The following is a 113,332-nucleotide window of genomic DNA, read 5'->3' as shown; positions in this document are numbered from 1 at the left end:
GTTGGGCGGCGGGGCCGTGGCCTTCGACGGCGCGTTCCGGGCCCTGGTTGCGCAAGGCCAGGCCGGTCCATTTCAGTACCACCTGGGCCAGTTGCCGCTCGCTGATGGGCTTGGTCAGGTAGTCATCCATGCCGCTTTGCAGCAGGGCGCGTTTTTCATTGGCCATGGCGTGGGCCGTCAGCGCGACGATAGGCAGCGGCGTGCCGTGGCGCTCGCTTTCCCACTGGCGAATCGCCTCGGTGCTCTGGCGCCCGTCCATGCCGGGCATCTGCACGTCCATCAGCACCAGGTCGAAGGCTTCCTTTTTCACCGCTTCGATGGCGGTATAGCCGCTTTCCACGGCCTGCACCTTGGCGCCCATGTCTTCGAGCAGGGTCTGCACCAGCAGCAGGTTGGCCGGGTTGTCGTCGACACACAGCACCCGTGGCGCACGGCTGGACAACGGCTCGCCCGGTTCACTGCGCGAGGGGCGCGGGCTGATCAGGTCGGACAGCGCCCGGCGCAATTTGCGGGTACAGGCCGGCTTGGCCTGCAACTGGCTATTGGGGTTGGGCACCGACAGGTTGAACAGCATCTGTTCGGTGGTCGGGCACAGCACCAGGACTTTGCAGCCCAGGTGTTCAAGGTCCCAGAGATGTTGGTTGAGGCGCTCGGGTGGAATATCGTTGGCGGTGATGCCCAGCACCGCCAGGTCGATCGCCTGCTCGGTCTGGTGCGCGCTGGTAATGCCGTTGGTCAGGTTTTCCAGGCTGGTGAACGGCGTGACCTCCAGGCCGCAGTCTTCCAACTGGTGTTGCAGGGCCTGGCGCGCCAGTTCGTGATTCTCCAGCACGGCCACGCGCCGGCCCAGCAGCGGCGGGGCCGGCAGGTCTTCGATATCGTCGCGGGTCTTGGGCAGGTTGAGGCTGATCCAGAACTCCGACCCCTGGCCCGGCGTGCTGTCGACGCCGATTTCGCCGCCCATCTGCTCGATCAGGCGTTTGGAAATCACCAGCCCCAGGCCCGTCCCACCGGGCTGGCGGGACAACGAGTTATCCGCCTGGCTGAAGGCCTGGAACAGGGCGCGCACATCCTGGTTGGACAGGCCGATGCCGGTGTCTTGCACGCTGATGCGCAGTTGCACGCTGTCTTCCTGCTCGTCTTCAAGCATGGCCCGGGCGACGATGGTGCCTTCGCGGGTGAACTTGATGGCATTGCTGACCAGGTTGGTGAGGATCTGCTTGAGGCGCAGCGGGTCGCCCACCAGGGACAGCGGCGTATCGCGGTAGACCAGGCTCACCAGCTCCAGCTGTTTGGCGTGGGCGGCCGGGGCAAGGATGGTCAGGGTATCTTGCAGCAGGTCGCGCAGGTTGAACGGGATATTGTCGAGCACCAGCTTGCCGGCTTCGATCTTCGAGAAGTCGAGGATTTCGTTGATGATGCCCAGCAGGTTGTCGGCGGACTTTTCGATGGTGCCCAGGTAATCCAACTGGCGGGGTGACAGCTCGCTTTTCTGCAACAGGTGGGTGAAACCGAGGATGCCGTTGAGCGGCGTGCGGATTTCATGGCTCATATTGGCCAGGAACTCGGACTTGATGCGGCTGGCTTCCAGGGCTTCCTTGCGGGCCAGGTCCAGCTCGATGTTCTGGATCTCGATGGTCTCCAGGTTCTGGCGCACATCTTCGGTGGCCTGGTCGATGCTGTGTTGCAGTTCTTCCTGGGCGTTTTGCAGGGTATCGGCCATGCGATTGATACCGGACGCCAATTGATCCAGTTCCTGGCTGCCCAGGGGCGGCAAGCGGGTTTCCAGGTTGCCGTCCTTGAGCTGCGCCACCGCTTGCTTGATCTGGCCGATGGGCGAGTTGATCGTGCGACTGATACGTAAGGCCAGGGCGGTCGTGCAGATCAGCCCGATGGCGATCAACAGCAGGCTGGCGAACAGGCTGCGATAGCCGCGCAGCAGCATGCCATTGTGGGTCAGCTCCAGCTCGACCCAGCCCAGCAGGCGGTCGGCTTCGTCGGGAATCAAGTCGCCGGCGAGGTTGCGATGGCGGCCGAACACGGGCAGCAGGTAGCGGGTGGCGTCATTGCCGGTGTGCTGCAACAGGTGCGAGCTGTTGCCGATCGGCGGCTGGTTGAGCATGGTCGGGCCGGCATGGGCCAGGGGCGAGCGGTCGGGCGCCAGGAAGGATACGGCGCGGACGTCGACTTGCTCCAGGGACTGGGTAGCGATGCGCTCCAGCAGGTCGGTGTTCTTGTTGCCCAGGGCCGGAGCCACCAGCGGCGCCAGCTGTTCGGCGATCATCTCGCCGCGATTGAGCAGTTGGGTTTGCAGGTCCGAGAGCTGCATCCAGGTGAAATAACCGCCCAGCAGCAAGGCCATCAGGCTGGTAGGCAACAAGGTCAGCAACAGTACGCGGCCTTTTATCCCCATTCTTCTTAGCACGCCACTCTCCTGCTACCACACTGATGTCGACATTCTACGCAAGCATCCGGCCTGCGCCACCTGCGCAGTGTAGCCATATGCGGGGGGTGGAATCTTGCAAAAGATGATTGAGGGGGGAGGGCGGGCTTATTGAGTACCTCTCCATTGCTGCGCTAACGGATAGGTACACCGAAGCGCCAGCACCTGCATGCCGGTCGCTACCGATTACGTTGCTGGCGCTTTTTCCACTGATGCCCAACCCACCATCGCCAGTACACCATGGTCAGGCAGTACGCCAGCGCGCCCAGGACCAGGCCCAGCACCACCGAGCCCAGCAGGAAGGGCTGCCACATGGTCGACAGTTGCCCGCTGATCCATTCCCAGGTCAGTTCGTCGGGCAGGGTGCGGGCCGGGATGTTCATCAGCCAGGTGCCCGTCATGTAGGTGCAGAAGAACACCACGGGCATGGTAATCGGGTTGGTCAGCCATACCAGGCTCACGGCGATGGGCATATTGCCACGCACGGAGATGGCGAGGATGGCCGCCAGCAGCATCTGCAAGGGCATGGGAATGAAGGCGGCAAACAAGCCGACAGCCATGGCCCGGGCAACCGAGTGCCGATTGAGGTGCCAGAGGTTGGGGTCATGGAGCAGCGTGCCGAGAAAGCGTAAGGACTTATGTTCCCTGATGCTGGTCGGATCGGGCATGTACCGTTTGAATAAGTGCCGTGGCATAAGGGGTCCAGGTCAGTTCGAGGGGCAAGTATGCCCGTATTCTACGAACGGGAAATTCAGACTTTGTGACAAAAAATCATAGTTCGCCCTGAACCGCTCGGCTAACACTCAATGGATCACGTTCAAGGAATGATCCATGCGTACAGGGATGTTTGCATTGGCATTGGGGCTGCTGGCGTTGCGCCTGCTGCCCGTCTTGCCGCCGGTCGGTTGGTTGCTGGTGTTGCCGGTGGTGGCGTTGATGCTGCTGCCGTTTCGTACTTATCCGCTGGCGTTTTTCCTGTTGGGCCTGGCCTGGGCCTGTTTCAGCGCGCACCAGGCCCTGGACGACCGGCTCGCTCCCGCCCTGGACGGCCAGACCCGTTGGTTGGAGGGGCGGGTCAGCGGGCTGCCGCAGCAGGGCAATGGGCTGGTGCGCTTCGAGCTGAGCGACAGCCGGTCACGCCAGGGCCGGCTGCCCCAGCGTATCCGTGTGACCTGGCAGGGCGGCCCGCCAGTGCGCAGCGGCGAGCGCTGGCGTTTGGCTGTCACCCTCAAACGGCCCTCCGGCCTGCTGAATTTCCAGGGCTTCGACCAGGAAGCCTGGCTGCTGGCCCAGCGCGTGGGGGCAACGGGGTCGGTCAAGGACGGCCAGCGCCTGGCACCCGCCCGGCATGCCTGGCGTGATGGGCTGCGCCAGCAGCTACTGGCGGTCGATGCCCGGGGGCGCGAAGCCGGGCTGGCCGCATTGGTGCTGGGCGACGGCTCCGGCTTGGCCGCCGAGGATTGGCGCATTTTGCAGGACACCGGCACCGTGCATCTGTTGGTCATCTCCGGCCAACATATCGGCCTGTTGTCAGGGTTGATCTATGCCCTGGTGGCCGGGCTGGCCCGCTATGGCTGCTGGCCTAGGCGCTTGCCCTGGCTGCCCTGGGCCTGTGGCCTGGCATTTGCCGCGGCGCTGGCCTATGGCGTGCTCGCCGGTTTTGCCGTGCCGGTACAGCGCGCCTGTGTGATGGTGGGGCTGGTGTTGCTGTGGCGCCTGCGGTTTCGCCATCTGGGGATCGGCTGGCCCCTGCTGCTGGCCCTCAATGCGGTATTGATCCTTGAACCCCTGGCCAGCCTGCAACCGGGTTTCTGGTTGTCGTTTGCCGCCGTGGCCGTGTTGCTGCTGGCCTTCAGCGGCCGTTTGGGGGCCTGGCGTGCGTGGCAGGTCTGGAGCCGTGCCCAGTGGCTGATCGCTATCGGGCTGTTTCCGCTGCTATTGATCCTCGGCTTGCCGATCAGCTTGAGTGCGCCGCTGGCCAATCTGTTTGCCGTGCCGTGGATCAGCCTGCTGGTGCTGCCGTTGGCGCTGGCGGGTACGTTGTTGCTGGCAGTGCCGTGGCTGGGCAGTGGCCTGCTGTGGCTGGCGGGTGGCGCGTTGGATTGGCTGTTCAGCGCCCTGGCCTTGCTGGCCGGGCACATACCGGCGTGGATGCCGGCCGAGGTGCCCGTGGGCTACTGGCTGCTCAGTCTGCTGGGCGCCGTGCTGTTATTGATGCCCAAGGGCATTCCTGTGCGCCTGCTGGGCTGGCCCCTGTTGTTGCTGGCGGTGTTCCCGCCCCGTGAATCGATCCCATTGGGCCAGGTGGCGGTAGAGCAACTGGATGTCGGCCAGGGCCTGGCGATTGTGTTGCGCACCCGCAACCACGTGCTGTTGTATGACGCCGGGCCACGGGTGGGGGACTTCGATCTCGGTGAGCGAGTGGTTCTGCCGGCTCTGCGTAAGCTGGGGGTTGGCCAGGTGGACTTGATGCTGCTCAGCCATGCCGACGCCGATCATGCCGGCGGCGCGGCGGCGGTGGCGCGCGGGTTGCCGGTCAAGCGCGTGGTGGGCGGGGAAACCCAGGGGCTGCCGGCGTTTCTTGGCGCCCAGGCCTGTGTCAGCGGTGAACAATGGGAATGGGACGGCGTGGCATTCCAGCTGTGGCAATGGGCCGATGCCCGCAACGGCAACGCGAAGTCGTGCGTGCTGCAGGTCCAGGCCAGTGGCGAGCGGCTGCTGCTGACCGGCGATATCGACCGTGAGGCCGAACGGGCCTTGTTGGCCACGCCCCTGGCGGTGCCCACGGATTGGCTGCAAGCCCCTCACCATGGCAGCCGCAGCTCCTCGTCCTGGCCGTTCGTCCAGCAACTGGCCCCCAAGGCGGTGCTGATTTCCCGTGGGCGAGGCAATGGCTTTGGCCATCCGCACCCGCAGGTAGTTGCGCGTTACCAGCATCTGCGCAGCGCCCTTTATGACAGCGCCGAACAGGGCGCCGTGCGCCTGCGCCTGGGGGCTTTCCAGGCTCCGGTCACGGCGCGCAGCCAGCGCCGTTTCTGGCGCACGCCTGCAATTGACAGTTACCAAAGAGCGGGGCCTGCGACATGATGGCTGTCGGCGGGCAGGCTCTTCCTCGCCAGCCTATATGCTAAAGTGGCGCACTTTTTCGAGGGGACATTCACTGTGTGGGAATTGGTCAAATCCGGCGGCTGGATGATGTTGCCGATCATTCTGAGCTCCATCGCCGCACTCGGCATCGTTGCCGAACGCCTGTGGACCCTGCGCGCCAGCCGTGTGACCCCTGATCATCTGCTGGGGCAGGTCTGGCGCTGGATCAAGGACAAGCAACTGGACAAGGAAAAACTCAAGGAACTGCGGGCCAATTCCCCCCTGGGCGAGATCCTGGCTGCGGGCCTGGCCAACTCCAAGCATGGTCGCGAGATCATGAAGGAGTGCATTGAAGAAGCCGCCGCCCGGGTGATCCACGAGCTGGAGCGCTACATCAATGCCCTGGGCACCATCGCCGCAATGGCGCCATTGCTGGGCTTGCTCGGCACGGTACTGGGCATGATCGATATCTTCAGTGCTTTCACCGGTTCGGGCATGACCACCAATGCCTCGGTATTGGCCGGGGGCATTTCCAAGGCCTTGATCACCACGGCGGCGGGCCTGATGGTGGGGATCCCGGCGGTGTTTTTCCACCGCTTCCTGCAACGGCGCATTGATGAGCTGGTGGTGGGCATGGAGCAGGAAGCGATCAAGCTGGTGGAAGTGGTCCAGGGCGACCGCGATGTCGACCTGGTCGAGGGCAAAGCGTGAAATTTCGCCGCAAGCCCCGGGAAACCGTCGATATCAACCTGGCCTCGTTGATCGATGTGGTGTTTATCCTGCTGCTGTTTTTTGTCGTCACCACCACCTTTACCCGGGAAACCCAGCTGCGGGTCGAACTGCCGGAAGCCGTCAGCGGCTCGCCGGCTGAAGACCAGCAGCTCAAGCAACTGGAGATCACCATCAGCGCCGAAGGGGTGTTTTCGCTGAATAATCAGTTGCTCGAAAAAAACGACGTGGCCAGCGTGATGGATGCGCTGCAGAGGGAATCCGGCGGTGATACGCAACTGCCGCTGTCCATCAGTGCCGATGGCAAGACCCCGCACCAGGCCGTGATCACCGCGATGGATGCTGCCGGCAAGCTCGGCTTCAGCCATTTGCGCATGACCACCGTCGAGGCGGCGGGGCAGCCCTGATGGCCTGGTCCGATCGTTTGCTCAAGGCCTGGTACGACGGCCACCCGGCGCTCAAGCTCTTGCAGCCGCTGGAGGCGCTCTATCGCCAGGTGGTCAAGCGCAAGCGCGACCGGTTCCTGGCGGGTGAGGGCACGATCTACCAATCACCGGTGCCCATTGTCGTGGTTGGCAATATCACCGTGGGCGGCACGGGCAAGACGCCGTTGATCCTGTGGTTGATCGAGCATTGCCAGCGCAGTGGCCTGCGGGTCGGCGTGGTCAGCCGTGGCTATGGGGCCAAGCCTGCGCAGTTGCCATGGCGGGTGCAGGCTAGCGACAGCGCGCAAGTGGCCGGCGACGAGCCGTTGTTGATCGTGCAGCGCAGCGGCGTGGCACTGATGATCGACCCCGATCGCAGCCGTGCGGTGCAGGCCCTGCTGGCCAGCGAGACCCTGGACCTGATCCTGTCCGACGATGGCCTGCAACATTACCGCCTGGCCCGCGACCTGGAACTGGTGCTGATCGACAATGCCCGTGGCCTGGGTAATCGCCGCTGCCTGCCTGCCGGGCCGCTGCGCGAGCCGGTCGAGCGCCTGCACAGCGTCGATGCCCTGCTCTATAACGGCGCGGCGGCTGATCGCGAAGATGGCTTTGCCTTCCGTCTGTTGCCCACGACCCTGGTCAATCTGCTGACCGGAGAGCGCCAGCCGCTGGACCATTTCCCCGTGGGGCAGCGGGTGCACGCGGTCGCCGGCATCGGCAACCCGCAACGTTTCTTCAACACCCTCGAAACGCTACACTGGCTGCCGATACCCCATGCATTTGCCGACCATGCGCCCTACAGCGCCGAGGTCCTGAATTTTACGCCGTCACTGCCGTTGGTCATGACCGAAAAGGACGCGGTGAAGTGCCGCGCCTTTGCCCAGGCACACTGGTGGTACCTTGCAGTCGATGCAGCACCGTCACCGGCGTTTATCGCCTGGTTCGACACGCAACTGATGCGTCTGCTGCCGGCTCGACTTTTGCCTTGAAACGCTTTTATCCAGGAAACCCCCATGGACACCAAACTGCTCGATATCCTCGCTTGCCCGATCTGCAAAGGCCCGCTCAAGCTCAGTGCCGACAAGACCGAGCTGATCAGCAAGGGCGCCGGCCTGGCCTACCCGATCCGCGACGGCATTCCGGTGATGCTGGAAAGCGAAGCCCGTACCCTGACGACCGACGAGCGCCTGGATAAATGACCACTGCCTTCACTGTTGTCATCCCCTCGCGCTACGCCTCCACCCGCCTGCCCGGCAAACCATTGCAGATGATCGGCGCCAAGCCGATGATCCAGCTGGTCTGGGAGCAGGCCTGCAAGAGCAGCGCCCAGCGCGTGGTGGTGGCCACGGATGACCTGCGGATCATCGAGGCCTGCAAGGGGTTTGGTGCCGAAGCGGTGTTGACCCGTGAAGACCACAACTCCGGCACTGACCGCCTGGCCGAAGTCGCTACGCACCTGGGCCTGGCGCCGGACGCCATCGTGGTCAACGTGCAAGGCGACGAGCCGCTGATCCCGCCGTGTGTCATCGACCAGGTCGCCGCCAACCTGGCCGCCCATGCCGAAGCGCGCATGGCGACCCTGGCCGAGCCCATCGAAGACATCCAGACCCTGTTCAACCCGAACGTGGTCAAGGTGGTCAGCGACCTCAATGGCCTGGCCCTGACCTTCAGCCGTTCGACCCTGCCCTGGGCGCGCGACGAATTTGCCCGGCAGCCTGACGTGTTGCCGGCGGGCGTGCCGTATCGCCGTCATATCGGCATTTATGCCTACCGCGCCGGCTTCCTGCATGACTTCGTCAGCTGGGGCCCATGCTGGTTGGAAAACACCGAGGCCCTGGAGCAACTGCGGGCCCTGTGGCACGGTGTGCGCATTCATGTGGGGGATGCGATTGAAGCCCCGCCGCCGGGGGTCGATACCCAGGAAGACCTTGAGCGCGTACGTCGGTTGTTGGGGGCTTGATGGAAGTCCTGTTTGTGTGCCTGGGCAATATCTGCCGCTCGCCCACCGCCGAGGGCGTGCTGCGCCACAAACTGCGGGCCGCCGGGCTGGCGGACCGGGTCGAGGTGGCGTCTGCCGGGACCGGTGAATGGCATATCGGCAAGGCGCCGGACAAACGCAGCCAGCAAGCGGCGCTGCGCCGTGGCTACGACTTGTCGGCCCAGCGTGCCCAGCAGGTGTCGCGCGCCGATTTTGCGCGCTACGACCTGATCCTGGCCATGGACCAGAGCAACCTGCGTAATCTCAAGGCCATGCAGCCGGCCCAGGGCAAGGCCGAGCTGGACCTGTTCCTGCGCCGCTACGACTTGGCGATGGATGAAGTGCCGGATCCGTATTACGACGGCGAACAGGGGTTCGAGCAGGTCCTGGACCTGATCGAGTCCGCCTGTGATTTGCTGGTGATCGAATTGAAGGGGCGTTTATGAGTCTGGATGTGCAGCCCCAGGTGTCCCTGAAGGCCTTCAACAGTTTTGGCATCGATGTGCGTGCGCAGTTGTTCGCCGAGGCCCATAGCGACGCCGATGTGCGCGAGGCCCTGGCCTATGCGGCCGCACAACCGTTGCCATTGCTGGTGATCGGTGGCGGCAGCAACCTGCTGCTGACCCAGGATATCCCGGCCCTGGTGTTGCGCATGGCGACCCGGGGTATTCGCGTCCTGCACGAGGACGCGCAGCAGGTGGTGGTGGAAGCCGAGGCGGGTGAGGCCTGGCATCCTTTTGTGCTGTGGACCCTTGAGCAAGGATTCTCTGGCCTGGAAAACCTCAGCCTGATCCCTGGCACTGTCGGTGCGGCGCCGATGCAGAACATTGGCGCCTACGGTGTCGAGATCAAGGATGTGTTCGCCGGCCTGACCGCCCTCGACCGCCAGACCGGCCAGTTGCGCGATTTCAGCCTGGCAGAATGCAACTTCGCCTACCGCGACAGCCTGTTCAAGCACGAAGTAGGGCGCTGGCTGATCCTGCGGGTGCGCTTTGCCTTGAGCCGCGTCGCGCAGTTGAAGCTCGGCTATGGCCCAGTGCAACAACGCCTGGCCGAGCAGGGCATTACCCAGGCCACACCGAGCGACGTCAGCCGCGCCATATGCAGCATCCGCAGTGAAAAACTGCCCGACCCCGCGGTATTGGGCAACGCTGGCAGTTTCTTCAAGAACCCGCTGGTCTCCCAGGGGCTGGCGGCGCAGTTGCAGCTGCAATATCCCGATCTGGTGGCCTATCCCCAGGCCGATGGCCAAGTGAAACTGGCGGCCGGCTGGTTGATTGAAAAGGCCGGCTGGAAGGGCTTTCGCGACGGTGATGCCGGTGTGCATCGCTTGCAGGCGCTGGTGCTGGTCAACTATGGCGCGGCTACCGGCCTGGATATTTCCAGCCTGGCCCAGCGCATCCAGCGCGATATCGCCGAGCGCTTCCAGGTTGACCTGGAAATGGAACCCAATCGTTATTGAGCTACGCTTCCCGTGTGTTGAACCAAGCCCTGCACTGCAGGGCTTTTTTGTTAATGCTGGGTTAACTTAGCAGGCTAACGCTGCCTGTTTATTGTTCGATAGATGCTGTTTATCAAGGGCCCGGTGAAGACCTGTCTTCACAAGAGAGCCCGATTAGCCTGAGCCATCTGCGTGAACCGACTCCGCTCCCCTGAAAGCGGCAGATAGCTCGACCCCATAATCCAATCACTATGCGGGCGTGCCCATGATTACTCTGAAACTCAACGGTCAAGATCATCCACTGGATGTCACCGAGGACATGCCCCTGCTGTGGGCGATCCGCGACGTGGCGGGTTACAACGGCACCAAGTTCGGTTGCGGCATGGGCCTGTGCGGCGCCTGCACCATTCATATTGACGGCGCGCCGGCCCGCAGTTGCATCACGCCCATTGGCTCGGTCAAGGGGCAGAACGTCAGCACCATCGACAACCTGCATAACGACCCGGTCGGCCAGGTGGTGCAGCAGGCGTGGCTGGATATGGCCGTGGCCCAGTGCGGTTATTGCCAGGGCGGGCAGATCATGTCGGCCACGGCCTTGCTCAAAACCAACCCCAACCCCAGCGATGCACAGATAGAAGAGGCCATGGTTGGCAATATCTGCCGCTGCGGCACCTATAACCGCATCAAGACGGCGATCCGCCAGGCCGCAACTCACCTGCAGGGGGCCAAGGCATGAGCCATTTCGCCCTGAACAACCTCAGCCGCCGTGGCTTCCTCAAAGGGGTCGGCGCGACCGGTGCCCTGGTAGTGGCCGCCAGTTGGGGCCTGCCCCAGGCCTTTGCCGCCGAGGCCAAGCAATACGGCGGGGACGCGATGCCCCATGGCGTGGTCGATGACCCCAAGGTCTATGTCAGCATCGCCACCGATGGCACCGTTACTGTGATCTGCAACCGCTCGGAAATGGGCCAGGGCGTGCGTACCAGCCTGGCCATGGTGGTGGCCGATGAGCTGGAGGCCGATTGGGCACAGGTGAAGGTTGCGCAGGCGCCGGGCGATGAAGCGCGTTTTGGCAACCAGGATACCGACGGCTCGCGCAGCATGCGCCATTGGTTCGAGCCGATGCGCCGGTGCGGCGCCGCTGTGCGAACCATGCTGGAACAGGCCGCTGCCGAGCAGTGGAAAGTCCCGCTGGGCGAGTGCCGCGCGCAGCTGCATAAAGTGCTTCACCAGCCCAGCGGCCGCGAACTGGGCTATGGCGCCCTGGCCGCCGCTGCCGGTGCCCTGGCAGTACCGGCGCGCGACAGCCTGCGGCTCAAGCAACCGGCGCAATTTCGCTATATCGGCAAGGACGCCACCAAGGCCATCGACGGTGCCGATATCGTCAATGGCCGCGCGGTGTACGGCGCCGATGTGCATTTCGACGGCATGCTGTTTGCGACCATTGCCCGGCCCAAGGTGTATGGCGGCCAGGTCAAGTCGTTTGATGCCAGCGCGGCGTTGAAAGTGCCGGGTGTGATCAAGGTCCTGCAAATCGAGAGCCGTCCCATACCCTCGGAGTTCCACCCCTTGGGCGGGGTGGCGGTGGTGGCCAGCAACACCTGGGCGGCGATCAAGGGCCGTGAGGCATTGCAGATCGTCTGGGAGGACGGCGCCAATGCCGGCTACAACTCCATCGACTATCGCAAGACCCTGGAAGCCGCGGCCCTCCAGCCCGGCAAGGTCGTGCGCAATACTGGCAGCATCGACCAGGCCCTGAACGATGCCGACAGCACCCTCGAAGCCGCGTATTACTTGCCACACCTGGCGCAGTCGCCGATGGAGCCGATGGTGGCCGTGGCCCGTTATCAAGACGGGCAATGCGAGGCCTGGGCCCCGAGCCAGGCGCCGCAGGTCACGCGCGAACGGGTGGCCGAGCGCCTGGGCCTGCCGTTCGATAATGTCACGATCCATGTCACCCTGCTGGGCGGCGGTTTCGGGCGCAAGTCCAAGCCGGACTTCATCATCGAGGCTGCGCTGCTGGCCAAGGAGTTCCCCGGCAAGGCCGTGCGCGTGCAATGGACCCGTGAAGACGATATCCATAATTCCTACTTCCATACCGTCTCCGCCGAGTACCTCAAGGCCGGCCTGAACAAAGACGGCATGCCCTCCGGCTGGCTGCACCGCACCGTGGCACCCAGCATCACCGCGCTGTTTGCGCCAGGCATGAACCATGAGGCCGCGTTTGAGCTGGGCATGGGCTTTACTAACATGGCCTACGCCATTCCCAATGTGCGCCTGGAGAACCCTGAAGCGGCCGCCCATACCCGTGTGGGTTGGTACCGTTCGGTGTCGAATATCCCCCATGGTTTTGCCATTCAGAGCTTTGTCGATGAACTGGCGCACAAGGCCGGCCAGGATCCGCTGAAATATCAACTCAAGCTGCTGGGCCCGGATCGCCAGATCGATCCACGCACCTTGAGCGAAGAGTGGAACTACGGTGAGTCACCCGAGCGTTACCCGATCGATACCGCGCGCATGCGTGGCGTACTGGAAACCGCCGCCAAGGCTGCCGGCTGGGGCCGTGCACTGCCCAAGGGGCGTGGCCTGGGGCTGGCGGTGCACTACAGCTTTGTGACTTATGTGGCGGCGGTGATCGAGGTGGAGGTCAAGGACGATGGCACCTTGATTGTGCACAAGGCCGATATTGCCGTGGACTGCGGCCCGCAGATCAACCCGGAGCGCATCCGCTCGCAGTTCGAGGGCGCCTGCGTCATGGGCTTGGGCAACGCGGTCCTGGGGGAAATCAGCTTCAAGGAGGGCAAGGTCCAGCAGGACAACTTCCATATGTATGAAGTGGCGCGTATGTCCCTGGCGCCCAAGGAAATTGCCATCCATTTAGTCACCCCCCAAGGTGAGGTGCCCCTGGGCGGTGTGGGGGAGCCGGGCGTGCCGCCGATTGCACCGGCGCTGTGCAATGCAATATTTGCCGCCACCGGCAAGCGCATCCGCAACCTGCCGGTGCGCTATCAGTTGCAGGGCTGGCAGCAGGAGGCGAAGGTCTGATGGACAGCGTGGATCTGAATGTCCTGCGCAGCGTGCTGCAATGGCGCCGCGCAGGGCAGCGGGTGGTGCTGTACAGCGTGGTCCAGACCTGGGGCAGCGCGCCACGACCGCCGGGGGCGATGCTGGCCCTGCGCGGCGATGGGGTGGTGATCGGCTCGGTCTCCGGGGGCTGCATCGAAGATGATCTGATCGCCCGGCTCCACGATGGCCGCTTGCCTGATGACGGGCCGCCGGTGCAACTGGTGACCTATGGCGTCACCCGGGATGAAGCGGCGCGCTTTGGATTGCCTTGCGGTGGCACCTTGCGCCTGACGGAGGAGCGGGTGGGCGATCCCGCGTGGGTCGCCGAGTTGCTGGCGCGTTGCGAGGCCCATGAAATGGTGGCGCGGGAGTTGGATGTGGCGACGGGCACTGTGCGCTTGAGCGCGGCGAGCAAGTCCGACCTGGTCAGTTTTGACGGTGAGCGCTTGCGGGCCATCTACGGCCCGCGCTGGCGCCTGCTGCTGATCGGTGCTGGCCAGTTGTCGCGCTATGTGGCCGAAATGGCGCGCTTGTTGGATTTTGAAGTGCTGATCTGCGACCCGCGTACGGAGTTTGTGCATGGCTGGGAAGAACAGCACGGGCGCTTTGTGCCGGGAATGCCCGATGAAGCCGTGCTCAATATCCAGACGGACGAGCGCACGGCCATTGTCGCCCTGACCCACGATCCGCGCCTGGACGATATGGCGCTGTTGACCGCCTTGAATTCCAGGGCGTTCTACGTTGGCGCCCTGGGTTCGCGGGTCAATAGCCGCAAGCGCCGCGAAGACTTGGCGGCGCTGGGATTGAGCGCCGAGGCCATTGCACGGTTGCACGGCCCGATTGGGCTGCCGATTGGCAGTCATACGCCGGCGGAGATTGCCTTGTCGTTGATGGCGCAGATCGTTGCAATCAAGAACGGTGTGGAGGTTTCGCAGCGTAAGCCCTTGCTGGAAACCGTCAATTGACGAGCGCCATCACCGCCATTGTCCTGGCGGCGGGGCAGGGTAGGCGGTTCCGCGCGTTAAGCGGTCAGGACAAACTGCTGGCCCCTTGTGTGGGGCGTGATGGGGTGACGCGGCCGGTCTTGGAGCAGGTGCTGGTCAATTTGCCCGCCAGTGTCACCCGGCGTTGGGTGGTCACATCGCCGGAGCGCAGCGAGGTTGTGCGTCTGGCTGGGAGCTATGGGTGCGAAGTGCTGCTCCTGGATTCGGCGGGCATGGGCGACAGCATTGCGGCAGCGGTGGCGGCCAGTAGCTCGGCAGCGGGTTGGTTGGTGGTGTTGGGGGATATGCCGTTTATCCAGGCGGCGAGTATTGAGCGGGTGATAGAGCGGGTGGAGGGGGTCAGTGTGCCGGTGCATGCCGGCCGGCGGGGCCATCCTGTTGCGTTTGGCCCGGCACTGGGGCCGGTGTTGATGGGGTTGACTGGGGACCGTGGGGCCAAGGCTCTGTTTGCCCAGACTGAGGTGCGGGAAGTGCCGGTGGATGATCCTGGGGTGTTGTGGGATGTGGATGTGCCGCAATCACTGGAGTTTAGGTAGCAGCTGGCTTGGCGGCGATGGCGGCCTCAAGCTCACCGTGCCTCTCTCTACCGCCATCGCGGGCAAGCCCGCTCCCACATTTGATTTTTGTCGTTGAATAGAACGCATAAAAAAGCCCCGCCTGAGTGATCAGGCGGGGCTTTTTAGTTGCCGTTGGCGTTAAGCGAGGGGTTTAGGCTCGTGCTCTTCTTCCAGGGCTTTTGGGTTGTGCTCTACCACTTCCTCAACGGAACGCAGGTTCTCGTCGATGGCTGGGGCAGTGTGCTCAACTGCGGCTTCGACGGCAGGCGCCTCGACCACTTCAGCAACAACCGGTGCCGCTTCGACGACGGCCGGGGCTGCTACCGCTGCTGCTTCGGCTTCTTTCTGCAGACGCTCGGCTTCACGCTTGCGACGACGCACTTCACGCGGGTCGTTAGGCGCACGGCCGTTTTCGGTGAGGGCGCTGGCAGGGGCTTCAACCACTGGGGCGGCCACTTCGGCAACCACTGGGGTTTGCACAACCACCGGAGCAGGCTCGGCAACCACGACCGGTTCTGCAACTACCGCAGGTTCGGCGATAACCACTTCAGCAACCGGGGCCGGCGCTTCTTCTACCGGGGCAGGGGCTTCGGCGACGACGGCTGGCTCGGCAGTCCACTGGAAGGCGGTCTGTTCTTCGCGAACTTCACGCACTGGCGGGGTTGGCTCGGCAACTGGCGCTTCGACAACCGCTTCAACCACTGGCTGTGGTTCAACCACGGCCGCAGGTGCTGCTACTGCTTCGGCTTCAGGCTGGGCTTCGCGAACCGGTGCAACTTCCACTGCTGGAGCGGTAGGTGCTTCGATCACGCTGGTCGCTTCGACAACCGGCGCTTCGACGACGGCAGTTTCCTGCACGGCGGCGGTGGCACGTTCGGCCTGCTGGTTGGCTTCGGCTTCGGCGGGCGCACTGATGACCACGCTGGCAACCGCAGCGGTAACGGCCAGGCCAGCGGCCAGTTCGGTGCTGGTGGGTTCGTTGCTGGCGGTTTCTTCGGTGGCTTCGCCGGTCTCTTCCGAGCCTTCGATCACATTGCCGTTGGCGTCACGTTGACGCTCACGACGGTTGCTGCGACGACGCTGGCCACGGGAGCGGCGGCGTGGACGATCGCCTTCGGCGTTGTCCTGGCCATCTTCCTGTGGCTGCTCGTCGTTGTTCAGCAGTTCTTCTTCGCTGGCGGCGGCAGCCTGCTCGGCGCGTGGTTGACGCTCTTCACGCGGTGGGCGTGGGGCGCGCTCTTCACGGGGCTGGCGGGCCGGGCGTTCTTCAGTCGCGGCTTCCACTGCAACGGCTGCCACGGCTGGAGCGGCGTCCAGTGGCTCGCGCAGTTCACGTACACGTTCTTCACGCTCGCCACGTGGCTTGCGATCTTCACGCGGGGCGCGAGGGGTGCGGGGTGCGCGTTCTTCACGTGGCGCACGCTCTTCACGCGGGGCGCGTTCTTCGCGGGCTACGGCCGGGGTTTCTTCACGGGCTTCGCGTGGCTGGCGCTCTTCGCGGGGCGCGCGTTCTTCACGCGGTGCACGTTCTTCGCGAGGCTTGCGCTCTTCGTCACGGCGACCGTTGCGGTTACGGCTCTGCTGGCGACCGTTGCGACGCTCTTCGTTGCGTGCAGGGCGTTCAGCGGCTGGCTTCTCGACCACGGCTGGCGCAACAGGCTCTTCCTTGGTGGCGAACAGGCTGACCAGCGACTTCACCAGGCCCTTGAACAGGCTTGGCTCCGGCAGGACGGCAGGCGCGGCCATCGGGGCGGCGACTTCAGTCGGCACCGGTGCGTTGGCACGGGCCGGCGCGGTCTTGACGGCGGCTTCCTGGCGCACCAGGGTGCGGGTTGCGGCGGCGGGCTGGACTTCTTCGACTTCGGCAGCGGCAGCGGCGATTTCGTAGCTGGATTGGCCGCTGTGGGCTTCCGGGCTGTCATCACGCAGGCGCTGGACTTCAAAGTGCGGCGTCTCGAGGTGATCGTTGGGCAGGATCACGATACGGGCACGGGTGCGCAGTTCGATCTTGGTGATCGAGTTGCGTTTTTCGTTGAGCAGGAAGGCTGCAACCGGGATCGGCACTTGCGCGCGGACTTCGGCGGTGCGGTCTTTCAGGGCTTCTTCTTCGATCAGGCGCAGGATCGCCAGGGACAGCGATTCAACGTCACGGATGATGCCGGTGCCGTTGCAACGCGGGCAGACGATGCCGCTGCTTTCGCCCAGGGACGGACGCAGGCGCTGACGGGACATTTCCAGCAGGCCGAAGCGCGAGATGCGGCCAACCTGCACGCGGGCACGGTCGGCTTCCAGGCATTCGCGGACTTTTTCTTCCACGGCGCGCTGGTTCTTGGCGGGGGTCATGTCGATGAAGTCGATCACGATCAGGCCGCCGATATCACGCAGGCGCAGTTGGCGAGCGATTTCTTCGGCCGCTTCCAGGTTGGTCTGCAGGGCGGTTTCTTCGATGTCGCTGCCTTTGGTGGCGCGCGCCGAGTTGATGTCGATGGACACCAGGGCTTCGGTCGGATCGATCACGATGGAGCCACCGGAAGGCAGTTCGACCACGCGCTGGAAGGCGGTTTCGATCTGGCTTTCGATCTGGAAACGGTTGAACAGCGGCACGCTGTCTTCGTACAGCTTGATCTTGCTGGCGTACTGCGGCATCACCTGGCGGATGAAGGTCAGGGCTTCGTCCTGGGCTTCGACGCTGTCGATCAGCACTTCGCCGATGTCCTGGCGCAGGTAGTCGCGGATGGCGCGGATGATCACGTTGCTTTCCTGATAGATCAGGAATGGCGCGGAGCGGTCCAGGGACGCTTCTTTAATAGCGGTCCACAGTTGCAGCAGGTAGTCGAGGTCCCACTGCATTTCTTCGCTGCTGCGGCCAAGGCCGGCAGTGCGCACGATCAGGCCCATGTCGGCCGGGGCGATCAGGCCGTTGAGCGCTTCACGCAGTTCGTTGCGTTCTTCACCTTCGATACGACGGGAAATGCCGCCGGCACGCGGGTTGTTCGGCATCAGGACCAGGTAACGGCCAGCCAGGCTGATGAAGGTGGTCAGGGCGGCGCCCTTGTTGCCACGTTCTTCTTTTTCGACCTGGACGATGACTTCCTGGCCTTCGCTCAGGACGTCCTTGATGTTCACGCGGCCTTCAGGGGCTTTCTTGAAGTATTCGCGGGAGATTTCTTTGAGGGGCAGGAAGCCGTGGCGCTCAGAGCCAAAATCGACAAAGGCAGCCTCAAGGCTTGGCTCGATGCGAGTAATCCGGCCTTTATAGATGTTGGCCTTCTTCTGCTCGCGTGCACCGGACTCGATGTCCAGGTCGTAGAGGCGTTGGCCATCTACCAGTGCAACACGCAACTCTTCGGGTTGAGTTGCGTTAATCAGCATTCTTTTCATGTTGTACCGTCGGTTTCCGGGCTGCCGGAAACGGCGTTCGGCACACACGACTTCTCACGGTCGGTGTCAGGTGCGTCAAGAGTGGTTGGCCACTCCAGTGTCCAGCAATACCGGCCAATTGGGCTGGTATCGCGACTTACGCGTCCTGCTTGCTGTGGTGACTTAATAAGCACTCAGTCAGGAGGAGGAATCAACCGGCGACTGTGGACGAGATGAAGCGTCTAAATATAAGCCTAGTGCTACACAGTCCGACGGTTGTGCATCTCCACCCTACACGTATCCCTGATAATTCGGGTGCTGCCGCGCGCAGAATCCGCAGCGGGTTGGCATTTACCGTGTTCTCCAATGGGGAGTTCACGCTCATGGCTAATAACAGGCGTTGTTTCCGAAGCATTCGCCGTGGTCTGGTACAAGACTGACTGCACTTTGTGAACTGGCCATAAATATCGGCGCAAGAGGCGAATAATCACGCTGCTTCTTGCACTCGCTTCAGGCCTCATGTCACCTGCGCTTGTTACAATCTTGAGCCTTCCAGTGTGGCAAGAGCCCCGTAGGACGGCCTCGCGTCCTGATGAATTGCGATGGTCAGGGGCGGCAGTTTGCCGCGAGTCCTCTGTCCAGGCCGCTTTTGGCGGCGTTCGCGACTATAGCAGCAATGATTAAGTGCTTCAATTCCATAAAAAATTGTTATCATTCCCGGCATGACGACTACCACCCCCCCGACCCCCAGCGTCCAGCTGCTTGAGGTCTCGCCGGAATATGCCGGCCAACGCATCGACAATTTTCTTCTGGCCAGGCTCAAGGGCGTGCCCAAGACCTTGATTTATCGCATTTTGCGCAAAGGCGAAGTGCGGGTGAACAAGGGCCGGATCAAGCCTGAGTACAAGCTGCAGGCGGGCGATATCGTCCGCGTGCCGCCTGTGCGCGTGCCCGAGCGTGACGAGCCCGTGCCGCTGGCCCAGGGCCTGTTGCAGCGCCTTGAAGCCTCGATTGTCTTTGAAGACAACAAGCTGATCGTGATCAACAAACCGTGCGGCATTGCGGTGCACGGTGGCAGTGGTCTGAATTTCGGGGTGATCGAAGCCTTTCGTCAGTTGCGTCCAGATGCCAAGGAGCTGGAGCTGGTCCATCGCCTGGACCGCGACACTTCCGGGCTGTTGATGATCGCCAAGAAGCGCAGCATGTTGCGCCACCTGCATACCGCCCTGCGCTGCGATGGCGTGGACAAGCGCTATATGGCCCTGGTGCGTGGCAATTGGGCGTCCTCGATCAAGAGCGTGCGGGCGCCGTTGCAGAAGAGCAACCTGCGCTCCGGCGAGCGCATGGTCGAGGTGGACGAGGAGGGCAAGGAGGCGTTGACCCTGTTCAAGGTGCTGCGGCGCTTCGGTGACTTCGCGACTATGGTCGAGGCCAAGCCGGTGACCGGGCGTACCCACCAGATTCGCGTGCATACCCTGCATGCCGGCCATTGTATTGCGGGCGATACCAAGTACGGCGACGAGGGGTTTTCCAAGGAAATTCGTGACCTTGGCGGCAAACGCCTGTTCCTGCATGCCTATATGCTGACGGTGCCGTTGCCCGATGGTGGCGAATTGAAATTGCAGGCCCCTGTGGATGAGATGTGGGCCAAGACCGTGGAGCGCCTGAGTGTCGCGCCCTGACTACAAGCTGCTGATCTTTGACTGGGATGGCACCCTGTGCGATTCCATTGGTCGGATTGTCGAGTCGATGCACATGGCCTCGACCCGCTCCGGCTTCGAGCTGTGCAGTGACCTGGCGGTCAAGGGCATCATTGGCCTGGGGTTGCCCGAGGCTATCCGCACCCTGTACCCGCAGATTGCTGACAACGAGCTAGTGGCGTTTCGCGAACATTACGCCGAGCACTACATTGCCCTGGAGTCCGAACCGTCCCCCTTGTTCGAGGGGGTGGTGCCGTCCCTGGCGGCCTTGCGCGAGCAGGGCTATTACCTGGCCGTGGCGACCGGCAAGGCGCGGCGCGGCCTGGACCGGGTGCTCAAGGCCAATGGCTGGGAAGACTATTTCGATATCACCCGCGCCGCTGATGAAACCGCGAGCAAGCCCCATCCATTGATGCTGGAGCAGATCATGGCCCATTGCGGCGTGTCGGCCCGTGAGTCGTTGATGGTCGGGGATGCTTCATTCGATCTGCTGATGGCGCGCAATGCCGGTATGGACAGTGTGGCTGTCAGCTATGGCGCCCAGTCCCCCGAAGCCTTGCAGGCCTACGAACCGCGCCTGACGATTGACCGGTTTTCGCAATTGCACGCCTGGCTCAGCCAGGCCCATTAAGTTTTTGCTGGGGTAGATGGCATGACCGATGAGTGGAAAGCACCGACCAAGGCCGGTGCTGACAATGGCGATGATAAAAGCTGGAAATTGCTGGAAAAGACCCTGCTGGCGGGTGTCCAGGAACAGCGTCGCGCCCGGCGTTGGGGGATTTTCTTCAAGCTCCTGACCTTTACCTACCTGATTGGCATGCTGGTGCTGTTCAGTCCGTTGGTGGATATGGAGAAGAGTGCTGTGCGCAGTGCCAACTACACCGCGCTGATCGAGGTGCGTGGGGTGATTGCCGACAAGGAGTCTGCCAGTGCCGACAATATCGTCAGCAGCCTGCGCACCGCCTTCGAGGACCCCAAGGTCAAGGGTGTGGTGCTGCGCATCAACAGCCCTGGCGGCAGCCCGGTACAGTCGGGTTATGTCTATGACGAAATCCGCCGCCTGCGCGCCCTGTATCCGCAAACCAAGGTGTATGCGGTGATTTCTGACCTGGGTGCTTCGGGCGCCTATTACATCGCCAGTGCCGCCGACCAGATCTACGCCGACAAGGCCAGCCTGGTGGGTTCCATTGGCGTGACGGCGGCCGGCTATGGGTTTGTTGGGGCCATGGAGAAGCTGGGGGTTGAGCGGCGTACCTACACCTCGGGCGAGCACAAGTCATTCCTCGATCCGTTCCAGCCGCAAAAGGCGGATGAAACCCAGTTCTGGCAGGGCGTGCTCGACACCACCCATCGCCAGTTCATTGCCAGCGTCAAGCAGGGGCGTGGTGAGCGGCTCAAGGACAAGGAACACCCAGAGCTGTTCTCTGGCCTGATCTGGTCCGGCGAGCAGGCGCTGCCGCTGGGCTTGATCGATGGCCTGGGCAGTGCCAGCTCGGTGGCGCGGGATGTGGTCGGCGAGAAGGAGCTGGTGGACTTTACCGTCCAGGAGTCGCCGTTCGATCGCTTCTCCAAGAAGCTGGGGGCCAGTGTCGCGGAGAAATTGGCGCTGTATATGGGCTTCCAGGGGCCGGCCTTGCGCTGATCTCGCGATCGGCATAACTAAAAAATGTGGGAGCGGGCTTGCCCGCGATTGCGGTGGGTCAGCCAGCCAATGGGTTACTGACAGGCTGCCATCGCGGGCAAGCCCTAATGCCAGTCAGTTAAGCCTTTTTGTAGGAGCGAGCTTGCTCGCGAAGAACTTGAGAGCGCCGCGTTTACCTAGCAAACACGCGTTATCGTTGACGTCCTTCGCGAGCAAGCTCGCTCCTACAGAAAGCAGAATCCGCTTAACTGACTGGCATTAGGGCAAGCCCGCTCCCACATTGGGTTTTTGGGGTTCTTAGGGGATTTGCACGCCTTCGGCCAGCAACATATCCACCAGTCGGATCAGCGGTAGGCCGACGAGGCTGGTGGCGTCCGGGCCTGCGGTACTCTGAAACAAGCTTACCCCCAGGCCCTCGGCCTTGAAGCTGCCAGCGCAGTCGTAGGGCTGCTCGATCCGCAGGTAGCGCTCGATCTGTGCCGGCTCCAGTTGGCGCATCGTGACCGTGAAGGGCACGCAGTCCACTTGGCAATGCCCGGTGTTGCTATTGAGCAGGGCCAGGCCGGTGAGGAAGCTGACCTGTCGGCCGCTGGCCGCGAGCAATTGCTCGCGGGCCTTTTCAAAAGTGTGGGGCTTGCCGATGATCTGGCCGTCCAGGGTCGCCACCTGGTCCGAACCGATGATCAGGTGCCCTGGATGGCTGCCGGCCAGGGCGCGTGCCTTCTCTTCGGCCAGGCGCTTGACCAGATTGACTGCGGACTCATTTATGCGATGGCTTTCGTCGATATCCGGAGAGCTGCAGATGAACGGCAGGTGCAGGCGATTCAGCAGTTCCCGGCGATAAACCGAGCTGGATGCGAGTAATAAAGGCAACATGGGGCTCTCCTCAAGGCAGTCGCGGATTCTAGCGAGCGGACAGTCTGGCGCACAGGGCTGAATTTCCTTTGACATGGGCGGGTGCATCCCTATAATGCTGCGCCTATGTTGAATGACCCGATTCCACCTCACGTTGACCCGCGCAAATTGGCTGATCGTGGCACCACCCTCCAAGGTGAAGTGTTGCTGGCCGATTTGGAGAGACTCTGCGACCCGCTTTCCGACACTGTCGGTACGGTGCAGGCTAAATTCGTTTTTGAACGAGATGAACGTAAATCTGTGGTGATCCACAGCTTTATCGACACCGAGGTCAAAATGGTTTGCCAGCGTTGTCTTGAGCTGGTCACCCTGCCGATCCACAGCGAATGCAGTTATGCTGTGGTGAAAGAGGGTGCGAATACCCAGTCGTTGCCGAAAGGTTATGACGTGCTGGAACTGGGCGAAGATCCTTTGGATCTGCATGCACTGATCGAGGAGGAGCTTCTGCTCGCCTTGCCCATTGTGCCTGCTCATCATCCGGAAGAATGCCAGCAGCCGGCGGGGCTCGATGACGAGTCCGAACCGAGCGAGGACGAGGTAACGCGGTCCAACCCGTTCAGTGTATTGGCGCAGTTAAAGCGTGACCCAAACGTTTAGGAGTTAATCAATTATGGCTGTTCAGCAGAACAAAAAATCCCGCTCTGCCCGTGACATGCGTCGTTCGCACGATGCCCTGACGGCAAGCACTCTGTCTGTAGAAAAAACCACCGGTGAAATTCACCTGCGTCACCACGTATCGCCAGAAGGCGTATACCGTGGCCGTAAAGTGATCGACAAGGGCGCTGACGAGTAATCACTTGTCTGCTCAAGTCATCGCGATTGACGCAATGGGCGGGGACTTCGGTCCCCGCAGCATTGTCCAGGCATGCATTGCCAGCCTGTCTGCTACGCCCTCGTTGCACCTGACCCTCGTCGGTCAACCTTCCCTACTTGAAGAACTGATTGCCAGTCATCCGGCTGTGGATCGCGCGCGCCTGACGATAATGCCGGCCAGCGAAACCATCGGCATGGATGAGAAGCCGGCCCAGGCCCTGCGTGGCAAGCCTGACTCCTCCATGCGCGTGGCCCTTGAGCTGCTGCGTGATGGCAAGGTCCAGGCCTGTGTCAGTGCCGGCAATACCGGGGCCTTGATGGCGCTGTCCCGTCATGTGCTGAAAACCCTGCCGGGCATTGATCGGCCGGCAATGGTCGCGGCGATTCCAACGCAGCGTGGCTACTGCCAGTTGCTGGACCTGGGGGCGAATGTCGATTGCAGTGCCGAGCACCTGTTGCACTTTGCCCTGATGGGCTCGGTCGCGGCCGAGGCGCTGGGCGTGGTGCGCCCGCGGGTGGCGTTGCTGAACATCGGTACCGAGGACATCAAGGGCAACCAGCAGGTCAAGCTGGCCGCCAGCCTGTTGCAGCAGGCGCGGGGCTTGAACTACATCGGGTTTGTGGAAGGCGATGGGCTGTATCGCGGCGAGGCCGATGTGGTGGTTTGTGACGGTTTTGTCGGAAATATCCTGCTTAAATCCAGCGAAGGCCTGGCCACAATGATTTCTGCGCGGATCGAGGCGTTGTTCAGGCGCAACCTGGCTTCACGGCTGGTGGGGGCTTTGGCGCTGCCGCTGATGCGGCGGCTGCAGGCGGACCTGGCTCCGGCGCGGCATAACGGCGCCAGCTTTCTCGGTTTGCAGGGCATTGTGGTAAAAAGCCACGGTTCGGCGGGTGTCCAGGGCTTTCAGAGTGCCATTGCGCGCGCAATGATCGAGATCCAGGAGAACCTGCCGCAACGCTTGCATGGCCGTCTTGAGGATCTGTTGCCTTAGGCGAATCGGGCCGGGAATGCTTAAATGTGACCGGTCAGTTCAATTGACCATCCAATCTGTCAGTTTCTTGCGCTCCCAGCTGTGGGGCGTCAATTCACCGACGACCAGATCATTAGGGGCTTGTTACATGTCTACATCCCTCGCATTCGTCTTTCCAGGGCAGGGTTCGCAGTCCCTCGGCATGTTGGCCGAGCTGGGCGCGCAATACCCGCAGGTTTTGGAAACATTCAAGGAAGCGTCCGCGGCCTTGGGCTACGACCTCTGGGCATTGACCCAGGACGGGCCGGAAGAGCTGCTCAACCAAACCGATAAAACCCAGCCGGCCATCCTGACCGCTTCGATCGCGCTGTGGCGCGTCTGGCTGGCCGAAGGCGGCGCACGCCCGGCGTTTGTCGCCGGTCACAGCCTGGGCGAGTACAGCGCCCTGGTCGCGGCAGGCAGCCTGACACTCGCCGAGGCCGTCAAGCTGGTAGAGCGTCGTGGCCAATTGATGCAAGAGGCTGTTCCCGCCGGGCAGGGCGGCATGGCCGCTATCCTGGGCCTGGACGACGCCGTGGTGATCCAGGCCTGTGCCGAAGCGGCCCAGGGCGAAGTGGTCAGCGCCGTGAACTTCAACTCCCCTGGCCAGGTGGTCATCGCCGGTGCCAAGGCCGCAGTGGAGCGTGCCATCGAAGGCTGCAAGGCCCGTGGTGCCAAGCGTGCCTTGCCGTTGCCGGTCAGCGTGCCGTCCCATTGCGAGTTGATGCGCCCGGCGGCCGAGCGTTTTGCCGAGTCCATCGCCGCTGTCAACTGGCAGGTACCGCAGATCCCGTTGGTGCAAAATGTCAGCGCCGACGTGGCGCCGGACCTGGAAACCCTCAAGCGCGACCTGCTGGAGCAACTGTACAAGCCGGTGCGCTGGGTTGAATCAGTCCAGACCCTGGCCGCCAAGGGCGCTACCCAGCTGGTTGAGTGTGGTCCGGGTAAAGTCCTGGCCGGTCTCAACAAACGCTGCGCCGAAGGCGTGTCGACATCCAATCTCAATACCCCGGATGGCTTCACCGCCGCCCGCGCCGCACTGGCCTGAACTTAAGGAGAAGCCTGCATGAGTCTGCAAGGTAAAGTTGCACTGGTCACTGGCGCAAGCCGTGGCATTGGCCAGGCGATTGCCCTGGAACTGGGTCGTCAGGGCGCGGTAGTGATCGGTACTGCCACCTCTGCCTCGGGCGCCGAGCGCATTGCTGCGACCCTCAAGGAAAACGGCGTGCAGGGCACCGGCCTGGAGCTCAACGTGACCAGCGATGAGTCCGTGGCGGCCGTACTGGCCCAGATCACCGCACAGTTTGGCACCCCGGCCATTCTGGTGAACAACGCCGGTATTACCCGCGACAACCTGATGATGCGCATGAAAGACGACGAGTGGTACGACGTGGTCGATACCAACTTGAACAGTCTGTTTCGCCTGTCCAAGGGGGTTTTGCGCGGCATGACCAAGGCGCGTTGGGGCCGAATTATCAATATTGGCTCCGTAGTGGGTGCCATGGGCAACGCAGGCCAAGTAAACTACGCCTCTGCCAAGGCCGGCCTGGAAGGTTTCAGCCGTGCCCTGGCGCGTGAAGTCGGCTCGCGGTCGATTACGGTCAACTCGGTGGCTCCAGGGTTTATCGATACCGATATGACTCGCGAATTGCCCGAAGCGCAACGTGAAGCGTTGCTGACGCAAATTCCGCTGGGCCGTCTGGGCCAGGCCCAAGAGATCGCCAATGTGGTCTCTTTCCTGGCGTCTGACGGTGCGGCATACGTGACTGGGGCTACAATCCCGGTCAACGGCGGGATGTACATGAGTTAAATTGTGACGGATCGCTTCAAAAAAATGTCATACGAGCGGTCTAAAATCCGTTATAAAGCTGCAATCTATTTATAGACAGGTGGTTGGTAGGGTACGCGGGTGAAGCTTTCAGTTGAAAAGCTGAAAAGCCTTTCTATACACTTACCCACTGGCCAGCTGCCTGAATTTGTCCATTAGGAGTGAAAACAAGGTATGAGCACCATCGAAGAGCGCGTCAAGAAAATCGTTGCCGAGCAACTGGGCGTTAAAGAAGACGAAGTGAAAAACACTTCTTCCTTCGTTGAAGACCTGGGTGCCGACTCCCTTGACACCGTTGAGCTGGTGATGGCTCTGGAAGAGGAATTCGAGACCGAAATCCCGGACGAAGAAGCTGAAAAAATCACTACTGTTCAAGCTGCTATCGACTACGTTACTAGCCACCAGGCGTAATAGTTTGTAATCGTCGCTTGCTGTTATGGAAAAACCGCACTGCTATTACGGCGTGCGGTTTTTTCTTTAGCTCTGATGAAAAATGAGCTCTGAAGCAAAGTGTCGTCATTAGAAAAAGGAGAGTGCTGTGTCGCGTAGACGCGTCGTAGTCACCGGTATGGGTATGTTGTCGCCACTGGGTACGGATGTGCCGAGCAGTTGGCAGGGCATTCTGGCTGGCCACAGTGGTATTGGTCTGATTGAGCATACGGACCTTTCTGCCTATTCCACCCGTTTTGGCGGCTCGGTAAAGGGCTTCAATGTCGAGGAATATCTCTCGATCAAGGAATCCCGCAAACTCGACCTGTTCATTCAATACGGCCTGGCAGCCGGTTTTCAGGCAGTGCGTAATGCCGGCCTGGAAGTCACCGATGCCAACCGTGATCGCATCGGCGTGGCCATGGGCTCGGGTATTGGCGGTTTGACCAATATCGAAGAAACCAGCCGCACGTTGCACGAATCCGGCCCCCGTCGAATTTCACCGTTCTTCGTCCCGGGCTCGATCATCAATATGATTTCCGGTTTCCTGTCCATCCACCTGGGTGCCCAGGGGCCTAACTACGCCATTTCCACGGCGTGCACCACGGGCACTCACTGCATCGGCATGGCAGCGCGCAATATCGCCTATGACGAGGCGGACGTGATGATTGCCGGTGGCGCCGAAATGGCCGCCTGCGGCCTGGGCATGGGCGGCTTCGGCGCGTCCCGTGCGCTGTCCACGCGCAATGATGAGCCGACCCGTGCCAGCCGTCCGTGGGACAAGGGCCGTGATGGCTTTGTATTGTCCGACGGTGCCGGTGCCCTGGTTCTCGAAGAGCTGGAACACGCCAAGGCCCGTGGCGCGACGATCTATGCCGAGCTGATCGGCTTTGGCATGAGTGGCGATGCCTACCACATGACCTCGCCCCCCGCCGACGGCGCGGGCGCTGCGCGTTGCATCAGCAATGCCCTGCGCGATGCAAAGATCAATGTCGACCAGGTGCAGTACATCAACGCCCACGGCACCTCGACGCCGACTGGCGACCTGGCGGAAGCCCAGGCCATCAAGTCGGTATTCGGCGAGCACGCCTACAAGCTGGCGGTCAGTTCCACCAAGTCCATGACCGGTCACCTGCTGGGTGCAGCCGGTGCGGTCGAAGCGATTTTCAGCGTGCTGGCGATCAAGGACCAGGTCGCGCCGCCGACCATCAACCTGGATGAGCCGGATGAAGGCTGCGACCTGAACTTCGTGCCTCACGAGCCGCAGAAGATGCCGATTGACGTGGTGCTGTCCAACTCGTTCGGTTTTGGTGGTACCAACGGTTCCCTGGTGTTCCGCCGGTTCGCCGAGTGATGCACAGCTGGGTCGACGGTTTGCCAGCGGACGCCGTGCCGCTGAAAGATCGCGGCCTGGCCTACGGCGATGGTTTGTTTGAAACCATCGCGGTCAGGGCCGGGCAGCCCGTGCTGCTTGACCGCCACCTGCAACGCCTCGACCAGGGTTGCAGGCGCCTGGCGCTTACCGTGGACCCGGCACTGATCCGCAGCGAGTTGCTGGCCTATGCCGCTGCCCTCGGTGACGGTGTTCTCAAGTTGATCCTCACCCGTGGCGACAGCCTGCGCGGTTATGGCGCCCAGGTCGGCAGCCCCGTGCGGCGTATTCTGCAAGGCAGCCCGCCTGCCACCTATCCCCAGGCCCATGGTTTATCAGGTGTACGCCTGTTTCCCTGTGCCACGCGTTTGTCCGAGCAACCGGTGCTCGCCGGTCTCAAGCACCTCAACCGCCTTGAGCAAGTCATCGCCCGCGCCGAGTGGCAAGATGCCGATCACGCCGAAGGATTGATGCTGGATATGTCCGGGCGTGTCATCGAAGGCGTGTTCAGCAACCTGTTCCTGGTGCATGACGGCCAACTGCTGACGGCTGACCTGGGCCGCTGTGGCGTGGCCGGCGTCATGCGGGCCGAGCTGTTGGCCAGGGCCGAGGCGTTGGGCATTGTCACGGTTGTCGGCGATATCAGCCTGGCGCAGTTGCAACAGGCTGACGAGGTGTTTGTCTGCAATAGCGTATATGGCATTTGGCCGGTGCTTGGATGTGGGCCAATGAGCTGGTCGGCCGGGCCGCTCACCCGTAAACTGCAAGGCATTGTTCGCGCGCTATTGGGTGTTTGATTTGAGACGTAAAATTTTATTGCTGCTGGCGACCGGTCTGGTCCTGGCGGGTTTGCTGCTGGGCTTTTCGGCCTGGAAGCTGGACTCGGCCTTGAAGCAGCCGCTGAACCTGGCCCAGGAGCAATTGCTCGATGTAGCGGCCGGCGCGACCCCGACAGGCACCTTCAATCGCCTGGAAGCTGACGGCGTGCTTGAAGATGCTTTCTGGTTGCGCCTCTACTGGCGCTTCAACCTTGAAGGCCAACCGCTGCACAGTGGCGAATACCGCATGACGCCAGGCCTGACGGCCCAGGGCCTGATCGGCCTGTGGCAGCGCGGCGACGTGGTGCAGTACAGCCTGACCCTGGTAGAGGGCTGGAACTTTCGCCAGGTCCGCAGCGCCTTGGCCAAGCATGAAAAGATCGAGCAGACCCTGGCGGGCTTGAGTGATCCCGAGGTGATGGCAAAAATCGGCCATCCTGACGTGTTCCCCGAAGGGCGGTTCTTCCCCGACACCTACCGTTTTGTGCGCGGCATGACCGATGTCGAGTTCCTGAAGAAAGCCTACAACCGCCTGGACGATGTACTGGCCCAGGAGTGGAGCCGACGCGCCCCGGAGGCGCCCTATACCGATGCCTACCAGGCGCTGATCATGGCGTCGCTGGTGGAGAAGGAAACCGGCGTGCCTGAAGAGCGTGGGCAGATTGCCGGGGTGTTTGTGCGGCGCCTGAAGATCGGCATGCTGCTGCAAACCGATCCCACCGTGATCTACGGCATGGGCGAGCGCTACAACGGCAAGTTGACGCGCGCGCACCTCAAGGAAGCCACGCCCTATAACACCTACATGATCAGCGGCTTGCCGCCGACGCCGATTGCCATGGTCGGCCGCGAGGCGATCCATGCCGCGTTGAACCCGGTGCCGGGCAGCAGCCTGTATTTCGTGGCCCGGGGCGATGGCAGCCATATTTTCTCCGATAGCCTGGAGGCCCATAATGCCGCCGTGCGCGAGTACCAGCTCAAGCGCCGCGCCGACTATCGCTCCAGCCCCGCGCCGGCTGCGCCCGCGACCGTGACCGTTGAGCCGGTCGCGCCCGACGCTGCGCCCGCGCAAGGCCCGCAATGACTCTGACTAAGGACTGCCTGTGACTGGCTTGTTTATTACCCTGGAAGGCCCGGAAGGCGCCGGCAAGAGTACCAACCGCGAATACCTGGCCGAACGCTTGCGTGCTGAAGGGATCGAGGTGCTGCTGACCCGCGAGCCCGGCGGTACGCCCCTGGCCGAGAAGATCCGCGAGGTACTGCTGGCCACTGGCGATGAGGTCATGCACCCGGACACCGAGCTGTTGCTGGTGTTTGCCGCCCGTGCCCAGCACCTGGCCGAGGTGATACGCCCGGCGCTGGCCCGTGGCGCGGTGGTGATCTGCGACCGCTTCACCGATTCCACCTACGCCTACCAAGGGGCTGGCCGTGGTTTGTCCCTGGCGCGCATCGCGACCCTGGAGAGCTTTGTCCAGGGCGAACTGCGCCCGCACCTGACCCTGGTCTTCGACCTGCCGGTAGAGGTCGGCCTGGCCCGGGCCAGCGCCCGTGGCCGCCTGGACCGCTTCGAGCTGGAAGGCCGGGCCTTTTTTGAAGCGGTGCGCGCCGCTTATCTCCAGCGTGCCCAGGCCGCACCGTCGCGCTACTGCCTGCTGGATGCCGCGCAGCCGCTGGAACAGGTGCAGCAGGCCATCGATGCACTGCTGCCCAAACTGTTGGAGCTTTACCGTGGCTGAAGCCTATCCGTGGCAGGACAGCCTGTGGCAGCAATTGGCCGGGCGTGCCCAGCACGCCCATGCCTACCTGCTCCATGGGCCGGTGGGCATTGGCAAGCGTGCCCTGGCCGAACGCTTGATGGCGCGCCTGCTGTGCCAGCAACCGGCGGGGCTGGAGGCCTGCGGGCACTGCAAGTCGTGCCTGCTGCTCAAGGCCGGCAGCCATCCCGACAATTATGTGCTGGAGCCGGAAGAGGCCGACAAGGCGATCAAGGTCGACCAGGTGCGCGACCTGGTGAGCTTCGTGGTGCAGACCGCGCAGATGGGCGGGCGCAAGGTGGTGTTGATCGAGCCGGTGGAGTCGATGAACATCAACGCCGCCAACGCCTTGCTCAAGAGCCTTGAGGAGCCCTCCGGCGATACGGTGCTGTTGCTGGTCAGTCACCAGTCCAGCCGCCTGCTGCCGACTATCCGCAGCCGCTGTGTGCAACAGGCCTGCCCACTGCCGAGCGAGGCCATGAGCCTGCAGTGGCTGGGTCAGGCCCTGCCGGAGTGCAGTGAGCAGGAGCGGGTCGAGTTGCTGACCCTGGCGGCCGGCTCGCCCTTGGCCGCAGTCAGCCTACAGGCCCAGGGCGTGCGCGAGCAGCGTGCGCTGGTGGTCGACGGGGTGAAGAAGCTGCTCAAGCAGGAGCAGTCAGCCACGCAGTTGGCCGAGGGCTGGAAAGACGTGCCGCTGTTGCTGCTGTTTGACTGGTTCTGCGACTGGTCCAGCCTGATCCTGCGCTACCAACTGACCCAGGACGAAAACGGCCTGGGCTTGATGGACATGCGCAAGGTCGTGCAATACCTGGCGCAGAAGAGCGCCCAGGACAAGGTGTTGAACATCCAGGACTGGATCCTCGCCCAGCGCCAGAAGGTGTTGGGCAAGGCCAACCTGAACCGGGTGCTGTTGCTTGAGGCGCTGCTGGTGCAGTGGGTCGGGTTGCTCGGCCGACGTTGATATTTTCGGGGCCGACGCAGGTTGCGTGGGCCGGACACTTCCTGTGACGCAAGTTGTAACTTCTTATGCTCGTAGATTCCCATTGCCACCTTGATCGCCTCGACCTCGCCGCCCACAACGGCTCCCTGGATGCCGCCCTCGATGCTGCGCGCCAGCGGGGTGTGGGGCACTTCCTGTGCATTGGCGTCAGCGCCGAGAATGCCGCCCACGTCAAGGCCCTGGCCGAACGCTATGCCGATGTGGATTGCTCAGTGGGCATCCACCCCCTGGACCTCAAGCCTGGCGAAGCCCCGGCCCTTGACTGGTTGCTGGGCGAACTCAATCACCCGCGCGTAGTGGCCATTGGCGAGACAGGCCTGGATTACCACTACGAGCCGGAAGCTGCCGAACTGCAGCAGGCCTCGTTCCGCCTGCACCTGCAAGCGGCGCAGCAGACCGGCAAGCCCGTGATCGTGCATACCCGCGGCGCCCGTGCCGACACCCTGGCCTTGCTGCGCGAAGCGGCGCTGCCCCAGGCGGGTGTGTTGCACTGTTTTACCGAAGACTGGGAAATGGCCAAGGCGGCCCTGGACCTAGGGTTCTATATTTCCCTGTCGGGCATCGTCACCTTCCGCAACGCCGAGGCCCTGCGGGATGTGGCGCGCCAGGTGCCGGCCGACCGCTTGCTGGTGGAGACCGATTCGCCATACCTGGCGCCGATCCCCCACCGTGGCAAGCCGAACCTGCCGGAATATGTGCGGGATGTGGCCGATTACCTGGCGATGCTGCGCGGCGAGTCGGTCGAGGGGTTTGCCGAGCAGACCACCGCGAACTTCAAGCGTCTGTTCCCGCTGGCGCACGTTCGCTGAATTCAAGGCAAAAAAAACCCGGGTTCTGGGGGGGGAATCCGGGTTAAGACCATTAGGAGTAAACAAGGATACGCGGTCCGTTGGTACCCATATCGGTGCTTCACTTGGGGGAGATGTCACACCGACAGATGAAGTATTGATCAGTATGGCGTGCAGTCCAGTCGCTTTTGGTCGTTTTTTAAACAGATTTGGAATACGTCCGCTTCGCTTGAGTTCTCATTGAGCAGCAATACATTGCGCGGGCCGGTGTTTTATTTCTGACCCATATCGCCTGATTCGTTGGCGCACTGTAAGTTTAGTGTATGGGTTGTTCATATAGACGTTGCCCAACGACCGTCCAGTCGGGATAATCCCGCGCACCGGGTAAAACGTTCCATCATCGGTTCACCCTGTGAGCCCTATGGCGCCAAGCCCTCCCAATCCTGACCTCTGCAGACCTCTTTCTATGCACAAAGAACCCCGTAAGGTCCGTGAGTTTCGCCGCCGTGAGCAGGAAATTCTCGACACCGCGCTCAAATTGTTCCTCGAACAGGGTGAAGACAGCGTCACCGTCGAGATGATTGCGGATGCCGTGGGTATCGGCAAAGGCACGATCTATAAACACTTCAAATCCAAGGCCGAGATCTATCTGCGCCTGATGCTCGACTACGAGCGCGATTTGAACGAGTTGCTGCACTCGGCCGACGTCGACAAGGACAAGGAAGCGCTGTCCCGCGCCTACTTCGAGTTCCGCATGCGTGACCCGCAGCGCTATCGCCTGTTCGACCGCCTCGAAGAAAAAGTGGTCAAGGGCCACCAGGTGCCGGAAATGGTCGAGGAACTGCACAAGATCCGTGCCTCGAACTTCGAGCGCCTGACCCTGCTGATCAAGGGCCGGATCAGCGAAGGCAAGCTGGAAGACGTGCCACCTTATTTCCATTACTGCGCCGCGTGGGCGTTGGTCCATGGCGCCGTGGCGCTGTACCACTCGCCATTTTGGAGCAACGTGCTGGAAGATCAGGAAGGCTTCTTCCAGTTCCTGATGGACATCGGCGTGCGCATGGGCAACAAGCGCAAGCACAGCTCCGACCTGCCGAACCCCGAGACGCCTGCCACCTAAGGCATTCACCCGGACAATGGCCGGCTGATTTACTGCCGTGTGTGCCAACCCAGGAATATACTCAGGCAAGGACCTTGCTAAAATCTGATTTATAAGTCAGGTTTTAGCGCGCCCGAATTATCCGCTGCCGGAGTGATCCATGATCGTTGATCGTCAAGGCAGGCGTTTTCGCAATTTGCGGATCAGCCTGACCTCAGCCTGCAATTACGCCTGTACCTACTGCGTGCCCAATGGCAAGCGGCTGGTGGCTGCGCAGGACGAGCTCTCGGCCGAGGCCATGGCCCGTGGCGTGGCCTACCTGATCGAGGCGGCGGGTATCGATCGCCTGCGCATTACCGGCGGCGAGCCACTGGTCAGCCCCAAGCTCGAAACCTTTATGCAGGCCGTCGGGCAGATGGGCTTGAGCGATATCAGCCTGACCACCAATGGCCAGTTACTGGCGCGCAAGTTGCCATTGCTGGTCGATGCCGGCATTCGCCGGATCAATGTGTCTCTCGACACCCTGGATGCCGACGCCTTTCGCGGGATTGCCCGGGGCGGCGACCTGGCCACGGTGCTTGATGGCATGGAGCAGGCGCGTGCGGCGGGGATCAGGATCAAGGTCAATATGGTGCCGCTGCGCGGGCAGAACCTCGACCAGGTGATGCCGCTGCTGGAGTATTGCCTGGCGCGTGGTTATGAACTGCGTTTTATCGAGTTGATGCGCATGGGCCACCTGGCCAGCGACTCCAACGCCTTCCTGCAGCAATTTGTCAGCCTTCAACAACTGTTGAGCCTGATTGGTGAGCATCACGAATACTTGCAGGCCGACGCCCCGGTGGACGCCACGGCCGTGCGTTATGAAATTCCCGGGCAGGGCTTCTTCGGCGTGATCGCCAATGAAAGCGTGCCGTTTTGCCGAACCTGCTCGCGCTTGCGCCTGTCGTCCACGGGTTGGCTGCACGGCTGCCTGTCTTCGAGCAACCGCCACTATGTCGGCGACCTGTTGGACAAGCCGCGACACCAGGCCCTGCCGGCGTTACAGGGCTTGCTGGTCAAAGCCTTGGGTGACAAGCAGGAAGTGGCGTTTTCGGGCGGGGCGACGGTGATGAAGATCATTGGTGGCTAGCCAGGCAAGCTGGCGCAAAATCTGCATCTCGTGCCCATTCGCCGGTTTTCCGTCACCGGCCTCTGGAGGATAGGATGCGTAGTCTGGTTTTGTTGCTGGCGTCGTTTGCGCTGGGTGGCTGCATGACAGTCAGCGATATGGCCGAAGGCACTCGCTATCAGATGAGCGATGCCGGTTTGCTGGACCACAGCGACACCCGCCGTTCCAACTCGGTTCGCATTCAGCCCGACTCCTTTGTGTTTATCGCCCAGGGCGCGTTCACGCCGCCGGGCAGTGCCTACCCGCGGCCCAATGTGGTGGCCGAAGAAGCCTTCAACGGTTTTATCGAATACTTCCCCATGGTGCGCCGCGCCCGCGCCCCGGAAGGTTTGGAGCAGGCCATGGCCGAGGCCCGCGAGGTAGGCGCCCATTACCTGTTGTATACACGGTTTGCCAAGGCGGATGATCGCATCGGCAATGCGGACGAGTGGGCCGACCAGGAAGCACTCGACCGGCTGGGTGTCGACAGCGGGGTGATCCAAATCATGTTGATCGAGACCAGCACCCAGTATTTGATCGATACTGCACGCATTCGCAGCCGTGGCGGTTTACTGACGTTCCACGACAACAAGCCTGAAGACCTGCTTGGCCCACCGCTGCGCCAGTACGCTCGCAGCCTGCTGGGCATGAGCGACCAGTAATTCAAAGGAGAACAGCATGACGGGTTCGGCCAAGGCCAATGATTTGTTGGCACAATTGCCCAAGGGCAAGGGACCGGCACCGGTTCACCTGTGGAACCCGGATTTCTGTGGCGATATCGACATGCGTATCGCCCGGGATGGCACCTGGTATTACCTGGGCACCCCCATCGGGCGCAAACCGATGGTCAAGCTGTTCTCCACTATCATCCGTCGCGATGGCGATGATTACTTTCTGATCACGCCGGTGGAAAAGGTCGGGATCAAGGTGGATGACGCGCCCTTTGTGGCCGTGTCGCTGGAGGTCGAGGGGCAGGGCGAAAGCCAGCTCCTGCGGTTTACCTCCAATGTCGAAGACCTGATCGAAGCCGGCCCGGCACACCCGCTGCGGGTGCTGATTGATCCGCACACCCAGGAGCCTTCGCCCTACGTGCTGGTGCGCCACAACCTGGAGGCGCTGGTCCATCGCAACGTGTTCTACCAGTTGGTGGAGCTGGCGGTGACACGCCTGATCGATGGCCAGCGCTGGCTGGGGGTGTGGAGTGGCGGGGTGTTTTTCCCGATTGGCCTGGAACCTGTGGACTGAGCCCGGCTATATCGGTGCGGCATACCTCTTCAGGGTCCGTGGCTCAAGGTTGTTTCGGCGCGCCGGGCAGGTTGTCATCGATGTTGCTTGGGGTGGCGTTCTTGCCCGGGCCGATCTTGCCGTTCTCGACATCGGTGCCCAGGCCCTGGCGGTTGCCGTCATTGCCTTGGGTGCGTGGGTCGGCGCCGTCCTGGATGATGGCTCCGCCATTGGTATCCAGCCCGGTGCCCATGGAGTTCCTGGTTTCTTCGGTCGCAGGGTTGGGCGGGCTGCCAATCGGGTCGGTCTTGCCGGTGGAGTGGTCGGACGCGGCGACGCTGGCCAGGGAAACCGCAGACAGCAGGCCGGCGAGGGCGAGGGCAGTCACTTTGGACGTGTTCATGGTGGAGCCTCCATAGGAATAATGTCCGTACCTTATGTTGGTCAGCCCCGGTTTGTGGTTGGTGCCTTGATCGCGACGAACGGTTTAAACAGGTGTACAGCGCAGTGATGCGCCTGCATAAAACCCTGCAAGCGATCATCAAAGGGCCTTAGTATGTGTCCTTTCTTTTTCAGCCGCAGGCCTGTTGATGACCATCGAGATCCGTCCCGCCGTGCCCAGCGATGCTGCGCAGATCCTGACCTTTATCACTGAACTGGCCGAGTACGAAAAAGCCCGCCACGAAGTGATCGCCAGCGTGGTGGACATCGAACGCAGCCTGTTCAGCGAGGGCGCTACCGCCCATGGCCTGATCTGCCTGCGCGACGGCTTGCCGATCGGTTTTGCGGTGTTCTTCTTCAGCTATTCCACTTGGCTGGGCAGCAACTGCCTGTACCTGGAAGACTTGTATATCAACCCGCAGCAGCGCGGCGGCGGGGCGGGCAAGAAGTTGCTGCGCCACCTGGCGAAGATCGCCTGCGACAATGGCTGTGGGCGCTTTGAATGGAGCGTGCTGGACTGGAACGAACCGGCCATTGCCTTCTACAAATCCATCGGTGCCCAGCCCCAGGAAGAATGGGTGCGCTATCGCATGGAAGGCGACGCGTTGCGCGACTTCGCCCAGGGTTGAGATCGGTCCTGCCTTGAGGCCCGGCATTTGCCATAATGGCCGCCGCTTTCGTATTTCTAGATAGGCCCTACATGCAGGAAAACCCAGCAGTCATCGCCAAAGATCCCGCACCCACGGGCACCCAGACCCTGCTGCGCGGCCTGGGCGTGGTGCAGGCGGTGGCGGCCGGCGCGCGGGACCTCAAGGAGATTGCCCGGCGCATCGGCACCACCCGCAGCACCACGCACCGCCTGGCCAGTTGCCTGGTGGAGGAGCGCTACCTGCGGGTGGTGCCGCAAGTCGGCTACCTGTTGGGCCCCAAGTTGATCGAGTTGGGCTTCCAGGCCCGGGAAGAACTGCCGCTGGTGACGCTGGCGACACCCTATCTGGATGAGCTGTCGGCGCAGACCGGCGACACCATCCACCTGGCGATCCGCGAATATGATGAAGTGTTGTACCTGCACAAGAACCCTGGGCGCAATGGCCCGGAAATGCGCTCGCGGGTCGGTCACCGCATGCCCCTGGCGCGCACCGGGATCGGCAAGGCCTTGTTGCTCGATGACACGCGCGAGGAATGGCAGCGCCTGTACCAGGCCAGCTTGCCGGTAGGCGGGAAAAACCTGCACTGGCCGCAGCACCCGGAACAATCCTGGGAGCAGTTCGAGCAGCGCATGGGTGAATATGTGGCGGGCGGCTATGCCTTCGACCTGGAAGACAACGAACCGTCGATCCGCTGTGTGGCCGCACCGGTGCGCGATGCCAGCCGGCGGATTGTCGCCGGCATCAGCATCGCCAGTACGGTGCCCTACATGCCGCTGGAAAAAATGGCCGAGCTGATCCCCCTGGTCAAGCAGGTCGCAGCACGGCTGTCCGCGGAGTTGGGTGCCAAGGCCTGATCAGGCCTTCAAGGTGGCCATGTCGATCACGAAGCGGTACTTCACGTCGCCGGCAATCATGCGCGCATAGGCTTCGTTGATCTGGCGGATATCGAGCATTTCAATGTCGCAGGTGATGCCGTGCTCGGCGCAAAAATCCAGGACTTCCTGGGTTTCGGCAATACCGCCGATCAGCGAGCCGGCCAGGACTTTACGACCCAGTACCAGCTTGGCGGCATTGACCGGCGGGTCGACCGGCTCGATCAAACCCACCAGGATGTGCACGCCATCAAAGCGCAGGACATCGAGGTAGGGGTTCAGGTCGTGCTGCACCGGGATGGTGTCCAGCAGGAAGTCGAAACTGCCGGCGGCGGCCTGCATCTGCTCGGCATCGGTGGACACGATCACATGATCAGCGCCTTGGCGTCGGCCTTCTTCTGCCTTGCTCGCCGAGCGGGTAAACAGCGTCACTTCGGCACCCATGGCCTTGGCGAACTTGATGCCCATATGGCCCAGCCCGCCCATGCCGAGAACCCCCACCTTGTCGCCGGCCTTGACCCCGTAGTGCTTGAGCGGCGAGTAGGTAGTGATGCCCGCGCAGAGGAGCGGTGCGGCGCTGGCCAGGTCGAGCCTGGCCGGAATCTTCACCACGAAGTGCTCGCTGACCACGATGCTGTCGGAGTAGCCGCCCATGGTGTTGCTGCCGTCCACGCGATCCGGGGTGGCGTAGGTCATGGTCGGGCCTTCGAGGCAGTATTGCTCCAGGTCCGATGTGCATGCTTGGCAGTGGCGGCACGAATCCACCATGCAGCCCACGCCGACCAGGTCGCCAACCTTATGGGCGGTGACGCTGGCGCCGACGGCAGTGACCTTGCCGACAATCTCGTGGCCCGGCATCAATGGGTACACGGCGATGCCCCATTCGTTGCGTGCCTGGTGGATGTCGGAGTGGCAGACGCCGCAGTACAGGATTTCGATCGCCACGTCATCGGCTCGCGGGCTACGGCGCTCGAAGGACATGGGGGCGAGGGGGCTGGTGGCCGACTGGGCGGCGTAACCGATGGCGGTGTACATGGTGAAAACCTCGCATAGCGTGGACGGGAGAGGTGGCGAATTCTGCGCGTCGACCCTGCGGGCGAACATGGCAAATGCTCCGAGTCTTATGCCTATTCGTCCGGGAGTGCTCGTGGATTGGATTCATAGGTCGCCAGACCTGCGATGATGTTTCTATCCCTTTTTCGCGAAGTTTTTTGCCATGTTGTTGACCCGCCATCTCGATGCCAACGCTGCGCTGGTTTCCTTGATTGAGGGGCTTACGCCCTGCGACGGTTTTTCCCCGACCCACCTGGCGGGCGTGCAGGTGCTGCGCGCCAGTTGCGACGTGGCGCGCGGGCCGCAGATCTATGAGCCGAGCCTGATGTTCGTGGCCCAGGGCAGCAAGGTGGCCTACCTGGGGCCGCGTACCCTGGAATACGGCGCCGGGCATTACCTGATCCAGGCGATGCCGGTGCCATTCGAGTGCGAGACGTTTGCCATGGCCGCCGATGCCCCGCTGTATGGCGTTACCGTAGGTATTGATCGGGTGGTGCTGGGTGAATTGGTGATGGCCATGGGCATGCAGGTCGGCCCGCCGCCGGCGGCGCAGACCCTGGAGTCGATGAGCTCGGTGGTGCTCGATGACGCGATGCGTGGTTGCGTCGAGCGACTGTTGCAGTGCCTGCACGATCCACTGGAAGCCCGGATCATGGGGCCGGCGCGGGTGCGGGAACTGTTGTTCACCGCTTTGCGCGGGCCACAGGCCGATGTACTGCGGGCCCTGGTGGAACAGCAGGGGCAGTTCTCGCGGATTGCCACCTCATTGAATCACCTGCATGCCCATTACGCCGAACCCTTGAACATCGAGACCCTGGCCGGTTATGCGCATATGAGTGCGTCGACGTTCCATGAACATTTCAAGCGCTGCACCTTGCTGTCGCCGGTGCAGTACCTCAAGCGCTTGCGTCTGCTCAAGGCCCAGCAGTTGTTGTTGGTCGAAGGCATGGGGGTGGCGCAGGCGGCGCATAGCGTGGGGTATCAGAGCACGTCGCAGTTCAGCCGGGAATATAAGCGCTATTTCCTGCGCAACCCGGGTGAAGAACGAGCGGCCTAGATGATCGTTCCCACGCTCTGCGTGGGAACGCCGCCCTGGACGCTCTGCGTCCGCTCTTGAGCTGGTGACGCAGAGCGTCATTGGATGCATTCCCACGCAGAGCGTGGGAACGATCAAGGCCCCCATTTGGGAGCCTCGATTAGCTTACATATTCGGGTAAGTCGGCCCACCCGCGCCTTCCGGCGTGACCCAGGTGATGTTCTGCGCTGGGTCCTTGATGTCACAGGTCTTGCAGTGCACACAGTTCTGGGCGTTGATCTGGAAGCGTTTCTCGCCGTCTTCCTGGGTGATCACTTCATACACGCCCGCCGGGCAGTAGCGTTGCGCCGGTTCATCGTAGAGCGGCAGGTTGGTGCTGATCGGGATGCTCGGGTCCTTGAGCTTCAGGTGGCACGGCTGTTCTTCTTCATGGTTGGTGCTGGAGAGGAACACCGAGCTCAACTTGTCGAAGCTCAGCTTGCCATCGGGTTTGGGGTAGTCGATCTTCTGGCTGTCCTTGGCCAGCTTGAGGCAGGCGTAGTCCGGCTTGGTGTCGTGCAGGGTAAACGGCATTTTGCCGCCGAGGATGTTCTGGTCGAACCAGTTGAAGCCGGCACCGATGATCGGGCCGAACTTGTGCATCGCCGGGCCGAAGTTACGGGTGGCAAACAGTTCCTCGTAGAGCCAGCTGGCTTTGAAGCTGTCGACGTAGGCCGTCAGTTCATCGCCGCCTTCGGACTCGGCGAACAGGCGATCAGCCACGGCGTCGGCGGCGAGCATGCCGGACTTCATGGCGGTGTGGCTGCCCTTGATCTTGGCCACGTTCATGGTGCCCAGGTCGCAACCGATCAGGGCGCCGCCCTTGAAGACCATCTTCGGCAGCGAGTTGATGCCGCCCTTGGCCAGGGCGCGGGCGCCGTAGCTGATGCGCTTGCCGCCTTCCAGGTACTGGGCCAGCACCGGGTGATGCTTGAGACGCTGGAACTCATCGAACGGCGACAGGAAGGTGTTGCTGTAGGACAGGTCGACGATCAGGCCGACGACCACCTGGTTGTTTTCCAGGTGATAGAGGAACGAGCCACCGGTGTTCTCGTTGCGCATAATGTCCAGCGGCCAGCCGGCGGTGTGGACCACCAGGCCTGGCTGGTGCTTGGCCGGGTCGATTTCCCAGATTTCCTTGAGGCCGATGCCGTAGTGCTGCACGTCGGCGTCGCTGTCCAGGTTGAAGCGCTGGATCAGTTGCTTGCCCAGGTGCCCACGGCAGCCTTCGGCGAACAGCGTGTACTTGCCGCGCAGTTCCATGCCGGGGGTGTACAGGCCTTCCTTGGGGTGGCCTTCACGGTCGACGCCGAGGTCGCCGGTGATGATCCCGCGCACTACGCCGTTTTCGTCGAACAGTACTTCCTGGGCCGCGAAGCCTGGGTAGATTTCCACGCCCAGGTTCTCGGCCTGCTGGGCCAGCCAGCGGCACAGGTTACCCAGGGAGATGATGTAGTTGCCTTCGTTGTGCATGGTTTTGGGCACAAAGAAATCAGGCACCTTGGTGGAGGTGTCGCTGCTGCGCAGTACATAGATGTCGTCGCGCACCACCGGGGTGTTGAGTGGGGCACCCAGTTCCTTCCAGTCCGGGAACAATTCGTTCAGGGCGCGTGGTTCAAACACGGCGCCGGACAGGATGTGTGCACCGACTTCCGAGCCTTTTTCGACCACGCAGACGCTGATTTCCTTACCGGCTTCGGCGGCCTTCTGCTTCAGTCGGCAGGCGGCAGACAGGCCCGACGGCCCTGCGCCGACGATGACCACGTCGAATTCCATGTATTCGCGTTCCACAGGCTATCTCCTACTCAAGGCTCAACAGTTTTTTTTCTAATGGGTGGAGGTTCGGTGTTTTATCTGTCGTCTTCTGCGCCAATTTCTTACAAAAGGGCAGGGGACAACCCACCTTTCTCTCTAGGTGGCGCATTATATCTACACCACTCTCAGCGTCCAATACAAACGTTTGTTTGAATTGCCCGCAAGCTAGATAAATCAAAGCAACGCGGCTTATATCTGACTATTTTGCTGTATTGACCGGAAAAGGCGTTCCGGTCAATATACGGTCGGTTTTGCGCTTCCCGTAGGCGTACTGCCGGTTTCAAGGCCACGTCCAAAGACAAGGCACTGCTCATGCAGGTTGACGCGCACGTAATGCTGGCGCGCAGTTTACACGTTGCGACGATGAATGACTTGTCGGTCACCCCTGACGAACGGTCTTTATTATTGAGTACGTGCAACGTTATCTGTCATGACGGCCTGCGTTTTTAGAGGTGCCCTTGTGCGCCGTTGAGCATCTACCGCCAGGTTTATCCGGGCGGCTTTCTTTTCACCGGAGAGTAACGAGGAATCCATGAAGGTTCTTGTAGCTGTCAAACGCGTTGTCGATTACAACGTGAAAGTTCGCGTCAAGGCGGACAATTCCGGCGTCGATCTGGCTAACGTCAAAATGTCGATGAACCCCTTCTGCGAAATCGCCGTGGAAGAAGCCGTACGCCTGAAAGAAAAGGGCATCGTGACTGAAATCGTCGTCGTTTCCGTAGGGCCATCCACTGCTCAAGAGCAGCTGCGTACCGCCCTGGCGCTGGGTGCCGACCGCGCCGTGCTCGTCGAATCCGCTGAAGAACTGACCTCGCTGGCCGTGGCCAAGCTGCTCAAGGCCGTTGTCGACAAGGAGCAGCCACAACTGGTGATCCTCGGTAAACAGGCGATCGACAGCGACAACAACCAGACTGGCCAGATGCTGGCTGCACTGACCGGTTACGGCCAGGGCACCTTTGCCTCGAAAGTCGAAGTGTCTGGCGACAGCGTTGCCGTGACCCGCGAAATCGATGGCGGCGCGCAGACCGTTTCCTTGAAACTGCCGGCCATTGTCACCACCGACCTGCGTTTGAACGAGCCGCGTTATGCGTCCCTGCCAAACATCATGAAAGCCAAGAAGAAGCCGCTTGAAGTGCTGACTCCAGAAGCTTTGGGCGTTTCCACCGCCTCCACCAACAAGACCGTCAAAGTCGAAGCGCCAGCTGCACGCAGCGCGGGGATCAAGGTCAAGTCGGTGGCTGAACTGGTCGAGAAACTGAAAAACGAAGCGAAGGTAATCTAACAATGACTATCTTGGTAATCGCAGAACACGACAACAAAGTGCTGGCCCCGGCCACCCTGAACACCGTGGCCGCTGCCGCCAAAATCGGTGGTGACATCCACGTACTGGTAGCAGGTCAGGGCGCTGGCGCCGTGGCTGAATCCGCGGCAAAAGTCGCCGGTGTGAGCAAAGTACTGCTGGCCGACAACGCCGCTTACGCGCATCAACTGCCGGAAAACGTAGCGCCGCTGGTTGCAGAGCTTGGCGCTGGCTACAGCCATATCCTGGCTGCCGCCACCTCCAACGGCAAAAACATCCTGCCACGGGTTGCTGCGCAGCTGGACGTTGACCAGATCTCCGAGATCGTTTCGGTGGAAAGCGCCGACACCTTCAAGCGCCCGATCTACGCCGGTAACGCCATTGCTACCGTGCAATCCACTGCCGCGGTCAAAGTGATCACCGTGCGTGCCACCGGTTTCGACCCGGTTGCCGCCGAGGGTGGTTCGGCTGCGGTTGAAGCCGTTGCAGCTGTGCACAATCCTGGCACTTCCAGCTTTGTTGGCGAAGAGCTGGCCAAGTCGGACCGTCCAGAGCTGACCGCGGCCAAGATCGTCGTTTCCGGCGGGCGTGGCATGCAGAACGGTGACAACTTCAAGCACCTGTACGCCCTGGCCGACAAGCTGGGCGCGGCGGTCGGCGCTTCGCGCGCGGCGGTCGACGCAGGTTTCGTACCCAACGATATGCAGGTCGGCCAGACCGGCAAGATCGTTGCGCCACAGCTGTACATCGCCGTCGGTATCTCCGGCGCGATCCAGCACTTGGCCGGTATGAAAGACTCCAAGGTGATCGTTGCGATCAACAAGGACGAAGAAGCGCCGATCTTCCAGGTGGCTGATTACGGCCTGGTGGCGGACTTGTTTGAAGCCGTACCGGAGCTTTCGAAGCTGGTCTAAACCAGCGGCTTCACTTATAAAGAGCCCGGTCTTATGACCGGGCTTTTTTTTGCACGCAACTATTTGATCGGGAAACCACGCCATGGAACTGCGCCGCTGGACTGTACTGCTGGGCCTGTCACTGCTGCCGACCATGTCTGTCGCGGCTGGCAAATGCGAACGCCTGGTGGTGACCGGCAGCCCGGATGCGCCGCCCTACCTGTGGCGTGACCCCCAAGCCCCCACGCACCTGATCGGCGCCAATGCCGATGTGTTGCAACAAGTGGCCAAGGAGCTGGGGCTGAAAATCGACCTGCTGTACGGCGGCAAGCGTTCCCTGGCTCTGGAGGAAGTGCGCAGCGGGCGCATGGATATGTTGCTCGACGCGCCGTTGACTGTCAGCGAACTGGAGACCCTGGACTACATCCACCCGGCACTGATGCAGGCCGATTACCGGGTATGGACCCGCGTTGACTCGCCCCTGGTCTATGCCAGCGCAGCTGACCTGTATGGCCACAAGGGCGCGGTTTCGGAGCGGGCGCGCCTGTCCCCTGAATTTGCCGCTTTTGCCGCCGAACACCTGACCCTGGAACGTGTGCCAACCTTGACCCCGGCCTTGCAGAAACTGCTGCTGGGTGAAGTGGACTACGTGCTGGCCGGACATTACTCCGGCATGGCCATGGCCCAGACCCTGGGCATGAGCAAAGACCTGCAGGCCCGTGAACGGCCGATTGATCAGCCGGGGCTGTTCCTGGCGATTTCCCACAACTCGGCCTGCAATGATCCGTGGTTGCGCGGACAGCTTGCCAAAAAGATGACAGAATTGGCCGCGTCCGGTCTGACGGAAGCCGCGTTGCAGCGCAATATCGAACGCTGGAAGACGCAGTTACAGCAACCCGTCGGCACCCCAACAAAGTAGGGATTTTTAGTGACTATTCGACCTCTTTTCGCCGCCCTCGCCGTTGTAACGCTGGCGGGCTGTGCCGCAGATCCTGCGCCGAATGAACAGATGCGCCTGACCCAGCAAGCCCTGGAACAAGCCGCCGCCGTAGGGGCCGTCGCTGACGACGTGCCCGAGTTGAAGCTCGCCGAGACAAAGCTGGCCCAGGCCAAGGCCGATATGGCGGATGAGTCCTACAAGGATGCCCGCATGCAGGCTGAACAGGCCGAACTGGATGCCCGCCTGGCAGAGGCGCGGGTGCTGACGCAAAAAAGCCAGGAACAGTTGAATGTCCTCGACACCCGCATCACCCGCCTGCGCAAGCAACTGGGAGATGCCCAATGAACCGCCTGACCTGTGGGCTGCTGTTAAGCAGCCTGATGCTCGCCGGCTGTGCCAGTCATCCCAATAGCGATACCGCGTTGCAGCAGGCCGGCAGCGACTTCCAGAAGGTCAAGGAAGACTCCAATGTGTTGCGCATCGCGCCCAAGGACGTGATCCGCGCCGGTGAGTCCCTGGCCCGTGCCGACCGTCTGTCCACCTATTGGGGCAGCGGTGGCGATGTGGTGCATTACGCCTACCTGAGTCAGCGCTACAGCGCGATTGCCCGGGAACATACGCAACTGGTGCTTAACGAGGAGCGTGCGGCCAAGCTCGAACTGGAGCGCCAGCGCCTGCAACTGGCGCTGCGCGAGGCCAAGTTGTTGAGCGTGCAGCAACAGGGCAAGTGGCTGGAAGAGCAGATCGCCAGCCTGACCACCACCCAGACCGACCGTGGCCTGGTGATGACCCTGGGCGACGTGCTGTTCGACACCGGCCAGGCCGAGCTGAAGAACTCCGCCAACCGGACAGTGCTGAAGATCGTGCAATTCCTGCAACTAAACCCCAAGCGGGTAGTGCGGATCGAGGGCTATACCGACAGTACCGGTGGCGAGCAGGAAAACCTCAAACTGTCCCGGGACCGGGCACAGGCCGTGGCGGATGTCCTGATCGACCTGGGCATTGATGACAAGCGCATCCAGGTGGAAGGCTATGGCGATCAGTACCCGGTGGAGGTGAATGCTTCCGAGCGGGGGCGTGCGCAGAACCGGCGTGTGGAAATCGTCTTCTCCGACGACAAGGGCCAGCTCGGCGCTGCGCGCTGAATTTCAGTTCTTGTGGGAGCTGGCAAGCCAGCTCCCCCAGGGAATATGCTGTGTGTCTCGCCCCGTAACCCGATCCTTGATCGGGTTTTTTATGTCCGCGATTGCGTTCAACCCATACAGTTTTTTCTATCACTGCCGCCGATCCTCGACTATTGTGGCAACTGTCCCCGTACACTTCTAAACTGTGCCGGTATGTTTCACACAAAAATAAAATACCCGTGAAATCGAGTGCTGCGTCATGACCAATCTCTTGCTTTACCAACGTATCGCCCAGCAATTGGCTGAAGATATCCGACGCGGCGTCTATCAACCGGGTGAGCGCGTACCTTCGGTGCGCAAGATGAGCTCCCAGCTCAATGTCAGTCATGCCACCGTGTTGCAGGCCTACGCCAATCTCGAAGACCAGGGGTTGATCCGTGCGCGGCCGCAATCCGGGTATTACGTGCACCAGACCCCGGCCCTGACCGCACCCACGCCGGATATCGCCCGGGTCGAGCGCCCGGGCCTGGTCACCCGCAGCAGCATTATCCAGCAGGTCCTGGTCGAATCCCGGCGCGAAGGGGTGTTCCCCCTGGGCGCCGCCGTGCCCAGTGTCGACTACCTGCCGGTACGGGCGCTGCACCAGCAACTGGCCAAGGTCACACGCTTCCAGAGCCCGCGGGCGTTCAGCTATATGTTCAGCCCGGGCTTTGAGCCGCTGAGACGCCAGGTTGCGATTCGCATGCGCGATGCCGGGGTGGTGGTCGATCCGTCCGAAGTGGTGATCACCCACGGGTGTGTCGATGCGTTGCAGATGTCCTTGCGCGTGCTGACCCGTCCCGGCGACCTGATCGCCGCCGAGTCCCCCACCTATTACGGCCTCCTGCAACTGGCGGACTTGCTCGGCCTCAAGGTCATCGAGATCCCCAGCGACCCGGCCACCGGCATGAGCCTGGAGGCTCTGCAACTGGCGGCCAACCAATGGTCGATCAAGGCCCTGGTGCTGACCACGCGCCTGAGCAATCCCCTGGGTGGCACCATGCCAGAAGAGCGGCAGAAACAGCTGCTGCGCCTGGCCTCGGATTTCGATATCCAGATCGTCGAAGACGATATCTACGGCGAATTGATGTTTGAACTGGGCCGCACCAAGGCCCTGAAGGCTTATGACCGCCTGGACCGGGTGATCTACTGCTCCAGCTTCTCCAAGACCCTGTCGCCCGGGGTGCGCATCGGCTGGATGATCGCCGGCAAATACCAGCAAGAGCTCCAGCGCCTGCAGATGTTCAGCACGCACTCGGCGTGCAGTGTCACGCAGATGGGCGTGGCGGCGTACCTGGAGAACGGCGGTTACGACCGGCACTTGCGTTATATCCGCCAGGAGTACCGCAAGAACCTCAGTGCCTTTCAGTTGGCGGTGCAGCAGTACTTCCCGGAGGGCACGCAGATGAGCCGGCCGACCGGCGGCTTTATCCTGTGGGTCAGCCTGCCGGGCCGGGTCAACACCCAGGAACTGCACGTGCGCGCCTTGCAGCAGGGCATCAGCATTGCGCCGGGACTGATCTTCAGCAATACGGAACAGTTCAACCACTGTATTCGGCTCAATTGCGGCACCCCATGGAACCGGGAGGCCGAGCGCGCCCTGATGACCCTGGGCATGCTGGCCAACCAGTTGTGCCAGGAGGCCGCGAGCGGTTTTTGACGCGCCAAAACGGGGCATGAACGGTAGCCGGCTAATCACCGCGCTTGTCATACCGGCCTCAACAAGCGAGCATATGGCCTTCTGCCGTTAATGCTGTTGGCGATATGACCTCTATTTTCCCTGCTGCGCTGTTGATCTGCCTGGCGAGCCTGTGCAACGCCACTTCAGTACTGGCAGCGCCTGCCAGTGCGCCAGTCGTGCTGGCAGCTGCTGAACAAAAGCCGGCGCCGGCGAAAAAAACAGTCCAGGCGAAAAAAACCGCCCCGGTTAAAAAGGCTACTAAGGAAAAAAAGCGCGCGCCTATCGCCAGCAAGTCCAAATCGGCCCATGAAGTGGCCCGGACCAGGCTGCCACCGGCGAAACTGGACCTCAGCCTGCCCCAGGAAATGGTCCGGCACCTGCAGCCCCTCGGCACTATGCCCAAGCCCAAGAATGTGCCGTTGTTGCCGCCGATGTTTGGCGAGAAACCGGTCGATAACAGTGCATTCCAGATCAACGGGCGCTTGCTGAGCAACGAAATGCAGCTGCAAATGCGCAATGAAGAGCGGCGTGACGTGGAAGGTGCCGCCCTGGATTTTGAGTTCAAGAATTAATGTTGCCCACCCAAGTGACCTGATCCACAGACCTTCTGTCGCAGACTGGTCGGTCACTTTTGTTTTCTGCGAAAAACCCCTGTTAGACCATTTTAAAACGCATGTTTTAGGGCGTACTCTAGCCCGGCCATCAACACTTTGTCGTCGAGGACCTGCTGGTCATGAAATGCCGTGAAGGCTGTGGCGCCTGCTGTATCGCGCCTTCCATCAGTTCGCCGTTGCCCGGTATGCCCAATGGCAAGCCTGCGGGCGAACGCTGCCTGCATCTGTCGGTCGAACAGCTGTGCCAATTGTTTGGCCAGCCTGAGCGGCCTGCGGTGTGCGGTGCCTTTGCGGCGGATCTTGAAGTCTGTGGTAGTAGCCAGGAAGAAGCGATCAAGTTGATCGGCTGGTGGGAGCAGATGACGGCGGCTTAGTGGGCTTTAATGTCAGAACTTCAACAATAAGGAATACAACAATGGGTTCGCTGAAACGAATGGCTGTGTTGTGCGGTTTTACGGTGTTGTTTGCAGCTACTGCGCAGGCAGACTGGAAAGTAGAAAAGGATGAAGACGGCATCAAGGTGTCGTTGAATGAGGTGGCTGGCTCGAAATACAAGGCTTACCAGGGCACCACCCTGATCAATGCGCCGCTGACCAAGGTGCGGGCTTTGCAGGAGGACGTGGCGGGTGCCTGTGCCTGGATCCACGAGTGCAAATCCCAGAAGCTGGTGGACCAAAAGGGTGACGAGAGTTGGACCTATACCCAATTCAACGCACCCTTCCCGGTAACGGATCGTGACTCCTACATCCATGTCACTACCACCGTGGGCGGCGATGGCAGTGTGACCCGCAAACTGCAAGGTGTGCCCACCTACAAGCCAGAAGAGAAAGGTTATGTGCGCGTAGCCAAGGTCGATGGCTTCTGGAAACTGGTGCCCAAAGGCCCTAACCAGACCGAAGTGACCTACCAGGTCCATACCGAGCCAGGTGGCAGCGTGCCCTCCGTCTTGGCCAACAAGTTTGTGGTCGATGCGCCCTTCAACACCTTGAAGGCCCTCAAGGCACTTGCCGAGAAACCATAAGCGCACCGAGCTGTGCCTCCTGCCTTGAGTGGAACGATCACCGCGCCCCCAAGGTCCAGATAGAGGTAAGCCCATCCATGGGCTTTATCGAGGAGGCACTGATGCAAAACTGGCAAGTTACCTTCGTTGACGATCACGGCGTGCAATCGGTAGAGCAGTTTGCCTTTGAGCAAAAGCCTAGCCTCGAAGATGCAGCGCAGATGATTCGCGCCAAATTGCTGCCCATTCCCGCCAAGCTGGACCTCAATGACCTGGACGGCCGGATCGCCGAACCGACGGTCAAAAGCCTCAAGGATCAGAACAGTATCCAGATCCTCGATATTTCTCCCGCCACCTGAATATTCCCTGACGGTCGTTAAAGCGCTGCTGGTGGAGGTGATAGCTTCGCGCTACTCTGCAAGAGAGATCAGCGAATGAATCGCTAAGGTCTGGTCTTGTCAGCTACATGCTTGTTTTCCTGCGGCGATGTCATTGCCGTCTACCTGCGCCGTTCACGCGCAGGCCTGGGAAGCACGGAAAGTCTATCCATTGGTTGAGGAGGACGTTTCATGAGCACAGCCTATCAAGAAGACATCAGCACCCACGTGTTACGCCGCATGAAAGAGGGCGGCTTCGACTTCTCACGTTTCCACCCCATCGAGTTCTACGCCATTTTCCCGGATGAGGAGCATGCGCGTCGGGCGGCGGGTCGGTTTCGTGGGGAGTCGATCAATGCCCAGGTCAGTGCACGGGATGACGGTGCCTGGTTCCTGGAGTTGAGCAAGGTCATGTTCGCCACCTATGACGGTATCGGTGATTTCGAGCAGGACTTCGAGGCGGTAGTCGAGCCCTTGGGCGGGATTATCGAGGGATGGGGCGTAAAGCACGAGGTTCGTGGGTTACCCATGTAGACACATGATCAATAAAGCAGCGTATCGGCTGACCCTCGGGTCGGCCGATTTTGTTTGTGGCGGCGCAAAGTACTTGGAACTTATTGCGAAAAATCCTCCACCAAAAAAAAGCCACCCGAGCAGGGTGGCCAAAAGGGAAGACCGGAAAGAAGGGGGAACCGGTCGGTACTTGCACTTACAAATTACCGACCGGGATAGGTTGATGCTGTAGGACGAATCCTGTTCAGCGCATGGGAGTGATTATCCGCAGGGTTTATCGGGCAGTGAAATCAACTCTGACTATGCTGGTGATAGGCAACGCCTGCGTCTGTTTGAAGCGAGCATGGCGAAGCGGGGATGGTGGCTGCACCAGGACGGTGCGGCGCTGTCTTGGGTTATATCCAACTGATTGATACTTAAGTGTTTATGCCGCTGGCACGGGCCTTGCGACAGTCCGTTGCGTCCGGGTGACAAGGAGTTCGGCATGATCCGCACTTATTACGATGAAATGTACGATGAGGCTGGCCAGGTCCGGCCGCACTATCGCGAGTTTGCCCGCTGGCTGGAGCAAACCCCGCCGGAACTGCTGGCCCAGCGTCGGCGTGAAGCCGATTTGCTGTTTCACCGCGCCGGTATCACCTTCACCCTGTACGGCGACGAACAGGGTACCGAGCGCCTGATTCCCTTCGATACCATCCCGCGCAGCATTCCCGCCAGTGAATGGCGAGTGGTCGAACGTGGCTGCATCCAGCGGGTCAAGGCATTGAACCTGTTCCTCGCGGACCTGTACCACGACCAGCGGATTATCAAGGCCGGGATCATTCCTGCCGAGCAAGTGCTGGCCAACGAGCAATACCAGTTGGCGATGCAGGGTCTGGACCTGCACCGAGATATCTATTCCCACGTCTCGGGTGTCGACCTCGTACGGGATGGCGACGGCACGTACTACGTGCTGGAAGACAACCTGCGCACCCCCAGCGGTGTGAGCTACATGCTCGAAGACCGCAAGATGATGATGCGCCTGTTCCCCGAGCTGTTCGCCGCCCAGCGCATCGCGCCGATCGATCATTACCCCAACCTGTTGCTCGACACCCTGAAAAGCGCCAGCCCGCTGGACAACCCCAGCGTGGTGGTGCTGACGCCCGGGCGCTTCAACAGCGCGTTCTTTGAACATGCCTTCCTCGCCCGGGAAATGGGGGTAGAGCTGGTGGAAGGCGCCGACCTGTTCGTGCGTGACGACCGCGTATTCATGCGCACCACCGACGGGCCGAAGGCGGTGGATGTGATCTACCGCCGCCTCGACGATGCCTACCTCGACCCGCTGGCCTTCAACCCGGCGTCGATGCTCGGCGTGCCGGGCCTGCTGGCCGCCTACCGCTCGGGCAACGTGGTGCTGGCCAATGCCATTGGCACCGGGGTGGCGGATGACAAGTCGGTGTATCCCTTCGTTACCGACATGATCCGTTTTTACCTGGATGAAGAGCCGATCCTCAAGAATGTTCCGACGTTCCAGTGTCGCAAGCCTGACGAGCTGTCCCATGTGCTGGCGAACCTGCCCGAGCTGGTGGTCAAGGAAACCCAGGGTTCCGGTGGCTACGGCATGCTGGTTGGCCCGGCCGCCAGCGCTGCCGAGATCGAAGCCTTTCGGGCGCGGATCAAGGCCAAGCCCCATGCCTACATCGCCCAGCCGACCCTGTGCCTGTCGACGTGCCCGACCTTTGTCGAAAACGGCATCGCCCCCCGGCATATCGACCTGCGGCCGTTTGTCCTGTCCGGCAAGGAAACCCGTGTGGTGCCGGGCGGGCTGACCCGCGTGGCGCTGCGTGAAGGCTCGCTGGTGGTCAACTCGTCCCAGGGCGGCGGCACCAAAGACACCTGGGTGGTCGAGGAATGAAACCATGTTGAGCAGAACTGCCTCGGATTTATATTGGATGTCGCGCTATCTGGAGCGCGCGGAAAACCTCGCGCGCATGCTGGATGTCAGCTATTCACTGTCGCTGATGCCCCAGGATGGACGCGGCGATGGCTTGCACGAACTGGCCATGCCCCTGCTGATCACCAGCACCCTGGATGACTACTATGAACGCCACGGCGAGCTGCATGCCGAGCGCCTGTTGCACTTCTTCGCCCTGGACGCGGCCAACCCGGCGAGCATCTACAGTTGCTTGGGCGCCGCCCGCGCCAGTGCCCATGCCGTACGTGGGCGGATTACCGCCGACATGTGGGAAAACATCAACGCCACCTGGTTGGATATTCGCGATATCGCCCAGGAGGGGCTGAGCCGCTATGGCATGAGCCGGTTCTGCGAGTGGGTCAAGGAACGTTCCCACCTGTTTCGCGGCGCCACCTACGGCACCATCATGCGCAATGACGCCTTTCGCTTTATTCGCCTGGGCACCTTTATCGAAAGGGCCGACAACACGTTGCGCCTGCTGGATGCGCGCTACGAGATGGCCGGCGACCAGGCCGCCGTGGTGATTGATGGCACCGCCCACGCCTATTACCAGTGGAGCGCGCTGCTGCGGGCCTTGTCGTCCTTCGAGGCCTACACCGAGGTCTATCGTGACGCTCCCGGTGCCCGCCAGGTGGCCGAGCTGTTGCTGCTGCGCGCCGATGTACCGCGCTCCTTGCGCGCGTGCAGCGAAGAGATTGACCAGATCCTCGCCAGCCTGCCCGGCATCAACGGCCGCCCGGCCCAGCGCCTGGCCGCCGAGATGGACGCGCGCCTGCGCTTTACCGCGATTGACGAAATCCTTGAGGAAGGCCTGCACGCCTGGCTGACCGACTTCATCCCCCTGGTGCGCCAGTTGGGCAACGCCATTCACCATTCCTACCTGGAGGCGGCATGAGACTTTCCATCAGCCACGAAACCACCTACCGCTATGAAGACCAGGTGCGTGCCAGCATCCAGTACCTGCGCCTGACCCCCCACGACAGCGAGCGCCAGCATGTGCTCAGTTGGCAACTGGATCTGCCACGTCCGGTGCGGGCCCAGTTGGACCCGTTTGGCAATATCCTGCATGTGCTGACCCTGGACGAACCCCATGAGTCGATCATCATCGGCGCCCGTGGCCAGGTGGATATCGACGAGTGGCGCGAGGCCGAGCACGACAGCCAATCGCCCTTTCCCTTCCAGCGCTGCACGCGCTTGACCGAGCCGGACGAGGCCCTGCGCGCCTTTGCCCAGCAGCACTGCGGCAAGCGCCGGGATCGCAATGCCCTGATCGACCTGATGCACGCCCTCAACCAGCACATCGCCTACGTGCCGGGTGCCACGCAAGTGGAGACCAGTGCGGCCGAGGCGTTCGCCGGGCGTGCCGGGGTTTGCCAGGACCATGCCCACGCCTTCCTGGCCTGCGCGCGCAGCCTGGGGATCGCCACGCGCTATGTGTCGGGGTATTTGTACAGCGAGGACAGCGAACACCTGGCCAGCCACGCCTGGGCTGAAGCCTGGCTGGATGACGCCTGGTACAGCTTCGATGTGACCAACCAACTGGCCCGCCCGGAGCGGCATCTGAAACTGGCAGTGGGCCTGGATTACCTCGACGCGTGCCCGGTGCGCGGCATGCGCCGTGGCGGCGGGCATGAGCAGATGCATGCCAGGGTGTTTGTGGCGCCGAGCCCGGTGATCCTGGTGCAGCAGCAATAATCCCCGCCGCATCCTGCTGAAGCCGGCTCTACAAGTGCGGGTCGGTTTTGCGCGTGGCCATATGCTTCAAATACCCTACCAGCAACTCCAGGTCGGTATCTGGCAACACGCTGGCGGCAAACGCTGGCATTTTGGCTTGCGGCCAATGCCTCAGGCTCTGGGGATCACGGATGTAACGCTTGAGGAAGTCGCTGCCCAAATACTCGGTCGGGCTGTAGGGCAGATTCAGATCCGGGCCTACTTGCGCGTCACCCGCGCCGTTTAGACGATGACAGGCCAGGCAGTTTTTCTGAAACAGGGCGAACCCCTGGTTGATCGGATCATCCACCGCCAGCGCAGGATCGGGCAGCAGCGCCGGGAAGCGTTCGGCCACGGTTTTCAACTGTTTGATCGTCGAGATCTGGAATGGCCATTGTTCCGGGCTGATCCGGCTCGCCTGGGGCTGGGTCCACACCAGATAGAACGGCCCGGCACTGGGTTTGCCAGTGGCCAGCGGGGGCCACGGCTGAGCCGGGTCCTCCACTGCCAACCAGGCCTGGGCGCCGCTTTGCTGCAGCAGTGGCGCGGCGGCCAGTTCGGCGGCGAAACCATCGAGCGCCACCGCCTGCACATGGTTCTGCGCTTGCAGGCCCGGTAAGAGGGCGGCCAATGGTACTGCGCGATAGGTCATATTGCGCTTGTAGGAAACGTCATCGACGATCTGCACCGTCTGTGCTGCCGGGTGCTTGAGCAGGTCGGCGGTGTGCCAGGTGGTGCGGCTGTGATCCAACTCGATGGTCAATTGGGCCGCGCTGGCGGGGTAGGCCAGGATCAGCATCAGCAGGACGATAATCGGTTTCAAGGCGAAGCCCATATGGCAATGGCGATTCGCGCCCACGATACCGGAAATCAGCCGCTGAACCGCAGGCAAAAAGACAGCCCCGACCACAGGAGCGCTATAAGCGAGATCCCGGGCGGTGCTGTCAAGGGCTGCAATGTCTAGGTGTGAGCGGCCCGTTCAACCAATGATCTTGGTCAGGTTGGGCAAAATCAGAATCAATGTAGTGGCGAAGAGAATGAGCCCCGCCTGGCGAACTTTTGATTGTTTGAACATGGCTGACTGCCTTTTGTTGTTATTCCTAAGCGTCAAATGCGCCGATGTATGCACCATCCATTGGCTACGTTAAGCCAGCTAGATGGCATTTTTCTTACAGCTGCTCCAGCAAGACCCGGCAGCAGCTTCATACACGTCTTACTGATTCAACCTTAGAGCCCCTGTCGGACGTGGCTTAGATCGCTTTCATATCAAGTTATATTGAAATCCTTTTAAAAAGATATGAGGCAGATAGCCATCTTCGCCCCAGCCCCTTGGCTAGACAGCTAAAACGATTAATCCGAGGTTTCCGGTAGTCTCCTACCGTTCGTCTGAGCGTGGTCGTCAAGGTCAATGAGCGCATCGGTCATTGAATCTGCCCTCGTGGCGCTTAAGGTAAGGGCACGGTCGGCTCTCCCCTTGAGGGCTCCATTGCACAGTGGTTCGAGGACGTCATGACCCAAGCTTTGATCTTTGATGCAATACGTACGCCCCGGGGCAAAGGCAAGGCCGATGGTGCGCTGTACAGCGTCAAGCCGGTGAACCTGTTGGCCGGCTTGCTCACTGCCCTGCAACAGCGTAGCGACCTGGACACGCGCCAGGTGGATGACATTGTGCTGGGATGCGTCACACCGGTCGGCGACCAGGGGGCGGATATCGCCAAGACCGCCGCGCTGGTGGCCGACTGGGACGTCAGCGTCGCCGGTGTGCAGGTCAACCGCTTCTGTGCGTCGGGCCTGGAGGCGGTTAACCTCGGGGCGATGAAGGTGCGTTCCGGTTTCGAGGACCTGGTGGTGGTTGGCGGTGTCGAGTCCATGTCCCGCGTGCCCATGGGCAGCGACGGCGGTGCCTGGGTGCTGGACCCGCAGACCAATATGCACAGCCACTTCACGCCCCAGGGGATTGGCGCCGACCTGATTGCCACCCTGGAAGGCTTCACCCGCGAAGATGTCGATGCCTTCGCCTTGCACTCCCAGCAGAAAGCGGCACGGGCCAGATCAGACGGTTCCTTCAAGAAATCCCTGATCCCGGTGCAGGACCAGAACGGCATCGTACTGCTCGATCACGACGAATTTATCCGGGGCGACTCGACGCTCGAAGGCCTGGGCAAGCTCAAGCCCAGCTTTGAAATGATGGGCCAGATGGGCTTCGATGCCACGGCCTTGCGGGTCTACAGCCATGTCGAGCGCATCCGGCATGTGCACACGCCGGGTAACAGCTCCGGGATTGTCGATGGCGCGGCCTTGATGCTGATCGGCTCCGAGGCTCGGGGTCGCGAACTGGGCCTGCAAGCGCGGGCGCGCATTGTCGCCACGGCGGTCACCAGCACCGACCCGACCATCATGCTCACCGGCCCCGCGCCCGCCACCCGCAAGGCCCTGGCCAAGGCCGGGCTGCGGGTCGAGGACATCGACCTGTTCGAGGTCAACGAAGCCTTTGCCTCGGTGGTGCTCAAGTTCATCAAGGACATGGGCATCGACGCCGCCCGGGTCAATGTCAATGGCGGCTCGATTGCCCTGGGCCACCCGCTGGGGGCCACGGGGTGCGCGATCCTCGGCACCCTGCTCGACGAACTGGAGGCGCGCCAGCAGCGCTACGGCCTGGCCACGCTCTGTGTGGGCGGCGGCATGGGTATTGCCACCATTATCGAACGCCTCTGAGCCTAAGGAATCTGTCATGAGCGACGCCATTCGTTACGAAAAAGGCCAGGACCAGATCGTGGTGCTGACCCTCGACATGCCCGGCCAGAGTGCCAACACCATGAACGCGGCCTACCGCGAGGCCATGGCCGCTACCGTTGCGCGCCTGGACGCGGAAAAGGATGGGTTGGCCGGGGTCATTATCACCTCGGCGAAAAAAACCTTTTTTGCCGGCGGTGACCTCAATGAACTGATCAAAGTCGACAAGCCCCACGCCAAGGCGTTCTACGACATGGTCCTGGGCCTCAAAGCGCAACTGCGCAGCCTGGAAACCCTGGGCAAGCCGGTAGTAGCCGCGATCAACGGCGCAGCCCTCGGCGGTGGCTGGGAACTGTGCCTGGCGTGCCAGCATCGTGTGGCGCTGGATCATCCAGCTGTGCAGATCGGCTTGCCGGAAGTCACCCTGGGCCTGCTGCCGGGTGGCGGCGGGGTGGTGCGCATGGTGCGCATGCTGGGCCTGGAAAAGGCTTTGCCATATCTGCTCGAAGGCAAGAAGATCAGCGCGCAAAAGGCCCAGCAGGCCGGGTTGATCGACGAGTTGGCGGCGGATCGCGATGAGCTGCTGGCCAAGTCCCGGGCCTGGATCCTGGCCAATCCGACGGCCAGGCAGCCTTGGGATATCAAGGGCCATCAGATCCCCAGTGGCACACCGTCCAATCCCAAAGTCGCGCAAATGCTCGCCATTGCGCCGTCGATCCTGCGCAGTAAAACCCATGGCTGTTTCCCCGCCCCGGAGAAAATCCTCTGCGCGGCCGTGGAAGGCGCCCAGGTGGACTTCGACACCGCACACCTGATCGAGACCCGCTATTTCACCGAACTCACCACCGGCCAGGTGGCGAAGAACATGATTGGCACCTTCTGGTTCCAGCTCAACGAAATCAACGCCGGAGGCTCACGGCCTGCGGGGTTTGCGCCGTATGTCACACGCAAGGTCGGCATCCTCGGCGCCGGCATGATGGGCGCGGGGATTGCCTACGCCAGCGCGTCGGCGGGCGTGGAGGTGGTACTCAAGGACGTCACGCTGGCGGCGGCAGAGAAGGGCAAGGCCCACTCGGCGGCGCTGCTGGACAAGAAGGTCAGCCGTGGGCAATTGACGCCTGAGCAGCGGGAAAGCACCCTGGCGCGGATCCATCCTACAGATAATGATGCCGACCTGGCCGGTTGCGACCTGATCATTGAAGCCGTATTTGAAGACCGCGACCTCAAGGCCAAGGTCTCGGCCGCCGCCCAGCGTGTGGTGGGCGCTGATGCGGTGATTGCGTCCAATACCTCCACCTTGCCCATCAGCGGCCTGGCGAGCGCGGTGCCGGATCAAGGCAAGTTTATCGGCCTGCACTTCTTCAGCCCGGTGGAAAAAATGCCCCTGGTGGAAATCATCAAGGGTGCCAACACCAGCGACGAAACCCTGGCTCGCGGTTTTGATTTCGTACTGCAAATCAAGAAAACCCCGATTGTGGTAAATGACAGCCGCGGCTTCTTCACCTCGCGGGTGTTTGGCACCTTCACCAACGAAGGCATCACCCTGCTCGGCGAAGGCGTGGCTGCGCCGATGATCGAGACCGAGGCGCGCAAGGCCGGGATGCCGATTGGCCCGCTGGCGATTTCTGACGAAGTTTCCCTCAGCCTGATGAGCCATATCCGCCAGCAGACAGCCAAGGATCTGCATGCCGAAGGCAAGACACTGCCCGCGCATCCGGCCTTTGCGGTGATCGACCTGTTGCTTAATGAGTACAAACGTCCGGGCAAGGCGGCGGGCGGTGGTTTCTATGAGTACCCCAGTGATGGCCAGAAATACCTGTGGCCAGAACTCAAGGTGCGCTTTGAACAGGCCAGCCAGCAGATTTCAGCCCAGGACGTGCGCGACCGCTTGCTGTTTATCCAGGCCATCGAAACGGTGCGGTGCGTGGAGGAGGGCGTGTTGATGTCCACCGCCGATGCCAATATTGGCTCGATCTTCGGCATCGGCTTTGCGGCCTGGAGCGGCGGGGCGCTGCAGTTTATCAACCAGTACGGGCTGAACGACTTTGTCGCGCGGGCGCGTTACCTGGCCGAGCAATACGGCGAGCGGTTCACCCCGCCCGCCTTGTTGCTGGAAAAAGCCGCCCAGGGCACCACGTTCTAGCCATCCGACAGGGCCGCGGTGGGGCTTGCCTTGAAAGGGTATTTCAGGGCAGGCTGACGGGTGTGCATTATTCCCACCACCGTGTCAGGTATTTTTTATGTCGCTACGCATCTGCATTCTGGAAACCGATATCCTGCGTCCAGAACTGGTCGATCAATATCAAGGTTACGGGCAGATGTTCCAGCGCCTGTTTTCGCAGCAGCCGATTGCCGCCGAGTTCATCGTCTACAACGTGATGCAAGGCCTCTACCCGGCAGACAGCGAAGTGTTCGACGCCTACCTGGTGACGGGCAGCAAGGCGGATTCCTTCGCCACCGACCCGTGGATCGAAACCCTCAAGGCCTACCTGTTGAACCGCTACAAGCGCGGCGACAAGCTACTTGGCATCTGTTTTGGCCATCAACTGCTGGCGTTGCTGCTGGGCGGCAAGAGCGAGCGGGCGAGCCAGGGCTGGGGCGTGGGTATCCACAACTATCAACTGGCCGCCAAGGCCCCGTGGATGAGCCCGGTGGTGGAAGAACTGACCCTGTTGATCAGCCATCAGGACCAGGTCACCGCCTTGCCGGAAAACGCCACGGTGATCGCCTCCAGCGACTTCTGCCCGTTTGCCGCTTATCACATCAACGACCAGGTGCTGTGCTTCCAGGGGCACCCGGAGTTTATCCACGATTACTCCCGGGCACTGTTGGACATTCGCCAGCAGAACCTGGGCGAGCAGATCTACCAACGCGGCGTCGCCAGTCTGGCGCACGACCACCACGGCGTAACCGTGGCGGAATGGATGATGCGTTTTGTGGCACACAAGCCGCAGGTGGCCTGATCATTGAGTGAACGGGGTGGGCCGGTTATAGCCACCCCGAGCGCTTGAAGCTGGCCCACAGCCCCGTGCACCCCACCGCGATAAAACCCAGCACCGCAAAATAGCCATAGTGCCATTGCAGTTCCGGCATGTTCTGGAAGTTCATCCCGTAGATCCCGGCCACCGCCGTGGGGAACGCGAGGATCGCCGCCCAGGCTGCAAACTTGCGCTGCACCACGCTCTGGCGCGAGGCTTCCAGCAGTACGCCGATCTCGATGGTCTGGCTGGCGATGTCGCGCAGGGTCGAAAGGTCTTCCATCTGCCGCGTGACATGGATTTGCACATCGCGAAAGTACGGGCGCATGTTCTTGTCGATAAACGGGAAGTTCAGCTTCTGCAATTCCTCGCTGATTTCCACCATCGGCGCCACATGCCGGCGCAGCCGCAGCACGTCGCGGCGCAGGCCATGCAGGTTCTGGATATCGCGCTCATTCAGGGCATTGCACAGCACGTTGCGCTCCAGCGCATCGATCTCGGCATGAATCGCCTCGCTCACCGGCTGGTAGTTTTCGGTGACAAAATCCAGCAGCGCATAGAGTACGAAATCTTCCCCGTGTTCCAGCAACAGCGGTCGCGCCTCACAGCGCTGGCGCACATAGCCGTAGGATGCCGAGTGGCCGTTGCGCGCGGTGATGATATAGCCGTTGCCGGCGAAGATATGAGTCTCGATAAACTCCAGCTTGCCCTCATGACGCACCGGCGAGTAGGTCACGATAAACAGTGCGTCGCCAAAGGTTTCCAGCTTGGGCCGGCTGTGTTTTTCCAGGGCGTCTTCGATGGCCAGTTCATGCAGGTTGAACTGGCGTTGCAGGTTGGCCAACTCCTGGGCGTTGGGCTCTTCCAGGCCGATCCACACAAAATGACCGGGCTTGGCCGCCCAGGCGGCGCCTTCATCGAGGGTGATATCCGTGACTTTTTTCCCGGCGCTATAGACGGCCGCGGCAACAACTCTACCCATAATACTGATCGCTTCTTTACAAGTGGCAGTAACCGGCCAGCTTAGCCTGAAACGCTACAGTGCAGGAGCCGGCTTACCTTCAGGTTTTTGCAGTGCCTGATCCATGGCTGTAATGCACTCGACCATCTGCTCCCGGCACTTCTCCATCAGCCGGGGCATGTCATCCATCGTCAAGCCTGCTGTAGGAATCGGCGCCAATGACCGGATCAAGATATCGCCACTGTTCCAGCGAGTGAGCTTCATCTGCTTCACATAGGTGCTGACGCACACCGGCACAATCGGCACACCGGCGGCAATCGCCATCTGGAACGCGCCTTTCTTGAATGGCAGCAACGACTCACCCAGGTTGCGGGTGCCTTCGGGAAACACCCAGATCGAGGTTTCTTCGTGTTGCAGGGTGTGGGTGGTGGTCAGCATCGAGCGCCGTGCTTTTTGTGGGTTGCCCCGGTCAATCAACACATTGCCCGCCAGCCAGAACAACTGCCCGAACAGCGGCACCCACTTCAGGCTTTTCTTGCCGATACACACGGTGCGGTAGGGCACCACGTTGCCAAACACAAACAGATCATAGTTGGACTGATGGTTGGCGATGATCACGCAGCTGCTGGGTTTGTTGCGCAGCGAGTCCACTTGCGTCGTGACCCTTAGCCGCAGCAACCACATGGCGGGCAGGGCATACAGGCGGGCACAGAGCCGGCTGTTATCCGGGTTGAACGGCCGGCAGATCCCCAGCAGCACGCCGAGCACGCCCGCGATCATAAAATGCAGGCTCATCAATAACATGCGTAAACAATAGAGCATCGACACGGCCCATCGGGACAAAAGGTGGCGCAGTGTACGGATGTGCACTGTATTCGGCAATTACCCCTGTAGAGGTAGAAGATGAGCGATGTTTAAGTACATGTTTCAGAAGATGGAGACAGATGCCATCTAGAGCGGTTGCAAGGCGATTAAGAATTGGCTGTAAGAAAAAGCCCAACATAAAGTCGGGCTTGGATTGATGCCGGCTTGGGTGGCTTAGACCAAATGCTCCTGGTCCTGGATGATCGCGTTATCCAGCAACTCCAGCAGGGCCTTACGCACCTTCAGCTTGGTGTGCCTGTGGGCGTTCATATTGATCTTCTTCAACTGCCGCGCCACTTCCAGGGCCGCCGCTTGCAGCGCCTCGGGGGCTACCACCTTGTCGAGGAAACCGGCATTCAACGCGTCCTGCGGGGTGAACATCTCGGCATTGATCACCGAACGATGAAACGCCGACTTACGCAGGCGATCACGCGCCAACTCAATCCCGGCATGGTGCATGGTCATGCCGATCATCACTTCATTCAGGCCGATGCTAAAGGGCCCCTCGACACCAATCCGGTAATCGGCCGACAGCAACAGGAACGCCCCTTTGGCCACTGCATGCCCAGGGCACGCCACAACCACCGGGAACGGGTGCGACAACAGACGGCGCGCCAGGGTCGAGCCCGATGTCACCAGGCTGACCGCCTCTTTCGGGCCGGCCGTCATCACCTTCAAGTCATAACCCCCCGACAGAATCCCCGGCGTACCGGTGATAATCACCACCGCCCGATCCTTCTCGGCCTGGTCCAGCGCTTCATTAAACGCACTGACCACGGCCGGTGAAATGGCATTGACCTTACCGTTGCTCAAGGTCAGGGTCGCAATACCGTCTTCGAGGTGGTAGGCAATCAACTCACTCATGACGCGATTCCTTGTAATACGTTTAATAGAAGGGCAGGCCGCAGACGTTACCCAGCATGACCGCCCCGGTAAAGCGCCATGACTGACTGGCCAGTCAGCCTTTTCCCAACCCGCCGGCCTGGAGCAGCCTACAGCAGTACTTGCCAGCCACTCTGCACGCCTCCCGACAAGCCTTGAGAATGGCACAATCGCCACCCTTCACCCCCTACCAGAGGGATGTGGGCCGAGATAACCGTCTAAGCGCATGAAAATTCTGAAAAAAACCTTTGCCATCGGAAAAGCTTTCGACTACATTAGCGCGCCTCGACAGACTGAATCAGTTTGACGAGATACGGTGAAGTGTCCGAGTGGCTTAAGGAGCACGCCTGGAAAGTGTGTATACAGGAAACTGTATCGAGAGTTCGAATCTCTCCTTCACCGCCACATTCTACAAACACAAACCCCCAGTTTTCCTAGAGAAAGCCGGGGGTTTGTGGTTTTTGGTGTTTGAAAAATGGCCATGTGGGACAGATCGGGGGGGCTCGTCTGCCGAAATGCCCCCTCCGCGCTCGCCGCTTTGCCTGAACTCGGTCAATGGTGGGCGTTTTACAGAAAATAAATCTGTCCCCTTTCCCGGATATTGCCTCTACTGGTCTCGTGCCAAATGCTCTTGTCTTTTTCGCTTGACCAGGCACTGAGGTAGTACGCCCATACATAGTGATGCTTGCGAACTATTGGTAGCACTCCTCGCAATTTTCGATCTCCTTCATCTCGCTTAAAGCTCATTCGGCTTGTGCAGATAATAGTCGCACCTTTAGGCGCTCGCTATAAGTGGAGCACATGCCAATTGTGAGAATCTCATCTCGACTCAGGTTATCTTCCTTTAGATCGCTCAGATATACGAAACGTCATTGCCTTCATGAGTGAGTTGCATAATGAATTAAGCTCTTGCTCAATACTCGCAAGATCTGTAACGGAGTATCCTGTAGAGATTGTTTCAGCAAACTCGCTAGCTAAATTTATTATTTGTTGAGATGTTTCCTGCTGCGGCGCTCTTGATTCGGCCAAAGATAATGTTTTTGTTATAAAACTGAAGTATTGGTCCGCGTGAATTGCAAAGAGTGTTTTAGTGTCCTCACCTTTTTTTGCCCATACATCATGTTGTACCCTATTGCGTTTCAAACGCGCCTGATCGAGACGACTTAGAACCTCTGTGACGGACTTAAGCTCCTCGTCTTGTAAACAGTTTGCCGCCAGCTCTCTTGCTGCATTGGTAGTCTTAGCAGCATTATTGTATTTTTTGAGTCGCTTTTCGGCTTCATCCGGCGTCGTATTCAAAAAAGTTGCAAATAAACAATTTAAGTTGACCTCCGTTTGTGCCCATATTGCAGCGATCTCGCCTATTTTTTTTGCTATTTCAGGAGCATATTTAATTACATGTGAGCCGACCTCCAGAACAGGCTTCCCCTCGGGATCACGAATTACAATACCAAACTTTTCATTTGTCATAGATGCTCCTAATGTAACTATAGAGTCAGCTGATCAGACCACCTGAGCTTTTCCATTTTTGAAACCACGGAGCTCCCACTTTCTGGAGCTCTCTGCAGCTCTTGATCAGAAGACTACGCGGCTCTCTGACAAAAAGTTCTTGTCAGGTAAAAAAATTATCAAAAAAAAGCACTTATCCCCCTCCCGCCGACGGGCTTTGTGTCCCTTTTTTGTGCAACCGGGTAGTGGGGTGCAAACGGTGCCCCAGCTCAAGCCCGCTGCGGGCTCTGGGGGAGGTTTTGCAATTGCACAGAGTGCAAGGCTTTGCAAAAAAGTGCAGTGGCCTTGCACATGCGTCACAAGGCGGCAGGGGAGTGGTCACGCAGACGAGGTGCCCGGTTTACGGGGGCTATGGCTGTGAAAACCTGCTGCAGGCGGTGTTTTCGTTTTCGGAACCGTTCATATCAGGGCTCAACCAGTCGCTGTTGAACCCTACGCAAAAACGACTGTGAGGCCCAGCCTGTCGAGGTTTCCAGCATTCTGCGGCATTGCACAGCATCACCATCAACTTCAGGCTGTCAGTACCAATCCACAGCGTGTGGAAAAAACGCCGAAACGATGGGCGCATGGCTATTTTCCAGGCGAGGGGTGGGAAAAGGGTAATTTTAGTAATTGGCAGGTCAGAATTGGCTGGAGCCCTTATAGAGCGTGGCTTTCAGCTATTACCTCGGAGGGTAATATAAGGTAACGAGAGGGGTAATGTTTTGTTCAGCCCCCCATTTTACTGGGTTTGGCAGCTCACTGGCATTACTGTCTCTGAAAGTAATTTTCTAACCACTTACTTACCTTATTATTACCTCTATAAACTATATCAACTGTCTGATTTTGTTAGGCTTTATCCGGTTTTTGACAGCTCATTACCAAAATTACCTTTTTCCCATGGCTCAACATAAATCGTTCAAAACGCTTGTTGTGACCGTTTTCTGCAACCTGGTGCATTTAAGCCATGGGACTGCCATGGGACAGATCCTGTGCGCGCCACCGGGCTGCAGCCCTTATAAACCGGGGGCCTTGGTTTTGAAAATCGCGAACGGGTAGTTTCGAATCTCTCCTTCACCGCCAAATTCCACAAACACAAACCCCCGGTTTTCCTAGAGAAAGCCGGGGGTTTGTGGTTTCTGCTGCATGGAAAACAGCAATATAGGAATAATGTGGAAACTCGCAAAGTCACTGCATGTATTCGCTCCCCTCAAGGAAGATCCCATTGAAAGCAGCCCTAGTCGCTCTGCTCCTCACCTGCGCCACCGCCACCGCCACCGCCACCGCTCTTGCCAGTAACAACCCTGTCGGCTTCCAAGTCTCGACCCTGGCAGACCCAAACAACGAACGCTCGCTGGAGATGGTGGTCTGGTACCCCAGCGCCACCACCGCCACGCCAAAGGTGATCGACGACAACCCGGTGTTTTTCAGTGCCCTGGCCGTGCGTGATGCTCCACCTGCGGTGGGTGAGCATCCTTTGGTGGTGCTATCCCACGGTTTCGGCGGCAATTGGGGTAACCAGGTGTGGTTGGCCAGTGCGCTGGCCCGGCAGGGTTTTATCGTGGCGGCGGTCAATCATCCGGGGACCACCAGTAAGGACCGCAGTGCTCATGCCGCCGCGCAGTTGTGGCAGCGGCCGGTGGATATCCGTCGGGTTATCGACGCGGTGCTGGCGCAGCCAAACCAATTTGGAACGGTGCAGCCCGCTCGAATTGCGGTGGTGGGTCATTCGCTGGGAGGTTGGACGGCGCTGGAAGTCGCTGGTGCACGTTTCGACCCCGAGCGGTTTACCCAGGACTGCAAGGTTCACTTGCAGTTGGCCCCTTGCGCGGTCTACCAGCAGATAAACCCAGTGCAGGCGCAGTTGGCAGCGGATTTGAGTGACAAGCGGGTCACTGCCATTGTTTCACTGGACCTGGGCCTGTCCCGTGGGTTTACCGATCAAAGCCTGGCGGCGCTGTCTGTGCCAGCGCTGGTGATTGCGGCAGGCGTGCCTTCTGTAGAGCTACCCGCCGAGTTGGAGTCCGCTGACTTGGCCAAACGCCTGCCCCCGGCAGCGACACGTTATGTCGAGATCGGCGATGCCACTCACTTCAGTTTTATGGCCGTGTGCAAGCCGGGCGGGGAGGCATTGATTGAAGAAAGTTCGCCGGGCGACGGCATGATCTGCCGGGATGGCGACGGCGCCCGCCCGCGTGAGGTGATCCAGCAGCAGGTCACCTCATTGATTGTTGAGTTTCTGGTGCGGCAAAAAGGCTAGGCCAATACGTTCAGTTCCCCGCCCGTGGCCCTCGCCTGATCAGTCGTGCGTACACCGCACTATTGATCAGCAGGACCAGTGCACCCAGGCCCAGTTGGATCTGGGGTGTCAGCCCCGCCGGATAGATCAGGGCAATGATGTAGTGCTCGATAAAACCCGCGCCATAACCTTCTTGCCCGGCGAGGTGGCGCAGCAGGTTTTCCCAGCGGGTCAGGGGGCAGGGCAGGTGGAACACTTCAACGGCAACGCCCCAGGCCGCAGCGGGCAGGTGCAGCCACATGACCGGCCGCCACTTGAGGGCAAGCAGGCCCCCGAACAACACGAACAGGATAAAGCCCAGGTGGAACAACACCAGGGTGTCGGCGGCAAGTCGAAAGAGCATAGGAGCGATCGCGTCGGGTGAGGCTGCCAAGTGTGCTGGATGAGGCCGCCTGAAACCAGAGGTGGGCGGGTTGCGGTTGCTTGTAGGGCCGGGCCACCGTTATTGTGCTGAATCCTTTTAGTCATCTGCCACGGATCTGTTGTGATGAATGCACCGCGTACTGCTGTTGGCCCGATCAAGGCCGTGATTTTCGATATGGACGGGTTGTTGCTGGATACCGAAGGTATCTACACCGAAGTCACGCAGATCATCGCCGAACGTTATGGTCGCACGTATGACTGGGGTATCAAGCAGCACATCATTGGTCGTGGCGCCCAGGACCTGGCCGAGTATCTGGTCAAGGCGCTGGACTTGCCGATCACCCCCGAGGAGTTCCTGCGGATCCGCGAGCCGTTGATGAGCGAGCGTTTTCCCAAGGCGCTGGGCATGCCGGGCGCCGAGGCGTTGGTGCGGCATTTAAGTGTCCACGGTATCCCGATAGCCGTGGGCACCAGTTCGTCACGCCATTCGTTTGGCCACAAGACCACGCTGCACCGTGAATGGTTTGGCCTGTTCGGCAGCATTGTCACTGCCGACGACCCGGAGGTGGGCGCGGCCAAGCCTGCGCCGGACATCTTCCTCACCGCCGCCCGCCGCCTGGGCGTTGCACCCGAGGACTGCCTGGTGTTTGAAGACTCACCGTTTGGCGTGACTGCTGCCAAGGCCGCGAACATGACCGCCATCGCAGTGCCCGATGAAGCCATGGCCGACAGCAAGTACGCCCACGCCGACCAGATCATCCGCACACTCGCGGACTTCGACCTGGCTGCGTACGGCCTGCCGCCGATGCGATAAGTACACTGCGCACGTTGATAGCCAGGGTCTTGTCAAATTAAGGCTGAACTTGTTGCCTGCGACTGTTCTAAGCTGATACGAGCCAACGGGGCTTGCCACTGTCGAGACGGATCATGTCTAAATCACGCGCTTTACTTGTATTTACCAGCTTGGCGTTGATCATCGGTTCCCCGGCGCTGCTGGCCGACCCCGGTAACGGCAATGGCAAGGACAAAGGCAGTGCCCATGGCAATAAGGGTGGCCAGGGTAACCAGGGGCAGGGGGGCGGCAAGAAAGGCGCAGGGGCCTCTTACAATAGCCCGCAAATTGATGTCGGCGGCGTGCGGGTGATCCTTGGCGACAATCGCGACTACTGGCGTGGCGGTTCATCCCTGCCGCCGGGCATCCAGAAAAACCTAGCCCGTGGCAAACCCCTGCCACCGGGGATTGCCAAGAAACTCGATGGGCGCCTGTTGGGGCGCCTGCCCCATTACGATGGCTACGAATGGCAGCAGGCGGGCACCGACCTGATTCTGGTGACGATTGCCACCGGGATCATTTATGAAGTGCTCAATGATGTATTGAACTGATCGAGACCGACTGCTCAGCGTGCGAACCTGCCCGGCCAACCGATGATGGTCTTTGGCCGGGGGGCCGCATAGGTGCGTACCTTCGAGGTCGACAACCCCAGCCTCACCAATGATTCAGCCAGGGTCACGGCGGCGGTTACGCCATCCACCACCGGCACGCCGGTGCGTTGGCGGATCTGTTCATCCAGCCCGGCCATGCCGCCACAACCCAGGCAGATCACCTCGGCCTTGTCTTCGCGGATGGCCAGTTCGGCCTGGTGCACAATGGCTTCCATGGCTCGCAGCGGGTGCTCTTCGAGCTCCAGTACCGCCATGCCACTGGCCCGCACCGAGGCGCAGCGCTCATACAGCCCGGAGAGCTTGAGCCGGTCTTCGATCAGCGGCACCGTGCGATCCAGGGTAGTGACCACTGAGTACGCGTGGCCAAGGAACATCGCCGTGCTGGCGGCGGCGTCGGTAATGTCCACCACCGGCACGTTCAAGAGTTCCTGCAGGCCTTCGCGGCCATGTTCGCCATAACCGGCCTGGATCACTGCGTCGAACGGCTGGTCATAGGCCATTACCCGGTCCATCACCGCGATGGCCGCCAGGTAGCTTTCAAAATTGCCCTCCACCGATTCGGCGCCGAAAAACGGGGTCAGCCCGACAATTTCAGTGCCCGCTGCTGCAACGCTGCGGGCCTGCTGGGCGATGGCCTCGGTGATGGATTCGGTGGTGTTGACGTTGACGATAAGAATGCGCATGAAGTGCTCCCTGCTCAATGACTGACGTTGTCGACGGCAATGGCTTCGCCACTTACGTCGGCATAGAACGGCTGGCGCCTGGCGAGCAACCGATACAACACCCCGGCAATGGCGGCGCCAAACAGCCAGGAGAACGGCGAGACGCTGGCAAACCCCGGCAACAGCGCGAGCAAAATGGCAATCACCGCCGCCGGGACAAACGCCGCCACCGCCCGCAGGTTGACCCCGCGGCTGTAGTAATAAGCGCCGTTGGGGTCTTCGCTATACAGCTGCGGCACGTCGATCCGGCCCTTACGGATCAGCCAGTAATCCACCATGATCACGCCATACAGCGGGCCCAGCAGTGCGCCCAGGCCGGAGAGGAAGTACACAATCACCAGCGGGCTGTTGTAGAGGTTCCAGGGCAGGATCAGCACTGCGAGGAACGCGCTGATCAGCCCGGCGCGCCGGAAGTTCAGGAGCCTGGGCGCCAGGTTGCTCAGCACAAAGGCCGGGGCAACGAAGTTGGCCATGATATTCACCGCCACGGTGACAATCAGGAACGCCAGGCAGCCCAGCACCAGGAAGAAGGTATTGGGGATGGCCGCAATAATTTGCGTGGGGCTTTCGATCACCTGGCCATTGAGTTGGAACTGCCCGCCGCACAACAGCACGGTGATGATCGCGAACAGCAGGATATTCACCGGCAGGCCCCAGAAGTTGCCGACCTTGATGGTCTTGCGGCACGGCGACGAACGGGCGAAGTCGCAGAAGTTGAGGATCAGGGTGCCGTAGATCGCCAGCCACAAGGCGCCGCCGGCAAAGATATTGCGCCACATCTCGCCATCGCTCAGGGGCTCGCGGATCGACCAGGCAATAGTGCCGCTGGCCTGGTAATACATCCAGCCGGCCAGCGCCGCAACAGTCAGCAGAATCACCGGGCCAGCAAAGCCTTCGTAGCGGCGGACCATTTCCATGCCGTAGGCCAGGATCACCAGTTGCACAAACCAGATGATCACAAAACATGCCCAGCCCAAGGTGGAGAGGCCGAGGATCGCGTTGTGGTCGTAGTCGGCAAACCCAGGGTGAATCGCCACCAACAGCACGCGGAAGACCACGGATGCGAGGTAGGTTTGAATCCCGAACCAGGCGATTGCGATCACAGCCCTGATCAGCGCGGGAATTTGCGCGCCATATATGCCGAAACTTATCCGGCTGATCACCGGAAACGGCACGCCGGTTTTCTGGCCCATATAGCCCGACAAGTTCATAAAGAAATACACCAGCGCCGCGCCGATCCCCAGGGATAACAGGATCTGCCAGGCACCCAGACCCAGGGCGTACAAGCCGATGGCGAAAGAGTAGTTGGCGATGTTGTGCACATCGTTGGTCCACAGGGCAAAGATGCTGTAGCCACCCCAGCGCCGGCCTTCGACCTTGGTGGGGGCCAGGTCCTTGTTATGCAGGCGGGGGCTGAGCACCAGCGGGCCAGGGAGGGGGGCCGTAGGTATGGAGGTGGAGGAGGGCAAATCCAGTGCGATGTTGTTGGAGAGACTTGTACGCATTCCGGCAGGCTCCTGGCATCTGCAGCGGGCGCGTGGTTCAAGGGCGCCTGGCATGCGGATACAAAGTGTATGAAGGTTGTTGTTGAAGTTGTATACAAAGACTTCAACTCCCTTAGCCACTTGTGTGCCAGGTTTTTATCTATCAAAAATTTGGCTAATTTCGTTTTTGCAGGCTTGATTAATAATTGTCTGAATTTAAACAACTATAAATTGACCGTTTGAACAGGTATTTATTTTTTTGCGGGAATATAGGAATGGAAGATGTAGGAAATTAGCAGAGGAGGGGTGTAACTTTTCGGTGCGAAATTTTTAAAGTGCACACAAAAATGGCACTGTTGGTTACGTTTATGTGTACACAATCATGATGCGCCGCAAACAAATGTGGGAGCGGGCTTGCCCGCGATGGCGGTGGATCAGTTAAATACATCTAATCTGACACCACAATCGCGAGCAAGCCCGCCCCCACACAAGCCTGTGTTGCCAGATCAGGCCTTGCTGATGATATTGCCCGCATGCAGCCCGCATTCTTTCTGCGTGGCCTCTTCCCACCACCAGCGGCCTTCGCGCTCATGCTGGTTCGGCAGCACCGGACGGGTGCAAGGCTCGCAGCCGATGCTGATAAAACCGCGCTCGTGCAGGCTGTTGTACGGCAGCTCAAGCATGCGGATATAACCCCAGATCTCTTCGCTGCTCATTTGCGCCAGGGGGTTGAACTTGTAGAGGGTGCGCTCGGGCGTAGAGAAGGCACTATCGACTTCCAGGGCCGCCACCTGGCTGCGGGTGCCGGGGCTCTGGTCGCGGCGCTGGCCGGTGGCCCAGGCGCGTACGCCGGAGAGTTTGCGGCGCAGCGGTTCGATCTTGCGCACACCGCAGCATTCGCCATGGCCGTCCTTGTAGAAGCTGAACAGGCCCTTTTCCTTGACGAACGGTTCCAGCTTGCTCTGGTCTGGCGAGATCAGCTCGATATCGATCTTGTAGAAGTCGCGCACCTGCTCGATAAACCGGTAGGTCTCCGGGTGCAGGCGGCCCGTGTCGAGGCTGAAGACCTTGACGTTCTTGTTGAGCTTCCAGGCCATATCCACCAGCACCACGTCCTCGGCACCGCTGAAGGAAATCCACAGGTCATCGCCGAACTGGCTGAATGCCAGCTTGAGAATGTCCTGGGCGGACTTGTTGGCATAGGTCGCGGCGAGTTCAGCGACATCGAAGGCTTGGTTCATCAGGACGGTTCCTACAGGTCAGTGGCGCTGAGCGCTCTATAGGAGGGCGATGTTAACAAAATCTACTCTGCGTTGCGGCGGTCAGCGTGAATCGCTAGAGTTCGGCAGTCCTTTTGCTCGCTCAACTGAAAAAAAATCCAAATGGGAGTGTCTTGTGGAAATTGCCTGTCTCGACCTGGAAGGGGTGCTGGTTCCAGAAATCTGGATCGCCTTCGCTGAAAAAACCGGTATTGAATCCTTGCGGGCCACTACCCGGGACATTCCCGACTACGACGTACTGATGAAGCAGCGCCTGCGGATTCTCGACGAGCACGGCTTGAAACTGTCGGATATCCAGGAAGTGATTGCCACGCTCAAGCCGCTGGAGGGCGCCATCGAGTTCGTCGACTGGCTGCGCGAGCGCTTCCAGGTGGTGATCCTGTCTGACACTTTCTATGAGTTCTCCCAGCCGTTGATGCGCCAGCTGGGCTTTCCGACCCTGCTTTGCCACCGCCTGATCACCGATGAAAATGACCGGGTGGTGAGCTATCAACTGCGCCAGAAAGACCCCAAGCGCCAGTCGGTGCTGGCCTTCAAGACCTTGTACTACCGGGTAATCGCTGCAGGCGATTCCTACAACGACACCACCATGCTGGGGGAGGCGGATCGTGGGATTCTGTTCCACGCGCCGGAAAACGTGATTCGCGAGTTCCCGCAATTCCCGGCGGTACATACCTTTGAGGATTTGAAGCGGGAGTTCATCAAGGCTTCAAATCGTTCCTTGAGCTTGTAAGTGATTTAGCGAGGCTGATTGCCTTATCGCGAGCTTGCCCGCGATGAGGCCCTCAAGCCCCCTCAAACAACCGCTCATAAGGAATGCGCAAACCCTCGTGCAGGCGCTTGATCATGGCCAGGCTCAGCTTGCGCTTGTGGTTCAGCACTTCGGATACACGCCCGCTGGAACCGATAAAGGGTTCCAGGTCACGGGCCGTCAGGCCCAGTTGGTCCATGCGAAACTTGATTGCTTCCACCGGATCGGAAGGCGGCATGGGAAAGTGTTCGTCTTCGTATTTTTCGATCAGCAGCGCGAGGATTTCCAGCTCATCGCCTTGCGGCGAGCCGACTTCTGCCCCCCACAGTTGATTCACGCGCGCCAGTGCGGCGGCCAGGTCTTCGGGGGTACGAATAGGTTTGATGTTCATTACACAGTCTCCGCGTTGATCTGGTCGTACTGGGCGTGGGTGCCAACAAACCGTATGAAACCCAGTTGCCGCGGGTAGTCGATCGCCATGATCACTCGATATTTATTGCCACCGATATTGAACACCACTCTTCCACCTTTGAGGATGCTCGCGGTGCGAAGCTCCGCCTTCAGGTCTTGGGGGGTGTAAAAGGTGGACTTTTCCATATGGCGATACCATTCAACCAGTGGTGTTTTGGAGTCGGTGTAAGCTGGACGGCTTTCCCAGAACTCCCTTAAGGCGGCTCTTGCGATCAGTCGCATTAATCAGGCCTCCCAATTTGGGAGATATTAGGTGTCGCTTCCTGGGTTTGCAACCCCTGACAGGGAGTGCGATGCGTAGGAAATGGACTTTGTTTCAACGGCGCAAGCGATAAAACGATAAAGGCAACAAGCAGTCGATCCATGTGATCCCTCACAGACGGCCTAATGGAATACTGGAGCCAGACGCTATCCCTGCGCCCCAATACTGTCCATGGCCGTTCTGATTCAGGTTCTTTCCCTGGGAGGTCCGTTTACAGTCCTTCCAGTGTCTCCAGCAATACCCGCACCTTGGTCATCGACTCCTGATACTCCGCCTGCCACTCGGAGTCCGCGACAATCCCGCCGCCCCCCCAGCAACAGACCTGGCCATCCTTGACCAGCAGGCTGCGAATGGCGATGGAGCTGTCCATCTCGCCGCGCACGTCCAGGTACAGCAACGAGCCGCAGTACAGCCCGCGCCGGGTCGGTTCCAGTTCGTCGATGATCTGCATGGCGCGGATCTTCGGTGCGCCGGTGATCGAGCCGCCGGGGAAGCTGCCGGCGATCAGGTCCAGGGCGTCTTTGTCGTCGGCCAGTTCGCCGGTGACGCTGCTGACCAGGTGATGCACATTGGGGTAGCTTTCCAGGCTGAACAGCTCCGGCACCTTGACCGAGCCGGTGCGGCAGGTGCGGCCCAGGTCATTGCGCAGCAGATCGACGATCATCAGGTTCTCCGCGCGATCCTTGGGGCTGGCCAGGAGTTCGGCGGCGTTGGCTGCATCTTCTTCAGGTGTCAGCCCGCGGGGGCGGGTGCCCTTGATCGGGCGGGTTTCCACCTGGCGCTGGCTGATCCGCACGAAACGCTCTGGCGACAGGCTGACGACTGCGCCGTCATCCGGCAGGCTCTGAAAGCCCGAGAACGGCGTCGGGCAGGCAGCGCGCAGGGCGCAATAGGCGACCCAGGGATCGCCGTTGCAAGCCGCGCGAAAGCGTTGGGCGAAGTTGACCTGGTAGCAGTCACCGGCCTGGATGTAGTCCTGGATCCGGGCCAGGGCCTGTTCATAGGCGGCGGCGCTCAGGTCCGGGGTCATCCGGCTGTGCAGCTTGAAGCTGGCCGTGGGGTGAGCGGCAGGTTGGCTGAACAGGGCCAGCAGGCGCTGGCGTTCGCTTTCCGGCAGTTTGGGGTGGAACACCAATTGGCTGGTGTGTGCCTGGTGATCGCTGATCAGTGCCCAGGCGTATAGGCCAAAGCGTGCATCGGGCAGGCCGATGTCGTCGATGGCCTGACGGGGCAGTCGTTCCAGGTGGCGGCCAAAATCGTAGCTCAGGTAGCCGATCAAGCCGCCGGCAAATGGCAGTTCATAAGGCGCGGGCAGGTTGGCCTCGCCCAGCAGCGTCAGGTTTTCCCGCAGTCGTTGCAAAAAGTCGCTACCGCTTTCGTCCGGCCACACCGCCAGCGTTGCTTCCGGCCAGGCGCTGAGCAGGTCATAACGGCCACGCTTGGCTGCCGGTCGGCCACTGTCCAGCAGCACGGCGCCAGGGGCATGGCGAATCGCCGCAAAATACTCGGCGGGGTTGGCATGGTAGGGCAGCGGGTGTACGGAGCAGGTCGACATGCGAGGGTGGATCAGCCATGGGCGCGGGGGAGGGGATTGTAGTCCCCTCAAGGATTTGCTCCTAGAGGGGATGTCGGGGATTGCTGGATGGAGGACGGGACCGGGTGTGGGGTTCAGCCTGCCACCGGCGGAATATGCCCAAACATTTCCTGGGCAAATTTCACCCGTTCTTCGGCCGTTTCCGTCACGCCCGCCGCCTTCAGTGCTTCAAGACGCGCCTCCACCGCATGGGTGCGCAAGGTCAGGCCGCAGTCGTTGGCGATCTGGATGTTCAGCCCGGGCCGGGCATTGAGCTCCAGGATCAGCGGGCCCTTTTCCTGGTCCAGCACCATGTCCACGCCGATATACCCCAGCCCGCACAGTTCATAGCAGCCGGCGGCGAGTTTCATGAAGCCGTCCCAGTTGGGCAGTTGCACGCCGTCCACCGCGTTGGTGGTGTCGGGGTGCTTGGTGATGATGTTGTTCAGCCAGGTGCCGCGCAGGGTCAGGCCGGTGGCCAGGTCCACGCCCACGCCAATCGCGCCCTGGTGCAGGTTGGCCTTGCCGCCGGACTGGCGGGTCGGCAAGCGCAGCATGGCCATCACCGGGTAGCCCATCAGCACGATGATGCGGATATCCGGCACGCCTTCGTAGCTGATGCTCTTGAAGATCTGGTCGGGCACCACCCGGTACTCGATCAGTGCGCGGTCACGGTGGCCGCCCAGGGAATACAGGCCAGTGAGGATGCTGGAGATCTGGTGCTCGATTTCCTCATGGCTGATGATTTTGCCGGACACCGTGCGATAGCGCCCTTCAAAGCGGTCGGCGATCACCAGGATGCCGTCGCCGCCGGCGCCCTGGGCCGGCTTGATCACGAAGTCGCTGCGGCCACCGATGATTTCGTCGAGCTTGTCGATTTCTTTCTCGGTGGAAATGATCCCGTACATCTCCGGCACATGGATCCCGGCCGCAATTGCCCGCTCCTTGGTGATGATCTTGTCATCGACAATCGGATACAGGCTGCGCTTGTTGTACTTGAGCACGTAGTCGGCATTACGCCGGTTGATGCCCATGATGCCCCGCGCTTGGAGGGCTTTCCAGGTCTTCCAGAACCCGAACATTACGAATCAGCCTTGAGGAAGGCCTTGAAACGCACCAGCTCGGTCAGGCGGTAGCCACGATAGCGCCCCATGGCCAGCATAAAGCCCACCAGGATCAACAGGATCGCCGGGAAGGTGAACACGAAGTAGATCAGCTCCGGCACGCTCATGATGATGTGGGCCAGGGACGCGGCGAACAGGGTGCCGATCGCGACTTTCATCGCATGGCCGCCACCGCGTTCTTCCCAGGTAATGGACAGGCGTTCGATGGTCATGGTCAGGATCACCATCGGGAACAGCGCCACCGACAGGCCGCGTTCCAGGCCCAGCTTGTGGCTGAACAGGCTGATGGCGGCGATCAGCACCACGACGAAGGTCAGCACCACCGACAACCGCGGCAGCATCTGCAGCTTCAAGTGCTCCAGGTAGGACCTAAGGGACAGCCCGAGCGCCGTAATCACCGTGAACAGCACAATGCCAAAGCCCAGTTGGGTCTCGCGAAATGCCAGGGCGATCAGCACCGGGGTGAACGTGCCCAGGGTCTGCAGGCCGATCAGGTTGCGCAGGATCAGGATCACCAGCACGCCAATCGGGATCATCACCATGATCATGAAGGTCTGCTGGGTTTGCAGCGGCAGGCCGTAGAGCGAGTATTCGAGGAAGTTGGCGTCGGTGTTCTCGTCCGTCAGCTTGGCCAGGCGGATCGCGTTCATCTCGCTGTTGTTCAGGCTGAAGGTCACGGCGGCTTTCTTGCCGCCATCGACGGTGATCAGGTTTTCATCGCCGGTCCACCACAGCAGGCGGTCGGAGGGTAGGCCCTGTTCGCCGGTTTCCGGGTTGAAGTACAGCCAGTCGTTGCCATTGAAGCTACGCAGCCATAGCTCCGGGGTTTGCGGCTGGTCGGCCACCAGGCGCAGGGTGTGGACTTTTTCTACCGGCACATGGGCGATGGACAGCAGCAGTTCGACGATCTTGGCCTTGTGCGGCGTGGACGGGTCGCCCGCCAGCAGCAGCTTGACGTTGTCGTCGTTGAGGTTGTTGGTGCGCTTGATGGCTTCGCTGATAAAGGTCTCGACGTCGGCCGAGTGCTGGCGGATCGGCGCCAGCAGGGCCTCGGCGGCGACTTTTTCCGGGCCTTCCACGGCGATGCTGTCGCGGAAGGTCGGGCCCTTGACCTTGAGCTTTTCGCCGCTGTAGCGCTTGGTCAGCACCAGGCGGTAGTAGAGGGTCTGGTTGCCCTTGGCGCGGCGGGCCGACCAGGTGACCTTGCGGTTGCCGTCGATGCGGTTGACGCTCACCCCGTAGTTATTGGAGATAAAGCTCTCATTGAGGCTGACAAAGTCGCGGCTCAGGGGCGGCACGAACATCTGGACTTTCACCGGGTCCTTGGCGTTGGCCACGAACTCGACCTTGGCGTCGATGTTCCACAGGTCGTCAGTGGCGTCTTCGGTCACCGGGATGCCGAGGACGAGGATCTGATAGGCCGTGACCGAAATGCCCAGTACCACCAGGACGGCGATCAGAATCTTCAGGTGCATAGTAAGAGAGCGCATTGGAATTACTCGGCGGTATGAGCGTCGGTGGCGCAGGCAGGTTTGCCCGCTGCGTATTTAAGACTGGGGTCGACCAGCGCATCAAAGCGTTTCAAGGCTTCGGAGCCGATCAGCAGCGGGTATTGGAAGGCGCTGCGGTCAGTCAAGTTCACTTCGATGCTGCGTAAAGCGGTGCCCATGCAGATCTCCAGGGCGATCACCGGACGGGCGGTATAGTTCTTGTCCTCATCGGGGTCGTAGTCACCGGCGCGGCGCTTGATCTTGCTGACGCGGGCCAGGGGGCGCTCGATGGGGTGCGAATGGGCGGTATCGATGGCCAGGTAGAAACGCACCCAGGATTCACCATTGCGCTTGAAGCGCTTGATATCCCGGGCGCTCAGGGACGCGGTCTTGGCGCCGGTGTCGAGCTTGGCGGCGACTTCCAGGTCAATGCCCGCCAGCTTGGCGTATTCATTGAGGCCATACACGGTCTTCTCGGCAGCGAGGCCAAGGCCCGGAAGCAACAGTAGGCAGAACAATAGGGGGAAGGGCTTGAGTCTCATAAATCCTGAGGCGGTGCAGTGCGATGTTTGATTCAAGGCGACTGGCATTGCTGCGCAAGCTCCCTCGTGCGCCTTTTCATCAAGAGATGTCAGGCAAATGCGGCGGGCATTCTAACATGAAGGTTATCTGGCGCCAGCGCTGGCAGCCGGCCATGCCCTAATAGGCATAAGCTGGGTTATTAGACGATTGTCGACAATGTGCATTTATTCTTTGACTATCCTGGGCGTATTGGCTAGTTTTTGCGGCATTGCTTTTAAAGGTGTCGACAATCATGCTGGATCAGCTGGAAATTCCGGTAGCAGGGCAGGACGATTCCCAAACGATGTCCGAGAACGTCTTCCGTCGTATCCAGGCCGCCATCGTCAAGGGCGAGATTGCCCCCGGCAGCAAGATTTCGGAGCCGGAGCTGGCGCGCACCTACGGCATCAGCCGTGGCCCGTTGCGCGAGGCGATCCACCGTCTGGAAGGCCAGCGCCTGCTGGTGCGCGTGCCCCATGTCGGCGCGCGGGTGGTGTCCCTGAGCGAAGCTGAGCTGGTGGAACTCTACGAAATCCGCGAGTCCCTCGAAGGCATGGCCTGCCGCCTGGCCGCCGAGCGCATGACCGACGACGAAATCGAGGAGCTACGCCAGGTCCTGCACACCCATGAGCGCGATGCCGCGTTCCAGGCCGGTGTTGGCTACTACCAGCAGGAAGGCGACTTCGACTTTCATTACCGGATCATCCAGGGCGCGCGTAACCGCACCTTGACCCAGATGTTGTGTGGCGAGCTGTATCAACTGGTGCGCATGTACCGCATCCAGTTCTCCGCCACCCCCAATCGTCCACGCCAGGCATTTGCCGAGCATCACCGCATTCTGGACGCGATTGCCGATCGCGACGGTGAACTGGCCGAGCTGTTGATGCGCCGCCATATCGGCGCGTCCAAACGCAATATCGCCCGTCACTTCCCCGACGGCGCCCCCTCGAGAGGTGAGTCATGAGTTCCTATAAAAACAGCACCCCAGGCCAGCGTTTCCGTGATGCGGTCGCCAGCGAACACCCCCTGCAAGTGGTCGGTGCGATCAACGCCAACCACGCGCTGCTGGCCAAGCGCGCCGGTTTCAAGGCTATTTACCTGTCCGGTGGAGGGGTCGCCGCCGGCTCCCTGGGCGTGCCGGACCTGGGCATCACCGGCCTGGATGATGTGCTGACCGATGTGCGCCGTATCACCGATGTGTGCGACCTGCCGCTGCTGGTGGACGTGGACACCGGTTTCGGCTCCTCGGCGTTCAACGTGGCGCGCACCGTCAAGTCGATGATCAAGTTCGGCGCCGCCGCGATCCATATCGAGGACCAGGTGGGCGCCAAGCGCTGCGGCCATCGTCCGAACAAAGAGATTGTGTCCCAGCAGGAAATGGTCGACCGCATCAAGGCCGCCGTGGATGCCCGCACCGATGACAGCTTCGTGATCATGGCGCGCACCGATGCCCTGGCCGTGGAAGGCCTGGAGTCGGCCCTGGAACGTGCCGCCGCGTGCATCGAGGCGGGCGCCGATATGGTGTTCCCGGAAGCCATCACCGAGCTTGAGATGTACAAGCTGTTCGCTTCACGAGTCAAAGCCCCGATCCTGGCCAATATCACGGAATTCGGCGCGACCCCGCTGTACACCACCGAACAGTTGAAATCTGCCGATGTTTCCATCGTGCTGTACCCGCTGTCGGCGTTCCGCGCCATGAACAAGGCCGCCGAGAATGTCTACACCGCGATCCGTCGCGACGGCACCCAACAGAACGTGATCGACACCATGCAAACCCGCATGGAACTTTACGATCGCATCGACTACCACACCTTCGAGCAGAAGCTCGACGTGCTGTTCGCCGCCAAGAAATAAGCGCAGCGCCTCCCAGATAACTACAAAATTGGAGAAGAACCATGGCTGAAGCAAAAGTACTGAGCGGCGCCGGCCTGCGTGGCCAGGTGGCCGGGCAGACCGCGCTGTCCACCGTGGGCCAGGCCGGTGCCGGCCTGACCTATCGCGGCTACGACGTGCGTGAACTGGCTGCCGATGCGCAGTTTGAAGAAGTCGCCTACCTGCTGTTGTACGGCGAATTGCCGAGCAAGGCCGAGCTGGCGGCCTACAGCGCCAAGCTGAGCAAGCTGCGTGACCTGCCCCAGGCGCTCAAGGAAGTGCTGGAACGCATCCCTGCCGACGCCCACCCGATGGACGTGATGCGCACCGGTTGCTCGTTCCTGGGCAATATCGAGCCGGAACAAGACTTCAGCGTGCAACGTGATGTCACCGATCGCCTGCTGGCCGCCTTCCCGGCGATCATGTGCTACTGGTATCGCTTCAGCCATGACGGCCAGCGCATCGACTGTGTGACCGACGAGCCGTCGATTGGCGGCCATTTCCTGCACCTGCTGCACGGCAAAAAGCCGAGCCAGCTGCATGAAAAAGTCATGAACGTGTCGCTGATCCTCTACGCCGAGCACGAGTTCAACGCCTCGACCTTCACCGCCCGCGTCTGTGCCTCGACCCTGTCCGACCTGTATTCCTGCGTCACCGCCGCCATCGGTTCGCTGCGCGGCCCGCTGCATGGCGGCGCCAACGAAGCGGCGATGGAAATGATCGAGCGTTTCTCCTCGGCCGAAGAGGCCGTAAAAGGCACCCTTGGCATGCTGGCGCGCAAGGACAAGATCATGGGCTTTGGCCACGCGATCTATAAAGACAACGACCCGCGCAATGAAGTGATCAAGGGCTGGTCGAAAAAACTCGCTGATGAAGTGGGCGACAAGGTGCTGTTCCCGGTCTCCGAAGCCATCGACAAGACCATGTGGGAACAGAAGAAACTGTTCCCCAACGCCGACTTCTACCATGCCTCGGCGTACCACTTCATGGGCATCCCGACCAAACTGTTCACCCCGATCTTCGTCTGCTCGCGCCTGACCGGCTGGGCGGCGCATGTGTTTGAGCAGCGTGCCAACAACCGCATCATCCGTCCAAGCGCCGAGTACATCGGCGTCGAGCAGCGCAAGTTCGTGCCAATCGAACGTCGCTGAGTGGGATGAGCCGAGCACACTGGCGATTGTGCTTCTCTGTGGGAGCGGGCTTGCCCGCGATGACTGACTGTCAGCCAGCATCCCTGTCGGCTGACATACCGCTATCGCGGGCAAGCCCGCTCCCACAAAAAAGCCAGGCCAGTGTCGACAGTTCGCCCTGTGAACCTACCGTGACCGAGTCCTGACGATGAACACTGAATTTCGCAAACCGCTCCCCGGCAGCCGCCTGGATTACTTCGACGCCCGTGCGGCGGTCGAGGCCATCACCCCCGGCGCCTACGCCACGCTGCCCTACACCTCCCGCGTGCTCGCCGAGAACCTGGTGCGTCGCTGCGACCCGGCGACCCTCAACGCCTCCCTGAGCCAGTTGATCGAACGCAAGCGCGATCTCGATTTCCCGTGGTTCCCGGCCCGTGTGGTGTGCCATGACATCCTTGGCCAGACCGCCCTGGTAGACCTCGCCGGCCTGCGTGACGCCATCGCCCTGCAAGGCGGCGACCCGGCCCAGGTCAACCCGGTGGTGCCGACCCAACTGATCGTCGACCACTCCCTGGCCGTCGAGGCCGGTGGTTTCGACCCACAGGCCTTCGAGAAAAACCGTGCCATCGAAGACCGCCGCAACGAAGACCGTTTCCACTTTATCGAGTGGACCAAAAAGGCTTTCAAGAACGTCGACGTGATCCCGCCAGGCAACGGCATCATGCACCAGATCAACCTGGAGAAAATGTCCCCGGTGATCCAGGTGCGTGACGGCGTGGCCTTCCCGGATACCTGCGTCGGCACCGACAGCCACACCCCCCACGTGGATGCCCTGGGCGTGATCGCCATCGGCGTCGGCGGCCTGGAAGCCGAGAGCGTGATGCTCGGCCGTGCGTCGTGGATGCGCCTGCCGGAAAGCGTTGGCGTCGAACTGACGGGCAAGCTGCAGCCGGGCATCACCGCCACCGATATGGTGCTGGCCCTGACCGAGTTCCTGCGCCAGCAGAAAGTCGTCGGTGCCTGGCTGGAGTTCTTCGGCGAGGGCGCCTCGGCCCTGACCCTGGGCGACCGCGCCACCATCTCCAACATGGCCCCGGAATATGGCGCCACGGCGGCGATGTTCTATATCGACGCACAGACCATTGCCTACCTCAAGCTCACCGGGCGCGAAGACGAACAAGTTGCCCTGGTCGAGCAGTACGCCCGGCACACCGGCCTGTGGGCCGATGACCTCAAGGGCGCACAATACGAGCGTGGCTTGAGCTTCGACCTGTCCAGCGTCGTGCGCAATATGGCCGGCCCCAGCAACCCGCACGCCCGCGTGGCCACCAGCGACCTGGCGGCCAAGGGCATTTCCGGGCAATGGGACAACGTACCGGGGCAAATGCCTGATGGCGCGGTGATCATCGCCGCCATCACCAGCTGCACCAACACCAGCAACCCGCGCAACGTGATCGCTGCCGGCCTGCTGGCGCGCAATGCCAACCGGCTCGGGCTGGCCCGCAAGCCGTGGGTCAAGTCGTCCCTGGCCCCGGGCTCGAAAACCGTGGCCATGTACCTCGACGAGGCCGGGCTGACCAGCGAACTGGAGCAGTTGGGCTTTGGCGTTGTCGCCTTTGCCTGTACCACCTGCAACGGCATGTCCGGTGCACTCGACCCGGTGATCCAGCAGGAAATCATCGACCGCGACCTGTACGCCACCGCCGTGCTCTCGGGTAACCGTAACTTCGACGGGCGCATCCACCCGTACGCCAAGCAAGCGTTCCTGGCCTCGCCACCGCTGGTGGTGGCCTACGCGATTGCCGGCACTATCCGTTTCGATATCGAAAAGGATGTGCTGGGCCTGGACGCGACCGGCAAGGAAATCCGCTTGAAGGACATCTGGCCGAGCGACGAGGAAATCGACGCGGTGGTCAAGGCGTCGGTCAAGCCTGAGCAGTTCCGCCAGGTCTATATCCCAATGTTCGCCATCCATGAAGACACCGGTCCGAAAGTCGCGCCGCTGTACGACTGGCGCCCGCAGAGCACCTACATCCGCCGCCCGCCGTACTGGGAAGGCGCCCTGGCCGGCGCGCGTCCGCTCAAGGGCATGCGCCCGCTGGCGGTGCTGCCGGACAACATCACCACCGATCACCTGTCGCCGTCCAATGCCATCATGCTCGATAGCGCCGCCGGCGAATACCTGGCGAAAATGGGCCTGCCGGAAGTCGACTTCAACTCCTATGCAACCCACCGCGGCGACCACTTGACCGCCCAGCGTGCGACCTTTGCCAACCCCAAGCTGTTCAATGAAATGGTCCAGGAAAACGGCAAGGTCAAGCAGGGCTCCCTGGCGCGCATCGAGCCGGAAGGCCGGGTCACGCGGATGTGGGAAGCCATCGAAACCTACATGGAGCGCAAGCAGCCGCTGATCATCATTGCCGGCGCCGACTACGGCCAGGGTTCGTCCCGCGACTGGGCGGCCAAGGGCGTACGCCTGGCCGGTGTGGAAGCGATTGCCGCCGAAGGCTTCGAGCGCATCCACCGCACCAACCTGGTCGGCATGGGCGTGTTGCCCCTGGAGTTTTTGCCGGGCACCGACCGCAAGACCCTGCAGATCGATGGCAGCGAAACCTATGACGTGCTCGGCGAGCGCACCCCGCGTGCGCAGTTGACCCTGGTGATCAACCGCAAGACTGGCGAACGTGTCGAAGTGCCGGTGACCTGCCGCCTGGACACCGCCGAAGAAGTGTCGATCTACGAGGCGGGCGGCGTATTGCAACGTTTTGCCCAGGACTTCCTGGAATCGGCGACGACCGCCTGAAGAGGTAAACCATGGCACATGCAGCGCAAATCAAAATCCCTGCCACGTACATGCGTGGCGGCACCAGCAAGGGCGTGTTTTTCAGCCTCAAGGACCTGCCCGAAGCGGCGCAGGTGCCGGGTGCTGCCCGCGATGCCTTGCTGTTGCGGGTGATCGGCAGCCCCGACCCCTATGACAAACAGATCGATGGCATGGGCGGCGCCACGTCCAGCACCAGCAAGACCGTGATCCTCGCCAAGAGTACCCGCGCGGATCACGATGTGGACTACCTGTTTGGCCAGGTGTCCATCGACAAGCCCTTTGTCGACTGGAGTGGCAACTGCGGCAACCTGTCGGCGGCGGTCGGCGCGTTCGCCATCAGCGCCGGCCTGGTGGATCCCGGCCGCATCCCCCAGAACGGCGTGGCCGTAGTGCGGGTGTGGCAGGCGAATATCGGCAAGACCATCATCGCCCATGTGCCGATCACCGACGGCGCGGTGCAGGAAACCGGCGACTTCGAGCTGGATGGCGTGACCTTCCCGGCGGCCGAAGTGCAACTGGAATTCCTCGACCCGGCAGCCGAAGAAGAGGGCGGCGGTGGTTCGATGTTCCCCACAGGCAACCTGATCGACGACCTGCAAGTGCCGGGTGTCGGCACCTTCAAGGCAACGCTGATCAACGCGGGGATCCCGACGATTTTTATCAACGCGCAAGACCTCGGCTACACCGGCACCGAGCTGCAAGGCGCGATCAACGGCGATCCCAAAGCCTTGGCGATGTTCGAGACCGTGCGCGCCCATGGCGCGTTGCGCATGGGCCTGATCAAACACCTGGACGAAGCGGCCCAGCGCCAGCACACACCGAAGCTGGCGTTCGTGGCCAAGCCTGCGGATTACCTGGCCTCCAGCGGCAAGGCGATCAAGGCCGACGATGTTGACCTGCTGGTGCGGGCGCTGTCCATGGGCAAGCTGCACCACGCGATGATGGGCACGGCGGCGGTGGCGATTGGCACGGCGGCGGCGATTTCCGGGACTTTGGTCAACCTTGCGGCGGGCGGCGTGCAACGTAATGCCGTGCGCTTCGGGCATCCGTCCGGCACCTTGCGCGTGGGCGCTGAAGCCAGCCAGGTCAACGGCGAATGGGTAGTGAAAAAGGCCATCATGAGCCGCAGTGCGCGGGTCTTGATGGAAGGCTACGTGCGCGTCCCCGGCGACTGATCGTTCCCACGCTCTGCGTGGTAACGCATCCGGTGGCGCTCTGCGTCACCATTGGACGCAGAGCGTCCCAAGCGGCATTCCCACGCAGAGCGTGGGAACGATCAAGTTAGAGCAGGCGTAAGACCTGCCACAAACGACCAACCCTGAGCCTGAGGAAGGAACCCACCCCACCTATTTTGGAGTACTGCCATGAGCGCCAACGTCGACCAGAATAACCGCCCCGACTACGACCAGGTGTTGCAGGACATCGCCGATTACGTCCTCAACTACCGCATCGATTCCCCGGATGCCCTGGACACCGCCCGCAACTGCCTGATGGACACCCTCGGTTGTGGCCTGCTGGCCCTGCGTTTCCCTGAATGCACCAAGCACCTGGGGCCGATTGTCGAAGGCACGGTAGTGCCGTTCGGGGCGCGGGTGCCGGGTACGGCCTATCGCCTGGACCCGGTCAAGGCCGCGTGGGACATCGGCTGTATCGTGCGTTGGCTCGATTACAACGACACCTGGCTCGCCGCCGAATGGGGCCATCCTTCGGATAACCTCGGCGGCATCCTTGCCGTCGCCGATCACCTTGCGCAAAAGCGTGTGGCCAATGGCGATGCACCGTTGACGATGCGGGCCGTGCTGGAAGCGATGATCATGGCCCACGAAATCCAGGGCGTGATTGCCCTGGAAAACGCCTTCAACCGTGTCGGCCTCGACCATGTGCTGCTGGTCAAAGTCGCCTCCACGGCGGTCTGCGCCAAGTTGATGGGGGCCAACCGCGAGCAACTGCTGGCGGCATTGTCCCAGGCGTTTGTCGATGGGCAGGCGCTGCGCACCTACCGCCATGCGCCGAATGCCGGGTCGCGCAAGTCCTGGGCGGCGGGGGATGCGTCGAGCCGTGGCGTACGCCTGGCGGACATGGCCATGCGTGGTGAGATGGGCATCCCCGGCGTGCTAAGTGCGCCGCAGTGGGGGTTCTACGACGTGCTGTTCAGCCATACCAACCAGGACCTGGCCCTCAAACCTGAGGCCAAGCGCACGTTCAGCCTGCCCCAGCCCTATGGCACCTATGTGATGGAAAACGTGCTGTTCAAGATCAGCTTTCCCGCCGAATTCCACGCCCAGACCGCCTGTGAAGCTGCCGTGACCTTGCACCCGCAGGTCAAGCACCGCTTGCACGAGATCGAGCGGATCGTGATCACCACCCACGAGTCGGCCATTCGCATCATTTCCAAGGTCGGCCCATTGGCCAATGCCGCCGACCGTGATCATTGCCTGCAATACATGACCGCCGTGCCCCTGGCGTTTGGCAACCTGGTGGCCGAACAGTACGAAGATGAGTTCCATGCCGCGCACCCGATCATCGATGAACTGCGCGGCAAAATGCAGATCGTCGAAGACCCACGCTACAGCCGCGAGTACCTGGAAGCTGACAAGCGCTCCATTGCCAACGCGGTGCAGGTGTTCTTCACCGATGGATCGAGCACCGAGCAGGTTGCGGTGCAATACCCGATTGGCCATCGTCGGCGCCGGGCAGATGGCATTCCCTTGCTGGAAGACAAGTTCAAGGCCAACCTGGCCACGCGGTTTACCGCCCAGCGCAGTGCCGAGATCTTTGCGTTGTGCAAGGACCAGGCACGGCTTGAGGCGACGTCGGTGAGCCGATTTGTGGCGCTTTGGGTGATCTGAAGGCCCGGCGGAGAAGGATGACGTTGAAATTGACATATCTTGCTATGCGTACGGCCTACCTCTCTTAGGAACCGTATTCCGATAAATGCCAATCAGATAGCCAGATGACCTGTAATACAGAGTCGTCTGGCCAGCAAGACCTGTGAGCCAAACACCGGAATCTGAGAGGTTCTTCATGACTAGCGTAAATTATCAGCCGTACGCGGCCCGCCATCCCTATGAAATGCCCCCCAAGCCAGCGCCCGCTCAGCACGAAGGCAGCGCTGAAGCGCCTATGTCCTCGCAGGCCCAGGCAGATTCAGCCTCACCTCGTCAGCCAATGACTGCCCAGCAGCGCGGGCAGTTCGCGGCACATAAAGCCCTGGTCAACTCACCGTCATCCCCGGTCAATACTGACCCGGCGCGGCTTGCACAGCTGTCCAAGGAAAACAATCAACTGAGCGAAAAACTTAACCAGTTGGTTGCTCAGTTCTCGCCCGTAATCAGGCAGCTTCAGAAGCAAGTGGCTGATCTGACTCAACAATTCAATACTATGAAGGCCTCGGAAAAATCGGGTTCCCCATCGAATCAAAGTGTCAGTGACAGTCCAGAGGCGCAACAGAGCCGTGTGTCATCTGAAGCGCCTGCCCGTGCAGAAGGCAGTACACCGGTGTCCGGGCAAGATACGCCTCGTAATCTGGAGCAATTGACTGCCGAAAATGATCAATTGCGCGAGACGGTTGGGCGGCTGCAAACCCAGTTCACTGCGGTGGTTGGCAAGCTGCAAGAGCAGATTCAGGGGTTGACTCAGAAAATGGGAGGGGCGGATACCTCTGCAAGTCAGACGCCTGCCGATACCCCGGCGTCGAAGACTGATAGCGATACCCCGGCTTCGAGGGCTGATAGCGCTACCTCGGCTTCAAAGACGGGTAGCGATGCCCCGTCGGACACTGGGTCAACTGAGCAAGCATCCAGCACCCGGGATGCCACGCCATCGGCTCAGCCCACTGAGCCAACGGCGGCGACCCGCAGCGTTGACGATCTTCTGCGCGAGAACGAGCAGCTGCGTACTCGCATTGATCAAATGATGAGTGAATTCACTCAGGTGATTACCCAACTGCAACAGCAAATCGCGCAATTGAGTAAGCAGATCAGTGCGATGGCGAAGTGATGGACACCATAAGCGGTCTATCGACTGCTGGTGGCATCATTCAAACCGCAAGATTACTCGCCGGTTATGCTTGCTCTTTTTCTCGATTTTCTCGCAGAACACCCGGCCGATTTCCTCGGTATTGACCACATGGGTGCCGCCACACGGCTGGATATCGATGCCGGCAATTTCAATCACCCGTACCGCGCCCTGGATCACCGGGGGCGCGACCGCTTGGGTGCGGGTGATCTGTAGCAGGGTGGAATATTCGGACGCCGGCATCGACAGCGACTTGACCTCATGGGCCTGCTCGATCAAGGCATTGAGGTCGCGGGTGATGCTTTCTTTGTCGAGGGTCATTTCCGGCAGGTCGAAATCCAGGCGGCCCTTGTCGGCGCTGATGCTGCAGCCGGTCACCGGTGCATCGATGATCGAGCACAGCAGGTGCAGGCAGGTGTGCATCTTCATGTGCTGGTAGCGCCGTTCCCAGTCCAGGCCGGCGTCTACCTGTATGCCAGCGCGCAATGATTCGGGGCAGTATTCCACTTGATGCCAGATGATCGAGCGCAGCACCGGGTCGCGCACGGTCCCGGTCACGCTGACCCGGCTGCCGTCCGGCAGGGTGAAGTAGCCAGTGTCGCCCGGTTGGCCACCGCCGGTGGGGTAGAACAGGGTGTGTTCCAGGGCCACGCCCTGTTCGCTGACGGCGATCACCCGGGCGCTGAAGGCGTTCTGGTAAGGCGCGCTGTCGAACAGCGCCAGGGTTTCCATGGTGTGTACGGACATGTTCATCCTCCAACGATCAGTGGGCTGGTTTGCAGCAGGCGTCGCACCATTGCGCTCAACCCTGGCGGGGAAAGCAGGGTGACCTCGAACTTCGGCCCGCACACTTTCAGGTTCAGGGGCAGGCGCGGGGGATAGCTGGGGGCCTGCAGGGTGCGCAGGCGGAATTGCAGGTGATGACGCTCCTTGACCGTGGGCTCCAGCACCAGGCTGGACAACGGATGGAAGTCCGCATCCAGCACCGTGACCCGGTGGCTGGTGTTGACTTCGCCGACCACATGCAGGCGTTCGTCGAGGGCAAACGCCCCAAGGTAATGGCTGGCGTCTGCCTCGTCGTTTTTCTGCAACTGGATCTGGTTGACCACCTTGACCTTGGTTCCTGCGGGCACATCCTGGGTAATGACACAGGAGGGGCTGATAAACACGTTGTCGCCAATCAGCACATAGCCCAGCACCCTGGCGCCCGCGCCGACCTCCACGTTGTTGCCCAGCCGTGGGTGGCGCTTGCCGTCCGGGTTGTTGGCGATGCCCCGGGCGCCGAGGGTCACACCACACAGGATGTAGCAGTCATTGCCGATCTCGCAGGTTTCGCCGATCACCGTGCCGAAGCCATGATCCAGGACAAAGCGCCGGCCAATGCGGGCGGCCGGGTGAATTTCGGCGCCGGACAGGATCTTGCCCTGGTTGCTCAAGGTCAGCGCGATGGCGCAGAACTGGCCGTGGAGCGGGTCGGAAAAATGCCATACCCGATGCGCCAGCCGGTAATACAGCACGGCCTTGAATGAGGCATAGGACTCCAGGATCAGCTCGCCCCGGCCCCTGGACGCCGGATCGCGCCAGGCATAGGCGATCAGGTCCTCGGCCACTTCCTGCGCCGCCGGCTGGATCAGCGCCGCCAGGTGTGGCTGCAACTGTGCCATCTGCGCCGGCGACAGGGTCTTGATGAGGTGGGTCAGCAACTCATCGTGCAGCTGTTGCATGTCGATAAAGCCTCCCATGGAAGGCACCCCCGTAATTGTCGTTATTCGAAACAGGGCAGATAACTGTCGGCGCTGTCGTACACCATGGTCAGGACGACGGTGTCGGTGGGCAGTTCCGGGGCGAGCCTGGCGATGGCCACCATATTGGCGGCCGACGACAGCCCCAGGCTGATGGCATCGGTACGCATGATGCGCTTCATCATTTCCAGGCAGTCGAGGCGCGAGACCTTGAGCATGCCGTCGAGCACGTCCAGGTTGAGAATGCTCGGGATCAGGCCGATGGACAGGCCCTGGATATGGTGGGGCGCATGGCGGTCGCTGAGCAGGTCGCATTCCTCGGGCTCCACCCCCATCACGCGGATCCGTGGCCAGGCGGCCTTGAGGGTTTCACCGATCCCGGTGATATGGCCCCCGGTACCGATACCGCTGACAAAGTAGTCGACCTGGCGTTCGCCAAAGGCGCGGAGGATTTCCGGGGCGGTGGTATCGCGGTGGGTCTGGGGGTTGGCGCCGTTGCGCTGCTGGTTGAGCATGACGAAGCTGGGGTTCTCCAGCTGTAGTTCCATGCACTTTTCGCCATGGGAGTTGTTGCCCAGGCGGCTGTCCGACAGCACCACCTTGGCGCCATACAGGCGCAGCAGTTTTTGCTTGTCGGGGCTGTAGTTGTCGGGAATCACCAGCACCACTTTGTAGCCCAGCACGTTGCCGGCCATGACCAGGCCGATGCCGGTGTTGCCACCGCTGGGTTCGATGATGGTTTGCCCCGAATCACGAATCAGGATGCCCCGGCGCTCGGCGTCGAGGATCATGCCCAGGGCGATTCGCGCCTTGTGGCTACCGCCCGGGTTCAGGGATTCAAGCTTGGCGAAGACCTCGATGCCGAGGTCTTCGGAGAATTGGGCCAGGCGCACGATGGGTGTCTGGCCAATGGCGTCGAGTATGGAGTTATGCAGCATTGGATAAGTCCCCCCAAGGCCTGTGATCAGTACAAAGGCATGTCGGGTTCGACGTCGCGTACCCAGTGTTTCATGCCGCCTTCAAGCACCCGGGTGTTGGCAAAGCCTGCGGCCAGCAGGGTACTGGCGGCTTGCTCGGCGCGGATGCCGGCGTAGCAGATCAGGTAATGGGTGTGGTCGCGGCTGAGGGTGTCGAGTTGTTCGTCGAGCTGGGCCAGGGGGATATGGACCACGCCGGGCAGTTGGCATACCTCCAGCTCGCTGGCGTCGCGCACATCCAGCAGGATATCGGCGCTGCTGCGCTGTTCCAGCAACTGCTTGAGCACCTGGGGCTTGATGTAGTGCTCTGCGGCCAGGCTGGGGGCGCTGCGGATGGCATCGGCACACACGGTAGCCGCCGGCGGGTGTTCTTCACGCAGCTCGGAGCAGCACGGGCAGTCGGCGCGACGCTTGAAGCGGATTTCACTGAACTTCATGGCCAGGGCATCAAAGCGCATCAACCGGCCGGACAAGGATTCGCCCAGGCCGATCAGCAGCTTGATCGCCTCGGTGGCTTGGATCATCCCGATCACGCCGGGCAGTACGCCGATCACCCCGCCGGCGCTGCAATTGGGCGCCAGTTCCGCCGGTGGCGCGTGGGGGTACAGGCAGCGATAGCAGGGCCCGCCCTGATAATTGAACACGCTGATCTGGCCGTCGAAGCGGTAGATCGCACCGTACACCAGCGGCTTGCCCAGCTGCACGCAGACATCATTGACGAGGTAGCGGGTCTCGAAGTTGTCGGTGCCGTCGATCACCAGGTCGTAGGCGCCGACCAGCTCCAGGGCGTTGTCGGCATTCAGCGCGGTGTCGTAGGTGTTGATCTGGATATGCGCGTTGAGGTCCTGCAGCCGGCGCTTGGCGGATTCGACCTTGGGCAGGCCCAGGGTGCTGTTGCCATGCACGACCTGGCGTTGCAGGTTGCTGCTTTCCACCACATCGAAGTCCACCAGCCCCAGGGTGCCGATGCCGGCAGCGGCCAGGTACAGGCTGATGGGCGAACCCAGGCCGCCGGTGCCAATGATCAGCACCCTGGCTTTCTTCAGGTTCAGTTGCCCTTCGCGGCCCACGCCGGGCAGGGTGATATGGCGCACATAGCGCTGTACTTCCTCATTGCTCAGGGGCTCGATGTCCATGCCGCCGGAGGTGGCGAGCAGCACTTCGATTTTTGCTTTTTCGGGCAGCGGCTCGTCGGGGCCGATCAGCGCTTCCCCGGCCGTGAACAGGAAGTGTTCCTTGAGCTGGCCGTTGTTGTCGTGGAACAGGTGCGCCCGCAGTTGTGGGTAGCGGGTGCAGGTGTCTTCAATGACTTCGCGCAATGTCGATCCGGCACCCTCGAGGGTCGATTCTGGCAACTTGGCCACGCGGGCCAGGATGTCGGGGAAAGAGACAGCGTTCATGTACAACTCCGTTTGCAGGTCGTTGAAGGGGTTGAGGGCGAAGTGCGTGCCATCCCAGGCAAACAGCTTCGACCCAAGGGCCTTGCCCTGGCGGACATCCACCACCAGGTAGCTGACGGGGTAGATCGGTTCCCCCATGTAGAGGGCCTTGTCCTGATCCTCGTCGCTGAAATAGGCACCGACATCCGGGTGGGAGTGGTAGATCACCACCACCGGGTTGTCCGTGCGAAAGGCCTTGTTCATCAGCAGCGTGTCGGTCACCGAGAAGGTGTAGCCGTTGGCCGCGCTGCGTGGGTAGGCCTCGGGGTTCTTGTGGTGCAACTCGTTCTGGATATTGCTGCCCAGGTACACGCTGCCATCGGCGAAGACAAAGCCGCAGCACTCTTCGGGGTAGGTGCGGCTGGCGTGGGCGTAGATCTGTTCCAGGGCGGTTTGGCGGAGGACGTCCATGTTTCTCTCGCGTGGTGGGGGAAAGGTCAATTGGGCTTGGCCAGTAGCTTTTCGATGGGCAACTTGGTGATGGCAAAGCCGGCCAGCAGGATCGCCGAGTACAGCATCAGGTCCCGGGACAGTTCCAGGCCTTCGTACCAGGCGCCGATGATCACGGCGAATACCGGGAAAATAATGAAGACGAACGACAGGATGATCGGGCTCAGGCGCTTGAGCAGCATGAAGTACACGATAAAACCACCGACCGAGGCCACCAGCCCCAGGTAGAACAGGGCGCTCCAGGAGCGCAGGGTGATGGCCTCGAAGGTCGGCGATTCAAACCACAGCCCGGCGACGAACAGCATCAGCCCGGCAATCCCGATGGGCAGGGTGTTGTAGGTGATCACACTGATGGCGCTGCCTTTTTGCTTGGTGATGACATAGCACAAGGCATGCATGATCGCGGCGCTCAGAATCGCCAGGACGCCAAAGAACTCGGCATGGTCAAGGTGCAGGCCCTGGCTCTTGATGATCATGTACAGGCTGGCGAAGCCGATGCCGATCCCCACCACTTGGGAGAAGTAGATGCGTTCGCGCAGGAACAGCGCCGAGAAGATCAGGATAAACACCGGCATGCAGCTGAACAGCAGGGCGGTGAGGCCGGACGAGACGTGCATCTCGCCGTAGTTGAGCAGGTAGTAAGGGATGCTGAAGTAGGAGAGGGTCACGAAGACGAAGAACCAGCGGCTTTCCCGGGGGAACAGGATAGGTTCGCGACGCACCAGGGCAAAACACAGGAACAGCGGAAAGGCGATCAAAAAGCGCAAGCCCGCCGAGGTCAATGGCGGCACGCTTTCCACCGCGATCTTGATCCCCAGCCAGGTAGTGCCCCAGCTCAGGCAGACAATCAGGAACATCACGCTGGTGATCAGGCCTGCCAGCCATTGCTTGTGTGATTTGTTTTTTTCGGCATTTTCGAGAACGGCGGACATTGGCATCGTTTATTGCTTCCCTGAGCCGGAATTGAACTCTATATTGAACTTGTAATTAGAGGTTTCACCCGGTGATTGAACCCGTAAAGCACACTATTAGGGCGAATGATGGCTGTCAAAACAAATATTGACATGGTGTCAATTATGCGAGAGGGCCTGTCCAATGGGCAGGGCGTGAAGTACAAACGCCTGTCCGACGTCATGGAGCGGGGCATCCTCGAAGGCTTGATCGAACCGGGGCGCAAACTGCCGCCTCACCGGGTGCTTTCCGATAACTTGGGGGTGACCATCGGCACCATCAGCCGCGCCTACGGTGAGCTGGAACGCCTGGGCCTGGTGGTGGCGCGGGTGGGTGACGGCACGTTCGTACGCAAGCGTGGGATGGAGCGCCAGCGCGATGAAGGTTTTCGCAATTTCAGCGAGGAGCCGCGCCAGTACTTCGATATGAGTCGCAATATGCATATCCCGGGGCAGGAGACCGCGTTCCTGGCCCAGGGCTTTGAAACCCTGGCCACCAATGCCAAGTTCCTGCAGGACATCAGTGCCTACACCCCGGACGCCGGTTTGCCCCGCTACCGCTCGGCGGGCGCGCAATGGTTGGTGCAGCGCGACTTTCATCCGATTCCCGAGCAGGTCATCTGTGTCAATGGCGGCCAGCATGGGTTGCTGTGCGCCTTGATGGCGTTGGTGCGCGCTGGCGATACGGTGGTGACCGAGCAGTTGACCTACCCTGGGCTGATTACTGCCGCACGGATGCTTGGCATCCGCCTGATCGGCCTGGAAATGGATGAGGAGGGCGTGTTGCCGGCGGCCCTGGAGGAAGTCTGCCGCAATCACCGGGTCTCGGCCCTGTATTGCACGCCAACCATCCAGAACCCGACGACGGCGGTCTTGTCGGTTGCCCGTCGCGAGGCGCTGGTCAGGGTCTGTCGTGAGCACAACCTGCTGATTTTGGAAGACGAGGCCCATGGTGTCCTGGTGGAAGACCGTCCGCCGCCCCTGAGTCATTTTGCCCCGGAGCGTACGATTCTGATCAGTAGCCTGAGCAAGGCGGTGTCGGCAGGCCTGCGGGTGGGGTATGTGCATGCGCCACCGGCGCTGGTCAGCCGTATTTCTGCGGCTTTGCGCTCAACCTGCTGGATGGCCACGCCGGTGACCCTGGAGTTGGCCACGCAATGGATTGAAAACGGTACGGCAGAGTATCTGTTGCATCAGCAGATCAGCGAAATCAGCCGCCGCAAGGCGTTGGTCGAAGACCTGCTGAGCGGCCTGGAATACCGTACGCACCCCAACAGCCCGCACTTCTGGATTGAAGTCCCGGAGCCTTGGCGGGCGTCGGAAATCGAGGCGGAACTCAAGCAGAACAATTACCTGATCGCCACCGCAGAAGCCTTTGCCGTGGGGCAGACGGCGGTGCCGCAGTTTATCCGGGCGAGTATCTGCAATACGTCGGGGGATGATCAGTTGCTGAGGGCGGGGTTTGATGCGCTGGCCACGGCGCTGGGGCAGGGGGGGGGCCGGTTTCATCTATAAACTGAGCAGGCTTGTTGCGGCAAACCCCAATGCCGTTCAGTCAAGCGAACGCAATGCTCAAAGCAGTGAACATCCCCTGTGGGAGCGGGCTTGTCGGATCGCCGCATCGCCGCGAAGACGTCGGCCCAGCAAACATTGATGTTTGACTGACCCACTGCTTTCGCGAGCAAGCCCGCTCCCACAGGTTATTTGAAACGCCGCTCAACCCCCTTTTCCACGAGGATCTTCGCCGAAATCTCTTCCACCGAAAAATGGGTGGAGTTGATGTGCGCAATATTTTCCCGGCGGAACAGGTTTTCCACTTCCCGCACCTCGAACTCGCACTGGGCATAGCTCGAATAGCGGCTGTTGGGCTTGCGTTCGTTACGGATCGCCGTCAGCCGGTCCGGGTCAATGGTCAGGCCGAACAGCTTGTGCTGATGGGTACGCAGCACCGCTGGCAGTTGCAGGCGCTCCATGTCGTCCTCGGTCAGCGGGTAGTTGGCCGCACGGATGCCGAATTGCATGGCCATATACAGGCAGGTCGGGGTCTTGCCGCAGCGCGACACACCGACCAGGATCAGGTCGGCCTTGTCGTAGTAGTGGGTGCGGGCGCCGTCGTCGTTGTCCAGGGCGAAGTTGACCGCCTCGATCCGCTCCATGTAGTTGGAGTTATGGCCAATGGAATGGGACTTGCCCACGGAGTATGAGGAATGTTCACTCAGCTCTTGTTCCAGGGGCGCGAGGAAGGTCGAGAAGATGTCGATCATGAAACCATTGGAGGTCGCGAGGATCTCACGGATGTCCTGATTGACGATGGTGTCGAAAATGATCGGGCGCACACCGTCTTTTTCGGCGGCCAGATTGATTTGTTGTACCATGGCCCGCGCTTTATCCACGTTATCGATATAAGGCCGGGTGAATTTGGCGAAGGTAATGCTTTCAAACTGTGCCAGCAGGCTCTGACCCAGGGTTTCGGCGGTAATGCCGGTGCCATCGGAGATAAAGAAAGCAGATCGTTTCATTTGAGCCTTGGGCCTTAAGCTGATGACGAATCTTGGATATGATAGGCGCGATTTTGCCGTCCCACAGTGGGCCGCATTCTCACTTATTTTCCAGGTCCAGGCCACAAACGCCGGTAAATGCTCCTATTGAGCCGCCGGCGCCCTGAGCTTTTCCAACACAGTTAGTGGAGAGATCACCTTGGTAGAGTACGTAGTTTCCCTCGATAAGCTCGGCGTCCATGATGTAGAGCATGTGGGGGGCAAGAACGCATCCCTCGGCGAGATGATCAGTAATCTTGCGGGCGCTGGTGTCTCGGTGCCCGGTGGTTTCGCCACCACGGCCCAGGCATACCGCGACTTCCTCGAACTGAGCGGCCTCAACGACCAGATCCACGCTGCCCTGGATGCCCTGGACGTGGATGATGTCAACGCCCTGGCCAAGACCGGCGCGCAGATCCGTCAGTGGATCATGGAAGCCGAGTTCCCCGAGAAGCTCAACGCCGAAATCCGCACCGCCTTCGCCACCCTGTCGGCCGGCAACCCGGACATGGCCGTCGCCGTGCGTTCCTCGGCCACCGCCGAAGACTTGCCCGACGCCTCTTTCGCCGGCCAGCAGGAAACCTTCCTGAACATCCGTGGCGTGGAAAACGTCATCCGCGCGGCCAAGGAAGTCTTTGCCTCGCTGTTCAACGACCGCGCCATTTCCTACCGTGTACACCAGGGTTTCGATCACAAGCTGGTGGCCCTGTCTGCCGGCGTGCAGCGCATGGTGCGTTCGGAAACCGGTACTGCCGGCGTGATGTTCACCCTGGACACTGAGTCGGGCTTTCGTGACGTGGTGTTTATCACCGGCGCCTACGGCCTGGGTGAAACCGTCGTACAAGGCGCGGTCAACCCAGACGAGTTCTACGTGCACAAGCACACCCTTGAAGCCGGTCGCCCGGCGATCCTGCGCCGCAACCTGGGCAGCAAGGCCATCAAGATGATCTACGGCGACGAGGCCAAGGCCGGTCGCTCGGTGAAAACCGTTGATGTCGACAAGGCCGAGCGTGCGCGCTTCTGCCTCAGCGACGCCGAAGTCAGCGAATTGGCCAAACAGGCGATGATCATCGAGAAGCACTACAAGTGCCCGATGGACATCGAATGGGCCAAGGACGGCGACGATGGCAAGCTGTACATCGTCCAGGCCCGCCCGGAAACCGTGAAGAGCCGCACCTCGGCCAATGTCATGGAACGCTACCTGCTGAAAGAAACCGGTACCGTACTGGTCGAAGGCCGTGCCATCGGCCAGCGCATCGGCGCCGGCAAGGTGCGGATCATCAAGGACGTGTCCGAGATGGACAAGGTCCAGCCGGGTGACGTGCTGGTCTCCGACATGACCGACCCGGACTGGGAACCGGTGATGAAGCGCGCCAGCGCCATCGTCACCAACCGTGGCGGGCGTACCTGCCACGCGGCGATCATCGCCCGTGAGCTGGGGATCCCGGCAGTGGTCGGTTGCGGCAACGCCACCCAACTGCTCAAGGATGGCCAGGGCGTGACCGTGTCCTGCGCCGAAGGCGATACCGGTTTCATTTTTGAAGGTGAGCTGGGCTTCGATATCAAGCAGAACTCCATCGATGCCATGCCGGACCTGCCGTTCAAGATCATGATGAACGTCGGCAACCCCGACCGTGCCTTCGACTTCGCGCAATTGCCGAACGCCGGCGTAGGCCTGGCCCGCCTGGAATTCATCATCAACCGCATGATCGGCGTGCACCCCAAGGCCCTGTTGAACTACGACGGCCTGCCGGTAGAGATCAAGGACAGCGTCGACAAGCGCATCGCCGGCTATAACGACCCGGTGGGCTTCTACGTCGAGAAGCTGGTGGAAGGCATCAGCACCCTGGCGGCGGCCTTCTGGCCGAAGAAAGTCATCGTGCGCCTGTCGGACTTCAAGTCCAACGAATACGCGAACCTGATCGGCGGCAAGCTCTACGAGCCGGAAGAAGAGAACCCGATGCTGGGCTTCCGTGGCGCCTCGCGTTATATCAGCGAAGCGTTCCGTGACTGCTTCGAGCTCGAATGCCGTGCCCTCAAGCGTGTGCGCAACGAGATGGGCCTGACCAACGTCGAGATCATGGTGCCGTTTGTGCGCACCCTGGGCGAAGCGAGCCAGGTCGTGGACCTGCTGGCCGAGAACGGCCTGACCCGTGGCGAAAACGGCCTGCGCGTGATCATGATGTGCGAGCTGCCGTCCAACGCCATCCTCGCCGAAGAGTTCCTGGAGTTCTTCGACGGTTTCTCCATCGGCTCCAACGACCTGACCCAGTTGACCCTGGGCCTGGACCGCGACTCCGGGATCATCGCGCACCTGTTTGACGAGCGAAATCCGGCGGTCAAGAAGCTGCTGGCCAACGCCATCCAGGCCTGTAACAAGGCCGGCAAGTACATCGGTATCTGCGGCCAGGGCCCTTCCGATCACCCGGACCTGGCCAAATGGCTGATGGAACAGGGTATCGAAAGCGTCTCGCTGAACCCCGATTCTGTGCTGGAAACCTGGTTCTTCCTGGCTGAAGGCCAAGCCTCGGCGTAATTGCCATCTGCCGGCCAGCCAGTGTGGCGGGCCGGCATTTCTCATTCTGTACAGGGCGGAACTCCTACCGGACGCCGCCCTTTTTTGTGCAAGAAGATTATGCAAAGCAGCAGCAACCTGTTTCCCGTCGCCTTGATCAGTGCTGAACGTCGTGGCGACCTGAGTGAAGATGTCTATCGCCTCAAGCCTGGCAACAGCCCCGACGGCACCGTAGAACTGGCGGTGACGCGCCTGGGCCTGGCCGATGTCGCGCAAAGCCGTGGCATACCGGTGGTGCTGGTGCATGGCAGCTTTTCCAATCGGCGCTTCTGGTATTCGCCCAAGGGCATTGGCCTGGGGGCGTACCTGGCGCGCCAGGGCTTTGATGTATGGATCCCGGAGATGCGCGGCCATGGGCTTTCCCGACGCAACCAGGACTATGCCAAAAATCGTGTCGCCGACTATGCTCGTTACGACTTGCCCGCCATTGCCGCCTTTGTGCGTGAGCAAAGCGCGCAGATCCCGCACTGGATCGGCCACTCGCTGGGTGGCACGACCCTGGCGGCAGCCTTGGGTGGCCAGTATCTGGGCGCGCCGGCAGTGGCGTCGGTGGCGCTGTTTGGCTGCCAGGTCAGTCGCACTTACTGGCCGTTGAAAATTCCGCCGGTGGAGTGGGGCGGGCGCTTGATCCTCAAGCGCTTTGCCCTGCTCTCCGGTTCGCGGCTCAAGCGTGGCCCGGAAGACGAGCCCATCGGCCTGGCCCTGGAAAGCATGCGCTGGCACGGTTTGTTCGGGCGTTTTGGCGATGCCGAGCGCGACTGGTGGAAAGGCCTGGCCGAGGTCGATGTGCCGCTTTTGGCTGTGAGTGCCGCTGGTGATCATCAAGACCCGGACTGGGCCTGCCGCAAGCTGTTTGACCAAGTGGGCAGCGCGCACCGTCAATACCTGTGCCTGGGACGCAAGCAAGGGTTCAGCGGTGATTTCGGGCATGTGGAGATGCTGGTCAGTAAAGCGGCGCAGGCCGAAGTGTGGCCACTGGTGCAACGTTGGCTGAAAGATCCGCTGACACCTTTGGTGGGGGCGCAGGCGCAAGAGCTCGCGAGCGTCTGAGCAAGGGCTCTAACAAGGGCGTTTCACTCGAGATGGCTTGCGGCTAAGATATGACGTTTCGGGATGTTTTGGTCATATTCAGTCGCGCAGTGGCTATTGCGTTACAGCCGGGTGGGTCTGATCATGGCGGCCCGTGAGGCGGCAGGTCTTAAAGAATGCCCCTTGCGATGCGTTTTCCTGATGTAGCTGTGGATGTTCGACACCTTCTTTCACCGACAGGAGTTTTTCGATGAACCATTACGTTACCCCCGACCTGTGTGACGCCTACCCAGACCTGGTACAGGTGCTGGAGCCGATGTTCGCCAACTTTGGTGGCCGGGACTCCTTCGGTGGCCAGATCGTGACCGTCAAGTGTTTTGAAGACAACTCCCGGGTCAAGGAACAGGCCGAGCTGGAGGGCACTGGCAAAGTGCTGGTGGTTGACGGTGGGGGTTCGCTGCGCTGCGCCTTGCTGGGCGACATGATCGCCGAAAGAGCCGCGAAAAATGGCTGGGAAGGCTTGGTGATCTACGGTTGTGTGCGTGATGTCGATGTCCTCGCCCAGACCGACCTGGGCGTGCAGGCTCTGGCCAGCCACCCGAAGAAGAGTCATCGCCAGGGCGTGGGCGACCTGGGTGGGGCCGTGACCTTTGCCGGCGTGACATTCCGTCCCGGTGAATATGTCTACGCCGATAACAATGGCGTGATTGTTTCGCCCAGCCCGCTGAAAATGCCTGAATAATTGCAGTAGCCGACAGGGGTGAGGATGTTCGAGGAAGAAAACGCGCAGTGGGGGCTGGTGCATGCCCTGGTGCTGGACGGTAAAGGCGGTGCGCGTTCGATTGCCCGGACTGAGCTTGACGACCTGCAACTGCAGCCCCAGGAAAGCCTGTGGCTGCACTGGGATCGCAGTCACCCCCAGACCCAGACCTGGTTGCGCCAAGCCAGTGGCCTGAGCGAGTTTGCCTGTGATCTGCTGCTGGAGGAGAACACCCGCCCACGGCTATTGCCGTTGCCGGACGACGAGTTGTTGCTGTTTTTGCGCGGGATCAACCTCAACCCTGGGGCTGAGCCGGAAGACATGGTGTCGGTGCGTATCTTTGCCTCGGCTGACCGGGTGATCTCCCTGCGCCTGCGGCCCTTGCGCGCCACCGACGAGTTGCTGGTGCAGTTGGCGGATGGAAAAGGCCCCAGGAGCGCTTCCGAGCTGATCCTGTACATGGCGCAGTACCTGACCCATAAAGTGCAGGATCTGGTCAGCGACCTGTCTGAAATCGTCGATATCGAAGAAGAAAAACTGGATGCCGACGAACGGTATACCCCGGAACATGGCAGTGTCCTGCAGATCCGTCGGCGTGCCGCCGCGCTCAAGCGTTTCCTGGCACCGCAGCGCGATATCTTCGCGCAACTGACACGCATAAAACTGCCATGGTTCGTCGATGACGATGCCGACTACTGGAATGAATTGAATAACAGCCTGACCCGTTACCTGGAAGAGCTGGAACTGAGCCGGGAGCGCGTGGGGCTGGTGCTGGAGGCCGAGGATCGGCGTTTAAGCGTGCGCATGAACCGCACCATGTACCGCTTCGGGATCATCACCGGGATCTTTTTGCCAATGAGTTTTCTGACAGGGTTGCTGGGGATCAACGTGGGTGGCATTCCGTTCTCCGAGAGCCCCTATGGCTTCGCGGTGGCCTGCCTGTTGATGATCTCGGTGGCCCTTGGGCAGTGGTGGTTATTCCGACGTTTACGCTGGGTTTGACCTGAACGTGACCTGAATGGTGGGAGAGGTCATGTGACCCGACGAATTTTGCCCTCGTCTTTTAAATCACTTGCGAGAGGTCCCTATGCACGATCCGTTTGAACAGTCTCTGCGTGACATGCTTAACGCTTCGCCGTCCAACCGGGACGACGATGCCTGCCTGGGCCGCGTACTGAAAACTGCCAACCGCCAGGTAGGCGCGGGCGACCTGTTTGGTCTGCTCGGCCGCTGGGTGCCGGCACTGATGATGGCGCTGAACAATGGTTCGGCCCATGTATCACCTGTTTCTCGTCGTAAACCTATTGCTCGCACTGTTGATAAGGCTGATTGAATATGGAACTTGATCTCTGGACGCAGAGTCTGGTCACTGCAATGACGGCGTTGTGGACCAAGGTGGCGAATTTCATTCCCAACCTGTTTGGTGCGCTGGTGCTGGTGTTGCTGGGTTTTGTCGTGGCCAAGCTGCTCGACACCCTGCTCTCCAAATTGCTCGCCAAGCTGGGCCTCGATCGCTTGATGGCGGGCACCGGATTGACCAAGCTGCTGGGGCGCGTCGGGCTGCAAGTACCGATCTCGACCCTGATCGGCAAGATCGTCTATTGGTTTGTTTTGCTGATTTTCCTGGTTTCTGCGGCTCAATCCCTTGGACTTGAGCGAGTTTCAGCTACGCTCGACATGCTGGCGCTGTATTTGCCGAAAGTATTCGGCGGCGCGCTGGTGTTGCTGGTGGGGGTTTTGCTGGCGCAACTGGCCAATGGGCTGGTGCGCGGCGCTGCCGAAGGGGTGGGCCTGGATTATGCCAGCGGCCTGGGGCGAATCGCTCAGGGGCTGGTGATCATCATCAGTATTTCGGTGGCGATCAGCCAGTTGGAGGTCAAGACTGACCTGCTCAACCATGTGATTGTGATCGTTTTGATTACCGTTGGTCTGGCCGTTGCGTTGGCGATGGGGCTGGGAAGTCGGGGAATTGCGGGGCAGATTCTTGCGGGAATCTATGTGCGTGAGTTGTATCAGGTTGGGCAATACGTGCGTGTTGGCGAGGTCGAAGGGCAGATTGAAGAGATCGGCACGGTGAAAACTACGGTGCTGACCGATGATGGCGAACTAGTGTCGCTGTCCAATCGGGTTCTGCTGGAACAGCAGGTCAATAGCCGCTAACCCGGTAAATCCTGCTAATGTACGCCGCCGCAAACCTGGGTACCCAGGCAGTGGCGGACATTGACCTGACTGTCGGCACGACTTGTTTTGAATAAAGCCCAAACGCTGTCCACGCGCTATGACCCCCGTGAGCTCTCTGATGAGGAGTTGGTCGCGCGCTCGCACACGGAGCTGTTTCACGTAACACGCGCGTACGAAGAATTGATGCGCAGGTATCAACGCACTCTGTTCAACGTTTGTTCAAGGTATTTAGGGAACGATCGTGATGCGGATGATGTCTGTCAGGAAGTGATGCTCAAGGTGTTGTATGGCCTGAAGAACTTCGAGGGCAAATCGAAGTTCAAAACCTGGCTGTACAGCATCACGTACAACGAGTGCATCACGCAGTATCGTAAGGAACGGCGAAAGCGTCGCTTGATGGACGCCTTGAGCCTCGACCCCCTTGAGGAGGCGTCTGAAGAAAAGACGCCGGCACCCGAGGAGAAGGGCGGGCTTGATCGCTGGTTGGTGCATGTGAATCCAATTGACCGGGAAATTTTGGTGCTACGATTTGTCGCAGAACTGGAATTTCAGGAAATTGCTGACATTATGCATATGGGTTTGAGTGCTACAAAAATGCGTTACAAGCGTGCTCTTGATAAATTACGTGAGAAATTTGCGGACAGTACTGAAACTTAGTTCGGTGCAAATATCTCTTACGTGTAGGCAAGTTCTGTTAGACTTGTCGCCGAGTTGTCCCCCGGTATGTGGGACTGCTTTACAATCACCAGATGGGGATTTAACGGATGAAACTGAAAAACACCTTGGGCTTGGCCATTGGTTCTCTTATTGCCGCTACTTCTTTCGGCGTTCTGGCACAAGGCCAAGGCGCAGTTGAAGGCGAGCTGTTCTACAAGAAGCAGTACAACGATAGCGTCAAGCACATCGAAGACGGCTTCAATCCTGGCGCTCGCATCGGTTACTTCCTGACCGACGACCTGTCCTTGAACCTGTCCTACGACAAGACCAACCACACCCGTTCGAACGACGGTACTGGCAACCAGAAGATCAAAGGTGATACCGGCAGCCTGACTGCTCAGTACCACTTCGGTCAGGCTGGCGTTGACAGCCTGCGTCCATACGTAGAAGGCGGTTTCGGTCACCAGAGCCGTACCAACGTACTGGCTGACGGTCACAGCGGTCGCGATCAGACCACTCAAGCCATCATCGGCACCGGTGTTAAGTACTACTTCACCAACAACCTGTACGCTCGTGCCGGTGTTGAAGCTGACTACGGTCTGGACAACGGCAAGTGGGATTACTCCGCACTGGTCGGCCTGGGCGTAAACTTCGGCGGTAACGCTGGCGCAGCAGCTCCAGCTCCTACCCCAGCACCAGCTCCAGAGCCAGTTCCAGAGCCAGAAGCTCCGGTTGCTCAGGTTGTTCGTGTTGAGCTGGACGTGAAGTTCGACTTCGACAAGGCCACTGTTAAGCCTAACAGCTACGGCGACGTGAAAAACCTGGCCGACTTCATGGCTCAGTACCCAGCTACCAACGTAGAAGTTGCTGGTCACACTGACTCCGTCGGTCCAGACGCCTACAACCAGAAGCTGTCCCAGCGTCGTGCTGACGCTGTTAAGCAAGTCCTGGTTAAAGATGGCGTAGCTCCTAGCCGTATCACTTCGGTTGGTTACGGCGAATCCCGCCCAGTTGCTGACAACGCAACTGAAGCTGGTCGTGCTGTTAACCGTCGTGTAGAAGCGTCGGTTGAAGCTCAAGCTCAGTAATTACTGAGTGCTAGAAAAAAGCCCGGCTTAGGCCGGGCTTTTTTTCGCCTGCCATTTGCCTCAGGCGCTGGCCAGCAAGGCGGCTTCTACGGCTGTGGCTGCTACTGCGCCGATCACCAGGATGGCTGGGCTCTTCAAGGCAAACGCTTTAGCATCCTCCTGCATACGCGTCAGGGAGCTGCGACATTCGCGCTGCTGGGGCAGCGAGGCGTTCTCGATCATGGCCACCGGCATGTCTGCGGCCATCCCACCTTCCAGTAACTGCTGGGCAATCTCTGAAAGCTTCGCCACACCCATGTAGACCACCAGTGTCGTGCCACCCTCGGCCAGTGCCCGCCAATTTAGGCTACTGTCGTCCTGGGTATGGGCGGTGACAAGCGTTACGCCACGACTGACTCCACGCAACGTCAGCGGTATGTCGCAGTGGGTTGCACCCGCCAGGCCAGCCGTGATGCCATTGACCAATTCCACGCTCACCCCACGAGCCCGCAGCCAGCTGGCCTCTTCGCCACCTCGCCCAAAAATGCATGGATCGCCGCCCTTCAGGCGCGCCACGCATTTACCCTGGCGTGCATAACGCAGCATCAAGCGATGAATGAAATCCTGAGGCGTGGAACGGCACCCCCCGCGCTTGCCGACGGTAATCACCCGTGTCCCGGGGCAATGCTCAAGTACCGCCGGGTTGACCAAATCATCAATCAGCACCACATCGGCCTCGTGCAGGGCGCGTACCGCCTTGAGGGTCAACAACTCCGGGTCACCTGGGCCTGCGCCCACCAGCCAGATTTTTGCGTTCATCGGTATTGCCCTCGCACACTGATGGCGATTGGTTGCGAAGTGCTCGCCAATAGCCGTTTGATTTCGGGCACGCAGGAACCACATTGCGTGCCGCAGCCCAATGCTTGTTTCAGCCCGTCCAGGTCCAAGCCACGGTCAATGCCGGCGCCTATCGCGCTTTCACTGACGTTTTTGCAGTTGCAGAGAATTCTGTTACGGGTCGCTCCACCACCGGGCGGCGCGCTTAGCGGTGCCAGCAGCCAACGGCGTAATTGCTCGTCGGCCCGGCCTTCCAGCCACAGGTTTTGCAGCCAGTGGCGGGCGAGGGTTTCGCCGGCCAGGCGGATTGCGGTAATCCGGCCTTTTTCGATCTTTACCCGTTTACCGATGGAGCGCCGTGGGTCGTCATAGGCCATGACTGGGCCGTCATTGAGCCCCAGCAATTGGTCGATGTTCTGGAGCCGTTGCAGATCCGGCGCTTCGCTATGTGCCGCCCGCACCAGCAGGGCAGGCCGCTCGCGCCCCGCCAGGCTCAGGCTGACATAGGCAAAACCCTCGCACAGGGGGCGCAACGCTTCAAAGTGTTGTTGCACATCGCCCTCGATCAGCGCGAACAAGTGCCAGGGCAATTGCACGGCTTCCAGGCGCACACCGCTGTGCTTGAGCTCCGGTTGTTTCGACAAGGGGTCGAACGCCGGCTGGGTCAGTGTGTTGACGCCACCCTTGAGAAAGCGATCGCCCCAATGCATGGGCAGGAATGCCTGGCCGGGTCGTACGCTGTCATCGCGGGTCACCGCCACAATCACCTGGCCGCGACGGCTCTTGAGGTTGACCAGATCGCCCTCCTTGAGACGGTGCCGGCGCAACTCGTCCGGGTGCAGGCTGAGCAAGGCTTCGCCGACATGGCCGAAGAGCTGCGCCGCCGTGCCGGTACGGCTCATGCCGTGCCATTGGTCACGCAGGCGGCCGGTGATCAGGGTCAGGGGAAAGCGCGCATCACGTTGCTCCTTGGCGGCGCGATATGGCTCGGCGACAAACTGCGCACGGCCACTGGCAGTCGGGAAGCGGCCGTCGATGTACAGCCGTGGCGTGCCAGCCTGCGCCTCTGTGGGAAACGGCCATTGCTGCGGGCCGATTCGGTCGAGCAGGGCGTGGCTGATGCCCGACAGGTCCAGGTCCCGACCACGAGTCAACATCTTGAACTCGTCAAAAACCTGCGCAGGTTGCTCAAAGGCAAACAGGCTGGGCAGGCCAGGTCGCAAGCGCCGCTCCAGGCGTTGGGCGAAATCCACGGTAATCGCCCAGTCCGGCCGCGCTTCACCCGGTGGGGCAATGGCCTGGCGCACGTGGGAAATACGCCGTTCGGAGTTGGTCACCGTGCCGTCTTTTTCGCCCCAACTGGCCGCCGGCAACAACAGATCGGCAAAGGCGGCGGTTTCTGTGGTGCGGAAGGCTTCCTGCAACACCACGAACGGGCACGCGGCCAGGGCCTGGCGCACGCTGTTCTGGTCTGGCAGTGATTGCGCCGGGTTGGTGCAGGCGATCCACAGTGCCTTGATCTTGCCGGCGTTTACCTGCTCGAACAGTTCGATAGCGGTCAAACCGACGCTGGATGGCAGTTGTTCAACCCCCCAGTAGGTGGCTACTTGGGCGCGGTGCTCGGCGTTGCTGGCCTCGCGATGGCCCGGCAGCAGGTTTGACAGGCTACCGGTTTCCCGGCCGCCCATGGCGTTGGGTTGGCCGGTCAGGGAAAAGGGCCCGCAACCCGGGCGGCCAATGGTGCCGGTGGCCAGGTGCAGGTTGATCAGCGCACTGTTTTTCGCGCTGCCGGCGGTGGACTGGTTCAGCCCCATGCACCACAACGACAGAAAGCTCGGCGAAGTCCCGAGCCACTCTGCACACTGGCGCAGTTGCTCAACGCTGATCCCGCACACTTGCGTGACCATCTGCGGCGTGTAGTCGTGGACCAGCCGTTTCAACTCGACCAAACCCTCGGTGTGGGCCTGGATAAAGTCGCGGTCGATCCAGCCTTCCCACAGCAACAGATGCAAAATCCCATGGAACAACGCCACATCAGTCCCCGGCAGGATCGCCAGGTGCAGATCCGCCAAGTCACAGGTGTCGGTGCGCCGGGGGTCGATGACCAGCACTTTCATATTGGGTCGGCGCGCCTTGGCTTCTTCCAACCGGCGAAACAGTACCGGGTGGGCGTAGGCCATGTTACTGCCGACGATCATCACGCAATCGCTGACCTCCAGGTCCTCATAGCTGCACGGCGGCGCATCGGCACCCAGGCTGCGCTTGTAGCCGACCACCGCCGAGGACATGCACAGCCGGGAATTGCTGTCGATATTGTTGGTGCCCACCAGGGCCCGCGCGAGTTTGTTGAAGCTGTAGTAGTCCTCGGTCAACAGTTGCCCGGAGATATAGAACGCCACGCTGTCGGGGCCATGTTCGGCGAGGGTGTCGGCGAATACATTGGCCGCGTGTTCCAGGGCGGTGTCCCAGTCGGTGCGGCTGCGGGCCAGGTCTTTGCCCAGGCGCAACTGCGGGTACAGCGCCCGTGCCGTCAGGTCACCGGTCAGGTGCAGGCTGGCCCCTTTGCTGCACAGTTTGCCGAAGTTGGCCGGGTGCGTCGGATCGCCGCTGACCCCGAGGATCTGCGTGCCATCATGCTCGATCAACACGCCGCAGCCGACCCCGCAGTAGCAGCAGGTCGATGCCGTGACCTGGCGGCTCATCAACCGGCGTCCCGCAGGGCCAGCATCACCCGGCCGTTTTCCACCCGGGCGTGGTGGTGATGGGCGCAGCCGATATCCGGGGCCTGGGCTTCACCGGATACCAGGTCGATCTGCCAGTTATGCAGCGGGCAGGCCACGCGTTTGCCATAGATCAGCCCCTGGGACAGCGGCCCGCCCTTGTGCGGGCAGCGGTCGTCGAGGGCGAAGACTTCATTGTCACTGGTACGAAAAATCGCAATTTGCCCTTTCGGGCCGCTGACGATGCGCGAACCCAGGGCATTGATTTCTTCGAGGGCGCAGATATCCAGCCAGTTCATAGCACTACCTCCAGCTGTTTGACGGCGATGGTGTCGAATTCCTTCTTCAGCAGCGGCTGTTCCAGGCGCTCTTTCCACGGGTCCTGTTCAAACGACAGGGAGAACTGCAGGCGTTCGTTCAGCGCCTGGCGCCGCGCCGGGTCTTCCAGCACGGCCTTCTTGATATGGTCCATGCCCACCCGTTGCAGGTAGTGCACCGTGCGTTCCAGGTAGAAGGCTTCTTCGCGGTACAGCTGTAGGAAAGCGCCGTTGTACTCACGTACTTCCTCGGCGGTCTTGAGCTTGACGAAAAACTCCGCGACCTCGGTCTTGATCCCTCCGTTGCCGCCGATATACATCTCCCACCCCGAGTCGACGCCGATTATTCCCACATCCTTGATCCCGGCTTCCGAGCAGTTGCGCGGGCACCCGGACACCGCCAGCTTGACCTTGTGGGGCGACCACATATTGAACAGGTCATGCTCCAGCTCAATGCCCAGTTGCGTGGAGTTCTGCGTGCCGAAGCGACAGAACTCGCTGCCGACACAGGTCTTCACGGTACGGATGGATTTGCCGTAGGCATGCCCGGATGGCATGTCGAGGTCTTTCCACACCCCGGGCAGGTCCTGTTTCTTGATGCCCAGCAAGTCGATGCGCTGGCCGCCGGTGACCTTGACCATCGGTACGTTGTACTTGTCGGCCACATCGGCAATCCGCCGCAGTTCGGAAGGGTTGGTCACACCGCCCCACATCCGCGGGACCACCGAATAGGTGCCGTCTTTCTGGATATTGGCGTGGGCCCGTTCGTTGATCAGGCGCGACTGCGGGTCGTCCCGGGCTTCGCCTGGCCAGGTGGAGATCAGGTAATAGTTCAAGGCCGGGCGGCAGGTGGCGCAGCCATTGGGCGTGCGCCAGTTCAGGTAGCTCATGGTGCCGGCGATGGTCAGCAGGTGCTGGTCGCGGATGGCCTGGCGGATTTGCCCGTGGTTGAGGTCGCTGCAGCCACAAATGGCTTTTTCGCTTTTGGGCTTGACGTCGGCGGCGCCGCCCACGGTATTGATCAGGATCTGCTCCACCAAGCCGGCGCAGGAGCCACAGGAGCTGGCAGCCTTGGTGTGCTTTTTTACTTCATCGACGCTGAACAGGCCCTGTTCCTGGATCGCCTTGACGATGGTGCCCTTGCACACCCCGTTGCAGCCGCAGACTTCGGCGTTGTCGGCCATACTCATGGCTTTGTCCTGGCCCTGGTGGCCCACATCACCCAGGGCGTTTTCGCCGAACATCAGGTGATCGCGGATCTCGCCAATGCCATGGTTCTCACGGATCTGCCGGAAATACCAACCGCCATCGGCGGTGTCGCCGTACAGGCAGGCGCCGACCAGAATGTCGTCCTTGATCACCAGCTTTTTATAGACGCCGCCGATGGGGTCGGACAAGGTGATGGTCTCGGTGCCTTCGCCGCCCATGAAGTCGCCGGCAGAAAACAGGTCGATGCCGGTGACTTTGAGTTTGGTCGAGGTCACCGAGCCTTTATAAGTGGCGAACCCCAGCTGCGCCAGATGGTTGGCGCAGACCTTGGCCTGCTCGAACAGCGGTGCCACCAGGCCATAGGCAATCCCGCGATGGCTGGCGCATTCGCCGATGGCATAGATGCGTGGGTCGTAGGTTTGCATGGTGTCGTTGACCAGAATCCCACGGTTGCACGGGATGCCGGACTGTTCCGCCAGCTCGGTGTTGGGGCGGATACCGGCGGCCATCACCACCAGGTCGGCCGGGATCACCTCGCCATTTTTAAACTGCACCGAGCCTACGCGGCCGTTGCCGGCGTCATGCAGGGCCTGGGTCTGTTCGCACAGGCGGAACACCAGGCCACGGCTTTCCAGCTCGGTTTGCAGCAACTGGCCGCTGGTCTTGTCCAGTTGCCGTTCCAGCAGCCATTCGCCGATATGCACCACGGTCACGTGCATGCCGCGCAGCATCAGGCCATTGGCGGCTTCCAGGCCGAGCAGGCCGCCACCGATGACCACCGCGTGCTTGTGGGTCTTGGCGGTGTCGATCATGGCCTGGGTGTCGGCAATGTCGCGGTAGCCAATTACGCCCTGCAAGGTGTTGCCGGGGATCGGCAGGATAAACGGGGTCGAACCGGTAGCGATCAGCAGGCGATCGTACTCGGCCTCGCTGCCGTCTTCGGCGATGACTTTGCGCTTGACCCGGTCGATCTGCACCACTTTGCGGTTGAGCAGCAGCTTGATGTTGTGTTGCAGGTACCAGTCCAGGTCGTTGAGCACGATCTCTTCAAACGTCTGCTCCCCGGCCAGCACCGGCGAGAGCAAGATGCGGTTGTAGTTGGTGTGAGGCTCGGCGCCAAAGACCGTGATGTCGTACAGCTCGCTGCTCAGTTTCAGCAGTTCTTCAAGGGTGCGAACCCCGGCCATGCCGTTGCCGATCATCACCAGTTTGAGTTTTTTCATGTCGTTCTCCGCAGTGGTTCGACCAATCACGCGCAAACAAAAAAGGCGTCCCGCTAGTTGCCTAGCGAGGACGCCTTTGTCCTGGTCCCGTTCTCTCGGGAAAGCCCCACCTTCGTCGTTGAAGGGTGGGCTGTATGTGGGGGTATTGGGGTAGCTAATGCAGCGCTTGTGCCAAGTCGTGAAAAGCCGGGGTTATTGGGGTCTGGGCCGGTGCGGCAAGGCTTTTGCGCACCATTTGAAGGCGCGCTGCCCAGAATTGGGCCATCGGGTTACAGGGACAGCAGATACAGCAACACCAGGTTGATCAGCACCGACACCAATGCCAGGGTTTGCCAGACCTTCAGCGGCTCGCGCTGCAGCAGCGGCCGCGGGCGCAGGCTCAGTTCGCGGCGCTCGGCCTGCTCCAGGACCAGCAGCCACTCCTCGGCGGTTTCGTAACGTTGATCGGCTTGCACAGCCACCGAGCGCTCCAGGCTCTGCTGCAACCAGTCGGGCAGGTCCGGGCGATAACGACTGGCGCTGACGGGCGTGTTGAACCGGGGCCGCTGGAAAGCTTCGATTTCACCGTAGGGATAGTGCCCGGTCAGCAGGTAATACAGGCTCACGCCGACGCTGTACAAATCCTGCTGCGGAGTCGGACGTTCGCCGCCGAAGGCTTCGGGAGCGATAAAGCTGGGGGTGCCCGGCAGCAGGTGGGCACGGTCTTCGGATAACCCGGGGCAATAGGCCAGGCCAAAATCCAGCACCCGCAGTTCGCCGTCATCGCCCAGCAGCAGGTTTTCTGGCTTGATGTCGCGGTGCAGGATTTGCCGGCGATGCAGCATGCCCACCGCGCGCAGCAAACGCTCGGCGATGGACTGCCATTGCGCCAGCGGCAACGGGCCTTGCTGCTGGAACAGTTGGGCCAGGGTCTGCCCGCTGTATTCACGCATCACGTAGTACAAATGCTGACGCCCGCCGGCCGGGTGGACTTCAGGAAAGGCCCGCCCGGCCACCCGGCGCAGAAACCATTCCTCTGCGAGCAAGGCCTGGCCGGCGTCATGATCATCATCGTGGCCAAGGGGCAGGGTTTTCAGCAGCCAGGGTTGCTGCTGGGCATCGCGCACCCGGTACAGCAACGACTGGCGACTGTGCGCCAGCACGCGTTCCACCTGCCAGCCTTCAAAGGCTTGCCCGGCCTTCAGCGGTGGCGGCAACGGCCATTGCTGCAACTGTGCTAGTGCATCGCCCAGGGTCGCAGCGCCGAGCTGGTCGATGCGCACCAGCAGGGCGCTGGCGTTGTCCTGGCTGCCTGCCAGGTGCGCGGCGTTGACCAGCGTAGTGACGGCCAGGTCCAGGTCGGCCTGTTCGCGCAGGATCGCGCGGATGCTGTGATCGGCCAGGGTCGACCACACACCGTCGCTGAGCAGCAGGAAGCATTCGCCCTGGTGCAGTTCGCCGTCGAGAAAGTCCACCACCAGATGCTGGTCCAGGCCCAGGGCACGCTTGAGCACATGCTGCATGCCCGGTTGCTCCCAGACATGCTCTTGAGTGATGCGCAGCAGTTCGCCATCGAACCAGCGATACACCCGGCAGTCACCGACATGCGCCAGGGTAAAGCGCTGCCCGCGAAACACCAGGGCGCTGAGGGTGGTCAGCAACGGCTGGCCGCCACCATTGGCCTGCAACCAGCGATTCTGTGCCAGCAACAAGCGGTCCAGGGCCTGGGCCACGCCCCAGGTCTGCGGCGTGGCATAGTAGTCCAGGGCCAGGGCCTGCAAGGTCGAGCGCGCGGCCAGGCCGCCGTCGGCACATTGGCTGACACCATCGGCGATAGCACACAGATAGCCCTTGCTCGCGGCCAGTTCCGGGGCCGGGGTGACCAGGCGCAGGGCGTCCTGGTTTTCCGCCCGTGGCCCGATGGCGCTGGCCTGGGCCACGCTCAGTTGCAGGCTCATCAGACCCGCGCTGCGGTGACGGCTGCCGAACCCCAGGTGGTCCTCCAGCGCCGCTTCACGCCGTACAGGCCGAACCATGCCAGCACGCCCAAGCTGGCGAACAGCCACAGCGCCAACTGGTAGCTGCCGGTGCTTTGCTTGATTGCGCCCATGCCTGCCGCCAGGGCGAAACCGCCGATGCCGCCGGCCATGCCGATCAGCCCGGTCATCACGCCAATCTCCCGGCGAAAGCGCTGGGGCACCAGTTGGAACACCGCGCCGTTACCGGCACCCAGGCCGAGCATGGTGCACACGAACAGGGCCAGTGCGGCGTAGGAGCTGGGCAGGTTGAAACCCACGGCAGTGATGCACACGGCCGCCACGCCGTACATGCCCAGCAAGGTGCGGATCCCGCCGAAACGGTCGGCCAGGGCACCGCCCAGGGGCCGCATCAGGCTGCCGCCGAACACGCAGGCGGCGGTGTAGTAGCCGGCAGTGACCGGGCTCAAGCCATATTGGTCGTTGAAGTAGCCGGGCAGGGCGCTGGCCAGGCCGATAAAACCACCGAAGGTCACGCTGTAGAAGAACATGAACCACCAACTGTCGCGGTCGCCCAGGGCCTTGAAATAGTCGGCCATGGATTTGGCTTTCGGTCGCTCGGGCGCATTGCGCGCCAGCCAGGCGAAGACCAGCAGGGTCAGGATCAGCGGGATCAGGGCAAAGCCAAACACGTTGCTCCAGCCAAAGGCGGCGGCGATCAACGGCGCCAGCAGGGCGGCGAACACGGTGCCGGAGTTGCCGGCGCCGGCGATGCCCATGGCCTTGCCCTGGTGTTCGGCGGGGTACCACTGGGACGCCAGTGGCAGGGCCACGGCAAACGAGGCCCCGGCCATGCCGAGGAACAGCCCCAGCAGCAGCGCCTGTTCATAGCTGTGGATCCCCAGCTTCCAGGCACAGAACAGCGCCACAATCACGATCACCTGGCCAATCAGGCCGGCGGTCTTGGGCGACAGCTTGTCCGCCAGCATGCCCATCAAGAAGCGCAGGATCGCCCCCGCCAGGATCGGTGTGGCAACCATCAGCCCGCGTTGCTGGGTGGTCAGTTGCAGGTCGGCGGCGATCTGTACCGCCAGCGGGCCCAATAGATACCAGACCATGAAACTCAGGTCGAAATACAGGAACGCGGCAAACAAGGTCGGGGTGTGCCCGGATTTCCAGAAGCTTGATTTCATCACGCACCTCAGATGGGGGATCTTGTAGAAGGCCTGGTGATGGAACGGCCGGCCAGGGCCGCCCCACCGAAACGAAAAAACGCCGCCACCGGGTTCGCCTGGGCCAACCGGATGTGCGACGTCTTTGTCGTGGAGGGGCAACCGCCGTTGGTTACCTGTGATGTTTACATAGCAAGTCTTGCGCCAACCGTGACGCCGCCATCGCGGGCAAGCCCGCTCCCACATTTAAAATGCATTCCAATGTGGGAGCGGGCTTGCC

At 61.1% G+C, this 113,332-nt stretch carries 105 protein-coding genes and 1 tRNA gene (1 of these 106 cut by a window edge); 72 read left to right on the top strand and 34 right to left on the bottom strand.

Translation table 11 applies throughout. The features are described from left to right. Together AC07W7_RS13090 and AC07W7_RS13085 are read right to left on the bottom strand one after the other, a co-directional pair. Positions 1-2,425: the 5' portion of a response regulator gene (locus tag AC07W7_RS13090; protein WP_169866848.1), read on the bottom strand. 329 nt of this gene lie to the left of the window's left edge; 2,425 of the gene's 2,754 nt are visible here — the first part of the coding sequence; its start codon is at positions 2,423-2,425; the stop codon falls past the left edge of the window. Positions 2,426-2,622: 197 nt separating this feature from the next. Beyond that, on the bottom strand, positions 2,623-3,138 hold the full coding sequence (locus AC07W7_RS13085; protein WP_076964164.1) for a DUF2062 domain-containing protein: 516 nt from the start codon (positions 3,136-3,138) through the stop codon (positions 2,623-2,625). A 136-nt stretch (positions 3,139-3,274) separates the two neighbouring features. Here AC07W7_RS13085 and AC07W7_RS13080 point away from each other — a divergent pair, with 136 nt between their 5' ends. From AC07W7_RS13080 to AC07W7_RS13025, 12 genes are all read left to right on the top strand, one after another. Then, the gene (locus tag AC07W7_RS13080; RefSeq protein WP_495039455.1) at positions 3,275-5,530 is read left to right on the top strand and encodes a DNA internalization-related competence protein ComEC/Rec2; all 2,256 of its coding nucleotides are present in this window, start codon (positions 3,275-3,277) and stop codon (positions 5,528-5,530) included. A 75-nt stretch (positions 5,531-5,605) separates the two neighbouring features. Next, a complete protein-coding gene (locus tag AC07W7_RS13075; RefSeq protein ID WP_029299724.1) occupies positions 5,606-6,241 on the top strand; it encodes a MotA/TolQ/ExbB proton channel family protein in 636 nt (211 codons plus the stop codon). Continuing rightward, positions 6,238-6,666, top strand: a complete 429-nt coding sequence (locus AC07W7_RS13070; RefSeq protein WP_076964162.1) for an ExbD/TolR family protein — start codon at positions 6,238-6,240, stop codon at positions 6,664-6,666. The genes AC07W7_RS13075 and AC07W7_RS13070 overlap by 4 nt, the downstream gene beginning before the upstream one ends. Next, entirely contained in the window at positions 6,666-7,676 is a 1,011-nt protein-coding gene (lpxK, locus tag AC07W7_RS13065; protein ID WP_495039454.1) for a tetraacyldisaccharide 4'-kinase, read from the top strand. The genes AC07W7_RS13070 and lpxK overlap by 1 nt, the downstream gene beginning before the upstream one ends. Positions 7,677-7,700: 24 nt before the next feature. Continuing rightward, entirely contained in the window at positions 7,701-7,886 is a 186-nt protein-coding gene (locus AC07W7_RS13060) for a Trm112 family protein (protein ID WP_003174668.1), read from the top strand. Further along, positions 7,883-8,647: a 3-deoxy-manno-octulosonate cytidylyltransferase gene (gene kdsB / locus AC07W7_RS13055; RefSeq protein ID WP_076964160.1), complete on the top strand. Its 765-nt coding sequence runs from the start codon at positions 7,883-7,885 to the stop codon at positions 8,645-8,647. The genes AC07W7_RS13060 and kdsB overlap by 4 nt, the downstream gene beginning before the upstream one ends. Beyond that, positions 8,647-9,111 carry a low molecular weight protein-tyrosine-phosphatase gene (locus AC07W7_RS13050; RefSeq protein ID WP_099168471.1) on the top strand — a complete coding sequence of 155 codons (465 nt, stop codon included), beginning with the start codon at positions 8,647-8,649 and terminating at the stop codon, positions 9,109-9,111. Before kdsB ends, AC07W7_RS13050 begins: the two co-directional genes overlap by 1 nt. Continuing rightward, positions 9,108-10,127, top strand: a complete 1,020-nt coding sequence (murB, locus tag AC07W7_RS13045; RefSeq protein ID WP_099168472.1) for a UDP-N-acetylmuramate dehydrogenase — start codon at positions 9,108-9,110, stop codon at positions 10,125-10,127. The genes AC07W7_RS13050 and murB overlap by 4 nt, the downstream gene beginning before the upstream one ends. Positions 10,128-10,371: 244 nt before the next feature. Next, complete coding sequence (locus tag AC07W7_RS13040) at positions 10,372-10,842, top strand: (2Fe-2S)-binding protein (RefSeq protein WP_495039453.1); 471 nt, start codon at positions 10,372-10,374, stop codon at positions 10,840-10,842. Further along, positions 10,839-13,148 (top strand): xanthine dehydrogenase family protein molybdopterin-binding subunit, encoded by a 2,310-nt coding sequence (locus tag AC07W7_RS13035; RefSeq protein ID WP_495039452.1) that lies wholly within the window; start codon positions 10,839-10,841, stop codon positions 13,146-13,148. Before AC07W7_RS13040 ends, AC07W7_RS13035 begins: the two co-directional genes overlap by 4 nt. Continuing rightward, the gene (locus AC07W7_RS13030) at positions 13,148-14,134 is read left to right on the top strand and encodes an XdhC family protein (protein ID WP_076964155.1); all 987 of its coding nucleotides are present in this window, start codon (positions 13,148-13,150) and stop codon (positions 14,132-14,134) included. Before AC07W7_RS13035 ends, AC07W7_RS13030 begins: the two co-directional genes overlap by 1 nt. Further along, the gene (locus AC07W7_RS13025; protein WP_232243897.1) at positions 14,131-14,709 is read left to right on the top strand and encodes a nucleotidyltransferase family protein; all 579 of its coding nucleotides are present in this window, start codon (positions 14,131-14,133) and stop codon (positions 14,707-14,709) included. The genes AC07W7_RS13030 and AC07W7_RS13025 overlap by 4 nt, the downstream gene beginning before the upstream one ends. A gap of 159 nt (positions 14,710-14,868) precedes the next feature. Here the strand turns inward: AC07W7_RS13025 and rne are convergent, their stop codons facing one another. Beyond that, complete coding sequence (gene rne / locus AC07W7_RS13020) at positions 14,869-18,111, bottom strand: ribonuclease E (RefSeq protein WP_495039451.1); 3,243 nt, start codon at positions 18,109-18,111, stop codon at positions 14,869-14,871. A 701-nt stretch (positions 18,112-18,812) separates the two neighbouring features. Here rne and rluC point away from each other — a divergent pair. From rluC to AC07W7_RS13005, 3 genes are read left to right on the top strand one after another with little or no spacing between them, the layout of a single operon-like run. Continuing rightward, a complete protein-coding gene (gene rluC / locus AC07W7_RS13015; protein ID WP_495039450.1) occupies positions 18,813-19,772 on the top strand; it encodes a 23S rRNA pseudouridine(955/2504/2580) synthase RluC in 960 nt (319 codons plus the stop codon). Continuing rightward, entirely contained in the window at positions 19,759-20,421 is a 663-nt protein-coding gene (locus AC07W7_RS13010; RefSeq protein WP_495039449.1) for an HAD-IIIA family hydrolase, read from the top strand. Before rluC ends, AC07W7_RS13010 begins: the two co-directional genes overlap by 14 nt. A 21-nt stretch (positions 20,422-20,442) precedes the next feature. After that, positions 20,443-21,432, top strand: a complete 990-nt coding sequence (locus AC07W7_RS13005; protein WP_076964152.1) for a S49 family peptidase — start codon at positions 20,443-20,445, stop codon at positions 21,430-21,432. A 297-nt stretch (positions 21,433-21,729) separates the two neighbouring features. Here the strand turns inward: AC07W7_RS13005 and AC07W7_RS13000 are convergent, their stop codons facing one another. Further along, positions 21,730-22,308 carry a Maf family protein gene (locus AC07W7_RS13000; RefSeq protein WP_169901626.1) on the bottom strand — a complete coding sequence of 193 codons (579 nt, stop codon included), beginning with the start codon at positions 22,306-22,308 and terminating at the stop codon, positions 21,730-21,732. Between the two features lie 105 nt (positions 22,309-22,413). Here AC07W7_RS13000 and AC07W7_RS12995 point away from each other — a divergent pair, with 105 nt between their 5' ends. The 16 genes from AC07W7_RS12995 to AC07W7_RS12920 all read left to right on the top strand — a co-directional run bounded on the left by AC07W7_RS12995 (position 22,414) and on the right by AC07W7_RS12920 (position 35,650). Then, positions 22,414-22,944, top strand: a complete 531-nt coding sequence (locus AC07W7_RS12995; protein ID WP_057960396.1) for a YceD family protein — start codon at positions 22,414-22,416, stop codon at positions 22,942-22,944. Positions 22,945-22,957: 13 nt separating this feature from the next. Then, positions 22,958-23,140, top strand: a complete 183-nt coding sequence (rpmF, locus tag AC07W7_RS12990; RefSeq protein WP_008152339.1) for a 50S ribosomal protein L32 — start codon at positions 22,958-22,960, stop codon at positions 23,138-23,140. Between the two features lie 4 nt (positions 23,141-23,144). Beyond that, positions 23,145-24,155 (top strand): phosphate acyltransferase PlsX, encoded by a 1,011-nt coding sequence (gene plsX / locus AC07W7_RS12985; protein WP_076964150.1) that lies wholly within the window; start codon positions 23,145-23,147, stop codon positions 24,153-24,155. Positions 24,156-24,282: 127 nt separating this feature from the next. Further along, the gene (fabD, locus tag AC07W7_RS12980; RefSeq protein ID WP_076964149.1) at positions 24,283-25,221 is read left to right on the top strand and encodes an ACP S-malonyltransferase; all 939 of its coding nucleotides are present in this window, start codon (positions 24,283-24,285) and stop codon (positions 25,219-25,221) included. Positions 25,222-25,239: 18 nt separating this feature from the next. After that, positions 25,240-25,983, top strand: a complete 744-nt coding sequence (gene fabG, locus AC07W7_RS12975; RefSeq protein ID WP_029299688.1) for a 3-oxoacyl-ACP reductase FabG — start codon at positions 25,240-25,242, stop codon at positions 25,981-25,983. Between the two features lie 192 nt (positions 25,984-26,175). Then, positions 26,176-26,412: an acyl carrier protein gene (acpP, locus tag AC07W7_RS12970; protein ID WP_076964148.1), complete on the top strand. Its 237-nt coding sequence runs from the start codon at positions 26,176-26,178 to the stop codon at positions 26,410-26,412. 127 nt (positions 26,413-26,539) lie between these two features. Further along, a complete protein-coding gene (gene fabF, locus AC07W7_RS12965; RefSeq protein WP_076964147.1) occupies positions 26,540-27,784 on the top strand; it encodes a beta-ketoacyl-ACP synthase II in 1,245 nt (414 codons plus the stop codon). Next, positions 27,784-28,599: an aminodeoxychorismate lyase gene (pabC, locus tag AC07W7_RS12960; RefSeq protein ID WP_495039448.1), complete on the top strand. Its 816-nt coding sequence runs from the start codon at positions 27,784-27,786 to the stop codon at positions 28,597-28,599. Before fabF ends, pabC begins: the two co-directional genes overlap by 1 nt. A gap of 1 nt (position 28,600) precedes the next feature. Further along, positions 28,601-29,701: an endolytic transglycosylase MltG gene (gene mltG, locus AC07W7_RS12955; RefSeq protein ID WP_495039447.1), complete on the top strand. Its 1,101-nt coding sequence runs from the start codon at positions 28,601-28,603 to the stop codon at positions 29,699-29,701. 19 nt (positions 29,702-29,720) lie between these two features. Beyond that, positions 29,721-30,353, top strand: coding sequence for a dTMP kinase (gene tmk / locus AC07W7_RS12950; protein WP_169901628.1), 633 nt, complete (start codon positions 29,721-29,723; stop codon positions 30,351-30,353). Next, the gene (locus tag AC07W7_RS12945) at positions 30,346-31,332 is read left to right on the top strand and encodes a DNA polymerase III subunit delta' (protein WP_495039446.1); all 987 of its coding nucleotides are present in this window, start codon (positions 30,346-30,348) and stop codon (positions 31,330-31,332) included. Before tmk ends, AC07W7_RS12945 begins: the two co-directional genes overlap by 8 nt. A 65-nt stretch (positions 31,333-31,397) precedes the next feature. Further along, positions 31,398-32,180: a TatD family hydrolase gene (locus AC07W7_RS12940; protein ID WP_099168481.1), complete on the top strand. Its 783-nt coding sequence runs from the start codon at positions 31,398-31,400 to the stop codon at positions 32,178-32,180. Between the two features lie 445 nt (positions 32,181-32,625). Then, a complete protein-coding gene (locus AC07W7_RS12935) occupies positions 32,626-33,279 on the top strand; it encodes a TetR/AcrR family transcriptional regulator (RefSeq protein WP_076964142.1) in 654 nt (217 codons plus the stop codon). Between the two features lie 139 nt (positions 33,280-33,418). Beyond that, complete coding sequence (locus AC07W7_RS12930; RefSeq protein ID WP_495039445.1) at positions 33,419-34,387, top strand: GTP 3',8-cyclase MoaA; 969 nt, start codon at positions 33,419-33,421, stop codon at positions 34,385-34,387. A 74-nt stretch (positions 34,388-34,461) separates the two neighbouring features. Next, positions 34,462-35,067, top strand: a complete 606-nt coding sequence (locus AC07W7_RS12925; RefSeq protein WP_038442470.1) for a DUF4823 domain-containing protein — start codon at positions 34,462-34,464, stop codon at positions 35,065-35,067. A 16-nt stretch (positions 35,068-35,083) separates the two neighbouring features. Further along, positions 35,084-35,650 (top strand): DUF1285 domain-containing protein, encoded by a 567-nt coding sequence (locus AC07W7_RS12920; RefSeq protein ID WP_099168483.1) that lies wholly within the window; start codon positions 35,084-35,086, stop codon positions 35,648-35,650. A 43-nt stretch (positions 35,651-35,693) separates the two neighbouring features. Here AC07W7_RS12920 and AC07W7_RS12915 read toward each other — a convergent pair whose 3' ends face one another. Continuing rightward, a complete protein-coding gene (locus AC07W7_RS12915) occupies positions 35,694-36,032 on the bottom strand; it encodes a hypothetical protein (protein ID WP_076964139.1) in 339 nt (112 codons plus the stop codon). Between the two features lie 187 nt (positions 36,033-36,219). Here AC07W7_RS12915 and AC07W7_RS12910 point away from each other — a divergent pair, with 187 nt between their 5' ends. Together AC07W7_RS12910 and AC07W7_RS12905 are read left to right on the top strand one after the other, a co-directional pair. Then, positions 36,220-36,699, top strand: coding sequence for a GNAT family N-acetyltransferase (locus AC07W7_RS12910; protein ID WP_076964138.1), 480 nt, complete (start codon positions 36,220-36,222; stop codon positions 36,697-36,699). 71 nt (positions 36,700-36,770) lie between these two features. Then, on the top strand, positions 36,771-37,574 hold the full coding sequence (locus AC07W7_RS12905) for an IclR family transcriptional regulator (RefSeq protein WP_495039444.1): 804 nt from the start codon (positions 36,771-36,773) through the stop codon (positions 37,572-37,574). Here AC07W7_RS12905 and AC07W7_RS12900 read toward each other — a convergent pair whose 3' ends face one another. Continuing rightward, positions 37,575-38,627: an NAD(P)-dependent alcohol dehydrogenase gene (locus AC07W7_RS12900; protein WP_495039443.1), complete on the bottom strand. Its 1,053-nt coding sequence runs from the start codon at positions 38,625-38,627 to the stop codon at positions 37,575-37,577. It abuts the gene before it with no gap. A gap of 181 nt (positions 38,628-38,808) precedes the next feature. On the opposite strand from AC07W7_RS12900, the gene AC07W7_RS12895 reads away from it, so the two are divergent. Then, the gene (locus AC07W7_RS12895; protein WP_495039442.1) at positions 38,809-39,702 is read left to right on the top strand and encodes an AraC family transcriptional regulator; all 894 of its coding nucleotides are present in this window, start codon (positions 38,809-38,811) and stop codon (positions 39,700-39,702) included. A gap of 144 nt (positions 39,703-39,846) precedes the next feature. On the opposite strand, the gene AC07W7_RS12890 is transcribed toward AC07W7_RS12895, so the two are convergent. After that, positions 39,847-41,511, bottom strand: a complete 1,665-nt coding sequence (locus tag AC07W7_RS12890) for an electron transfer flavoprotein-ubiquinone oxidoreductase (protein ID WP_076964134.1) — start codon at positions 41,509-41,511, stop codon at positions 39,847-39,849. A gap of 556 nt (positions 41,512-42,067) precedes the next feature. On the opposite strand from AC07W7_RS12890, the gene AC07W7_RS12885 reads away from it, so the two are divergent. The 14 genes from AC07W7_RS12885 to AC07W7_RS12820 all read left to right on the top strand — a co-directional run bounded on the left by AC07W7_RS12885 (position 42,068) and on the right by AC07W7_RS12820 (position 53,665). Then, entirely contained in the window at positions 42,068-42,817 is a 750-nt protein-coding gene (locus AC07W7_RS12885; protein ID WP_076964133.1) for an electron transfer flavoprotein subunit beta/FixA family protein, read from the top strand. Between the two features lie 2 nt (positions 42,818-42,819). Beyond that, the gene (locus AC07W7_RS12880; protein WP_495039441.1) at positions 42,820-43,749 is read left to right on the top strand and encodes an electron transfer flavoprotein subunit alpha/FixB family protein; all 930 of its coding nucleotides are present in this window, start codon (positions 42,820-42,822) and stop codon (positions 43,747-43,749) included. A gap of 82 nt (positions 43,750-43,831) precedes the next feature. Then, positions 43,832-44,647, top strand: a complete 816-nt coding sequence (locus AC07W7_RS12875; protein WP_076961151.1) for a substrate-binding periplasmic protein — start codon at positions 43,832-43,834, stop codon at positions 44,645-44,647. A gap of 9 nt (positions 44,648-44,656) precedes the next feature. Beyond that, positions 44,657-45,013: a DUF4398 domain-containing protein gene (locus tag AC07W7_RS12870; protein ID WP_076961152.1), complete on the top strand. Its 357-nt coding sequence runs from the start codon at positions 44,657-44,659 to the stop codon at positions 45,011-45,013. Beyond that, positions 45,010-45,813 carry an OmpA family protein gene (locus AC07W7_RS12865; protein WP_076961153.1) on the top strand — a complete coding sequence of 268 codons (804 nt, stop codon included), beginning with the start codon at positions 45,010-45,012 and terminating at the stop codon, positions 45,811-45,813. The genes AC07W7_RS12870 and AC07W7_RS12865 overlap by 4 nt, the downstream gene beginning before the upstream one ends. Positions 45,814-46,051: 238 nt before the next feature. Then, entirely contained in the window at positions 46,052-47,491 is a 1,440-nt protein-coding gene (locus tag AC07W7_RS12860; protein ID WP_076961154.1) for an aminotransferase-like domain-containing protein, read from the top strand. Positions 47,492-47,595: 104 nt separating this feature from the next. Then, positions 47,596-48,084: a translation initiation factor 2 gene (locus AC07W7_RS12855; protein ID WP_076961155.1), complete on the top strand. Its 489-nt coding sequence runs from the start codon at positions 47,596-47,598 to the stop codon at positions 48,082-48,084. A 161-nt stretch (positions 48,085-48,245) separates the two neighbouring features. Continuing rightward, positions 48,246-48,500, top strand: coding sequence for a YkgJ family cysteine cluster protein (locus AC07W7_RS12850; RefSeq protein WP_495039440.1), 255 nt, complete (start codon positions 48,246-48,248; stop codon positions 48,498-48,500). 41 nt (positions 48,501-48,541) lie between these two features. After that, entirely contained in the window at positions 48,542-49,147 is a 606-nt protein-coding gene (locus AC07W7_RS12845; protein ID WP_076961157.1) for an START domain-containing protein, read from the top strand. Between the two features lie 101 nt (positions 49,148-49,248). Next, positions 49,249-49,485, top strand: coding sequence for a hypothetical protein (locus tag AC07W7_RS12840; protein WP_495039439.1), 237 nt, complete (start codon positions 49,249-49,251; stop codon positions 49,483-49,485). 210 nt (positions 49,486-49,695) lie between these two features. Further along, positions 49,696-50,037 (top strand): ribonuclease E inhibitor RraB, encoded by a 342-nt coding sequence (locus AC07W7_RS12835; protein ID WP_076961159.1) that lies wholly within the window; start codon positions 49,696-49,698, stop codon positions 50,035-50,037. Between the two features lie 463 nt (positions 50,038-50,500). Then, the gene (locus AC07W7_RS12830; RefSeq protein ID WP_076961160.1) at positions 50,501-51,910 is read left to right on the top strand and encodes a circularly permuted type 2 ATP-grasp protein; all 1,410 of its coding nucleotides are present in this window, start codon (positions 50,501-50,503) and stop codon (positions 51,908-51,910) included. A 4-nt stretch (positions 51,911-51,914) separates the two neighbouring features. After that, complete coding sequence (locus AC07W7_RS12825; RefSeq protein WP_495039438.1) at positions 51,915-52,865, top strand: alpha-E domain-containing protein; 951 nt, start codon at positions 51,915-51,917, stop codon at positions 52,863-52,865. Beyond that, positions 52,862-53,665, top strand: a complete 804-nt coding sequence (locus AC07W7_RS12820) for a transglutaminase family protein (RefSeq protein WP_076961162.1) — start codon at positions 52,862-52,864, stop codon at positions 53,663-53,665. The genes AC07W7_RS12825 and AC07W7_RS12820 overlap by 4 nt, the downstream gene beginning before the upstream one ends. A 28-nt stretch (positions 53,666-53,693) precedes the next feature. Here AC07W7_RS12820 and AC07W7_RS12815 read toward each other — a convergent pair whose 3' ends face one another. Continuing rightward, positions 53,694-54,518: a c-type cytochrome gene (locus AC07W7_RS12815; protein ID WP_415640211.1), complete on the bottom strand. Its 825-nt coding sequence runs from the start codon at positions 54,516-54,518 to the stop codon at positions 53,694-53,696. A 674-nt stretch (positions 54,519-55,192) separates the two neighbouring features. Here AC07W7_RS12815 and AC07W7_RS12810 point away from each other — a divergent pair. The 3 genes from AC07W7_RS12810 to AC07W7_RS12800 all read left to right on the top strand — a co-directional run bounded on the left by AC07W7_RS12810 (position 55,193) and on the right by AC07W7_RS12800 (position 59,379). Then, positions 55,193-56,398, top strand: coding sequence for an acetyl-CoA C-acetyltransferase (locus AC07W7_RS12810; RefSeq protein WP_076961163.1), 1,206 nt, complete (start codon positions 55,193-55,195; stop codon positions 56,396-56,398). 16 nt (positions 56,399-56,414) lie between these two features. Then, positions 56,415-58,559, top strand: a complete 2,145-nt coding sequence (locus tag AC07W7_RS12805) for a 3-hydroxyacyl-CoA dehydrogenase NAD-binding domain-containing protein (protein WP_495039437.1) — start codon at positions 56,415-56,417, stop codon at positions 58,557-58,559. 97 nt (positions 58,560-58,656) lie between these two features. Continuing rightward, positions 58,657-59,379, top strand: a complete 723-nt coding sequence (locus AC07W7_RS12800) for an amidotransferase (protein ID WP_076961165.1) — start codon at positions 58,657-58,659, stop codon at positions 59,377-59,379. A gap of 25 nt (positions 59,380-59,404) precedes the next feature. Here the strand turns inward: AC07W7_RS12800 and AC07W7_RS12795 are convergent, their stop codons facing one another. The 3 genes from AC07W7_RS12795 to AC07W7_RS12785 all read right to left on the bottom strand — a co-directional run bounded on the left by AC07W7_RS12795 (position 59,405) and on the right by AC07W7_RS12785 (position 62,083). Beyond that, positions 59,405-60,376 (bottom strand): magnesium and cobalt transport protein CorA, encoded by a 972-nt coding sequence (locus AC07W7_RS12795; RefSeq protein WP_076961166.1) that lies wholly within the window; start codon positions 60,374-60,376, stop codon positions 59,405-59,407. Between the two features lie 54 nt (positions 60,377-60,430). Beyond that, on the bottom strand, positions 60,431-61,177 hold the full coding sequence (locus AC07W7_RS12790; protein WP_099170727.1) for a lysophospholipid acyltransferase family protein: 747 nt from the start codon (positions 61,175-61,177) through the stop codon (positions 60,431-60,433). 216 nt (positions 61,178-61,393) lie between these two features. Further along, a complete protein-coding gene (locus AC07W7_RS12785; RefSeq protein WP_076961168.1) occupies positions 61,394-62,083 on the bottom strand; it encodes a crotonase/enoyl-CoA hydratase family protein in 690 nt (229 codons plus the stop codon). A gap of 333 nt (positions 62,084-62,416) precedes the next feature. On the opposite strand from AC07W7_RS12785, the gene AC07W7_RS12780 reads away from it, so the two are divergent. Then, positions 62,417-62,506: transfer RNA gene (locus tag AC07W7_RS12780), tRNA-Ser, on the top strand. Between the two features lie 429 nt (positions 62,507-62,935). Here the strand turns inward: AC07W7_RS12780 and AC07W7_RS12775 are convergent. Then, complete coding sequence (locus tag AC07W7_RS12775) at positions 62,936-63,571, bottom strand: hypothetical protein (RefSeq protein WP_495039436.1); 636 nt, start codon at positions 63,569-63,571, stop codon at positions 62,936-62,938. Positions 63,572-64,814: 1,243 nt separating this feature from the next. Between AC07W7_RS12775 and AC07W7_RS12770 the strand changes: the two genes are divergently transcribed. Next, entirely contained in the window at positions 64,815-65,849 is a 1,035-nt protein-coding gene (locus AC07W7_RS12770) for an alpha/beta hydrolase family protein (protein WP_495039435.1), read from the top strand. 10 nt (positions 65,850-65,859) lie between these two features. Here the strand turns inward: AC07W7_RS12770 and AC07W7_RS12765 are convergent, their stop codons facing one another. Then, complete coding sequence (locus AC07W7_RS12765; RefSeq protein ID WP_495039434.1) at positions 65,860-66,231, bottom strand: DUF2784 domain-containing protein; 372 nt, start codon at positions 66,229-66,231, stop codon at positions 65,860-65,862. Positions 66,232-66,375: 144 nt separating this feature from the next. Here AC07W7_RS12765 and AC07W7_RS12760 point away from each other — a divergent pair, with 144 nt between their 5' ends. After that, complete coding sequence (locus AC07W7_RS12760; protein WP_495039433.1) at positions 66,376-67,065, top strand: HAD-IA family hydrolase; 690 nt, start codon at positions 66,376-66,378, stop codon at positions 67,063-67,065. A gap of 113 nt (positions 67,066-67,178) precedes the next feature. Continuing rightward, positions 67,179-67,634: an anti-virulence regulator CigR family protein gene (locus tag AC07W7_RS12755; protein ID WP_076961171.1), complete on the top strand. Its 456-nt coding sequence runs from the start codon at positions 67,179-67,181 to the stop codon at positions 67,632-67,634. Positions 67,635-67,648: 14 nt separating this feature from the next. Here AC07W7_RS12755 and AC07W7_RS12750 read toward each other — a convergent pair whose 3' ends face one another. The 3 genes from AC07W7_RS12750 to AC07W7_RS12740 all read right to left on the bottom strand — a co-directional run bounded on the left by AC07W7_RS12750 (position 67,649) and on the right by AC07W7_RS12740 (position 71,141). Next, positions 67,649-68,377 (bottom strand): aspartate/glutamate racemase family protein, encoded by a 729-nt coding sequence (locus AC07W7_RS12750; RefSeq protein WP_076961172.1) that lies wholly within the window; start codon positions 68,375-68,377, stop codon positions 67,649-67,651. Between the two features lie 14 nt (positions 68,378-68,391). Continuing rightward, positions 68,392-69,921 carry an NCS1 family nucleobase:cation symporter-1 gene (locus AC07W7_RS12745; protein WP_495039432.1) on the bottom strand — a complete coding sequence of 510 codons (1,530 nt, stop codon included), beginning with the start codon at positions 69,919-69,921 and terminating at the stop codon, positions 68,392-68,394. Between the two features lie 485 nt (positions 69,922-70,406). After that, positions 70,407-71,141: a phosphoadenylyl-sulfate reductase gene (locus AC07W7_RS12740; RefSeq protein ID WP_169900802.1), complete on the bottom strand. Its 735-nt coding sequence runs from the start codon at positions 71,139-71,141 to the stop codon at positions 70,407-70,409. 154 nt (positions 71,142-71,295) lie between these two features. Between AC07W7_RS12740 and thrH the strand changes: the two genes are divergently transcribed. Continuing rightward, positions 71,296-71,913 (top strand): bifunctional phosphoserine phosphatase/homoserine phosphotransferase ThrH, encoded by a 618-nt coding sequence (thrH, locus tag AC07W7_RS12735; protein WP_029298307.1) that lies wholly within the window; start codon positions 71,296-71,298, stop codon positions 71,911-71,913. Between the two features lie 52 nt (positions 71,914-71,965). Here thrH and AC07W7_RS12730 read toward each other — a convergent pair whose 3' ends face one another. The 6 genes from AC07W7_RS12730 to rloA form a co-directional block, all read right to left on the bottom strand. After that, positions 71,966-72,322, bottom strand: a complete 357-nt coding sequence (locus tag AC07W7_RS12730; RefSeq protein WP_495039431.1) for a helix-turn-helix domain-containing protein — start codon at positions 72,320-72,322, stop codon at positions 71,966-71,968. Next, entirely contained in the window at positions 72,322-72,624 is a 303-nt protein-coding gene (locus tag AC07W7_RS12725; RefSeq protein WP_076961175.1) for a type II toxin-antitoxin system HigB family toxin, read from the bottom strand. The genes AC07W7_RS12730 and AC07W7_RS12725 overlap by 1 nt, the downstream gene beginning before the upstream one ends. A gap of 251 nt (positions 72,625-72,875) precedes the next feature. Continuing rightward, positions 72,876-74,219, bottom strand: coding sequence for an aminodeoxychorismate synthase component I (gene pabB / locus AC07W7_RS12720; protein ID WP_495039430.1), 1,344 nt, complete (start codon positions 74,217-74,219; stop codon positions 72,876-72,878). A gap of 113 nt (positions 74,220-74,332) precedes the next feature. After that, positions 74,333-75,319 (bottom strand): alpha-L-glutamate ligase-like protein, encoded by a 987-nt coding sequence (locus AC07W7_RS12715; protein ID WP_076961177.1) that lies wholly within the window; start codon positions 75,317-75,319, stop codon positions 74,333-74,335. Further along, positions 75,319-76,851 carry an osmotic stress tolerance membrane protein RloB gene (gene rloB, locus AC07W7_RS12710; RefSeq protein WP_076961178.1) on the bottom strand — a complete coding sequence of 511 codons (1,533 nt, stop codon included), beginning with the start codon at positions 76,849-76,851 and terminating at the stop codon, positions 75,319-75,321. The genes AC07W7_RS12715 and rloB overlap by 1 nt, the downstream gene beginning before the upstream one ends. A gap of 5 nt (positions 76,852-76,856) precedes the next feature. Then, complete coding sequence (rloA, locus tag AC07W7_RS12705) at positions 76,857-77,393, bottom strand: retropepsin-like aspartic peptidase RloA (protein WP_076961179.1); 537 nt, start codon at positions 77,391-77,393, stop codon at positions 76,857-76,859. Positions 77,394-77,665: 272 nt separating this feature from the next. On the opposite strand from rloA, the gene AC07W7_RS12700 reads away from it, so the two are divergent. The 7 genes from AC07W7_RS12700 to AC07W7_RS12670 all read left to right on the top strand — a co-directional run bounded on the left by AC07W7_RS12700 (position 77,666) and on the right by AC07W7_RS12670 (position 87,237). Continuing rightward, on the top strand, positions 77,666-78,376 hold the full coding sequence (locus AC07W7_RS12700; RefSeq protein ID WP_236309184.1) for a GntR family transcriptional regulator: 711 nt from the start codon (positions 77,666-77,668) through the stop codon (positions 78,374-78,376). Continuing rightward, positions 78,373-79,266, top strand: coding sequence for a methylisocitrate lyase (gene prpB, locus AC07W7_RS12695; protein ID WP_495039429.1), 894 nt, complete (start codon positions 78,373-78,375; stop codon positions 79,264-79,266). Before AC07W7_RS12700 ends, prpB begins: the two co-directional genes overlap by 4 nt. 41 nt (positions 79,267-79,307) lie before the next feature. Then, complete coding sequence (gene prpC / locus AC07W7_RS12690) at positions 79,308-80,435, top strand: bifunctional 2-methylcitrate synthase/citrate synthase (RefSeq protein WP_495039428.1); 1,128 nt, start codon at positions 79,308-79,310, stop codon at positions 80,433-80,435. Positions 80,436-80,622: 187 nt separating this feature from the next. Then, the gene (gene acnD, locus AC07W7_RS12685) at positions 80,623-83,217 is read left to right on the top strand and encodes a Fe/S-dependent 2-methylisocitrate dehydratase AcnD (RefSeq protein WP_495039427.1); all 2,595 of its coding nucleotides are present in this window, start codon (positions 80,623-80,625) and stop codon (positions 83,215-83,217) included. 11 nt (positions 83,218-83,228) lie between these two features. Then, entirely contained in the window at positions 83,229-84,413 is a 1,185-nt protein-coding gene (gene prpF / locus AC07W7_RS12680; protein ID WP_495039426.1) for a 2-methylaconitate cis-trans isomerase PrpF, read from the top strand. A 189-nt stretch (positions 84,414-84,602) separates the two neighbouring features. Beyond that, complete coding sequence (gene prpD, locus AC07W7_RS12675) at positions 84,603-86,087, top strand: 2-methylcitrate dehydratase (RefSeq protein WP_236309180.1); 1,485 nt, start codon at positions 84,603-84,605, stop codon at positions 86,085-86,087. 175 nt (positions 86,088-86,262) lie between these two features. Then, a complete protein-coding gene (locus AC07W7_RS12670) occupies positions 86,263-87,237 on the top strand; it encodes a hypothetical protein (RefSeq protein ID WP_495039425.1) in 975 nt (324 codons plus the stop codon). A gap of 36 nt (positions 87,238-87,273) precedes the next feature. Here AC07W7_RS12670 and AC07W7_RS12665 read toward each other — a convergent pair whose 3' ends face one another. Genes AC07W7_RS12665 through AC07W7_RS12645 form a run of 5 tightly spaced genes read right to left on the bottom strand, consistent with a single transcriptional unit; the run spans position 87,274 to position 92,744 of the window. Then, the gene (locus AC07W7_RS12665; protein ID WP_495039424.1) at positions 87,274-88,002 is read right to left on the bottom strand and encodes an alanyl-tRNA editing protein; all 729 of its coding nucleotides are present in this window, start codon (positions 88,000-88,002) and stop codon (positions 87,274-87,276) included. Positions 88,003-88,004: 2 nt separating this feature from the next. Further along, positions 88,005-88,997, bottom strand: coding sequence for a serine O-acetyltransferase (locus AC07W7_RS12660; RefSeq protein WP_076961187.1), 993 nt, complete (start codon positions 88,995-88,997; stop codon positions 88,005-88,007). Positions 88,998-89,020: 23 nt separating this feature from the next. Then, on the bottom strand, positions 89,021-89,935 hold the full coding sequence (locus AC07W7_RS12655; protein WP_076961188.1) for a PLP-dependent cysteine synthase family protein: 915 nt from the start codon (positions 89,933-89,935) through the stop codon (positions 89,021-89,023). A gap of 26 nt (positions 89,936-89,961) precedes the next feature. Beyond that, positions 89,962-91,824, bottom strand: a complete 1,863-nt coding sequence (moeB, locus tag AC07W7_RS12650) for a molybdopterin-synthase adenylyltransferase MoeB (protein ID WP_495039423.1) — start codon at positions 91,822-91,824, stop codon at positions 89,962-89,964. A gap of 26 nt (positions 91,825-91,850) precedes the next feature. Continuing rightward, positions 91,851-92,744 (bottom strand): DMT family transporter, encoded by an 894-nt coding sequence (locus AC07W7_RS12645; protein WP_162493915.1) that lies wholly within the window; start codon positions 92,742-92,744, stop codon positions 91,851-91,853. Between the two features lie 159 nt (positions 92,745-92,903). Here AC07W7_RS12645 and AC07W7_RS12640 point away from each other — a divergent pair, with 159 nt between their 5' ends. After that, positions 92,904-94,328, top strand: a complete 1,425-nt coding sequence (locus tag AC07W7_RS12640) for an aminotransferase-like domain-containing protein (RefSeq protein WP_076961351.1) — start codon at positions 92,904-92,906, stop codon at positions 94,326-94,328. Positions 94,329-94,513: 185 nt separating this feature from the next. Here AC07W7_RS12640 and ppsR read toward each other — a convergent pair whose 3' ends face one another. Then, a complete protein-coding gene (gene ppsR / locus AC07W7_RS12635) occupies positions 94,514-95,332 on the bottom strand; it encodes a posphoenolpyruvate synthetase regulatory kinase/phosphorylase PpsR (protein ID WP_076961191.1) in 819 nt (272 codons plus the stop codon). Positions 95,333-95,510: 178 nt separating this feature from the next. Between ppsR and ppsA the strand changes: the two genes are divergently transcribed. From ppsA to AC07W7_RS12595, 8 genes are all read left to right on the top strand, one after another. After that, the gene (gene ppsA / locus AC07W7_RS12630; RefSeq protein WP_029298284.1) at positions 95,511-97,886 is read left to right on the top strand and encodes a phosphoenolpyruvate synthase; all 2,376 of its coding nucleotides are present in this window, start codon (positions 95,511-95,513) and stop codon (positions 97,884-97,886) included. A 99-nt stretch (positions 97,887-97,985) separates the two neighbouring features. Further along, the gene (locus tag AC07W7_RS12625; protein ID WP_236309177.1) at positions 97,986-98,975 is read left to right on the top strand and encodes an alpha/beta fold hydrolase; all 990 of its coding nucleotides are present in this window, start codon (positions 97,986-97,988) and stop codon (positions 98,973-98,975) included. A 229-nt stretch (positions 98,976-99,204) separates the two neighbouring features. Next, positions 99,205-99,696 carry a ribonuclease E activity regulator RraA gene (rraA, locus tag AC07W7_RS12620; RefSeq protein WP_076961193.1) on the top strand — a complete coding sequence of 164 codons (492 nt, stop codon included), beginning with the start codon at positions 99,205-99,207 and terminating at the stop codon, positions 99,694-99,696. Positions 99,697-99,720: 24 nt separating this feature from the next. Next, entirely contained in the window at positions 99,721-100,716 is a 996-nt protein-coding gene (locus tag AC07W7_RS12615; protein ID WP_076961194.1) for a zinc transporter ZntB, read from the top strand. A gap of 85 nt (positions 100,717-100,801) precedes the next feature. Beyond that, positions 100,802-101,047 carry a CrfX protein gene (locus AC07W7_RS12610; RefSeq protein ID WP_495039422.1) on the top strand — a complete coding sequence of 82 codons (246 nt, stop codon included), beginning with the start codon at positions 100,802-100,804 and terminating at the stop codon, positions 101,045-101,047. A gap of 2 nt (positions 101,048-101,049) precedes the next feature. Next, complete coding sequence (locus AC07W7_RS12605) at positions 101,050-101,874, top strand: mechanosensitive ion channel family protein (RefSeq protein ID WP_076961195.1); 825 nt, start codon at positions 101,050-101,052, stop codon at positions 101,872-101,874. An 87-nt stretch (positions 101,875-101,961) separates the two neighbouring features. Further along, the gene (gene sigX, locus AC07W7_RS12600) at positions 101,962-102,552 is read left to right on the top strand and encodes an RNA polymerase sigma factor SigX (protein ID WP_038442311.1); all 591 of its coding nucleotides are present in this window, start codon (positions 101,962-101,964) and stop codon (positions 102,550-102,552) included. 107 nt (positions 102,553-102,659) lie between these two features. Next, a complete protein-coding gene (locus AC07W7_RS12595; protein WP_076961196.1) occupies positions 102,660-103,640 on the top strand; it encodes an OmpA family protein in 981 nt (326 codons plus the stop codon). A 60-nt stretch (positions 103,641-103,700) separates the two neighbouring features. Here the strand turns inward: AC07W7_RS12595 and cobA are convergent, their stop codons facing one another. From cobA to AC07W7_RS12565, 6 genes are all read right to left on the bottom strand, one after another. Further along, positions 103,701-104,438, bottom strand: coding sequence for a uroporphyrinogen-III C-methyltransferase (cobA, locus tag AC07W7_RS12590; protein WP_495039421.1), 738 nt, complete (start codon positions 104,436-104,438; stop codon positions 103,701-103,703). Beyond that, positions 104,435-107,158 carry a nitrate reductase gene (locus AC07W7_RS12585; RefSeq protein WP_495039420.1) on the bottom strand — a complete coding sequence of 908 codons (2,724 nt, stop codon included), beginning with the start codon at positions 107,156-107,158 and terminating at the stop codon, positions 104,435-104,437. Before AC07W7_RS12585 ends, cobA begins: the two co-directional genes overlap by 4 nt. Then, complete coding sequence (nirD, locus tag AC07W7_RS12580; RefSeq protein ID WP_076961199.1) at positions 107,158-107,475, bottom strand: nitrite reductase small subunit NirD; 318 nt, start codon at positions 107,473-107,475, stop codon at positions 107,158-107,160. Before nirD ends, AC07W7_RS12585 begins: the two co-directional genes overlap by 1 nt. Beyond that, positions 107,472-109,925, bottom strand: a complete 2,454-nt coding sequence (gene nirB / locus AC07W7_RS12575; RefSeq protein ID WP_076961200.1) for a nitrite reductase large subunit NirB — start codon at positions 109,923-109,925, stop codon at positions 107,472-107,474. Before nirB ends, nirD begins: the two co-directional genes overlap by 4 nt. 269 nt (positions 109,926-110,194) lie before the next feature. Continuing rightward, entirely contained in the window at positions 110,195-111,862 is a 1,668-nt protein-coding gene (locus tag AC07W7_RS12570; RefSeq protein WP_495039462.1) for a bifunctional protein-serine/threonine kinase/phosphatase, read from the bottom strand. Continuing rightward, on the bottom strand, positions 111,862-113,073 hold the full coding sequence (locus AC07W7_RS12565) for a nitrate/nitrite transporter (protein WP_495039419.1): 1,212 nt from the start codon (positions 113,071-113,073) through the stop codon (positions 111,862-111,864). Before AC07W7_RS12565 ends, AC07W7_RS12570 begins: the two co-directional genes overlap by 1 nt. Between the last annotated feature and the right edge of the window lie 259 nt (positions 113,074-113,332).

The organism is Pseudomonas sp. GW821-FHT01D09 (assembly GCF_059422465.1).
Note: the sequence above shows the minus strand (reverse complement) of the source record. Positions and strands in the feature narration are given on the sequence as shown.

What these genes read in the sequence shown, in the direction of transcription:
- AC07W7_RS13085 (WP_076964164.1), bottom strand. Translation starts at nt 3,138, where the DNA reads ATGCCACGGCACTTATTCAAACGGTACATGCCCGATCCGACCAGCATC.
- AC07W7_RS13080 (WP_495039455.1), top strand. Translation starts at nt 3,275, where the DNA reads ATGCGTACAGGGATGTTTGCATTGGCATTGGGGCTGCTGGCGTTGCGC.
- lpxK (WP_495039454.1), top strand. Translation starts at nt 6,666, where the DNA reads ATGGCCTGGTCCGATCGTTTGCTCAAGGCCTGGTACGACGGCCACCCG.
- AC07W7_RS13060 (WP_003174668.1), top strand. Translation starts at nt 7,701, where the DNA reads ATGGACACCAAACTGCTCGATATCCTCGCTTGCCCGATCTGCAAAGGC.
- kdsB (WP_076964160.1), top strand. Translation starts at nt 7,883, where the DNA reads ATGACCACTGCCTTCACTGTTGTCATCCCCTCGCGCTACGCCTCCACC.
- AC07W7_RS13050 (WP_099168471.1), top strand. Translation starts at nt 8,647, where the DNA reads ATGGAAGTCCTGTTTGTGTGCCTGGGCAATATCTGCCGCTCGCCCACC.
- murB (WP_099168472.1), top strand. Translation starts at nt 9,108, where the DNA reads ATGAGTCTGGATGTGCAGCCCCAGGTGTCCCTGAAGGCCTTCAACAGT.
- AC07W7_RS13040 (WP_495039453.1), top strand. Translation starts at nt 10,372, where the DNA reads ATGATTACTCTGAAACTCAACGGTCAAGATCATCCACTGGATGTCACC.
- AC07W7_RS13035 (WP_495039452.1), top strand. Translation starts at nt 10,839, where the DNA reads ATGAGCCATTTCGCCCTGAACAACCTCAGCCGCCGTGGCTTCCTCAAA.
- AC07W7_RS13030 (WP_076964155.1), top strand. Translation starts at nt 13,148, where the DNA reads ATGGACAGCGTGGATCTGAATGTCCTGCGCAGCGTGCTGCAATGGCGC.
- rne (WP_495039451.1), bottom strand. Translation starts at nt 18,111, where the DNA reads ATGAAAAGAATGCTGATTAACGCAACTCAACCCGAAGAGTTGCGTGTT.
- rluC (WP_495039450.1), top strand. Translation starts at nt 18,813, where the DNA reads ATGACGACTACCACCCCCCCGACCCCCAGCGTCCAGCTGCTTGAGGTC.
- AC07W7_RS13005 (WP_076964152.1), top strand. Translation starts at nt 20,443, where the DNA reads ATGACCGATGAGTGGAAAGCACCGACCAAGGCCGGTGCTGACAATGGC.
- AC07W7_RS13000 (WP_169901626.1), bottom strand. Translation starts at nt 22,308, where the DNA reads ATGTTGCCTTTATTACTCGCATCCAGCTCGGTTTATCGCCGGGAACTG.
- AC07W7_RS12995 (WP_057960396.1), top strand. Translation starts at nt 22,414, where the DNA reads ATGTTGAATGACCCGATTCCACCTCACGTTGACCCGCGCAAATTGGCT.
- rpmF (WP_008152339.1), top strand. Translation starts at nt 22,958, where the DNA reads ATGGCTGTTCAGCAGAACAAAAAATCCCGCTCTGCCCGTGACATGCGT.
- fabD (WP_076964149.1), top strand. Translation starts at nt 24,283, where the DNA reads ATGTCTACATCCCTCGCATTCGTCTTTCCAGGGCAGGGTTCGCAGTCC.
- fabG (WP_029299688.1), top strand. Translation starts at nt 25,240, where the DNA reads ATGAGTCTGCAAGGTAAAGTTGCACTGGTCACTGGCGCAAGCCGTGGC.
- acpP (WP_076964148.1), top strand. Translation starts at nt 26,176, where the DNA reads ATGAGCACCATCGAAGAGCGCGTCAAGAAAATCGTTGCCGAGCAACTG.
- pabC (WP_495039448.1), top strand. Translation starts at nt 27,784, where the DNA reads ATGCACAGCTGGGTCGACGGTTTGCCAGCGGACGCCGTGCCGCTGAAA.
- AC07W7_RS12940 (WP_099168481.1), top strand. Translation starts at nt 31,398, where the DNA reads ATGCTCGTAGATTCCCATTGCCACCTTGATCGCCTCGACCTCGCCGCC.
- AC07W7_RS12935 (WP_076964142.1), top strand. Translation starts at nt 32,626, where the DNA reads ATGCACAAAGAACCCCGTAAGGTCCGTGAGTTTCGCCGCCGTGAGCAG.
- AC07W7_RS12930 (WP_495039445.1), top strand. Translation starts at nt 33,419, where the DNA reads ATGATCGTTGATCGTCAAGGCAGGCGTTTTCGCAATTTGCGGATCAGC.
- AC07W7_RS12925 (WP_038442470.1), top strand. Translation starts at nt 34,462, where the DNA reads ATGCGTAGTCTGGTTTTGTTGCTGGCGTCGTTTGCGCTGGGTGGCTGC.
- AC07W7_RS12920 (WP_099168483.1), top strand. Translation starts at nt 35,084, where the DNA reads ATGACGGGTTCGGCCAAGGCCAATGATTTGTTGGCACAATTGCCCAAG.
- AC07W7_RS12915 (WP_076964139.1), bottom strand. Translation starts at nt 36,032, where the DNA reads ATGAACACGTCCAAAGTGACTGCCCTCGCCCTCGCCGGCCTGCTGTCT.
- AC07W7_RS12910 (WP_076964138.1), top strand. Translation starts at nt 36,220, where the DNA reads ATGACCATCGAGATCCGTCCCGCCGTGCCCAGCGATGCTGCGCAGATC.
- AC07W7_RS12905 (WP_495039444.1), top strand. Translation starts at nt 36,771, where the DNA reads ATGCAGGAAAACCCAGCAGTCATCGCCAAAGATCCCGCACCCACGGGC.
- AC07W7_RS12900 (WP_495039443.1), bottom strand. Translation starts at nt 38,627, where the DNA reads ATGTACACCGCCATCGGTTACGCCGCCCAGTCGGCCACCAGCCCCCTC.
- AC07W7_RS12895 (WP_495039442.1), top strand. Translation starts at nt 38,809, where the DNA reads ATGTTGTTGACCCGCCATCTCGATGCCAACGCTGCGCTGGTTTCCTTG.
- AC07W7_RS12885 (WP_076964133.1), top strand. Translation starts at nt 42,068, where the DNA reads ATGAAGGTTCTTGTAGCTGTCAAACGCGTTGTCGATTACAACGTGAAA.
- AC07W7_RS12880 (WP_495039441.1), top strand. Translation starts at nt 42,820, where the DNA reads ATGACTATCTTGGTAATCGCAGAACACGACAACAAAGTGCTGGCCCCG.
- AC07W7_RS12875 (WP_076961151.1), top strand. Translation starts at nt 43,832, where the DNA reads ATGGAACTGCGCCGCTGGACTGTACTGCTGGGCCTGTCACTGCTGCCG.
- AC07W7_RS12865 (WP_076961153.1), top strand. Translation starts at nt 45,010, where the DNA reads ATGAACCGCCTGACCTGTGGGCTGCTGTTAAGCAGCCTGATGCTCGCC.
- AC07W7_RS12860 (WP_076961154.1), top strand. Translation starts at nt 46,052, where the DNA reads ATGACCAATCTCTTGCTTTACCAACGTATCGCCCAGCAATTGGCTGAA.
- AC07W7_RS12855 (WP_076961155.1), top strand. Translation starts at nt 47,596, where the DNA reads ATGACCTCTATTTTCCCTGCTGCGCTGTTGATCTGCCTGGCGAGCCTG.
- AC07W7_RS12850 (WP_495039440.1), top strand. Translation starts at nt 48,246, where the DNA reads ATGAAATGCCGTGAAGGCTGTGGCGCCTGCTGTATCGCGCCTTCCATC.
- AC07W7_RS12845 (WP_076961157.1), top strand. Translation starts at nt 48,542, where the DNA reads ATGGGTTCGCTGAAACGAATGGCTGTGTTGTGCGGTTTTACGGTGTTG.
- AC07W7_RS12840 (WP_495039439.1), top strand. Translation starts at nt 49,249, where the DNA reads ATGCAAAACTGGCAAGTTACCTTCGTTGACGATCACGGCGTGCAATCG.
- AC07W7_RS12835 (WP_076961159.1), top strand. Translation starts at nt 49,696, where the DNA reads ATGAGCACAGCCTATCAAGAAGACATCAGCACCCACGTGTTACGCCGC.
- AC07W7_RS12830 (WP_076961160.1), top strand. Translation starts at nt 50,501, where the DNA reads ATGATCCGCACTTATTACGATGAAATGTACGATGAGGCTGGCCAGGTC.
- AC07W7_RS12825 (WP_495039438.1), top strand. Translation starts at nt 51,915, where the DNA reads ATGTTGAGCAGAACTGCCTCGGATTTATATTGGATGTCGCGCTATCTG.
- AC07W7_RS12820 (WP_076961162.1), top strand. Translation starts at nt 52,862, where the DNA reads ATGAGACTTTCCATCAGCCACGAAACCACCTACCGCTATGAAGACCAG.
- AC07W7_RS12815 (WP_415640211.1), bottom strand. Translation starts at nt 54,518, where the DNA reads ATGGGCTTCGCCTTGAAACCGATTATCGTCCTGCTGATGCTGATCCTG.
- AC07W7_RS12810 (WP_076961163.1), top strand. Translation starts at nt 55,193, where the DNA reads ATGACCCAAGCTTTGATCTTTGATGCAATACGTACGCCCCGGGGCAAA.
- AC07W7_RS12805 (WP_495039437.1), top strand. Translation starts at nt 56,415, where the DNA reads ATGAGCGACGCCATTCGTTACGAAAAAGGCCAGGACCAGATCGTGGTG.
- AC07W7_RS12800 (WP_076961165.1), top strand. Translation starts at nt 58,657, where the DNA reads ATGTCGCTACGCATCTGCATTCTGGAAACCGATATCCTGCGTCCAGAA.
- AC07W7_RS12795 (WP_076961166.1), bottom strand. Translation starts at nt 60,376, where the DNA reads ATGGGTAGAGTTGTTGCCGCGGCCGTCTATAGCGCCGGGAAAAAAGTC.
- AC07W7_RS12790 (WP_099170727.1), bottom strand. Translation starts at nt 61,177, where the DNA reads ATGCTCTATTGTTTACGCATGTTATTGATGAGCCTGCATTTTATGATC.
- AC07W7_RS12785 (WP_076961168.1), bottom strand. Translation starts at nt 62,083, where the DNA reads ATGAGTGAGTTGATTGCCTACCACCTCGAAGACGGTATTGCGACCCTG.
- AC07W7_RS12775 (WP_495039436.1), bottom strand. Translation starts at nt 63,571, where the DNA reads ATGACAAATGAAAAGTTTGGTATTGTAATTCGTGATCCCGAGGGGAAG.
- AC07W7_RS12765 (WP_495039434.1), bottom strand. Translation starts at nt 66,231, where the DNA reads ATGCTCTTTCGACTTGCCGCCGACACCCTGGTGTTGTTCCACCTGGGC.
- AC07W7_RS12760 (WP_495039433.1), top strand. Translation starts at nt 66,376, where the DNA reads ATGAATGCACCGCGTACTGCTGTTGGCCCGATCAAGGCCGTGATTTTC.
- AC07W7_RS12755 (WP_076961171.1), top strand. Translation starts at nt 67,179, where the DNA reads ATGTCTAAATCACGCGCTTTACTTGTATTTACCAGCTTGGCGTTGATC.
- AC07W7_RS12750 (WP_076961172.1), bottom strand. Translation starts at nt 68,377, where the DNA reads ATGCGCATTCTTATCGTCAACGTCAACACCACCGAATCCATCACCGAG.
- AC07W7_RS12745 (WP_495039432.1), bottom strand. Translation starts at nt 69,921, where the DNA reads ATGCGTACAAGTCTCTCCAACAACATCGCACTGGATTTGCCCTCCTCC.
- AC07W7_RS12740 (WP_169900802.1), bottom strand. Translation starts at nt 71,141, where the DNA reads ATGAACCAAGCCTTCGATGTCGCTGAACTCGCCGCGACCTATGCCAAC.
- AC07W7_RS12730 (WP_495039431.1), bottom strand. Translation starts at nt 72,322, where the DNA reads ATGAACATCAAACCTATTCGTACCCCCGAAGACCTGGCCGCCGCACTG.
- AC07W7_RS12725 (WP_076961175.1), bottom strand. Translation starts at nt 72,624, where the DNA reads ATGCGACTGATCGCAAGAGCCGCCTTAAGGGAGTTCTGGGAAAGCCGT.
- pabB (WP_495039430.1), bottom strand. Translation starts at nt 74,219, where the DNA reads ATGTCGACCTGCTCCGTACACCCGCTGCCCTACCATGCCAACCCCGCC.
- AC07W7_RS12715 (WP_076961177.1), bottom strand. Translation starts at nt 75,319, where the DNA reads ATGTTCGGGTTCTGGAAGACCTGGAAAGCCCTCCAAGCGCGGGGCATC.
- rloB (WP_076961178.1), bottom strand. Translation starts at nt 76,851, where the DNA reads ATGCGCTCTCTTACTATGCACCTGAAGATTCTGATCGCCGTCCTGGTG.
- rloA (WP_076961179.1), bottom strand. Translation starts at nt 77,393, where the DNA reads ATGAGACTCAAGCCCTTCCCCCTATTGTTCTGCCTACTGTTGCTTCCG.
- AC07W7_RS12700 (WP_236309184.1), top strand. Translation starts at nt 77,666, where the DNA reads ATGCTGGATCAGCTGGAAATTCCGGTAGCAGGGCAGGACGATTCCCAA.
- prpB (WP_495039429.1), top strand. Translation starts at nt 78,373, where the DNA reads ATGAGTTCCTATAAAAACAGCACCCCAGGCCAGCGTTTCCGTGATGCG.
- prpC (WP_495039428.1), top strand. Translation starts at nt 79,308, where the DNA reads ATGGCTGAAGCAAAAGTACTGAGCGGCGCCGGCCTGCGTGGCCAGGTG.
- acnD (WP_495039427.1), top strand. Translation starts at nt 80,623, where the DNA reads ATGAACACTGAATTTCGCAAACCGCTCCCCGGCAGCCGCCTGGATTAC.
- prpF (WP_495039426.1), top strand. Translation starts at nt 83,229, where the DNA reads ATGGCACATGCAGCGCAAATCAAAATCCCTGCCACGTACATGCGTGGC.
- prpD (WP_236309180.1), top strand. Translation starts at nt 84,603, where the DNA reads ATGAGCGCCAACGTCGACCAGAATAACCGCCCCGACTACGACCAGGTG.
- AC07W7_RS12670 (WP_495039425.1), top strand. Translation starts at nt 86,263, where the DNA reads ATGACTAGCGTAAATTATCAGCCGTACGCGGCCCGCCATCCCTATGAA.
- AC07W7_RS12665 (WP_495039424.1), bottom strand. Translation starts at nt 88,002, where the DNA reads ATGTCCGTACACACCATGGAAACCCTGGCGCTGTTCGACAGCGCGCCT.
- AC07W7_RS12660 (WP_076961187.1), bottom strand. Translation starts at nt 88,997, where the DNA reads ATGGGAGGCTTTATCGACATGCAACAGCTGCACGATGAGTTGCTGACC.
- AC07W7_RS12655 (WP_076961188.1), bottom strand. Translation starts at nt 89,935, where the DNA reads ATGCTGCATAACTCCATACTCGACGCCATTGGCCAGACACCCATCGTG.
- moeB (WP_495039423.1), bottom strand. Translation starts at nt 91,824, where the DNA reads ATGGACGTCCTCCGCCAAACCGCCCTGGAACAGATCTACGCCCACGCC.
- AC07W7_RS12640 (WP_076961351.1), top strand. Translation starts at nt 92,904, where the DNA reads ATGGCTGTCAAAACAAATATTGACATGGTGTCAATTATGCGAGAGGGC.
- ppsR (WP_076961191.1), bottom strand. Translation starts at nt 95,332, where the DNA reads ATGAAACGATCTGCTTTCTTTATCTCCGATGGCACCGGCATTACCGCC.
- AC07W7_RS12625 (WP_236309177.1), top strand. Translation starts at nt 97,986, where the DNA reads ATGCAAAGCAGCAGCAACCTGTTTCCCGTCGCCTTGATCAGTGCTGAA.
- rraA (WP_076961193.1), top strand. Translation starts at nt 99,205, where the DNA reads ATGAACCATTACGTTACCCCCGACCTGTGTGACGCCTACCCAGACCTG.
- AC07W7_RS12615 (WP_076961194.1), top strand. Translation starts at nt 99,721, where the DNA reads ATGTTCGAGGAAGAAAACGCGCAGTGGGGGCTGGTGCATGCCCTGGTG.
- AC07W7_RS12610 (WP_495039422.1), top strand. Translation starts at nt 100,802, where the DNA reads ATGCACGATCCGTTTGAACAGTCTCTGCGTGACATGCTTAACGCTTCG.
- AC07W7_RS12605 (WP_076961195.1), top strand. Translation starts at nt 101,050, where the DNA reads ATGGAACTTGATCTCTGGACGCAGAGTCTGGTCACTGCAATGACGGCG.
- AC07W7_RS12595 (WP_076961196.1), top strand. Translation starts at nt 102,660, where the DNA reads ATGAAACTGAAAAACACCTTGGGCTTGGCCATTGGTTCTCTTATTGCC.
- cobA (WP_495039421.1), bottom strand. Translation starts at nt 104,438, where the DNA reads ATGAACGCAAAAATCTGGCTGGTGGGCGCAGGCCCAGGTGACCCGGAG.
- AC07W7_RS12585 (WP_495039420.1), bottom strand. Translation starts at nt 107,158, where the DNA reads ATGAGCCGCCAGGTCACGGCATCGACCTGCTGCTACTGCGGGGTCGGC.
- nirD (WP_076961199.1), bottom strand. Translation starts at nt 107,475, where the DNA reads ATGAACTGGCTGGATATCTGCGCCCTCGAAGAAATCAATGCCCTGGGT.
- nirB (WP_076961200.1), bottom strand. Translation starts at nt 109,925, where the DNA reads ATGAAAAAACTCAAACTGGTGATGATCGGCAACGGCATGGCCGGGGTT.
- AC07W7_RS12570 (WP_495039462.1), bottom strand. Translation starts at nt 111,862, where the DNA reads ATGAGCCTGCAACTGAGCGTGGCCCAGGCCAGCGCCATCGGGCCACGG.
- AC07W7_RS12565 (WP_495039419.1), bottom strand. Translation starts at nt 113,073, where the DNA reads ATGAAATCAAGCTTCTGGAAATCCGGGCACACCCCGACCTTGTTTGCC.